Source organism: Nocardia vulneris, from assembly GCF_001613425.1.
Taxonomy (GTDB): Bacteria; Actinomycetota; Actinomycetes; order Mycobacteriales; family Mycobacteriaceae; genus Nocardia; species Nocardia vulneris.
The window spans coordinates 1-112,777 of sequence record NZ_BDCI01000043.1 but is presented as its reverse complement, the minus strand read 5'-3'; the positions used below and the strand labels follow the sequence as shown (position 1 = coordinate 112,777).

Below are 112,777 nucleotides of genomic sequence, written 5' to 3'. Positions count from 1 at the left end.
GCCAAGGCGCTCGCCGGTCTCGCGGTGCCGACCACCCCGGACAACCTCGCCTTCGCCGCGGGCTGATCGTTCCCGCGAACATCTGAATTCGCAGCTCGAGCAAGGTTGCCCGGGCAGTAGCCGCGATCTGAGCCACGCTCGGTTTGCGGTGCAGTGCAAGACTGTGTGCCATGCCACCACCGCGCAGCGGGCACCAGGAATCACGCAGCGACTACCGCAGCGCGCGTGCCGAGGCCGTGCAGCTGTCGGACGCCGCCATCAAGACCGCGGGCGATCTGCTGATCGATCTCTCGCACTCGATCCACGCCGAACCGGAGCTGGCGTTCGAAGAGACGCGCAGCATGGCCAAGACCATCGCGCCGCTCGCCGAGCGCGGTTTCGAGATCCGGACCGGCGTGGCCGAGCTGCCGACCGCGTTCCGCGCGAGCTTCGGTAGCGGTCCGCTCACGGTCGCGCTGTGCGCGGAGTACGACGCGCTGCCGGGCATGGGACATGCCTGCGGGCACAACATCATCGCCGCCGCGTCGGTGGGCGCCGCGCTCGGTCTCGCGGAGGTCGCCGACGCGCTCGGGCTGACCGTGCTGGTGCTCGGCACGCCCGCCGAGGAGAGCGGCGGCGGCAAGGTGCTGATGCTGGAGCGCGGCGTCTTCGACGACGTGGCGATGGCGATGATGGTGCATCCCGGGCCGCTCGATATCGCGGGCGCGCATTCGCTCGCGATGGCCGACCTGTCGGTGGTGTTCCACGGTCGCGAGGCGCACGCGAGCGCCGCGCCGCACCTGGGTCTCAACGCCGGCGACGCGGTCACCGTCACCCAGGTTGCCCTCGGATTGCTGAGGCAGCATCTCCAGCCTGGCCAGCAACTTCACGGTATAGTCGGCGACGGTGGGGTAGCCCCCAACATCGTGCCCGGACGTGCGGAACTGCTGTATTACCTACGTGCAGTCGACTCGGCGTCACTCGACAATCTGATGCGACGAGCGTCGGCGTGTTTCGAGGCGGGCGCCCTCGCGACCGGCTGCCACCAGGAAATCCGGACTGTCGCGCCGACATATACCGAGCTGACACCCGATCCGGAGTTACTGTTTGCCTACCGCGAACAGATAACCGGATTGGGGCGAGTGCCGATCGCACCCGAGCTCGAGGCACAGCGGCCGCTCGGAAGCACGGACATGGGCAACGTCACCAACGTCATTCCGGGCATCCACCCAGTTATCGGCATTGATGCCGGTGGCGCGGTGACCCACCAGCCAGGTTTCGCCGCGGCGAGTGTCAACGCCTCGGCAGATCGAGCGGTGCTCGACGGTTCGCTCGCACTGGCGCGTACCGCGATCACCGCCGCGGGCGATGAAGAACACAGGGACAGGTTGTTGCAACGGCTCGTTCAACGACAGGAGGAATTTCGGTGAGCAATACCGGCCGTTCGGCGGCGCGAGGTTCAGAGGCGGGGGCGTGCCTGGTCACGATGGGCCCCGAGAGCATCGCGATGCCGGACACCACGGTAACCGGGCGGGCGGCCGTCGAAGGATGGCTGGCCGAGCACGCGGTCGATCTCGTGCAGTGGCGTCGGCACATCCACGCCCACCCGGAACTTTCCCGGACCGAGTTCGCCACGACCGAGTTCATCTCGTCGTGGCTGACCAAGGCGGGACTCACCCCGCAGCTGTTACCCGGTGGCACCGGGATCATCTGTGACATCGGCCCGGAAGGCCCGCGCATCGGCCTGCGCGCCGATATGGACGCGCTGCCGCTCCAGGAGTTCACCGGTCTCAGCTTCGCCTCCACCGTGCCCGGCGTCTCGCACGCGTGCGGCCACGACGCGCACACCACGATCCTGCTCGGCACCGCGCTCGCGCTGTCCGAGGTGCCGGAGCTGCCGGTCGGCGTGCGCCTGGTGTTCCAGCCCGCCGAGGAGGTGATGCCGGGCGGCGCGATCGACGTGGTCGCCACCGGCGCGATGGAGGGTGTGGAGCGGATTTTCGCGCTGCACTGCGATCCGCGCCTCGAGGTGGGCCGGATCGGCATCCGGGTCGGCGCGATCACCTCGGCCGCCGACACCATCGAGCTGGTACTGGATTCGCCGGGCGGGCACACCTCGCGCCCGCACCTGACCAGCGATCTGGTCTACGCCATCGGCACTGTGATCACCGGCCTGCCCGGTTTGCTCAGCCGGCGCATCGACCCGCGGACCAGCACCGTCATGGTGTGGGGCGCGGTGAGTGCGGGCAAGGCGCCCAACGCGATTCCGCAGACCGGCATGCTCACCGGCACCGTCCGCACCGGCGATCACGCCACCTGGTCGCTGTTGGAGCCGATGGTCCGCGAGATCGTCGACGGGCTGCTCGCGCCGACCGGCGTGCGCTACCAGCTGAACTACCGGCGCGGCGTGCCGCCGGTGGTGAACGACGAGGAATCCACCCGGATGTTCGAGGACGCGATCCGGATGATCGGCCCGGACGCGCTGGCCGACACCATGCAATCCGGTGGCGGCGAAGACTTCTCGTGGTACCTGGAGGAGGTGCCGGGTGCGATGGCGCGCCTCGGTGTCTGGTCCGGGCACGGCGAGCAGCTCGATCTGCATCAGCCGACCTTCGACCTGGACGAGCGGGCGCTCGCGGTGGGTGTGCGGGTGATGAGCAATATCGTGCTCAACGCGGATCCCGACCTGCGCTGATCTTCGATTCGGCACGACGTGGCCGGCCTGCGGGCCCGCCACGTCGTTCTCGATCTGTCAGCCGAAGTTGCCGGGGCCCACGTTGCGGCTGTTCCGGGTTCGCAGCGAGTGCACGTAATCCTCTGGCGCACCGGCTTTTTCGGCCGCGTCGGCGATAACGCCGATGTAGCGCGCGGAGGGCAGCCCGCCCTCGTAGGCGTCGAGTACGTACAGCCACGCCAGCGTCGGGTCGGCGCCGCTCTCGCTGCGGGTCACCCGCAGTCGGATCTTCTTGTGGATACCGAAGTCCGAGCCTTCCCAGCGATCCAGCCGCTGCTCGTCTTCGGGTGACACGTCATAGAGGACGACGAAGACGCGGGAGCCAGGCTCCTCGACCACCGTCGCCAGGGGCCCTTCCCAGCCGATGTCGTCACCGGCGAAGGTGAGCCGCCAGCCCTCCAGCCAGCCCGTTCCGGACATAGGCGAGTGCGGGCAGCGCTCGAGCATCTGGGTTGAGTCCATGTTGGACCCGTAGGCGGCGTAGATCGGCACCAGCAAAGGGTAGCCAATAAGATCCTGGGATCGACTCTATCCCGGCCAGATGCGGTATTCCTGTGGCGCGCCCCGGGCGCGGCGACCTGGGGGACGGCGGCACACGCGGCAGGTCGGGCGGGCAACCATGGTGTGACCTGTCTCGCCCGATAACGTTGACAGGTACCGGAGATCCCGGTGCGCAACCCTGAAGCGGAGGTATCCATGACCCGCATAGCGATCATCGGTGGCGGACCGGCCGGCTACGAGGCGGCGCTGGTGGCGGCCCAGCACGGTGCGTCGGTGACGCTGATCGATAGCGACGGCATCGGCGGGGCATGTGTGCTCTGGGACTGCGTTCCCTCGAAGACCTTCATCGCGTCCACCGGCGTGCGCACCGACCTGCGCCGAGCCCGGGATCTCGGCATCACCCTCGACCCGAACCAGGCGACCGTGCAGCTGTCGGAGGTGAACGGCCGCGTCAAGGCGCTCGCGCTCGCCCAGTCCTCCGATATCCGGTCCAAGTTGCAGACCGTCGGGGTGACGGTCCTTGCCGGTCGCGCCGAGCTGGTCGGCCCCGCCACCGGTCTCGCCGCGCACCAGGTGCTCGCCAAGCTGGCCGACGGCACCGAGGCGACCATCGAGGCCGAAGTTGTGTTGATCGCCACTGGCGCGAGCCCGCGCGTGTTGCCGGGCGCCGAGCCCGACGGCGAACGCATCCTGAACTGGCGCCAGCTCTACGACCTCGAGGAGCTGCCGGAGACGCTGGTGGTGGTCGGCTCGGGTGTCACCGGCGCCGAATTCGTCTCGGCGTACACCGAAATGGGGGTCCGGGTGCGGCTGGTGTCCAGTCGCGACCGCGTGCTGCCCGGCGAGGACGCCGACGCCGCCCTGGTGCTCGAGGACGCGCTCGCCGAACGCGGTGTGGAGCTGGTCAAGCACGCCAGGGCCGACGCGGTCGAGCGCACCGCACAGGGCGTGGTGGTCAAGCTGTCCGACGGCCGGACGGTGTCCGGTTCGCACGCGCTCATGACGGTCGGTTCCACCCCGAATACCGAGGGCCTCGGCCTGGACCGGGTCGGCATCGAACTCGACCGCGGCGGCTACCTGCGGGTGGACCGGGTGTCGCGGACCTCGGTGCCGGGCATCTACGCCGCGGGCGACTGCACCGGCCTGCTGCCGCTGGCCTCGGTGGCCGCGATGCAGGGCCGGATCGCGATGTACCACGCGCTCGGTGAGGGCGTCAGCCCGATCCGGTTGAAGACGGTGGCCTCGGCGGTGTTCACCCGCCCGGAGATCGCGACCGTCGGCGTCAGCCAGACCGCGATCGACAACGGTGAGACCCCGGCACGCACGGTGATGCTGCCGCTCAACACCAACCCGCGCGCCAAGATGTCGGGCCTGCGCCGCGGCTTCGTGAAGATCTTCTGCCGCCCGGCCACCGGTGTGGTCATCGGCGGCGTGGTGGTGGCGCCGATCGCCTCGGAGCTCATCCTGCCGATCGCGCTCGCGGTGCAGAACAATCTGACCGTCAACGACCTGGCGCAGACCTTCTCGGTCTACCCGTCGCTGACCGGGTCGGTCACCGAGGCGGCCCGCCAGCTGATGCGGCACGACGACCTGGATTGAGGACCGGATCGAACCTTGTTCGAATGGGGTTGCGTTCCAGCGCGGTTCGTGCGGCCTTTAGGTCTCCATTCACATTGCTCATCAGGCCTACATATGGTTCACTTCCCGCAGAGATGCGATCGGCGGGCGGTCGCGTGGTTCGGTGTTCGGGGGGATGGATCTTTTCCCAGTCGAAACGGCGAACGACCATCGCGTCGTTCGGCGACCGGGCGTCTCGACAGAGACAACTGTGTGTGGCCGAACCAGGTCACACCCGGGAAAGGGAATGCGAAAAGTGAAACATCGTAAGCCGAGTCGGGCGCAGCGAGCGATGGCTAGCACCTCGTTGCCACTGGCTACCGCGGCTGCCGTGGCCACTCTGTTCGCGGCGCCGGCGGGGGCAGCTCCAGGGGATCCGACCGTTCCACCCACCACCGCGCCGCCGGCTCCGGCACCGGCGCAGCCGGGGGTGAACGAGGCTCCACCGAGCCCCGACACCACCAAGCCGGATCCGAACAAGCCGACGGACCCGAACAAGCCGACCGTGCCGCCGGCGCCGAGTCCGAGCCAGCCGGGCGTCACCACCCCGGATCCGAACCAGGTCATGCCGAATCCGCCGAAGGATCCGAAGCTGGCCCAGCCGACGCAGCCGGGTGTCACCACCCCGCGTATCGCGCCGCTGCCGGTGCCGGGGCAGAAGGACCAGCCCGCGGTCGCGCCGGACGCGCCGGCCGGTGAGCAGCAGCCCGGCGAGCAGTCGGGCGAGCCGAAGCAGGCGCAGCCGGGCACCAACGCGCCGGGCACCCAGGCCCAGCCGGGCACCGGCGAGAACGCGCAGGCCCAGCAGCCCGAGACGCTGGTGCAGCCGCAGCAGCAGCCGCGCTGGCAGGCGCCGCAGCTGCAGGCCGCACCGCCCGCGCCGGTGGTCGAGATGACCGGTCCGCACCAGGAGATCGGTGCGAACATCGACGGTGGCGCCGTGCTGCCCGGCTACGTGGCGAACACGCACCACTTCAACAACGAGCACGGCTACGTCGGCACCGTCGGGTACCGCACGCCGACCGGCGCGGGCGAGGCCGGCGTCTCGGTCGAGTACGTCGACGCCAACACGGTCAAGGTGACCACCTACACCGGTGGCGAGGGCCTGTCCGACAACAAGACCATCTCGGTGTTCGACACCACCCAGGCCAACCTGGCCAAGGCGGCGGTGGAGAACTGGATCCGGGAGCAGCCGGGCGGCGCCGCCGCACTCGAAGCCGCTGCGCAGGTTAAACTTCCACTCCAGCCGGGCGATTTGGCACCGCAGACTGTCGATGTGGGTGGTGTCACCACCCAATGGGGTGGTTCACTCCAGTACTGACACGATCTGATTTTTCGACGGGTGGGGCGGTCGTTCACGACCGCCCCACACGTGTGTCCTGGGGAAAGGATGGGGTGTGACCTCCGACGGTGATCCGAGGAAGGACGAAACCGACGACCGGTCCGCGTCGGATTTCGGCCCGCCGGTGGGCGAATTCGGCCCGCCTGTTTCGGAATTCGGGCCGCCCGTTGCCGAGTTCGGTCCGCCGATGGGCGATACCGGGCCGCGTTGGCCGGTGCCGGAGCAGACCGCCGATCATCCTGAATTGGTGTGGCGGCCCGCCGACGAGTGGGAGCCGACGACGCCGCCCGCGCCGCAGTATCGCGCGCCCGACGCCACGACACCCCCGGCGCCCGGCCCGCGGCCGAGCCCGCCCCCGCCGCAGCCGGACCGCGAACAGCCCGCGAGCCCGGCCGCCGAGGCCGACAAGGACTCGTGGTGGACCCGTCCCACCGATACCGGCAGCGTGCCGAAGCCGCCGCCGCTCACCTCGCCCGGGCTGTCCTGGGCCGACGATCCGATCGCGCAGCGGTTGGCGCCGAGTGCGCCGGCGGCACCGGTGCCGCCGCGCCGGACCGGGTCGCACAAGGGCCGCAACGTACTGGCCGGCCTGCTGGCGGTCGTCATCCTGATCGGCCTGACGGTGACCGTCATCGTGGTGTCCAGGAACGGCGGCGACGACGGCCCCGTGCCGCCCGGATCGACCACCGCGGCCGGGTTGACCTGTCCGACCGGCAAGGACGGCAAGGTGACGGTCGGTAACGGCAACGGTGACACCGCGAGCGGGCCCGGTGCGATCCTCGGCTTCCAGTACGCCTTCTATGTCCAGCGCAGCGGGGCACAGGCCAGGGCCTTCGTCGCGCCCGACGCGGAGAACGTCTCGTCGGCGGAGATCATCCAGGGCGGTATCAACGCCGAGGTTCCGGTCGGGACCAAGCACTGCCTGCGGATCACCGAGGTGGCGAGCGACACCTTCGACGTGGACCTGACCCAGCGCAAACCGGATGGCACCGAGACCATCTACCACCAGACCATCACCACCGCGGTCCGGGACGGAAAGGTGCTCGTCTACTCGATCAAGCCGCGCGAGGTGTGAGAGATTCTCAGCATATGAGAAATTCGTTTCATATATTGGTCGGCGCCGTGCGAAAGTAGACTTTCGCATATCTGGCGTTCGTTCGGAGGTTTCTCATGTCGCCGACCCGTCCCGCGCTCGCGGCCAAGCTCGCAGGACTGCAGAGCTCGGCGATTCGTGACCTGCTCAAGCTCACGGCGCGCGCCGAGATCATCGGGCTCGCCGGCGGGCTGCCCGACGCCGCGCTGATGCCGCGCGAGCGGATCGCCGAGGCCGCGGACGCGGCGCTGCGCAAGGCGGCCTGCCTGCAGTACACCGAGTCGCCGGGCTGGGCGCCGCTGCGCGCGGTGCTCGCGGAACGGGAAACGGCGCGCCTGGGCCGGGCGGTGCCGGTCGACGAGGTGTTCGTGACGCACGGTTCGCAGCAGGCGCTGTCGCTGCTCGCCGAGGTGCTGCTCGATCCGGGCGCGCTGGTGATCGTCGAGGACCCGGCCTATGTCGGTGCGCTGCAAGTCTTCCGGGCCGCGGGGGCGCGCATCGTCGCCGTGCCGCTGGACGCCGAGGGAATGCGCACCGACGTGCTCGCCGACCTGCTCGCTCGGGGTGAGCGTCCCGCGGTGGTGCACACGGTGAGCAATTTCCACAACCCGGGCGGGGTCACGATGAGTCCCGCCCGCCGCGCCGAACTCGCCGAACTCGCTGACGCGCACGGTTTCTGGGTGATCGAGGACGACCCGTACGGCGAGCTGTGGTTCGACGAGCCCGCACCCGCCCCGGTGGCCACCTACTCCCGCAACGTGATTCGGCTGTCGAGTTCGTCGAAGATCCTCGCGCCGTCGCTGCGGGTCGGCTGGCTGGTCGCGCCGAACGAGGTGTGCCGCGCGGTCGAGTTGCTGAAACAGGGTGCGGACCTGTGTGGTTCGGCCCTGACCCAGCAGATCGCGGCCGACCTGCTCGCCGACCGGGACTGGTTGGCCGCGCATATCGATCACGTGCGTACGGCCTACGGCGAACGCGCCAAGTCGCTGGTGCACGCGGTGCGCACCCGCTTCGGCGACCGGGTGCGCTGTACCGACGCGACCGGCGGGATGTTCGTCTGGGCCGATTTCACCGACGGCACCGACACCCGCGAGCTGCTGCCGCGCGCACTGGACGCGGGTGTCGCCTACGTGCCGGGCGCGGCCTTCGCGGTGGACGGCGGCTATCGGAGCTCGATGCGCATGTGCTTCACCACGTCCGACGCGGACACCCTCGCCGAGGCGGTGCGCCGCCTGGCCAGCGCCGCGGAATAGCCTGCCCGCCTGCAGCTGTCGCTGGCGGGCCGCGGCCGTCAGCGCGCGTGAGTCACGCGGCCCGGCGGCCGCGGGCGAGACACGTCAGCGCTTGTTGATGCCCGGCTGCTTGCCGCCGATGGGCAGCCACACGTTTCCGTTACCGCCCCAGGCGCAGACGAGATTCTGATCGCGCAGGGTCTGCCCCGCGATCGGGCAGGGTTCGTAGGCTTGGGCGGCCTGCGCAGCGGGTGCGACGAGGGCGACCACGCCGACGGTCAAGGCGCCGATGGCAAGTGCAGATAGGGTGCGGCTCATGGCTTTTCATGCCTTTCGAGAGAATGATCGGTACGTCGGATTCGACGGCGGCAGTGCGCCGGCGGTTCCGTGGAGTGACGCAGATCACTGCTCGCGTACGGCTCAGTCGGCCCATCCGTAGGTGCGCTCGACGGCCTTGTTCCAGGCCCGCAGATGCTCGTCGCGATCCGCGTCGGACATGGTGGGCTCCCAGGTCTTGTCCGCGGCCCAGTTCTCTTTGATGTCATCGGTACTCGCCCAGAAATCGACCGCCAGGCCTGCGGCGTAGGCGGCGCCGAGCGCAGTGGTCTCGTTGACCACCGGACGCACCACGGGCACGTCGAGGATGTCGGACTGGAACTGCATCAGCAGATCGTTGCCGACCATTCCGCCGTCCACCTTCAGGGTGGTGAGTTCCAGATCGAGCTGCTCGGATTCGGCGTCGGCGCGCATGGCGTCGACCACCTCACGGGTCTGAAAAGCGGTGGACTCCAGCACCGCTCGGGCCAGGTGGGCCTTGTTCACGAAGCGGGTCAGCCCGGCGATCACCCCGCGCGCGTCCGGCCGCCAGCGCGGCGCGAACAGCCCGGAGAAGGCGGGCACGATGTAGGCGCCGCCGTTGTCCTCGACGCTGCGCGCCAGCGGTTCGATCTCCCCGGCGGCGGAGATGATGCCCAGGTTGTCCCGGAACCATTGCACCAGTGAGCCGGTCACCGCGATCGAGCCCTCCAGCGCGTACACCGCGTCCGCGTCACCGAGTTGGTAGCAGACGGTGGTGAGCAGACCGTGCCTGCTCACCACCGGCGTGGTGCCGGTGTTGAGCAGCATGAAATTGCCAGTGCCGTAGGTGTTCTTGGCCTCGCCGGGCGAAAGGCAGGCCTGGCCGAAGGTGGCGGCCTGCTGGTCGCCGAGGATGCCCGCGACCGGCACCCCTTGCAGCGGACCGGAATTGATCTCCGCGTACACCTCCGAGGAGCTGCGGATCTGCGGCAGCATCGCCTCCGGCACACCGAACTCGGCGCAGATCTGCGCATCCCATTGCCGGGTGCGCAGATCCATCAGCATGGTGCGCGAGGCGTTGGTCACGTCCGTGATGTGCTCGCCGGTGAGGTTCCACAGCACCCAGCTGTCGATGGTGCCGAAGCAGAGTTCGCCGGCCTCGGCGCGGTCGCGGGCGCCGTCCACGTGGTCCAGCAGCCAGCGCAGCTTCGGCCCGGCGAAGTAGGTGGACAGCGGCAGCCCGGTGCGTTCCTGGTAGCGGGTCGGCCCGATATCGCCGCCGAGTTCGGTGGTGAGCCGGTCGGTGCGGGTGTCCTGCCACACGATGGCGTGATGGATCGGCTTGCCGGTGGCCCGATCCCACACCACGGTGGTCTCGCGCTGATTGGTGACCCCGACGGCGGCGATGTCGCCGGCGCTCAGATCGTGCTCGTCGAGCACCTCGCCGAGCACTGATTCGGTGTTCTGCCAGATGGATTCGGCGTCGTGCTCGACCCAGCCCCGGCGCGGGAAGATCTGCTCGTGTTCGCGCTGGGCGACGCCGACGACGCGCCCTTGCCGATCGAAGACGATGCATCGACTCGAGGTCGTGCCCTGGTCGATGGCGGCCACATAGCGACGCATTCGTGCAGGTTACTAAACGTCGAACGCGCTGTGGCCGATTGTCGGGCGCGCGCCTCGAGTAGGTTGGTAGTGGTTACCGCCGGGTAGCGTTCGACGACACGGGCGGACGGCGCGGTCGACGAGATCGCGGGCCGTTCGCCTAGCCTGTTAGCAGAGCAGGTCGAGCTATGCCCGAAGAAGACCACAACGTCGTCGGCAACCGGCGCGGCTGGAGGAGTCGAGCATGACCAAGAAGCCGGAATCCCAGTTCCTCGGTCCGGAGCAGCGCAGGACGGCCTGGGAACGGTTCGGTAAGGACCATTTCGACGTGGTCGTCATCGGTGGTGGCGTGGTCGGCGCGGGTATCGCCCTGGACGCGGCCACCCGCGGCCTGCAGGTCGCGCTGGTCGAGGCCCGTGACCTCGCCTCCGGCACGTCGAGCCGGTCGTCGAAGATGTTCCACGGTGGCCTGCGCTACCTGGAGCAGTTGGAGTTCGGCCTGGTGCGCGAGGCGTTGCGCGAGCGCGAGCTGGCGCTCTCCACGCTGGCGCCGCATCTGGTGAAACCGCTGCGCTTCCTCTACCCGCTCACCCATCGGGCCTGGGAACGCCCGTATGTCGCGGCCGGGCTGGTGCTCTACGACACCATGGGCGGCGCCAAATCGGTTCCCGGTCAACGGCATCTGACCCGGATGGGAGCGCTGCGGCTCTCGCCCGGGCTCAAGCGCAGCGCGCTGATCGGCGGCGTCAGCTACTACGACACCGTCGTCGACGACGCCCGGCACACCATGACGGTGGCGCGGACCGCCGCGCACTACGGCGCGGTGATCCGCACCTCCACCCAGGTGGTCGGCTTCCTGCGGGAGGCGGATCGGGTGGTCGGCGTGCGGGTGCGCGACAGCGAGGACGGCCGCGTCGCGGAGGTGCGCGCGCACGTGGTGATCAACGCGACCGGCGTGTGGACCGACGAGGTGCAGGCGCTGGCACATCAGCGGGGCCGGTTCCACGTGCGCGCGTCGAAGGGCGTGCACATCGTGGTGCCGCGGGACCGGATCGTCAGCGATGCCGCGATCATCCTGCGCACGCCGACGTCGGTATTGTTCATCATTCCCTGGGGCACCCACTGGATCGTCGGTACCACCGACACCGACTGGAATCTCGACCTCGCGCATCCGGCCGCCACCAAGGCCGATATCGACTATCTGCTCGACCGGGTCAACGAGGTGCTGGTCACCCCGCTCACCCACGACGACATCGACGGCGTCTACGCGGGGCTGCGGCCGCTGCTGGCGGGGGAGAGCGACGAGACCTCCAAGCTGTCGCGCGAACATGCCGTCGCCCGGGTCGCGCCCGGGCTGGTCGGCATCGCGGGCGGCAAGTACACCACCTACCGGGTGATGGCCTACGACGCGGTCGACGAGGCGGCCCAGGACATTCCGGCCCGGGTTTCGCCCTCGATCACCGAGAAGGTGCCGCTGCTCGGCGCGGACGGCTACTTCGCACTGGTCAATCAGACGGTGCAGCTGGCCGAGGCCTACGGCGTGCACCCGTACCGGATCAAGCACCTGCTCGACCGCTACGGCTCGCTGATCGACGAGGTGATGGCCATGGCGGACGGCAAACCCGAACTGCTGCAACCGATTACCGACGCACCGTCGTATCTGCAGGTGGAGGCCGTCTACGCGGCCGCGGCCGAAGGTGCGTTGCACCTGGACGACATCCTGGCCCGGCGCACCCGTATCTCCATCGAGTACTCCCATCGCGGCGCCGACTGCGCCGCGCAGGTGGCGCAGCTGGTCGCGCCGGTCCTCGGCTGGGACGACGCCGAAATCGACCGTGAGGTGACGACTTACCGGGCGCGGGTCGAGGCGGAGATCCGCTCGCAGACCCAGCCCGACGATGCCTCGGCAGACGCGTTGCGCATCGCGGCGCCCGAACCGCGGCCGGAGATCCTCGAGCCCGTACCGGCCGACGGCTCGGCGAGCAAGGCGGCGCGGCAACCGAATTCGTAGCGGTTCAACCCAGGCCCAGCGTCGGCGGCGGCAGCGCGATGGTCGCGAGGGTGCCGCCGCCCGGTGCGGGTTCCATCGTGGCTGTGCCACCGTGCAATTCGGCGATCCACGCGACCAGCGCGAGGCCGATGCCACTGCCCCGGCCGCCGGTGACACCTCGCTCGAACGGGTTGCTCGACAGCTGCGGGTGCAGTCCGGCGCCGTGATCGCGCACGCTGACCCGGCCGTCGGCGACGTGCACCTCGATCGGGGCGCCGGGGTTGATCGCGCCGTGCGTGATCGCGTTCTCGAGCAGATTGCGCACCGCGAGGCTCAGCAGATTCGGATCGCCCACCACGACAGTCGGATTGCTCTGCACGATGATGGTCGCCTGGAATTCCTCGACGACCGATTCGGTGAGTTGATCGAGCAACAACTGCACGCGCTCCATCGTCGTCACCCCGGCCTGCATCCTGGCCCGCGCGAGCAGTCCCGTGACGATCCGCTCCATCCGGGCGCCGAGCGCACCCGCGTCGGTCAGTGCGCGCTCCACCTCGTGGGGATTGCGCCGTCGCGGCGCGGTGACCAGACCCAAAGTAGTGAGCGGCGTACGCAACTCGTGCGCGGCATCGCCGAGAAACCGTTCCTGTTCCTCGATCAGCACCATCGCCTGCCGCATGCTGCGACCCGAAAGCGCATGGGCGGCAAGGGCGGACAGGGCGACCAGGGTCAGGCCGCCGACCACCAGACCCCACAGCAGCAGGGCGCGATCACGGTCGCGCAGGCCGGGATTCGTGCCCGCGATGACCACCGCCTGGGTCGTGGTGTCCTCCCAGGACACCGGCGTCGCGGCCAGCCGCACCGGTCGCCCCGCGCTGTCGCGGTCGTCCTGGAAGACGGTGCCCGACGCGCGGACGGCGTCGTCGGCTAGCGCCTCGGCGCCCACCGACGCGGGTAACCAGGAACGCAGGTGCCCGTAGATCTCGCGCCAGTGCCCGTTCTCGTCGGTGCGCACGATCAGCACCGCGGTCTCGCCGTTGGCGAGGTCGTCGCGCTTCACCTGTTCGAGATCGATGGCCTGCGCGTCGAGGTCGAAGTCGATGCTGCGCCACAGGCCGGTCACCACCCGGTCGAGGCTGTTGTCGATCGCGTTGTGCCGCGAGCGCGCGTCGATGGTCGCCGCGACGACGCCGAGGATGATCAGGCAGGTCGCGGTGATTCCGGTGATGAGCGCGGTCAGCAGCCAGCGGGTGCGGCGCAGCCGGGCCACCGCCGGCCGCGCGCCGGTGAAACCGGCCGAACGGATGCCGCCGCGGCTCGGGCCGGGACTCAACGTGCGAATGCTGCACTTCCGATCATGAACCCGGTGCCCCGCACGGTCTCGATCACCTGCGGCGGCCCGAGTTTGCGGCGCAGCTGGGCGATGACGGCGTCGACCACATTGGAGGCGGGTTCAGCCATCTCGTCCCAGCAGCACTCGATGAGCTCGCTGCGCGACACCACGGCGCCCGCGCGGGTGGCGAGCAGTTCGAGTACCGCGAATTCCTTCGGCGTCAGCGAGCGCAGGATGCCCGCGCGCTGCACCCGGCGCCGCGGCAGGTCGATATCGATGTCACCGAGCACGATGCGCGCGGGCGCCGGGTGTTCGCGGCGGCGGCTCAGTGCCCGCACCCTGGCGGCGAGTTCGGGCAGGGCGAACGGTTTGACCAGGTAGTCGTCGGCGCCGTGGTCGAAGCCGGCGATGCGATCGGCGAGTCCGTCGCGTGCGGTGAGCATCAATACCGGCACCCGCAGGCCGGCCGCGCGGTGGTGGGCGACGAGCCGCAGGCCGTCACCGTCGGGCAGGCCGCGGTCGACGACGAGGACGTCATAGGTGTTGACGGCGATCTTCAGATCGGCGTCGGCGAGCCGTCCGGCCAGATCCACCGCGAAGCCTGCTGCGCGCAGTCCGGCGGCGACTTCGATGCCGAGACCCTCGTCGTCCTCCACCACCAGCACACGCACGAGGTCTGAGAATAGGGCATTTCAGACCTCGTGCGCCCGCCGGACGGCTCAGTTGGTGGAGTAGTACAGGTCCCACTCACCGGTCGGGGTCTGCCGGCACTCCCACCACTTCCAGTCGGGGTGCGCGGGTGCGTCGGCGCCGTCGGCGCGGCAGGCCGCCTCGGTGCCGTAGGTGCCGACGTAGATCGTCTCCGCGTTGGCCACCGCCGACCCCCCGGCGACGAGGCCCGCCGACAGCGCGACGGCGGCGAGCAAGGTGCTGATCTTCATGGGTTTTCCTTTCTCCCTGGCGCGTGCTCCGCGCCCGGCATCAGAAAACCAAGCTCTCCGTGAGAATTTCGTGATGGACGGCGAGGGTGATCAGTGCGGTGCTTCCTGCCGCACCGCCCAGCCGACCAGCGAGCGCAGATAGCGCAGCACCATCTCCTCCGGATGGGCCGCCGGATCGGTGAGGTGCAATCGGGCCAGTTCTTCCATGGCCGCCAACAGGATTCGTTCGGTCGGGCCGTCCGGATCCACGGCGACGCCGGTGTATCGGGACAGGTGCCGCGCGCCGATCGCCCTGGCGTAGGAGCGACCGAGTTCGAGCCGGGCACGCAGATCGGGCGGGCCGCCGTCCGGCGGGCTGAGGATGATCCGCCAACTGGTCGGGGCCGCATGCAGATACGCGAGGATGCCGCGGCCGACCTGATCGATGTCGATCTCGCCGGGCCAGTCGACCGTGCCGATGCCGGCCAGCGCGATCGCCGACTCACGGTCGAGCAGCGCGGTCATCAGCCCGGACAGATCGGTGAACTGCTGATACACCAGGGCTCGCGCGACCCGCGCGGCGCGAGCCACCCGATCGATGGTGACCGCCGCGAAGCCGTCCTCGGCGACGATGTCGCGCGCGATGTCCAGCAGTTGGGCGCGGCGGTCGGCGGCCGACATCCGGCGCTTCGGGGCTGCCGGACCGTTCGGCGGGTCTGCGGCGGGCCGGGATTGCGGCGGCGGGGATTGAGCGGCGAGCTCGGACGTGGCGCGATCCGTGGTCACCGCACCGACGGTAGCGCAAGCAGTAGGTCCACCGCCGTGGCTGCGCTCTGCACCGCGCTCTCCATGGTCGCCGACCAGTCGGTGGCGGTCCAGTCACCGGCCAGGACCAGTGTCGGCACCGAGGTCCGTTGTTTCGGGCGCAGCCCGTGTGTGCCCACGACCTGCGAGAACGTTGCTTTGGGCATGCGCACCACGTGACCCTGCACTACCGTCGCCGCGCGCGCCGCCGGATAGTAGCGACGCAGCAGTGCCAGCTGTTCGGCGACGATCTCTTCGTTCGATTTGTGGATCTGCGCGTAGGCGCCGCTGGTGGTCAGGCAGTACAGCCAGGCCCGCTCGGTGCTGCGGCCGGTCATCCGCTGGCGGTCGAAGACCTCGTCGATCACGCCGGTGCCGCCGATCAGTGCCTCGAATTCGGCCGTCGTCCCGAGCGGCCGATCCAGGTAGAGATTGGTGCTGACAATCGGCGTGCAGCCCAATTTGTCGGCGGCCGAATAGATTTCGGCGTGCTCGGGCAGGTCGTCGAGGAGTCCGTTGATGTTCGAGTTGGGTACCGCGCAGACCACCGCGTCGGCGGGCACGGTGCTGCCGTCCGCCAGCGCCACCCCGGTGACCCGGCCGTCGGCGATGTCGATCCGCCGTGCCACGGCGCGGTGGCGCACCTGAACCCCGTGCCGGGCAAAGACTTTCAACGCGCCGGTGACATAGAGCGTGTCCAGATCGGTGGTCGGGTAGCCGATGGTGGCGGGCCGCCGATGTTTGATGCCGAGGCGGATGCCCGTCGCCATCACATCGGCGAGCACCTTCGCCGACTCCTGCTGCACCGGTTCGGCGGCGACGCCGAGCGCCAGCCAATCCCACAGCGCCTCACGGGCTTTAGCGGGCACGCCGACCCGGTTGAACCATTGCTCGGTGGTCAGGTCGGGCAGATCCGCGGGCTGGTGCAGGCACTGCCAGCCGAGTTTCGCGGTGGCGACGGCGGCGCGGGCGCGCTCCAGCAGGGAGGCGTCGGGGTGGGCGCCGGAGAGCGTGCGCAGCGCGCCGAGCCCCCTGGTGTGCATGGTGACGCTGCGCCCGTCCGGCCAGCGCAGCGTGGCCTGGTGCGGAAAGGCGACGTACTGGCGGGTGCCGACGCTGGTGAGGTACCGGAACAGGTGCTCGTAACCGCTGGCGATCACGTGCTGTCCGTTGTCCGGCGGATCGTCCGCGGCTTCGACCTGCATGGCGTGGGTGCGGCCGCCGAGCCGGCCGCGTCGTTCCAGCAGGGTGACCTGCTTGCCCGCCTCGGCGAGCCAGACCGCGGCCGCGAGCCCGGCCAGTCCGCCGCCGATGACCACGTACCGCCGTGGATCGTTCATGCCGCACTCCTCGATAACTTACATATTGCAAGTTATGTGGGCGGGCTCACTTCGTCAAGGGTGCGGGGAGACCGCGGACACCGAGGGGTGCGGCGCTTGCGGCGTCGAGCCCTGGGCCGAATTCGGGTGCAGCAGAAGGTAGCTGAACAGCACGGTGGCCAGCGTCGCCAGGGTGGCGAAGAACAAGCGTCCGGCGATCGCGAGGAACAGTCGTCCGCTCGTTCTCGGTACCGTCGTCATGGCTTGCTCCTGTGCTGTGTCGTGACTGCCACGGTTGTAGTCGTGTCGCGCGCGCCGAGCATTAGCAACTGAGTGGCAAATTACAGTGCCGGTCGGGTGATAGCGCGTTGGCACGCCGGTATTCGCCATGTTCGGACGGTAGGAGCCGGGGCGCTCACCCGGAAGCGGTGATCAACTGGGGAGGCGATGACCTGCGCCGACGCCGCGGTCCGACGCCAACTGGGCAGACCGCCGCAGCAGGTGGCTCAGCGGGCGGGCTCGGGCTGGCAGCGCGGGCAGAAGTAGATGCCGCGCTCGCGTTTGGCGAGCCGATCCGTCTCCGGCGCGGTGTCGCCGAGCAGGCGCACGGTGATCTGGGTGCCACAGCGCTGGCACGGCCAGCGGGTACGCCCGTAGGCCAGTGGGCGCCAGGGCGGTTCGTGCACGGCCTTGTTCAGCACCCGGTGTGCCTCGTGCACGAGCGCGAGCAGGTCGGGCACCGCGCCGACGGGGGTCGCCGGATGCACGCGCCGCAGGTAGCAGATCTCGCTGCGATAGATGTTGCCGATACCGGCGAGGTTGCGCTGATCCAGCAGCGCGACCCCGATCGACTGCTCCGGCTGCCGTTGCAGGCGAGTCATCACCTCGGCGACATCCCAATTGGGGCCGAGCAGGTCGGGGCCGAGATGGTCGATCACCGTGTGCTCGTCGGCCAGGCGCAGCACCTCGACCTTGCCCAGCGAGAACCCGACGGCCTCCACCTCGTCCGTGCGCAACACCAGCCGCGCGGTGACCCGCGGCTTGGTCCAGCGCTGCCCGCAATGGAAGACCCGCCAGACGCCCTCCATCTTGAGGTGCGTGTGGATGCTCACCGTGGGGGTCCGGATGAACAGATGCTTTCCGTAGCTGCCGACGCTCTGCACCACCTGATCGCTGAGATCCACCGTGGCATAGCGGGGCACCCGGAAATCGCTGCTGGTCAAGGTCTTTCCTTCGAGCGCGGCGCGCAGCCGGGCCGCGGCGAAGTAGACCGTGTCACCCTCGGGCACGACACCACCGCGCGTTGGGGTCGCCTCTCACGGCCGCGTCCGCAGGCGCAGGCCGCGCGGGGTGGCGGAGAAGCCCGCCTCGGTGAGGAAGCCCGCGAAGGTGTTGCCGTGCACCGTTTCCCCGTCCACCTTGTCGATGACGAGGGAGTCGACGCGCCGGCTGTGTACGAGGCCCGCCATGGCGTGTGCGGCGGACTGGCGGGCGTCCGGGTTCTCGGTGAAGGTGAGCAGTGTTTTGCCGCCGCGTTCGAGGTACAGCACCAGTTCGCCGTCGACGAGCACGACGATCGCGCCTGCCTTGCGCCCGGGTCGATGTCCGCCGTCGCCCTCGCCCTTCGGCCACGGCAGTGCCGCGCCGTAGGGATTGGCCGGATCGCAGGCGGCCAGCGCGAGAGCCTGCCCGGTCTGGGGTTTGGTCGCCGACGGCCGGCGTTCGGTGTCGAACGAGCGCAACCGATCCACCACGTCGGTGGTGGAGAACTGGGCGCCGCCGAGCGAGTCGACGAAATAGCCACGGCGGCAACGGCCGCGGTCCTCGAACTCGGTGAGCACCCGGTACATCAGCGCGAACCCGCCCGGGATGCCTTCGTTCTGGACCGATCCCCTGGTCAGCACGCCGTACCGCTCCAGCAGCAGATCGGCGGTCGCGTGCGCGCGAACGGTGTTGTCCGACACCCGCTCCGGCAGCAGCGACCATCGGCCGGCCACCATCGGCGGACCGGACCGGGTCGGCATGCTCGGCCGCGGCAGGTAGGCCCGCCCGCGCGGGGCGCGGCGCGGGGTACGGTGCGCGGTCGTGGTGCGCGTGGTGCCGGACAACAGCGCGCGCACCGGCGCGAAGGTATCGCCGGAAACCATTCCCGCCCAGACCAATTCCCAGAGCGCCGCGGCCACCTGTGTGTCGTCCAGCAAACCGGTGGCGTCGGAGAGTTGGCGGAAGAAGTAGGCGCCGCCGCCGTGCAGGACCGGAGCGAGCCGGGGCGCCGGGGCACCGGCCCCGCGCGGTGCCCCGGCGGCAGGGTCGAGATCCAGCTCGACCGGTTCCTGCTGGGGTAGCGCGGTATTCGCCGGTCGCGGCACGAGTGTCGCACCGAGCGCGGCGAGCAGGCTGAGCTGCACCTCGGAGAGTTCGATGTCGTCGGGCGGCGGCAGGGTGAACGCGGCCTGGTCGGTCAGGTGCAGGGCGATCCAGCCGTCCTTCGCCGTGATCGAGCCGTGGCCGGACCAGCTGACCTCGCCGGTGGCCATCAGTTCGTCCAGCATGGCGTGGGAGTAGTCGCGCACCCGCGCGGGCAGGATGAGCGATTCCCAGGCCGAGGCCGGAATCGGTACGCCCGCCAGCTGTTCCACCACCGCGGCCACGCCGTCGACGCCTCGGAGTTCACCACTGCCGATGTGCTGCCAAGCCGGCAGGAAGCGGCCGAGCGTGGCCGTCGACACCGGCTCGACCTCGTGCCGGGCGGCCGCGAGCGAGCGGCGGCGCAGCCGGCGCAGCACCTGCGCGTCACACCATTCGGATCCCGCCGCGCCGGGCGTGAATTCGCCTTCCACGAGCCGTTTTTCGGTGACCAGCCGGTGCAGCGCGGTCGCGGCGACCGCGGTGCCGAGCCCGAACCGCGCCGCCACCGCCTCCGTGCCGAACGGGCCGTGCGTGCGGGCGTAGCGCCCGACCAGATCGCCGAGCGGGTCGGCGACCGGTTCGATGAAGGCCGCGGGCGTCCCGATCGGGAGCGGCACGCCCAGCGCGTCCCGCAGCCTGGACGCGTCCTCCACGGCCACCCACCAGCTGCGGCCCGCGAAGCTCACCTCCATGGCGCGTCGCGCTGCCAGCAGGTCGGCGAACCAGCTCGCCGGATCGTCCACGCAGCGCTCGGCGGCCTCCGCGGCGGTGAGCGGACCGAGCAGGCGCAGCAGATCGGCCAGCCCCTCGGCGTCGCGGGCGTGGCGCTCCGGGGTGCGCCGCTGGAGTTCGCGTTCGGTCAGCTCGAGTACTGCGGCGTCGAGCAGTTCGCGCAGTTCCACCCGGCCGAGCAGTTCGGCGAGCAAGCCCGAATCCAGCGAGAGGGCGGCGGCGCGGCGTTCGGCCAGCGGGCTGTCGCCGTCGTACATGAACTGGCCGATGTAGTCGAACAGCAGCGCGTTGGCGAACGGTGACGGAGTCGCCGTCTCCACCTCGACGAGTCGCAACTGCCTGCGCGCCACCCGGCTGAGCACGTCGCGCAGCGACGGCAGATCGTAGACGTCGCGCAGACATTCGCGCACCGTCTCCAGCAGGATCGGGAAGTCGGGGAATTTGCGCGCGACGTCGAGCAGCTGCGCCGAGCGTTGCCGCTGCTGCCACAGCGGGGCGCGCTTGCCCGGATCGCGGCGCGGCAGCAGCAGCGCGCGGGCGGCGCATTCGCGGAAACGTGACGCGAAAAGCGCTGAGCCGCCGACCTGTTCGGTGACGACATCGTCGATCTCGTCGGGCTCGAAGACGAACAGCTCGGCGCCGGGCGGATCGTCGGTGGCGTCGGGCAGGCGCACCACGATGCCGTCGTCGGAGGCGTTCGGCGCCGCGTCCACGCCGAATCGTTCGCGCAGCCGCGCACCGATCGCCAACGCCCACGGCGCGTGCACCGGTAGGCCGTACGGCGAATGCAGCACCAGCCGCCAATCGCCGAGCTCGTCCCGGAAGCGCTCCACCACCAGGGTCTTATCGCTCGGCAGGTGGCCCGTCGCGGTGCGCTGCTCGTCCAGCAGGGCACCCAGATTGCTGGTCGCGAAGGCGTCCAGACCCGCTGCGGCCGTGAGCTTTTCCAGGTTCTCCGGATGCTGGCCGACCTTGCGCACGAATTCGCCGAGCGCGCCGCCGAGTTCGGCGGGGCGGCCCAATCCGTCGCCGTGCCAGAACGGCAGCCGGCCCGGCTGCCCGAACGCGGGCGTCACCAGCACCCGGTCGAAGGTGATCTCCTCGATCCGCCAGCTGGTCGCGCCGAGCGCGAAGACGTCGCCGACTCGCGACTCGTACACCATCTCCTCGTCGAGTTCGCCGACCCGCGAGGCCTTTTCCCCGACCATGTACACCGCGAACAGGCCGCGGTCGGGGATCGCGCCACCCGAGGTCACCGCGAGCCGTTGCGCGCCGGGCCGGCCGGTGAGGGTGCCCGCGTCGCGGTCCCACACCAGCCGCGGGCGCAGTTCGGCGAACTCGTCGGACGGGTAGCGCCCGGAGAGCAGGTCGAGCACCGACTCGTAGGCCGAGCGGGGCAGCGTCGCGTAACTGCCGGTGCCGCGGACGATCTCGAACCACGCGTCGACGTCGATGGGTTCCAGCGCGCACGCGGCCACCGTCTGCTGGGCCAGGATGTCGAGCGGGTGCGCCGGGATCTGGATGGCCTCGATCTGGCCCGTGGTCATCCGCTGGGCCGCGACCGCGCAATGGATCACGTCGGTGCGGTGCTTGGGGAACAGCACGCCGCGTGAGATCTCGCCGACCTGATGCCCGGCCCGCCCGACCCGCTGCAGGCCGCTCGCGACCGAGGGCGGCGCCTCCACCTGGACCACCAGATCGACCGCGCCCATATCGATGCCGAGTTCGAGGCTGCTGGTCGCGACCACGCAGCGCAGCCGCCCACTCTTCAGGTCGTCCTCGATGAGGGCGCGCTGCTCCTTGCTCACCGACCCGTGATGCGCCCGCGCGAGCAGCTGGCTCGCGCCGTGCACCACCTCGGTGGTGGCGCCGATCAGGGCGGGCGGCTTGTGCTCGAGCTCGACCGGGGTGCCGAGCCGCTCCGCGTAGGTCTCGTTGAGTCGTGCGGTGAGCCGCTCGGCGAGGCGTCGCGAATTCGCGAAGACGATCGATGATCGGTGTTCCAGCACGAGATCCACGATGGCCTCGTCCACGTGCGGCCAGATCGAGCCCGGCTGATCGGAGTCCCCGGGCTCGGTCATGTCCGCGACCGGCACCCGCACGGACAGATCGAAGGTCTTCGGCGCGGGTGGCGCGACGATGGTGATCGGCGCGTTGCCGACCAGGAAGCGCCCGACCTCCGCCGGGGGCCGCACGGTCGCCGACAAGCCGATGCGCTGGGCCGGACCGCCGGGCGTCCGGCCGTCCTCGTCGCGCGGTTCCGAGGTGAGCAGATCGAGCCGGGCCAGCGAAAGGGCCAGGTGCGCTCCGCGTTTGGACCCGGCGATCGCGTGCACCTCGTCCACGATCACGGTGCGCACGTCGCGCAGCGTCTCCTTGGCCGCGGAGGTGAGCATCAGGAACAGCGACTCGGGTGTGGTGATCAGGATGTCCGGCGGGGTGCGCTGCATCGTGCGCCGGTCGGCCGCGCTGGTATCGCCGGAGCGCACGCCGACCCTGATCTCCGGGGGATCCAGGCCGAGCCGCTTGGCGGTCTGCGTGACGCCGACCAACGGCGCCCGCAGATTGCGCTCCACGTCCACCGCGAGCGCCTTGAGCGGGGACACGTACAGCACCGAGGTGCCGGTGCGCTGGGTGGACTGCTCCCGGGTCGCCAGTTGGTCGATGGCCCACAGGAACGCCGACAGCGTTTTACCCGAGCCGGTCGGCGCGATCACCAGCGTGTGCTCACCCGCGGCGATCGCCTCCCAGGCCCCCAGCTGCGCGGACGTCGGCGCCGGGAACGCACCGTCGAACCACTCCTGAGTAGCCGGGGAGAACTGAGCCATGTCCTCAGTCTGCACCCCACCACCGACACACTTATCGGTGTCAACCACCCTGACCACTGATCTCGGTCGCACATGGGCGACTCGCCGGGGACGGGCTGAGCGGATTCCGGCCGCATCGCCGGTCGCCGACGTCAGTGTTCGCGCACCTCGGTCTGGCCTGAATACGCGGAGAGGCGGAACAGATAGCCGTACGCTTCTGTCCGTGCACAAGGTGCTGAGACTCGACCTGGTCAGCCATGGAATGACCGAGGCGATGCGGAAGGCACGTTTTCCAGTCGACGAATCGCTGACCGAAGCAGGCCGCCGCGCCATCTCCGGCAGCACCGCGCTGGCCGCTCCCCGGGTGCTCACCGGTCCGGAACGCCGGACGGTCGAAACGGCGGCCCTACTGGGGCTACCGGGCGAAGAGGACACCCGACTACGTGATCTGGACGCGGGGGCCTGGCGCGGTGGCGCGCTGATGTCGGTGCCGCAGGACGAGCTGTACGCGTGGCTCACCGACCCGAAGTTCCGTGGCCACGGCGGTGAGTCCGTGGTGGACGTGATCGAGCGGACCAGGTACTGGATGGCCGAGATCGCCTCGGAGGGGAAATCCACCATTGCCGTCACCCATCCCGCGGTGATCCGCGCGGCGCTGCTGGTGACGCTGGACGCGCCGCCGAAGTCGTTCTGGCGGATCGATATTCCGCCGGGCAGTGTCACCCGGCTGCACTATCGCGGGGAATGGACGCTGCACTTCACCGCGTGAGGGCCGTCAGGAGGTGGCGGCGCTCTTCGCGGCGAGCGGCCCCGTCCCGAGGGTGAGCAGCATGCGCAGCGCGTCGGTGATCAACCTGGCCGGGATGGACGGGTCGATGGCGCGCTGCATACCCAGGCCGATGCCCATGCTGAGGATTCCCGTCGCGGCGTCCTCGACCGGCACCGGCAGCTCTATCCCGATCGTGTCGGCCAGCGTCTGGACCTGCGCGGCAACGGCGCCGCGCAGCACGCTGAGGCTGGACACCAGCGCCGCCTGCAGTGCCGGGTCGTCCCGGGCGACGGTGGCGAACTCGAATTCGAGCATGGTCCATCCGACGTCGCCGACGGTGTGCTCGGCCCACTCCTGGAATCGCTCCAGCCGCTCGTCGAAGTCGTCGCTCGCGGCGAGCAGGTCGGTCACCTCTTGGAACTTGGTCGCGTGGATCAGCTCGAGCACCTCGAGGCCGAGTTCCTTCTTGGTGCGGAAGTTCGAGTAGACGGCGCCCTTGGAGTATCCAGCCTCCTCGGCGACCCGTTCCAGACTGGTGCTGGCGTAGCCGTCGGCCAGGAAGAGGTCGCGGGCCGTGGCGATCAGGTCCGCGCGGGTACGGGCCTGGCTCTCGGATCGGGTCAGTCGTGCCATGCCGTGATTCTACGTACCGCAAGATTTCGGATACCGCGGGTATTTGAATTCTGCTAGTGTTTGAGACCATGGGTAACAAGAACGGGTCGCAGCGACGCGGCCTGGCCATCGGCTGTGGTGGCACGCTCGGTGCCGCCTGGATCGTCGCGGCGCTCGCCGCGGTGCGCGACGTGCTCGACTGGGATCCGCGTGCGGCCGACGTCCTGATCGGCACCTCGGCGGGCGCGGAGCTGGTCACCATGCTGGGTAGCGGTGTCGCGGTGCCGGAGCTGGTCGCGATGCAGGACGGCACCTCGGCGAACCCGATCCTCACCGCGCACCTGCGGTCCGGTCCGGGACGGTTCCCGCCCGTGCCGCGGCCGCGCCCGGGCTCCCTCCGATTGCCGTTGCGGCGCACCGAGTCCGGGCAGCGGCTACTCACCGCGGGCAGCGGGTTGCTGCCGGTCGGCGGTGGCGACGCGAGCTGGTTGCAACAGCTGGCCGAGCGGCTCAATCCCGGCCGCGCCTGGGTACCGCATCCGGCGACCTGGTTGGTGAGCATGGATTACGCGACGGGACAGCGGGTTCCGTTCGGCGCACCCGACGCACCGACGGCACCGCTGGGGGCCGCGTTGCGCGCCTCGTGGGCGGTACCCGGATGGTTTCCGCCGGTCGCGATCGACGGCCGCCGGTTCATCGACGGCGGCGCGGGTTCGACCGCCTCGGTGGATCTGCTCGCGCCGGCACAGCTGGACGAACTCGTCGTGCTCGCGCCGATGGCCTCGACCGGGAAGATCCCCGCGAGCGGCCCGGGTCACTTCCTCGAACGGCAGCTGCGCAATCGCATGAGTGCCGCGCTCGATGCGGAGATCGCCCAGTTGCGCGCCACCGGTACCAAGGTGCTGCGCATCGATGCGACCGCGGCGGATCTCGCGGTCATGGGCCCCAATTTCATGGACGGCCGCCGCCGTCTCGACACCTTCCAGCACAGCCTGACCAGCACACGCCGTGCGGTCGAACAAGGAGCCTTCGCATGAGAATTCTCGGTCACGGTTACCCCGGCATCGCTCTGAAAGGCGCGCGGGTGCTGATCACCGGCGCCGGCCGCGGCATCGGGCAGTCCACCGCGGAACTGTTCGCGGCCAAGGGCGCCGAGGTGGTGATCGCCGATGTCGATACCGCCGCCGCCGAAACCGCCGCTGCCGCACTGGGTGCCGTGGCCGTCGAACTCGACGTGCGTTCCCGGGGCCAGTGGGACAAGGTGATCGCCGATCTCGGCGGCGTCGACCTCCTCGTCAACAACGCGGGTGTGATGCCCGCGGGCGCGTTCCTCGACGAGCCGGATGTGGTGGGCCAGGCCACGATGGACATCAACGTGTGGGGTCTGATCCACGGCATGCGCGCCGTCGCGCCCGGCATGATCGAGCGCGGTCGCGGTCATATCGTCAACGTGGCCTCGCTGGCGGGCAAGATCCCGGTGGCCGGCCTCGCGGTCTACAACGCGAGCAAGTTCGCCGCCGTAGGCCTTTCCGCCGCAACGCGTTTGGAGTTCGCACCGCAGGGCGTCAGCGTCAGCTGCGTGCTGCCCTCCGCGGTGCGCACCCGGCTCTCCTCCGGCCTGACCCTCGGCCACGGCATGCCCACCGTCGATCCCGAGGACGTCGCCGCCGCCATCGTGCGCACCGTCGACACCCGCAAGGCCGAGGTCGCCGTCCCCAACTACCTCGGCCCCATCGACGTCGCCCTCGCCGCCGCCCCCGAACGTGCCGTCCGCCTGGTCCGCCGCCTCTTCGACGGCGACCGCGCCCTGCACCCCGCCGACGAGAAGACCCGCGCCGAATACGAAGAACAGGTCCGCAACATCAGCTGAGCCTCCGGCATCCCGCTGCACACCTGGGCGTGGCCTGAACCGTGCACGTCCTGCCTGCCGGCCAGACACGGCAGTGGCCCCGGAGTTCAACTCCGGGGCCACTTTTCAGGTGATCAGCAGGTGGTGGGAGCGGGGTCGCCGCGGAAGCGGGCCTCCACGTAGTTCCAGGCTTCGACGAAGCCCGCGGCGGCGGTGGTCAGGTGTTCGGCGATCTCGTAGGGCCGGAACTCGACTCGGGCGCCTGCCTTGCAATAGCGGTCGACGACCTCGGCGACCGGTGGGAAGAAGGTCATTTCATCGAAGCGGCCCTGCCAGATGAAGGTGGGGATGCTGGGGACGCCGTCGTAGTAGCGCAGGCTGTTCTCCCGCAGCACCTGATGCGCGACCGGGCTGTCCATCAGGCTCTTCGACGCGGCCATCTGCTCGGCGTTGCGGAACGCGCCGTGGAACAGCAGGAACCGGCGGCAGGCGTCATGGGTGAATTCCCGGAACCACAAACCGTTTTCGTTGAGCTGATCCGAAACCGGCAGTCGCTCCGGGTATTCGCGTTCCAGTCCCATCGCGGCGGCGAAGGCCAGGCCGAAGCCCGGATGCGGCGCGAAGCCCAGTGCCATCGCCATCTCCTCGAGATCGGCGGGGATGCCGCCCGCGACCGCCGCGGTGAGCTTCAGGTCGGGGGCGTAGGTGGGCTGCAACGCGGCCGCCCAGGCAGTGGCCATGCCGCCGCCGGAGTAACCCGCAATGGCGACAGGCGAATTGCCGAGTCCGAGTTCGGTCACCTTTTGCACGGCTTTCACGCTGTCCAGCGTCATCATGCCGCTGAGCCGGGCGGCGCCGTAGGCCGAGGTGGGGCCGAGGTAGTCGGGCAGCGAGACCGCCCAGCCGCGCCCGATCGGCAGCATCGCGCCGACCGCGTCCTGCAGTTCGCCGTTGAACAGCGAGCGGGACGGGTTGCACTGGGTGCCAAGGGAGTTGATGAGCGCCTGGTAGGAGACCAGCGGCGGGTTCTTGACGCCGAGCGGCAGCAGCACCGTGGTCACGCCCATGACCGGCTTGCTCTGGGAATTGGTGGACCGGAAGGCGACCTGCCAGCCCTCGGTCCCGACGTACGGGCCGGTGTCGATCTTGCGAGAACGCACGACATCACCGGGTTTCAGGTCCGCCAAATTCGCTGGCGCACTGTAGAACGCATCCGGATCAGGGGTGGGGTAAAGCGGCTGAGCGGTCGTCGCGGGCAGGCCGACCAGGCCCATCGAGACAATGCTCAACATCAGGATCGCGATCCTGAACGGAACTCTTCGCACGGCTTTCCTTCGAATCTCGGCCGTCATCGACTCGCCGACCCCGACTTTCGTTCGGCAGTTCGGACGGACCACCACTGCATGGAGAGATCGCCGCGAACGTCATCGTTCGCTGCGCGGACGGTAAGCAGGAACCCACAGCCGCACCGAGGGGCGGACCGGCACACCACCTTTCGACTCGACGCTGCGGATCGCCGCAGCAGGCGGCACCATCCGCAGCGAAAGTAGCGTCGCGACCGCGGCCCCGCGCACCCGGCCCCGGCATATTGGACAAGTAACAATGCGCTACCTGTGCACCTGCACAAGATCACTATTGCCAAACCGGCGCAACTCCTGCCCGCCGGTGACGGAAGCCGTTTGCTATCACCGCAGTAGGGCTGGCGTGGCGAATCGCGGTAGGCATCGGCGCGCACGCCGACCGGCGCTGTCGCCGCCGATAGGGCGGGTCGCCGAGTCGGCGCTGCGCGCGTTCGCCGGAATGTCGCCGCGATCTCTGCCGCGCCGGTAACACCGCGGGCGTGCGGGCCGCGCGGCACGGCCGAGTGGTGGCAGTCACAACAGACCGCACATCATGCATAGTGTGTGCCCATTCACAGGTGATCAAATTGGGCAACATGCTCAACAAAGTGAACAAAGGTTGTTCAAGTAGCGCTTTAAAGGCAGGGTATGCGGCAAGAAGTGCTCAACTAGGAAGGCGCCCGATCGGTGCTGACCGGAGGTGGACCGAATGACCGAGCTCGCCGATCACGACCTGATCCCGGCTCCGTATGACCTCGCCGACCGTTACCGCGTCGGCGCGGGCACCGTTGTCCTCACTGGCGTCCAGGCGATTGCCCGACAGCTGGTGGAGCAGCACGTGCGCGATCTGCGCGCCGGGCGCCGGGTCGGCACCTTCGTTTCGGGATACCAGGGCAGCCCGCTCGGCGGCGTCGACAAGATGCTCAGCGGCATGCCGAATGTGCTGGCCGAGCACGACATCGCATTCGTCCCCGGCTTGAACGAGGAACTCGCGGCCACCTCGGTGTGGGGGAGCCAGGCCGACCTGCCGGCCGGTGCGGCCACGCACGACGGTGTCGTCGGCGTCTGGTACGGCAAGGGCCCCGGTCTGGACCGCGCGACGGATGCGTTGCGGCACGCCAATATGTACGGCGCGAACGCGCGCGGCGGCGTGCTGCTGCTCGTCGGCGACGACCCGGCCTCCAAGTCCTCGACGGTGCCCGCGGTGAGCGAACGCTCGTTGGCCGCGATGGGTATTCCGGTGCTGTTCCCGCGCAATGCCCGCGAGATCATCACGATGGGTCTGCACGGGGTCGCGCTGTCGCGCGCCTCCGGCTGCCTGGTCGCGTTGAAGATCGTCGCCGATGTGGCCGACGGCGCCTGGACGGTCGAGGGCAACGTGGGCGATATCGACATCACGGTGCCCGAGATCACCTGGGAGGGGCGCCCGTTCAACTACCTGCAGCGTCCGATGGCCGCGCCGACCGACAGCGTGATCGCCGAGGCGGACCTGTACGGGCCGCGCTGGGAGACGGTGAAGGCGTACAGCACGCTCAACGAACTCGACGTGATCGAGGTGAATCCGGCCCAGGCCACGATCGGGATCGCCGCCACCGGAACGACTTTCGACGCGGTGCGGCAGGCGCTGATCGACCTGGGCGTGGACGACGAGGCGCTGATGCGGGCCGGGGTACGGCTGCTGCGCATCGGTATGCCGTATCCGATTGCGCCGGAACGGGTCCGGCAGTTCGCCAAGGGCCTCACCCGATTGGTCGTGGTCGAGGACAAGACGGCGTTCATCGAGACGCAGCTGCGCGAAATCCTCTACGGCACCGCCGATGCCCCCGAGATCATCGGTAAGCGCGACGCCGCGGGCCGCCCGCTGTTCAGCCAGGACGGCGAACTCACCACCGGCCGGATCGCCAAGCCGCTGTGCCGGGCGCTCGACGGTTTCGTGGACATGAAACGACCGCTGCCACAGCCGTTGTCGCTGGCCGTGCTGCCTGCCAAGCGCGCCGCCTACTTCTGCAGCGGCTGCCCGCACAACCGCTCGACCGCCGTGCCGGAGGGTTCGCTGGCGGGCGGTGGCATCGGCTGTCACACCATGGTGACCATGTCCGGTCGCGAGGACAGCAAGGTCACCGGCCTCACCCAGATGGGCGGTGAAGGCGCGCAGTGGATCGGTCAGGCGCCGTTCACCGACGTGCCGCACCTGTTCCAGAACATCGGCGACGGAACGTATTTCCACTCCGGCCAGCTCGCCGTGCAGGCGTGTGTCGCGGCCAAGGTGAACATCACCTTCAAGCTTCTCTACAACGACGTCGTCGCGATGACCGGCGCGCAGGACGCCGAGGGCGCGCTCGCGGTGCCGCGGCTGACGCACAAGCTCGCCACCGAGGGCGTCGCGCAGATCATCATCTGCGCCGACGAGCCGAAGAAGTACCGCAAGCGTGACCTGGCCGCGGGCACCCGGTTGTGGCACCGCGACCGGCTCGACGAAGCGCAGCGCATCCTGCGCGAGATCCCGGGCGTCACCGTGCTCATCTACGACCAGCACTGCGCCGCCGACGCGCGCCGTCAGCGCAAGCGGGGCACCTTGCCGGTGCGTCAGACCCGGGTGGTCATCAACGAGGCGGTCTGCGAGGGTTGCGGTGACTGCGGCGTGAAGAGCAACTGTCTGTCGGTGCAGCCGGTGGACACCGAGTTCGGCCGTAAGACCCGGATCGATCAGACCTCGTGCAACACCGATTACAGCTGCCTCGACGGGGACTGCCCGTCCTTCGTCACGGTGGAGCTGCCCGAGCCCGGGAAAGCCGAGAAGCGCAAGAGCACTCAGCGTCCGACCCCGCCCGTGCTGGCGGACCTCCGGCAGGATCCGCCGACCACGACGCAGAATGTCTTCCTCGCCGGCATCGGCGGTACCGGCATCGTCACCGTGAACCAGGTGCTGGCGACGGCGGCGCTGCGCGCGGGCTACGACGTGGCGAGCCTGGATCAGATCGGGCTCAGCCAGAAGGCGGGCCCCGTCGTCTCGCACCTGCGGTTCGTCGCGGGCGTACTGGAGCCCGCGAACCGGCTGACCCCCGGCTCCGCGGACTGCATCGTCGCCTTCGACCTGCTCACCGCGACCGACAACAAGAACCTGGCCTACGGGTCGAAGGAGAACACCCTCTCGGTCGCCTCCACCAGCAAGACCCCGACCGGGGACATGGTCTACGACAAGTCGGTGCAGTACCCGGAGACGCCCGCGTTGCTGTCCCGGCTCGACCAGGCCTCGCGGGAACTGCGCTCGTTCGACGCGCTCGGCGCGGCGGAGGTGCTGTTCGGCAACACGGCGGCGGCCAACTTCCTGATGGTCGGCGCCGCCTACCAGCTCGGCGGCCTGCGGCTGCCCGCGGCGTCGATCGAGGAGGCCATCGAGATCAACGGGGTCGCCGTGAACGCGAACATCGCGGCCTTCCGGTGGGGCCGGGTCGCGGTCGCGCGCCCGGACGAGTTCGCGGCGGCGATCGGCCGTCCGCAGGCGGAGCGGGCCGAGATCAAGGTTCCGGCAGACCTTTTCGACACGCTGACCGCCACCGGTGAGACCCGGCGGCTGATCGAGCTGCGCGCCGGGGAGCTGATCGGGTTCCAGGGTGTCCGGGTGGCCCGGGACTACGTGTCGACGATGCAGCGGGTGTGGACGGCGCAGGAGCAGGTCACCGGTCGTACCGAGTTCAGTGAGCAGGTGGCGCGGGGTCTGTTCAAGTTCACCGCGTACAAGGACGAGTACGAGGTCGCGCGGCAGCTGATCGACCCGGCCTTCCTGGACCAGGTGGCGGGTCAGCTGCCCGAGGGCACCAACCTCACCTACAAGCTGCACCCGCCGATCCTGCGCGCCATGGGCCGCAAGAAGAAGATCGGCATCGGGCCGCGCGGGCATCTCGCCCTCAAGGTCCTGGCCAAGGGAAAGCGGCTGCGCGGCACCAAGTTCGACATCTTCGGCTACGCGCACGTTCGTCGCGTCGAGCGGGAACTGCTGGCGCACTACACCGAAATGGTGCTGGCACTGGCGGGTTCGCTCGACGAGGCGGGTTACGACCGCGCGGTCCAGGCCGCCGCGCTGGCCGACACGGTGCGTGGCTACGAGGGCGTCAAGCTCGCCAACGTGGAGGTGTACCGAAACAGCTTGCGCGAACTCGGAATCGAGCCGCCGCAGGTGTGAAGCAGCGCGGCCTGGGCAGTAGGCCGCGCGCCTGGTCGAGCGTAAAGGCCACGCTCCCAGGCATATGAGAAGCGACCCGGAACCGCATCGGTTCCGGGTCGCTTCGCTGTCGGGACTACGCGTCAGGCGTTCGGCCTGCGGTGGCGGCAGACCGTGACGGCCAGGGTGGCCGGCGGGGTCAGCGTGAGAATGCCGAGCACGGCCACCACGAGCGGCGCCTGCGCGGGCAGGGCGAGGCACAGGGCGACCACGCCGGCGGTGATGACGAGGGCGAGCACGGACACGCCGAAGCCGTGCCAGGTCCGGCGGCGGCCGAGTACGCGGCCGCGCGGGGCCGGCATCGGGGCGAACGGCGCGGGAGCGGGTGCGGGACCGGCCACCGCGGCATCGCTGCGGACGGGATCGGGCGTGAGCAGAGGCACTGTCGTCTCTCAGGGTTCAGTGGACAAGTCGCGCAGGCAATACCCGTTCGCCGGCGGCTCAATCAGCCCGAATCGGTCTGATTTTCCGACACCGCCGCGGCCATCCGAACCTCGATCGCGCACCGAGTCGGCCGAGGGCGACGAACTCGGGACCGGGAGCAACACTGGACGGCCCGCCGGCGTGGTGCGGGATCTCGTTGCCGCACGCCGAAGTTCGTACCTGACGTGCACTCATCATAGCTTATGCGCATGGTGGCCTGTGCTGCGGCAACGTCTTCCGTGCGACCGCCGCCGGGGCCGCTGCGAGAGCTTCTCAAATCTGTTGCCCCGAAATGGAACCGATCGGGTATCGGCCGCGTCTAATCCCGTGACTAGACACAGTAAGGACAAAAGGTGGGGGTTTCCATGAACGCTTTGCAGCTGAGTCAGGGCATCGAGGCGCCGGCCACGACCACCGCGTTCGCGCATCCGAGCCTGCGCGACTATCTGGATCCGGCGGACGGGCGGTGGGGCAGTCTGTTCGCCGCGCCGTTCCGGCTCGAGTTCGCCGAGTACGACGAGTTGGGCGTCCGCCACGACACCGAGGGGGCGCCGATCGTGCTCCCCGTGCACACCGAGTGCCAGGCCGAAAAGCTGCGCTCGATTCGGACGCGGCACGCCATGACCCTGCTCGTCGCGGTCACCAACGACGTCACCGGTCATTCGACCTACCTGGCGATCCGGGCGGGCGCCAACTTCGTCATCAACCTCGCGATCTCGATCGAGCGGCAAGCCGAGGTGCTGCGCGCCCGGCTGCTCGACCATGTCCGCACGCAGCCGAGAAGGCCGCGTCCGCCGGTCCTGGGCGCGGTCCCCGATCGGGCCCCCGCCGCTCGCGAACCGCGCCCCGCCCGCGACGCCGCGCCCGCCGTCCCGAACGGCCTGCGCGCCGCCACTCCGATCGGCCGGCCCGAGCTGGACGAATTCGACGCTCGCCTCCTGCGCATGCTGAAGACCTCGATGACCGTCGCCGAAATCGCCCGGCAGAACTACCTTTCGGAACGATCGATGTATCGGCGCATCCGCAACCTGTACGACGCCCTGGGCGTCACGAGCCGCAACGATCTGGTGAACTCGGGTGCGCACGACCAGGCCCGGGCTCCACTCACCGTGCTTCGCGGCTGACCGGCGCGGACCGCACGCCCGCACGACCAGCAGCCGCCCGCAGCGGCTGCGGCGACTCCACGACTACCGAAGGATCCGAGCATGAACCCCGACCTCATCGACTACGTGACCTGGGACGACCAGCACAACGTCGCCTACCTCGCACTACGGCAGAACACCGCCGGCCCGCGCTACGCCGCACGAACCCTCCCGGTCCAAGACAGCACGGACAACGAGGTGGTCGCCGCACTCGACTTCGGCGCGGACGGCGAACTGATCGGCATCGAACTCCTGCGAGCCGACTCACAGTTGAGCGCCGCCCTGAAGGCGCAGGCGCGCACGGAACGCGACAAGGATTGATCAATCGTTCCCGGTGAACCACACGGCACGTGCCGCCCTGTCCGACCTCGCCCGGCCGTGCCGTCATCGGGGTGTGGGCGGGTCAATCAGTCTGTCGCAGTACTGGACTCGGCCCAATCATCGAGTTCGGCCAGCCGATCGGTGAGCACCAGACGATTGTTCGCGGTGAGCTCGGCACCGTCGAGAATCTTCTGGAACAGGTGGCGATACAGCTCGACCGTCGCGCGGTCGTATTCGTAGCGGAACACCGAACGATCGTCGACACCGTTCGCCGTTTGCTCGATGCCGCTGTCCGCGGCGAATTGTGCCAGGTGAGCCACCTGTTCTTCGGTCAGTCCGTCCGGGAACAGGATCTGCCACCGATGGGTAGCGGTCTCGGTCATGCGCGGCTCCTGCCTAATCGAAATCGAAGAACGTGGTGTCCGCGTCGTAGATCTCTTCGCGCGGATAGGCGAGGGTGCGTAACCATTCGTCGAACCGCTGGACAGCGTCGCGCAGTGGGTCGAGATCCGCGGCACTCAGTGGCTCGTCGGCCAGCGCTTTGCGCAGGACCAGACGGTGTACGTCGACCTCGGCGCGTTCCAGCGCGCCGGAGTACCAGTACCGCGGATCCCGACCCGCGCGGAGCAATTCCGCCGAGCCGGGATCGCACAAACCCTCTGCAACAGCGAAATCCGCTACGCGCGCGATGTTTTCCTTCGTCGTCCCTGGTTCGAACCGTAGCTGCCACGGTCCGGCGGCAGGCGGCTCGTCTGCGGTGTCGTGGTTCACGTGGTCCAAATCAGTCACCAATCCGGTCGAGGTTCGCGTCGTGGGTCCCCATCCGGGTCTTCTTGCAAGGCAAGGTCTTTTGGCGACTCGCCATTTCCAGCCCCCCGTTGGCCGCCGACGTCCTGTGAATGTACCCGTTCTTCGTCGCGTGCTCGAAGATCAGGCAGCCATGGCTTCTGCCAACCTTGCCGGAGACCTCGTCGAGACGTGGTCCCAGTGGGATCCTCGTCGGGGTGTCGATGCCGGATTTCGCGGCTTCCCCTTGCTACGCTTTTCCAGCGTCTATTTGCCGTCCACGACCTGATTCGATAGGTGGTCGATAACGTGTGGGGCTCCGGTCGGGTTGGGCAGTCTTGAACGCGGCGGCGCCTCGCGTGTCGGCGCTGTTCGGGGTGGTGCTTGCTGCGTTGCTGGCCCTGCCGATGCCTGCTGTGCGGGCCGAAACGTATTAGTGGGCGCCGCCGCCGGTGAACAGTTGCGGGGAGACCGGATTCGATCCGTTGCGGCGGACGCCGGAGCAGAGTGCAGCGCCGTCTGCGGCTCCCGTACCGCCCCCGCCGCACTCGATATCCCGCTGCGGATTCCCGACATCATCCCGGTGCCGGTACCCGATCCGCCGCAGCTCGACACCCGGATCGAACCGCAGCCACTACCGGCTGATCCGTGCCGGAATCCGTGTCCCGATATCCGGGATACGCCTGGACGCGAGGAGCCCGCGCCTGACCCGGGCAGCGGTACCGGGTCGTCCTCGGGCTCGGGCTCGGGCCTGGATTCTGGTTCGGGTTCAGGGAGTTCCCTACCCGACAGGATCGAGTGGCCGGGGGTACGGATCCGGCCGGAGTTGGAGCCGTTTCCGATACCGGTTCCCGGTGGTCCGGGCGATCCGCCGCAGCCGCGCCACCCGAGGTGGTGCATCCGGCCGAACCCGGTCCGGTCAGCGAGCCGGTGCCGGCGCCGCGAGTAGGTTCGGTCGACCTGGTCGGTCAGGTGACCGGGCACGGATCGCAGAACCGTACCGATATGCGCTGGCAGGTCGACGGCACCGATCTCGGGATCGTCTGGGAGACCAGACCAGGCGAGGTCGCGGTGGTCTTCGGTGGCACTTTCGGCGAGGGCTGGGAAGCGGGCGCGGTCGGCGGGCCGGACTGGCGCAGCAACGTGCTCGGCTACAGCACCAATCGGGATCTGTCCAAAGGACTGATCATCGACAACATGGTGCAGGACAGTCGCTGCCATGCCGCGGAAGTGCTCAGCAGCCGCAAGATCACCAACTGGGAGACCACTGCCATCCCGACCTCTGGGTTCGCCCTCGGGAATCGCCAGTACCTGAGCTTCATGTCGGTGAACCGTTGGCACGAAACCCCGGGGAAATGGTCGACCAACTACGGCGGGCTCGCCTACTCCGACGACAACGGCTCGACCTGGACCAAGAGCCAGCATGCCAAGTGGGACAACATCTTCGGGGAAAATCGGTTCCAGGTTACGGCGATGGCGCCGCAGGGCGACTACGTCTACATGTTCGGCACGCCCAACGGGCGTTTCGGCCAGATCGGACTGGCCAGGGTGCCCAAGGACGAGGTGCTCAACAAGTCCGCCTACCAGTACTGGGCCAGCGAGACGTGGGCACCCGCTGCCGAAAATCATGCCACCCCAATAGCTTCCGGAATGGCGGGTGAGCTGTCGGTGCGGTTCGACGAGGCGACGGGGCAGTGGCAGATGATGTATCTGGATCCCGCGCGCGCGTCGATCGTGCTGCGCACCGCAGCGACGCCGCAGGGCGCGTGGACCGATCCCGTCACGCTGGTCGGGGCTGCGGACTATCCGACTTTGTACGGGGGTTTCATCCATCCCTGGTCGACCGCCACGGACCTGTACTTCACCCTCTCCGCATGGGACACCTACAACGTCTACCTCATGCACGCCGAGCTCGAGCCGGCGCGCTGACCCGGGCCGAAAAATAGCCCAGGCCGGAGACTTTGGTAAGTCTCCGGCCTAGGCTGTGCTGTAGCGGGGACAGGATTTGAACCTGCGACCTCTGGGTTATGAGCCCAGCGAGCTACCGAGCTGCTCCACCCCGCGTTGGGTGTCCCCAACCTTACACACCTCGGGGGCGGATGCGAAAACGCCTGGTCGGGGCGTCTGTTTGCGGTGTGCGGTGCCGCGGCGAAGCCCGCATGGGCGTGATGCACGCCACAAATGGGATGGCGGTGAGATAGCCGACACACCGGGTTACCTGAGACGCCGTGTCAGGTTTATCGTGACTACTTCGCATTGCGTAGCTTCTGGGCGGATCACCGCCGCGGTCCGGGGACGAGAGCGACCGCTGACAACCGATCATGCACTCTCTCTTCTGATTTCAGGAGGCGCTCATGGCGCTGCCTATTCGGCATACCGGGAAACGGACGCAGCGGACCGAATCGGCGGCGGCCCCTTCGGACAATCCGGGCGGCTTCACCCATCGGCAGGTGTTGATCATCCTGAGTGGCCTGGTGCTCGGGATGTTCATGGCGGCGCTGGATCAGACCATCACGGCCACGGCGGTGCGGACCATCGCCGACGATCTGTCCGGGTATTCGTTGCAGGCGTGGGTCACCACCGCGTACCTGATCACCGCAACGTTGACCACGCCGTTGTACGGAAAATTGTCGGATATGTACGGCCGCAGGCCTTTTCTGCTCGCCGCGATCGTGATTTTCGTGGGCGGATCGCTACTGTGCACGGTGGCGCAATCGATGTACGAGCTGGCGGTGTTCCGGGCGATCCAGGGTGTCGGCGCGGGCGGGCTGATGTCGCTGGCCTCGGCGGTGCTCGGGGACATCGTGAGCCCGCGGGATCGGGCGAAGTATCAGGGTCACTTCTTGGCGACCTGGGCCCTGGCCAGCGTGATCGGCCCGGTGCTCGGCGGTCTCTTCGCTGGGCAGCACAGCATTCTGGGTGTAACCGGCTGGCGCTGGGTCTTTTTGGTCAATGTTCCGGTGGGCTTGATCGCGCTGGTGGTGGTGTATCGCGTGGTCAGGATTCCGCGGGCGGATCGAGAACGGGTCGCGGTCGACTGGCTGGGCACCGCCGCGTTCGCGGTCGGCATCACGCCGATCCTGATCGTCGCGGAACAGGGACGTAGCTGGGGTTGGACCGCTGCCGGCGCGGTGATCTGCTACCTGGTCGGTGGAATCGGGCTGATCGCGTTCGTCGCCATCGAGGCCAGAATGGGTGACGGCGCGTTGATTCCGTTGCGGCTGTTCCGAAATCGCACGTTTGCGCTGGGTGTCGTGATCGCGCTGGTGGTCGGGGCGGCGCTGTTCGGCGGCATCATCCTCGTGCCGCAGTATCTCCAGGTGGTGCGGGGCGCCAGTCCGGTCGCGGCGGGTCTGCAACTGTTGCCGATGGTGGTCGGGCTGCTGGTGGGCTCGGCCGTGTCCAACCGGCTGATCAGCCGGACCGGTCGCTATCGCGTGTTCCCCCTCGCCGGCACTGCGGCTGTGGCGGCCGGTCTGTTCCTGTTCCACTACCTGACGCCGGAAACGCCGCTCTGGCGCACCATGATCTTCATGGCGATCACCGGCGTCGGGCTCGGAAATCTGTTGCAGCCCATTACTTTGGCGATCCAGAACGCCGCCGCTCCCGCGGACATGGGGGTGTCGAGCGCGGCGGCGACGTTCTTCCGCCAGGTCGGCGGCACGCTGGGGGTCGCGGCCCTGCTGTCGACGCTGTTCGGCGTGCTGCCCGCGCGGGTGGACGCGGCCGTCGCGACTGCGGCCACCGATCCGGACTATCAGCGGGCCGTCGCGGCCGGTCTGCACAGTGGCAATCCGGCCGAGGTCGCGTTCGCGCAGGGCCTGGTCCGGCACGACCCGTCGGCGGTGCAGCGGATCCTCGACGACAGTTCGCTCATCCAGCAGTTGAATCCGGTGTTGGCGGCGCCACTGAAGACCGGCTTCGCCGACGCCATGTCGACGGTGTACCTGGTGTCCGCGGGCCTCGCGGTACTCGCCTCGGTGCTCGTGCTGTGCTGGAAGGAGATCCCGCTTCGGGAATCCGGCGGCCTGGACGCGTAATCGCCAGACGTGCCGAAATTGCCGTGTGCACGGCGGTAACTGCGGGTGGATCGTCGGCGGCCACTTCTCGGCCGTCGGTCTCGCCGAGATCTCTTGTATATATGTATTCTTTGCCCGTTTCGCGCAATTGATAATTTCCGATTCGCCGGTTGTGGGAATGGTCCCGAGGGCGAAAAATGCGACAATTCTGTCGATAGTCGTTGTGCATAATCCCAAGCGAGCGGGGATGTTTTGAGCACTCTTCTAACCGGTCAGCGGCCTGATTCTGTAAAGAATCCGTAATGTCTTGTGAGGTGGACTACACCGCCTTGAATAGCATTAGCCCCAGGTTCACTGTATTCGGTACGAGCGTTGAAAGACGGGCCATCGGCACGACGGAAAACGGTCAGGTATGAGCTTCATCGGTATTCAGAAATCGAAGGGAACGGTGGCGTCATGGTTGAACTACTCGACGCGATGGCCGTAGAGGAAATCGACCCGAACTTCTTCCGCGGCAAACGGCAGCACCGCACCGCACTGAGGCGAACTTTCGGCGGCGAGGTGGCGGCCCGGGCCTTGGCGGCCGGCTCGTCCGGGATGCCCGCCGAGTTCATGGTGCATTCGATCCACGGATACTTCGTCCGGCCGACCACGCCGGAGGTCCCGATCGACTACCTGGTCGACACGGTCAAGCACGGGCGCTCGTTCGCGGTGCGCCGGATCCGGGCGGTGCAGCACGGCAAGGAGACCTTCCTGATGGTCGCCTCGTACCACGTGGGTGACCGCGGGGTGCGCCACGCCGACCCGTGCCCGGACGCGCCCGACCCGGAAGCGCTGCCGCGGATCGGCGCGGACGACGCAGGCAACGAATGGGCGGGCTGGGATATCCGGCGGGTCCCGGATGGTCCGACACATGCTGCGCGCCAGCAGGTTTGGCTGCGATACACCGGCGAGCTGCCGGCCTGCACGGTGACTCACAGCTGCGCGCTGACCTATGCCAGCGATATGACCTTGCTCGGCGCCGCGGTCGCACCGTATCCGGGCATCGCCATCCAGACCGCCGCGCTCGACTATTCGATCTGGTTCCTGCGGCCGTGCCGGGTCGACGATTGGTTGCTCTACGACGAGATCTCGCCCTCGGCCGAAGGCGGCCGGGCCTTCACCCAGGGCCGGATCTTCAGCCGGGCAGGCCAGTTGGTCGCGATGGTGGCGCAGGAACGGATGCTGCGGCTGGCCGAACCGGAACTCGAGGCCGCGCTGACCGCGAAGGCGGCCTCCTGATGTCCCCGGTGTACGTCGGACTCACCGACAAGGCATTCCTGCGATTCCATCACGGCCACGGTGTGCCGGTGATCAGCCAGACCGTCGTGGTGCTGGCGAACCGGCTCACCGACGACCAACTGCGCTCGATGTACGAGATCCTGTGCGCGGGACCGTCCATGCGGCGGGTGCACCGGCCCGCGGTGCCGTTCGCGCGCTGGCGCTGGGTGCCGGCCGACGCCGCGCTGCCGCTGAGCCTCGACCATGCCGCGATCGACGAGTGCGACATGCTGGCCTGGGCGAACACCCAGGCGCAGTACCCGCTGGACCCCGAAAACGGTTACGGCTGGCGGATGTCGGCGGTGCCCACCCGGTCCGGCGGCATGGTGTGGTCGGTCATCGCCTCGCACGCCATCGCCGACGGGCACGCGGGGTTGATGGCGATCGCCGGGCTGGTGCATCCCGAACTCGCCACGACGGCCTCGCTCGGTGCGGTCATCGATCACCGCGGCGATCTGCTGGACGGCTTGCGCCGCAGTGTCGCCGTCGCGCGCGGCGTCACGGCGGAAGCGCGTCGGATGGCCCGTGATCCGCGACATCGTGCGGCGGTGCGGCGGGCGTTGACGGCGCGCGAACCTGCCCCGGCGGGCGAGCCGCTCGGCTGGCGGGAGGGTTCGGTCGTCGTCACTTTCGATGCGGCGCAATGGCATACGCGCGCGGCGCAGCGCGGCGGCTCGCCCAACACGCTCTACCTCGCGATGGTCGCCGATCTGCTGCGGCACTGTGCGCTGGTGGGTCCGGATGGCGCACTGGTGTTGCTGACGGCGGTGCGGATCCTGCGCGAGCAGGACCAGGCCGACTCGAATTCCTTTGCCCGCGTGCCGATCGTGGTGGATCCGGAATGGCTGGACCGTGGCGATCTCGCGCCGCTGCGGGTGGCGAGCAAGGCGGCGTTCGCCAACGCGCACGACGTGGGTTCCGGTGCGATCTCGCGGCCGCGGAACATGCCCGCCGAACTCATCGACGTGCTGCCGGAGGGCGTGGTCGAGCGGCTGGCCGACACCGCGCCGATCACCGTCGGCATGTGCTCCAACATGGGCGTGGTCGACTCGTTCGTGCCGACCGCGATGCGCCACGGCGCGAACCCGTCGATGTTCATGATGCGCGGGGTGTTCCAGGGCATCGACGCGCCGCGCGCCGACCGGCAGCCGATCGCGCTCGCGACCTGGTTCTCCCAGTTCGACGGGAAGATCCAGTGGGTGCTGGAGAGCCTCAAGCCCGAAATGGCGCACTCCGACGAGGAATTGGTCTTCCTGGCTCGGCTGGTAGCGGAGAGCTGGGATCTGAAACCCCTGCACGTCACCAGCGGTGACGGCAGCAGCCGTACGACCTACAGGAAGTTCTCATGACCAAACCACTGATCAGACTCGGCACCGAGTTCCTGTACAACCCCTACCCCGTCTACGACGAGCTGCGCGCGCAAGGACCGGTTCATCACGTGCTGCTGCCCAACGGACTGTCCACCTGGCTGGTGGTCGACTACCAGCTCGGGCGCGCGGTGCTCGCCGACGACCGGGTGCGCAAGGACGCGGCGAGCATCGCGCCGATCACCACCAGGCTGCGCGGCGAGAGCGACGGAATGACCGCGGTGAGCACCGACCTGTGGAAACACATGCTCAGCTCGGACCCGCCGGACCACACCCGGCTTCGCAGGCTGGTCAGCAAGGCCTTCACCGCGCGCACGGTCGATCAATTGCATCCGCGGATCGAGACTTTGGCCGATGAGCTGCTCGACAAGATGGCCGACGCACCCGAGGTCGACCTGATCGAGGGCTACGCGCTGCCGATCCCGATCACGGTCATCTGCGAACTGTTCGGGGTGCCCGAGGCCGACCGGAACCGGTTCCGCGAGCTGTCGACCACGATGACCGCGACCTCGGCGGAGAACGTCGAGGATCCCGACGCCGCCGACTCACCGTTCTACGCCACCGCCGCCCAGCGCGCCGCGGCGAGCGTCGAACTGGCCACCTATTTGATCGGGTTGATCGCCGAACGCACCAAGAACCTCGGGGAGGATCTGCTGTCACAGCTGATCCTGGCCAATCACGAGGGGGACAAGCTCAGCGATCAGGAACTCATCGCCATGCTGTTCCTGATCCTGGTGGCCGGTCACGAGACGACGGTGAACCTGATCGGCAACGGCCTGCTCGCGCTGCTGCGGGACCGGGCGTTGTACACCGAACTCACGGCGGAGCCCGAGCGGATTCCGGCGGCGATCGAAGAGTTCCTCCGCTACGAGGGCCCGGTCCACGTGTCCACGCTGCGGTACACGGCGGAGCCGATCACGGTGGCGGGCATCGACATTCCGGCCGACGAGCTGATCTCGGTGTCGCTGCTCGCGGCCAATCACGATCCCGCCCGGTTCACGCACCCGGACCGCATCCGGATCGGACAGGCCGCCAAGGGCGGGCATCTGGCGTTCGGGCACGGCATCCACTACTGCGTCGGCGCGCCGCTCGCCCGGCTGGAGGCACGGCTCGCGTTCGAGAAAATTCTGGCCAGATACCCGGACATGCGGCTTGCCGAGGCGGTGCGCTGGCGGCCGAGCAGCACCTTCCGCGGCGTGCAGTCCCTGCCGGTCGTGCTCGAATGAGCGTGCCGGAGCGCGGAAACGGCCGAAGCCGGGTGGTCGGTGCCGACCACCCGGCCGCGGCGTTGCCCTGGCGCGTCAGGGGATTCGGCGGGTAATCGCCGATCAGCCGAACTTGATCCCTTGCGCCAGTGGCAGTTCGGCGGAGTAGTTGATCGTGTTGGTGGCCCGGCGCATGTACGCCTTCCAGGAATCCGAGCCGGATTCCCGCCCGCCGCCGGTCTGCTTCTCGCCGCCGAACGCACCGCCGATCTCGGCGCCGGAGGTGCCGATGTTGACGTTGGCGATGCCGCAGTCCGAGCCGTCCGCGGCCAGGAAACGTTCGGCCTCGCGCTGGTCGGCGGTGAACACCGCCGACGAAAGCCCCTGCGGCACCGCGTTGTGCAGGGCGATCGCGCTGTCGAAATCGTGGTAGGTGAGCACGTACAGGATCGGCGCGAAGGTCTCCTCGCGCACCACCGCGGTCTGCGCGGGCATCCGCACGATCGCCGGGCGCACGTAGTACGCGTCCTCGCCGAACCCGTCGACTCGCTCACCGCCACAGATCAATTCGCCGCCGTCGGCCAGCGCCTTGTCCAGCGCGGCGCGCATTCCCGCATAGGCCCGGCCGTCGATCAGCGGGCCGACGAGGACGCCGTCCTCCAGCGGATTGCCCACGCGCAGTTGCTGATAGGCGCTTTCGATCCGCTCGAGCAACGGGCCGACCACGTCGGCGTGCACGATCAGCCTGCGCAGCGTGGTGCACCGCTGCCCGGCGGTGCCCGCCGCGGCGAACACGATGCCGCGCGCCGCGAGCTCCAGATCCGCGGAGGGCGTGACGATCGCGCCGTTGTTGCCGCCCAGTTCCAGCAGGCAGCGGCCGAACCGCTCGGCCACCCGCGGCGCGACGATCTTGCCCATCCGTACCGAACCGGTGGCGCTCACCAGCGCGACCCGCTCGTCGTCGACGAGGCGGGCGCCGACCTCGGCCGCGCCCTGAACCAGTTGGTGCACTTCGGGATCCGCGCCGACCTCGGTCGCGGCGCGCCGGAGCAGGGTGTGGCAGGCCAGTGCGGTGAGCGGAGTGGTCTCCGAGGGCTTCCACACCACCGTGTCGCCGCAGACCAGCGCGATCGCGGTGTTCCAGGCCCAGACCGCGACCGGGAAATTGAACGCCGAGATGACCCCGACCACGCCGAGCGGATGCCAGGTCTCCATCAGCCGGTGACCCGGGCGCTCCGACGGCATCGTCTGCCCGTACAGCTGCCGGGACAGGCCGATGGCGAACTCGCAGACGTCGATCATCTCCTGCACTTCACCCGCGGCCTCGGCGCCGATCTTGCCCGCCTCCAGCGTGACGAGCTCGGCCAGTTCGCTCTTGTGCGTGGTGAGCAGTTCGCCGAGCCTGCGCACCAGCGCGGCCCGGACCGGGGCGGGCACCGTGCGCCAGGCGCCGAAAGCGGTGGCGGCCCGTTCGATCGCGGTATCGACCTCGTCCAGTGCACTGGCCCGCAGGGTCAGCAGGCGCTCGCCGGTGATCGGACTGCGGGCGGGCAGGTCGCCGGGTTCGGGGGATTCGACGCCGAGTCCGCGCAGCACCGCCGCGGCGCGCTCCGCGAGTTCCCGGGTGGTCTGATCGCCGAGGGCGGTCTCGCGCGTCCGCGAGTCGTGGGCGCTCTGAACATCTGTCATCTGTTGCTCCGCCGTACCTTTCGGCCGCATTGCGGCATATCTGTCCCATGTCTTGGGAGGATCGGGGTGAGGTTTCTGCCACGAGCCGGGTTGCCTGGTTTACCCTTCGCTGATGGCGGATACACCGGCAAGACCAGTACTGGACGACATAGATCGCCTGCTGATTCGTGAATTGATGGCCGATGGACGCGCCACGCTGTCGAACCTGGCCGAGAAGGCGAGCCTGTCGGTATCCGCCGTGCAGTCGCGGGTGCGCAGGCTGGAAGCACGCGGTGTGATCCGCGGATACACGGCGCACGTCGACCCCGAGGCGCTCGGCCAGCTGTTGTCGGCATTCGTCGCGATCACTCCTCTCGACCCGTCGCAGCCGGATGATGCCCCGGCAGTGTTGCAGCACATCCCCGGGATCGAGGCGTGCCACTCGGTGGCAGGCGACGAGAGCTACATGCTGTTGGTCAGGGTGGCCTCGCCGCGGCACCTCGAGCAGCTGCTGCAGGAGATCAGGGCGACCGCCAACGTCAGGACTCGAAGCACCATCATCCTGCAGACATTCTATGACAGGTAGCCGTTACGTGTAATTAATCCGCTTTCCTGTACAGATTCCGTAAATTTTCGTACCCTCGGTGGTGTGACCATCGAACTGGAACGCACCCGCCCGGCGGTCACCCCCGCCGCCCGAGTGCATGAGATCTTGTCGGCCAGCATCCTCGCCGATGGCTTCGAACTAGTCCTCGACCTACAGAAGTCCCGCGGCTGCCGGCTCGTCGACGAACGTGACGGCAGCTCCTACCTAGACATGTTCGGCTTCTTCGCGTCCAACGCCCTGGGTATGAATCACCCCGCGCTGGCCGAGGACGCCGAGTTCCGCGCGGAGATCGCGACCGCCGCGATCAACAAACCGAGCAACTCCGACATCTACACCGTCGAGATGGCCCGCTTCGTGGAGACCTTCGTGCGCGTGCTGGGCGATCCCCGGCTGCCGCACCTGTTCTTCATCGACGGCGGTGGCCTGGCCGTGGAGAACGCGCTCAAGATCGCGTTCGACTGGAAGAGCCGGCACAACGAGATGCACGGCCGCGCACCGGAACTCGGCACCAAGGTGCTGCACCTGACCGGCGCGTTCCACGGCCGCACCGGATACACCATGTCGCTGACCAACACCGATCCGGTGAAGGTCGCGCGGTTCCCCAAGTTCGACTGGCCGCGCATCGAGTCGCCGTACCTGAGCGACGCGCACGATATCGCCGAGGTGGAAGCGCGGGCACTGGCGCAGGCGCGCCGCGCCTTCGCCGAAAACCCGCACGACATCGCGTGTTTCATCGCCGAGCCGATCCAGGGCGAGGGCGGCGACCGGCACCTGCGGCCGCAGTTCCTGCAGGCGATGCAGCAGCTCTGTCACGAGAACGACGCGCTGTTCGTACTGGACGAGGTACAGACCGGCGTCGGCATGACCGGAACCACCTGGGCCTACCAGCAACTCGGCGTGCAGCCCGATGTCGTCGCCTTCGGCAAGAAGACCCAGGTGTGCGGTGTGATGGCGGGCGGGCGCGTCGACGAGGTGCCCGACAACGTGTTCGTGGTGAACTCCCGGATCAACTCCACCTGGGGCGGCAACCTCACCGACATGGTGCGGGTGCGGCGGATTCTCGAAGTGCTGGAGCAGGATTCGCTGGTCGATCGGGCCAAGGCGCTCGGCGCGCATCTGCTGGATCGGCTGGAGTCGCTGGCCGAGCGGCATGCGAGCATCAGCGAGCCGCGCGGTCGCGGCCTGATGTGCGCGGTCACCGTGTCCTCGGTGGCGCTGCGCGACGAGGTGCTCACCGCGCTGCGCGAGCAGGAGCGGGTGCTGATCCTCGGCACCGGCGAGCGTGGCATCCGCTTCCGCCCGCCGCTGACCGTCTCCGCCGCCGAACTGGACGAGGCGGTCGACGCGCTGGACCGGGTACTCGACCGGCTCGGCTGACATACTTCGCACACCTCGCCGGAACCCGGTCGTGCGTCGCCACGGCGGGTTGCAGTGTGACGACTCGGCGAGGTGTGCGAACACCCTCAGCCGGTGTGCGGGCGTAAGCCGAGCGCGCCCTCGACGAACCGCTGAACGGCGCTCAGGCCGGCATCGAGCGCCTGCTCATGACCGGGACGAGCCCAGCCGGTGAGTCTCGCGGTGCCGTCCGGCGCCGGGGTCGCGCCGACCTCGGCGACCAGTTCGGCGGTGGTCGGTTCGCAGACAGCCCAGGAGAAATGGGATTCCTCGACCCAGCCCGCGAAGCGCAGGGCGACGTAGCCGGGGTCGGTGATGCCGCCCTGGGCCAGGGCGGGCCGATCGTCGATGCGGTCGTCGGCGCGCAGCGCGCGCAGATACCAAGTGCCCGCGTTGATCTCGATCGGTTCCATCCGTGTCCGCGCTCCTCGACGATGTGCGGCGGCGCCCGCTCGGGCACCGCTCGATACGTCGAGGCTATCGGTCGGCTTCGTGCACGATGCGGCCGTCCCGGAATACCGTGTCGACGGCGCGCAGCGCGGTGATGTCGGTCAGCGGGTCGCCGCGGACGACCAGCAGGTCGGCGGCGCGGCCCGGCGCCAATACCCCGATGGCGTCGGCGTGCAGGGCCGCGGCAGGCGTCACAGTGGCTGCGATGAGCGCTTCGCGCGGGGACAAACCCGCGGCGACGAGCAATTCGAGTTCGCGGATCAGCCCCGGCCCGGCGTAGACGCCGGGCATCCCGGCGTCGGAACCGGCGATGATCCGCCCACCTGCGTCGCGAAACTCCTTGACCCGCAACCGGATCGACGCTTTGGTCGGCTCGTCGAAGACCAGGTCGGTGACCGCGAGGGTCGGCGCGAGCGTGATACCGCGCCGCACCAGGGTTTCGGGGAAACCCGCGGGCCAGCCGGTCAGCACACCCCGAGCCTCCAGATGGTCGAGCCCGTCGACACCCGCCGCGAGCAGATCGTCCAGGTCGGCACGAGTTCCCCAGTGCGCGAAGACCTTCGTGTCGTGCCGGTGCGCCTCGTCGATGATCGCCACGAGGATATCGGGCCGGATCGGTTCCAGCACTGTGCGTTCCGGGTTGCCGCGCTCCTGCACCACCTTGATCAGGTCGACCCGGTCCGCGCCGGTGACCAGCGCACGGACCATTTCGCGCGCCCGTTCGGGACTGTCGGGGAGCCGTACCGCGTCCGAATTCGGCTCGACGCCGATGGTGGCGACCGGATGGCCGCCGGGTGTGCTGAAGATCGGTCCCGCGATCAGCAGGCGCGGTCCTTCCAGGTCGCCTTCGGCGATCCGGCGCCGCAGGGTGTGCACCCATTCGTTCTCGTCACCCATGCTCCGGACCGTGGTCACGCCGTTGCGCAGGAAGTTTCGCCGCTTGTCTGGGTGATAGCGGTACCAGTCGGCGACGATGCCCGGCATGTCCAGCAGGCCGATGTTTGTGCCGCGGGGCACTTCCGGCGCGTTGAGGTGCACATGGGAATCGATCAGGCCGGGCAGCACGGTGCGGCCGGTGAGATCCCGGCGTGCGGCGTCCTGCGGTATCGCCACGTCCGGGCCGATCGCCGTGATCAGGCCGTGCTCGATCAGGATGGTCGCGTTCGGATGCGGTGTCAGGTCCGCGCCGACGAGCACGGTGGCACCGGTCAGCGCCAGCTTGCCGGTCTGGCGTGGCGCGGCCTTGTACAGCGTGAGCCGGTAGTGCGCGTAACCCGCTGCGATCGACAGCAGGAGCAGGGCCACCACGACCGCGAGCGGATACAGCAACCAGCGGCGCAGCCTGGCGGATCGCGTCATGGTCTCGACGCTACGGTGACCGGCTCGGGCCGGTCATGACCCGAGAAATCGGCGTCAGTCAGTCAATTCCGGGATCGCGCCGGTTGCGGCGCTCGCGCCTACCGCCATGGCCGCCGTGCCCGCCGTGCCGCCCGCCGAACAGCAGCGCACCGACCAGTGGAATCGCCAGGAACCAGAGCCAGCTGCCGGTGAGGAAGAACAGGATGACGGCAAGGATCGGGATCACCGCCATCACCCGCTCGGGCCATTCCGACAGGAACCCGGACTCCGGTTTCGCAGGCACGGCAGCCGCTTTGGCGAGCGGCTCCGGCAGATCGGTGAACACCTGCGTCAGGTCGCCGCGGGTGACGGCGGCCGCGACGATCGCGCTGCGCTCGTCGAATTCCGCGACGCTGAGCCGCCCTGCCGCGAAATGATCGGACAGTCGCCGCATCGCATCCTCGCGCTCGGCGGTGCCGATACGGATTTCGGGTAGCTCCTCCATGAGAAAAAGGCTAGCGGGAGGTTCCATATATGGGTGCGACGTGGTTCGGCCACTATCGCCTCGATCGATTGCTCGGCAGCGGTGGTACCGGACAGGTGTGGCTCGCCTACGACGACACCACCGGACGGTCCGTCGCGCTGAAGGTGCTCTCGGCCACCTACGCCGGCGAACCGGCCTATCGGCAGCGGTTCACCAGGGAGGCGCGGCTGGCGGCGCAGGTGCGCGGATCGCACCTGGCGTCGATTCACGCGTTCGGTGAACACGACGGGCGGCTCTATCTCGCCATGGAGTTCATCGCGGGCGTCGACCTGGCGGCGCTGCTGCAGCGGGAAGGGCCGCTGCCGCCCGCGCGGGCGGTGCGGATCGTGATGCAGGTCGCGCAGGCGCTGGACGACGCGCACCGGGCGGGGCTGGTGCACCGGGATGTCAAGCCGTCCAACATCATGCTCGGACCGGACGACCACGTTCATCTCATCGACTTCGGTACGGCGTATCGGATCGACCAGCCCGCGCTGACGACGAGCAGCAATGTGGTCGGCACGCTGGCCTATATGGCGCCGGAGCGTTTCTCCGGCGCGGGGGACGCACGGTCCGATCAGTACTCGCTGGCCTGCGTGCTCTACGAATGTCTCACCGCGCGAAGGCCGTTCGGCAACGCCGACGCGGCACAGTCGTTGCTCGCCCATCTGATGACCGAACCACCGCTCGCCGCGCAGTGGAATCCCGCGGTGCCCGCCGCGCTCGATGCGGTGATCGCGCGCGGGATGGCGAAGGTGCCGGAGCAGCGATGCGCGAGCGCGGGTGAGCTGGCGGCCGCCGCCTATGCCGCGGTCACCGGGCTCGACGTGCCGACGGTGGAGACCGCGGCCGTGGTGTTGCCGACGACAAGCGCACCGGGCCAACCGTTTCCGGCGTCCGAATCGGCGGCGACGCTGCCGAGTACCCGGCCGGAGCGGAGGGCCGATACCCAGGCCGCGCCCGCACCGTCGCCGAGTCCGGCACGGCGGGAGACGAATTCGCGCATTGCGGCTGTCGTGCTGGTCGGCCTGCTGGTCACCGTCGGGCTGGTGCTCTGGTTGGGCCAGTCGCTCGATCGCGAAAAAGGTTCGGCCGCAAGGGCTTCGGCTCCGCTGACGCCCTCCAATGTGGTTTCCTCGCCGGTCGAAACGGTGCCCACGCCTGTTCCGGTGGTATCGATTCCGGCCGCGCCGATCGTTCCGGCGGCGTGGCAGCCCTGTGATCCCGCTGTCGCCGCGCGGGGTGTCGCGGCGGATGGGATGCTGCTGCGCTGTGTGCCCACCGTCGGGAGCGCCGCTAGTTGGATGCCGTCGGAGTCCAGCGCCGAACCGCCTCGCGCGGAACCGCCGAAGGCGCAACCACCGAGAGCGGATACCGCGAAGCCGGGGCGTGGTGGGCCAGCCGGTGCCGAGGACGGTAGGAACGAGCACGGTGGTCCCGGTCCCGGTCCCGGTCCCGGTCCCGGTCCCGGCCACGACAACGGTCCCGGCCACGACAACGGGCACGGCCGTGGAAAGCCCGGCAAGGACAAGTAGCGGCCGACGACCGGCGAGGATCGCGTTCTTGCCGAGGGCCGCGGCATCGGCGGCTTCCCGTGTCCGGCGTCATGCGGGCTCGGTCACCGCGGCGGATGTCGTTCACGACACACTGGCCGGGGTGCCGGGGCGCGGTTACGCTGCGAAGGAGGTTGGGTCCTTTCGTATCTGCGGCCGGATCAGGTGTTTTCCGGTGTCGCCGCAGGTAATCGGGGCCGGCGGGCCGAGCCTGGACAAGTCGACGGTGACTGGAGGTTCGCGATGGGGGAGGTGCGATTCGGGGGCTACCGGCTGGATCGATTGCTCGGCCGGGGCGGTATGGGGCAGGTCTGGCTGGCATACGACGATGCCGGTGCGCGCTGGGTCGCGCTGAAACTGTTGCCCACCGAACTCGCGGCGGACGCGAGCTATCGCAAGCGTTTCGAGCGCGAAGCGGAAGTGGTGTCGAAGCTGCGTGACCCGCGCATCCCGCGTATCCACCGCTTCGGCGAGATCGACGGCAGGCTCTTCATCGACATGGAGTTCGTCGAGGGCGCCGATCTGGCGACCATGATCGCGGCCGGAGCACTGGGGCCCGCCACTTCGGTCGGCATCGTCGGTCAGGTCGCCGCCGCGTTGGATGCGGCGCACCGGGCCGGGCTGGTGCACCGGGATGTCAAACCGTCGAACATCGTCGTGCACGCGGGCGGGCTCACCTATCTGATCGACTTCGGTATCGCGCACGGCATCGGGCAGACCGCGGTCACCACCACCGGGTTGGCGATCGGCACCCTGGCCTATATGGCGCCGGAACGGTTCACCGGCAAGGCGGATGCTCGTTCCGACGTGTACTCGCTGGCCTGCGTTCTCTACGAATGTCTGACCGGCGCCCGGCCCTACGGGGACACCGACCCCGCCCAGCAGATGCACGCCCACCTGATGACCGATCCGCCGCGCGCGGGCGCCCGCAACAGCGCGGTCCCGGCCGCCCTCGATGCCGTCATCACCCGCGGCATGGCCAAGAATCCGGCCGATCGCTACCCGACCGCAGGGGATTTCGCGGCTGCCGCCAGCACGGCCATCGGCATCCGCCGCCCCCTGCTACCCCAACCACCCACTAAATCCGTGCGGCCCCCGAGCCCCACCGAGGTGCTGCCGAACGACGGCGCACCCCGCCTCGATGCACCCGGTCCGTCCGGAACCGTCGGCTCGCCGTACCCGAAACCTGCTCGCGGGCAGCGCCTTTCGCCGACGCGGGTAATGCCCCCGGCCGGAGCGACCGCCGCTTCCGCTGATGCGGGATCGGCGCTGAGTGGCGCGTCTGCGGGTGCCGATGGGGTGAAACGGCTTTCGCAGACAAGAGCGTTGCCGCCTACGGGCGCGGCCGGGTCTTCATCCGGCGGCCGCCCGGCGGGAAGCGACGCTGCTGCTCGGGTGCAGCGCCATTCGCCGACGCGGGTGATGCCTCCGGCTGGAGTGACCGCCGCTTCCGTAGATGCCGGATCGGCGGTTAGTGGCGCGTCTGCGGGTGTTGCTGGGGTGCAGCGTCTTTCGCCGACCAAGGTGATGCCGGAGCCTGGGCCGACGCCGACGCTGGTGGCGACCCGGCTTGCCGAGCCGGTCGTCTCGGCTCCAGCGCAGGGATATTCGCAGCCCGGGAGTCGGTTGCCTGCGGCGGGTGCATCGCGTTCGCAGGCGGGCAAGGCGGGGTTCGGTACCAGCGTGCCGGGGACCGTCGTGCCGCATCGGCCCACGCCGCCTCGGTCGCTCGCGGCGAAGTTGGGACTCGTCCGGTCCAAGCCGAGACCTGTTGTTGCGCAATATGTTCCGGAGGCTACGCAGCCGCCGGTCGTCCCGTCGCGGTATCCCGTCGGTTACGGGCGCAAAGTCTTTCCGGCTCCGGCGAAACCGCCGAAGGACGCCCGGCGGCGTCCGCCTGCGGCCCGGCCTCGCCGGCGCAAGCGCGGCTTCGTCTCGAAGATCGTCGGGGCGTTGATCATCGTCTTCCTGACCCCGTTCATGCTGGCGGCCGGCTGCGTCGCGCTGCTGGCGGCCGGCAATCGGGGTGCGGACTCGGGCGGCAGCACGGCCGCGCCGCCGCCACCGACCGCCGTGGCCGAGGAGAACCCCGGACCACCGCCGGAACAGCCCGGTCCGGTGGGGCCCGCGGAGGCCGGAACGCCGGTGCGGGACGGCAAGTTCGAGTTCGTGGTCAGCGGCGTCGACAGCGGCGTGCGGCGGGTCGGCCTGCAGCAGGCCGCGGGTTCGTTCGTGGTCGTCACGCTCGCGGTCCGCAACATCTCCGACGAGGCGAAGTGGTTCCTGCCGTTCGGCCAGCGCCTGTTCGACGCCGCAGGCACTGCGTTCGACCACAACGCCACCGCGACCATTTGGCAGGTCGCCCAGCACAGCTACAACTACTCGTTCGAGCTGGCCCCCGGCCAGTCCGCGACCACCCAGCTGGTCTTCGACGTCCCCACCGAATCCACCCCCACCCACCTCGAACTACACGACTTCGTCCTCTCCAACGGCGTCGCAGTCCGCCTCAACTAGCACTCACGCACCCGTTCTGACCTCACGCACCCGCTCTGCCATGCCACAGCGCGTGCGAGAGCTCAGAACGCGTGCGAGAAATCAGAACCGGCGCGCGGAGTCAGGCGACGCGGACGGTGTCGGCGAAGACGGCGTGGACGGCGTTGCGGCCGATTTCGAGGGCCTTGGCGAGCAGGCCTACGTCGCGGGCGGCGCTGTCGACGTCGGGGGAACCGAGGGGTGGGTGGATCTGCAGGACTGCCTCGCCGCGTTCGGTGAGGGCGCGGTCCTCGATCGCCTGCTGTTGCGGACGCTGGATCCAGGCGCGGTAGGCGCCGGGGGCGACGGCGCGCAGGTAGCCGCCGCCGACGACACGGTGCAGCAGCGAGGCGGGCGGGCGCTGTTCATCGATCCGGCGGGTGCGCAGCACCAGAGCGTGTGTGGCGCCGGCGCGGACGGCGGTGCGGATCGGGACCGTTTCGGTGAGGCCGCCGTCGAAATACTGTGCGCCGCCGAGCCGTACCGGCGGCCCGGCCAGGATGGGCAGCCCCGCGGAGGCGCGGATCGCGCCCATCAGCGTGCGCTTGTCGACGATGTGCGGGTGCAGGTCCACCGCCCGCCCGGTCCGGATATCGGTGGCGATGGGATGAAAAGTGGTGGGATTGGCCAGGATTGCCGGGAAATCCATCGGCTCGATGCCGTCGTAGACCTGATGCACCAGGTAGCGCAGGTCGAAAGCCGGTCGGCCGCGCAGCATCCGGGCCGGATCGATGGCACGGCGCATGATGTCCGGGTCGGTCCAGGAACGCATCCCCGCCACCGCGCGCCCGCAGAGCAGCCACGCGGCATTGATCGCGCCCGCCGACGTGCCGTACACCGCGTCGAAGACCGAGGCGAGGCCGAGTTCCTCGAGCGCCGACACCATGCCGCTCGAATACACGCCGCGACTGCCGCCACCCTCGATGACGAGCACCAGCCGATTGCCGTCGGTACGGCTGCCTGCGGTGCGCCGCGCGCGGATCAGCTCCGCGACGACGGAGACACTCGTACTGGTCACCGGACCACGATACGACAGAGCGGGCGCGGGCGGCAGCACCCAGCGCCCGCTCGAAGCGGTGTTCGCCGTACGTTTACGCGAGGACTACTCGAACTCGCTCAGTGTTCGGAACGTCTTACTTGATCTCGGCGAGCACGGTGCCCTGGGTGATCGCGGCACCCGCCTCGACCGCCAGGCCGGTGACCACGCCCGCCTTGTGCGCGTTGACCGGGTTCTCCATCTTCATGGCCTCGAGCACCACGATCAGGTCGCCCGCCTCGACGGTCTGGCCCTCTTCGACGGCGACCTTCACCACGGTGCCCTGCATCGGCGCGGTGACCGCGTCACCGGAGGCCGCGCCGGCGCCCGCACCGCCCCGCTTGCGCGGCTTGGGCTTCTTGCGCACGACGCCGGCACCGTTGCCCGCGGCGGCCGCACCGCCACCGAGGCTGAACTGACCGGGCAGCGACACCTCGACGCGTCGCCCGCCGACCTCGACGACCACCTTCTGCCGGGGCAGGGCCTCGTCCTCGTCGACCGGGGCTGCACCGGTGTACGGCTCCACGGTGTTGGTCCACTCGGTTTCGATCCACTTGGTGTAGACGTCGAACTTCTCGCCGTCACCGATGAAGGCCGGATCCTCGACGATCGCGCGGTGGAACGGGATGACCGTGGCCAGTCCCTCGACCTGGTACTCGGCCAGCGCGCGCCGGGCCCGTTCGAGGGCCTGGGTGCGGTTCTCGCCGGTGACGATCAGCTTGGCGAGCATGGAGTCGAACTGGCCGCCGATCACGCTGCCCTCGACCACGCCGGAGTCCACGCGCACGCCGGGGCCGGTGGGCTCGCGGTACACCGAGACCGGGCCGGGGGCGGGCAGGAAGCCGCGGCCCGCGTCCTCACCGTTGATCCGGAACTCGAAGGAGTGTCCGCGCGGGGTGGGGTCTTCCTTGATCGAGAGTTCTTCGCCGTTGGCGATGCGGAACTGCTGGCGCACCAGGTCGATACCGGCGGTCTCCTCGGTGACCGGGTGCTCGACCTGCAGGCGGGTGTTCACCTCGAGGAAGGACACCGTCTCGCCCTGCACCAGGTACTCGACCGTGCCCGCGCCGTAGTAACCGGCTTCCTTGCAGATGGCCTTGGCCGAGGCGTGGATCTTCGCGCGCACGTCGTCGGACAGGAACGGCGCGGGGGCCTCTTCGACCAGCTTCTGGAACCGGCGCTGCAGCGAGCAGTCGCGGGTGCCCGCGACCACCACGTTGCCGTGCTGGTCGGCGATCACCTGGGCCTCGACGTGGCGAGCCTTGTCCAGGTACTGCTCGACGAAGCATTCGCCGCGGCCGAACGCGGCGATCGCCTCGCGGGTGGCCGACTCGAACAGCTCGGGGATCTCCTCGATGGTGTGCGCGACCTTCATGCCGCGTCCGCCGCCACCGAAGGCGGCCTTGATCGCGACCGGCACGCCGTACTGCTTGGCGAATTCGACGACCTCGTCGGCGTTCTTCACCGGGTCCTTGGTGCCCGCGGCCATCGGGGCCTTGGCCCGCTCGGCGATGTGCCGGGCGGTGACCTTGTCGCCGAGGTCGCGGATGGACTGCGGGGACGGGCCGATCCAGATCAGCCCGGCGTCGAGGACGGCCTGGGCGAAGTCGGCGTTCTCGGAAAGGAATCCGTAGCCGGGGTGGATCGCGTCGGCGCCGGACCGGGCGGCCGCGTCGAGGATCTTGTCGAACACGAGGTACGACTCGGCCGAGGTCTGGCCGCCGAGGGCGAAGGCTTCGTCAGCGAGCTTCACGAAGGGAGCGTCCGCGTCGGGTTCCGCGTAGACCGCGACGCTGCCGATGCCTGCGTCCTTGGCTGCCCGGATCACGCGCACGGCGATCTCGCCTCGGTTAGCTACGAGTACCTTCGTGATCCGTGCGCTGGCGTGGCTGGGCACTGAGCCTCCTGTGTGCAATCTCTTTTGGTCGCCCCGAGGTCGACAGAACTACGTCTCGGGCGAGTGTAGGCAGTCTGCCAACAGACGCCGAACTCGGCCAGTCCTACTGGACAGTAGGTCGGGTATCACACACCGCCTGTCCGGCGAGAACGCCGAGCCTGCGCTACCTGGCGCGAGCGCGCCGGCCCGCGGCCGCCGGCGCCGCACCGGGTTCAGCCCCCTTGGCGATCGGCATGCGCACCGAGTTGCCCCACTCGGTCCACGAACCGTCGTAGTTGCGCACCGTGTCGATGCCGAGCAGATACCGCAGCACGAACCAGGTGTGGCTGGACCGTTCGCCGACCCGGCTGTAGACGATCACGTCGTCCGCGCCGGCCAGCCCGCCGTACACGGCGTCCAGTTCGGCGCGGGAGCGGAAGCGGCCGTCATTGCCGAATGCCTCGGTCCATGGAATGTTGGTCGCGGTCGGGATGTGCCCGCCGCGCAGTGCCGCGTCTTCTGGATTGATCGGCTCGATGGTCAGCGTCGCGTAGCGATTCGATGGGGGGTGGTGGTCGGGCGACGGGTGGGCGAGCTCGCCGGAGTATTCCTCGGGCGAGCGCACGTCGAGCAGCGGTCGGCCGAGGTGGGCGAGCACGTCCTCGCGGAAGGCCCGCGCGCTGCTGTCGTCGCGGACCACGTCCGGATAGTCGCTCACGGAAAGATAGGGGGTGTCGAAGGTGGTGTCGCGTTCCTCGGAAATCCAGGCGTCGCGGCCGCCGTCCAGCAATCGCACATCCTCGTGCCCGAACAAAGTGAAGACCCACAATGTGTGCGCCGCCTGCGCGTTGCCCCGGTCGCCGTAGATCACCACGGTATCGTCTCGCTCGATTCCCTTGGCGCGCATCAACTCGGTGAATCGGGCGCCGTCGATGTAGTCGCGGGTGACCGGGTCGTTGAGATCGCCGCGCCAGTCGATCTTGATGGCACCGGGTACATGCCCGATGTCGTACAGCAATATGTCCTCGTTGGACTCGACGATCTTGAGTCCGGACGTGCCGATGTTTGCCGACAGCCACTCTGTGGTTACTAGTCGGTGAGGATCTGGGTAAGCACCGAATGAGGGATGAGGGTCCGGAGCAGCGGGCACGTTGTGGGTCCTTCACGCGAGGTAGACGGCGGTTACGGCGGTTCAGGTCTCACAGCGATGGTAAGTGTGAGGCGATAGTTGCTTTCGTTTCAGATCACAAATCGGCTGAATGAGCGAATAAATCGCACCTACATCCGATAAAGTCTCCCGGGAGGAGGGGTGAGCTATGTCCGATTCTTGGCCGCGGCGGCGACTGCTCGCGATCCTACGTGGCGCCAGCGAGCCTCTCGACGCCCAGGAACTGGCCAGAATCACCGGACAACACGTCACCACGGTTCGGTTTCATCTCGACGTGCTCACCCGGGAATCCCTGGTGCGCCAATTCCAGCAACCGCCGCGCGGTCGCGGGCGTCCGCGAATCGGTTACAGCGCGGTACAGCGATCGGTCGGCTACCAGGATCTGGCCCAGGTGCTCGCCGATCAGCTCGGCCCCGATCCGCGCAGGCGCTCCGAGGCGGCCATCGCGGCCGGCCGGGCCTGGGGCGCGAAGCTGGACGTCGGCGATCATCGGGTGGAATCGCTGGAGGACGCGAAAGACGTCACCATGACGCTGCTTTCGGAGCTGGGCTTCGCCCCCGAACGCGACCCGAACAACGACACCGCCGAGCAGGTGCTGGTCCGCCTCACCGCGTGCCCGCTGCGCGAACTCGCGCGCACGCACTCGGAGGTGGTGTGCGGCGTGCACCTCGGGCTGATCAAAGAGGTCCTGGATCGCAACGGCGCGCGCGGCGAGGTGAATGTGCGCCTGCATCCGTTCGTCGAACCGGAACTCTGTGTGGTCCGGTTGGAACTGCTGGCGCGGCGGGAACAGGACGCGCGCCGCGAGCCGGACACTCGTGAGGTCGCGGCGGTGGCCGCGGTCGGCGACGCGGCCGCGTCGGTGGAGCCGGTGATCGCGCCGCCGTCAGCGGGCCGGATCGCCCCACAGCTGCGTAACGGCGACCCCAACGTCGCCAAGCAGTCGGCGCAGCAGTGGTAGGCCGATCCCGATCACGCTGGACGGGTCGCCCTCGATCCGGTCGATGAACCAGCCGCCCAGGCCGTCCAGGGTGAACGCGCCCGCGACCTGCAGCGGTTCGCCGGTGGCGATGTAGGCGTCGAGTTCGTCGGGTTCGGGCTTGCCGAAATGCACTGTGGTGGAACTGCAGTCGAGGGCCTCGGCGGTGCACTCGCCGTTCCGCAGCCGCAGCACGCAGTGTCCGGTCACCAGATCGGCACTGCGCCCGGCCATTTCGCCCCAGCGGGCGCGGGCGACCGCCGCGGTGTGCGGCTTGCCCTGTAGCTCGCCGTCCACCAGCAGCATCGAATCACAGCCGACGACAACGCAATCGGCGCTCAGTTCGGGAATGGTCGCGGCCACCGCCAAGGCTTTCGCCCTGGCCAGTTCGACGACCACGACCTGCGGTGCGGTGCCGGCGGGCAGTGCGGCCGCGACGGCGTCCTCGTCCACCTCCGAGACCCGCACGACCGGCTCGATGCCCGCGGACCGGAGCACTTCCCGGCGGGCCGGGGACGCGGAGGCGAGAACGAAGGTGGTCACCCGCGCAGGTGCGAGAGCTGCGGGAAGGCGTAGGGCGAGAACGGCGAGGTGCCCCGGTGCATGAAGGTGGGACGGCCCCACATGTCGACCGGGCCGCTCGAGCCCGCGGCGGCGTCCTCGGCGGCCGCGGACAGCACGCAGACCAGCGCGGCGATCTCCTCGTCGCTCGGGTTGCCCTTCAGCACGCGGAAGAACGGCTCCCCGGTCGCGGCGGTTTCGGCGGTTGCCGCCGCGCCATCGGCCGACTCGGCCTGGTCGGGCAGCGCACCGACGGAGAGGTCGAGTTCGGCGGCGGTCAACACATCTTCTTCTGCCACGGTCGTCACAGTGCCAGATCCTCTCTTTGCCTGATCAGGCGTGTTCCTTGTTCGAAACTAGTGGTCGATGACGCGATCATCCTCGGATCCACTCATTGCGTCGCTCTCACCAGTGTGCGCGGCGTACCGAGGGTATCGCTTGATCACAACGGGATGTTGCCGTGTTTTTTCGGCGGCAGGCTGACCATCTTGCGCTCGAGCAGCCGCAGTGCCGACACGATCTGACCGCGGGTGTGCGAGGGCGGGATGACCGCGTCCACGTAACCGCGTTCGGCGGCGACGTAGGGGTTCACCAAGGTGTCCTCGTACTCGTTCTGCAGCTCGAGCCGCAGCGCGTCGACGTCATCGCCGCTGTTGGCGGCGTCTTGCAGCTTCTTGCGGTAGACGAAACCGACCGCCCCGGACGCGCCCATCACCGCGATCTGCGCGGTGGGCCAGGCCAGGTTCACGTCGGCGCCCATGTGCTTGGAACCCATGACGTCGTAGGCGCCGCCGTAGGCCTTGCGGGTGATGACCGTGATTTTTCCCACAGTGGCTTCGCCGTACGCGTACAACAACTTCGCGCCGCGCCGGATGATGCCGTTGTACTCCTGCCCGGTGCCCGGCAGGAAGCCCGGCACGTCGACCAGCGTGAGGATCGGGATGTTGAACGCGTCGCAGGTGCGCACGAAGCGCGCGGCCTTCTCCGAAGCGTCGATATCCAGGCAGCCGGCGAACTGGGTCGGCTGGTTGGCGACGATGCCGACGCTGCGGCCGTCGATCCGGCCGAAGCCGACGATGATGTTCATCGCGCGCTCGGCCTGCACCTCGAGGAACTCGTCGTCGTCGAGCAGTCGACGGATCACCTCGTGCATGTCGTACGGCTGGTTCGGCGAGTCCGGGATGATCGAGTCCAGCTCGAGGTCCTCGTCGGTGAGCGAGTCCTCGATCGCGCCGTCGATCGGATCCGAGGCCGGGAAGCGCGGCGCCTCGGCGCGGTTGTTGCTCGGCAGGTAGGACAGCAGATCCTTGACGTAGTCGAGGGCGTCCTGCTCACCGGAGGCGACGTAGTGCGCGACACCGGATTTCGTCATGTGGGTGTGCGCGCCACCCAGGTCCTCCATGCTGACGTCCTCGCCGGTGACCGTCTTGATGACGTCGGGTCCGGTGACGAACATCTGGCTGGTGCCGTCGACCATCACCACGAAGTCGGTCAGCGCGGGGGAGTACACGTGGCCACCCGCGGCGGGGCCCATGATCAGCGAGATCTGCGGGATCACGCCGGAGGCCTGCACGTTGCGGTGGAAGATCTCGCCGTAGAGGCCGAGCGAGACGACGCCCTCCTGGATGCGCGCGCCGGCGCCCTCGTTGATGCCGATCAACGGGCGGCCGGTCTTGAGCGCCAGGTCCATCACCTTGACGATCTTCTCGCCGTAGACCTCGCCGAGACTGCCACCGAACACGGTGACGTCTTGGCTGAAGATGCAGACGTCGCGGCCGTCGATGGTGCCGTAACCGGTGACGACGCCGTCGCCGAGCGGGCGGTTCTGCTCCAGTCCGAAATTGACGCTGCGGTGGCGGGCCAGCGCGTCGAGTTCGACGAAGGAACCCTCGTCGAGCAGCGCGAGGATGCGCTCGCGGGCGGTCATCTTGCCCTTGGCGTGCACCTTGTCGACCGCGGCCTCACCCATCGGGTGCTTGGCCTCTTCCAGCCGATTCCGCAGATCAGCCAGCTTCCCGGCGGTGGTGTGGATGTCGGGGGCGCCCGCCGGGTCTTGCGCGGACTGCTGCTGGACACTCGTCATGGCTCCGGAGTGTAACGAGTGGCAGTCCTTCTCTCTAACCGAGTAGGGGCTACCGACCGGTAAAAACACGCAGCTAGATCAACGTTGCGCCGGGAAAGTTCCAGGTCGTCGGTGGCGTTTCCATTCGGCAGAAAATGAGTATCGCCGCAACCAGGGCCCGGATACCCTGGGGTGGTCAAGTTTTCGCGCTCCGACGGGGAGCCGGGATAGGAGAACACACGCCCAGGCAGACAGTTACACCGCCCAGGCAGCTCAGGGGAGGAGCACAGGATGTGGGGATGGAGCACGACCATAGCCGAACACGCCGCCGCGGGGGCATTCACCAGGTGGCCGGTGACCGAGCCGGAGCCGACGATTCTCGATCCGGACTTCCGGACCGAGGCCGGGCACGGGGAGGACGCACCCGCGGAGGGGGCGGCACGGGCGCCGAGCTGCAATTACGACCTCGTCGGCTAGGCGTATCACCGCCCGGCGGGTGTCGGGCACTACCTCGCGCACCGAGTAGCCTGCCCGTGTGGACAGGCCCCCTTTGGATGCAGAGCAGTTGCGGCGCAGTCTCATCGAGTCGCCCGAGCTGTCGTTCTTCCGCCACATCGAAGTGGTGGAGTCGACCGGGTCCACCAACGCGGACCTGATCGCGCGCGCCGGCGAACCAGACGCCGATCGCGCGGTACTCCTCGCAGAGCAGCAGGAGCAAGGGCGCGGCAGACACGCACGCACCTGGATCAGCCCGGCGCGGGCACAGATCTCGATGTCGCTGCTGGTGCGGCTGCCCGGGATCGAGCCCGCGGTCCTCGGCTGGCTGCCGTTGCTCACCGGCATCGCCGTGGTGGACGCACTGCGCGCGACCGCCGGTGTGCACGCGAACCTCAAATGGCCCAACGATGTGCTGATCGATGGCCGCAAAGTGGCGGGCATCCTGGCCGAGGTCGCGGTGAGCGGCGAGGTGCCGGCCGTGGTCATCGGGATGGGGCTCAACGTGAGTCTCACCGAGGCCGAACTGCCGGTACCGCATGCGATTTCGCTGTTACTGGCCGGTGCGGGCGACACCGATCGGACCCAGCTCGTGCAGGCGATGCTGACCGAGTTCGCGCGACGCTTCACCGCGTGGCGGGACGCGGGCTGGAAGATCGCCGACCTGGCCGCCGCCTACCGCGAACGGTGCGCGACGCTGGGCAAGCAGGTGCGCGCCGAACTGCCCGGCGGGCAGACGCTGACCGGCGTCGCCACCGATATCGACGACGCGGGCCGCCTGCTGATCGGCGATCGGCCGGTCTCCGCGGGCGATGTCACGCATCTGCGCGCCGACTACTGAACGGTCCCCGCACTCGAATTCGAGTGCGGGACATCGGTGTCGGTGGCTCGGCCGGCGCTTCGGCCGGGCACGCGAACGCGGCGCCGACGCGGGCGGGCCCGCGATTGTGCAGCACGACGCGGTGCGGTGTCAGGCATTTCGGCATCTGCACGCGGTACTGTTCGACCATGGGTTATCCGGAGGATGTGCTTGCGCCGGAAGAGCAGCTGATTCTGCATCGTCATCCGCACTGGAAGATGCTCTTCTGGCCGATCGTGACGCTGATCGTCGCCACCGCACTCGCCGGGTTCGCGGGGGGCCTGGCCTCGCGCAAAGCGCCCGAGGGAACCGCGCGTACCGCGCTGCTGATCGCGGTGCTCGCGATCTGGCTGATCATCGTCGTATGGCGTTGTGTCGCACCAATTCTCGGCTGGAAGGCGACGCATTTCATCATCACCGACCGGCGCGTGCTGGTGCGGCAGGGCGTGCTGACGCACACCGGCATCGACATCCCGATGAGCCGCATCTCCAGCGTGCAGTTCCGGCACGGGTTGTTCGACCGGATGCTCGGCACCGGCACGCTCATCATCGAATCGTCGTCCTCGGAGCCGCTCGAGTTCGACGACATCCCGGCGGTACAGCGGGTGCACGCGCTGCTGTACCACCAGGTCTTCGAGGTCGAGCAGGGTGAGCACGGTCGCGACGCGTACTCGCGCGAGCGCGGCGACTATCGATGAGCGTTCGCGTTAACCTGGGCGTATGACGGCCGTACTGCTAGCTGAAGACGACGAGGCGATCGCCGCGCCGTTGTCGCGCGCCCTGGGGCGCGAGGGGTACTCGGTGACCGTCGAGCGCTTCGGTCCGGCCGTGCTCGAACGAGCCCTGGAGGGACATCACGATCTGCTGATCCTCGACCTCGGCCTGCCCGGCATGGACGGGCTGGAGGTGTGCCGTCAGGTCCGGGCCAGCGGCGCGGACATCGCCGTGCTGATGCTCACCGCCCGCACCGACGAGGTCGATTTCGTGGTCGGCCTCGACGCGGGCGCCGACGACTACGTCGGTAAGCCGTTCCGGCTCGCCGAACTGCTGGCGCGGGTGCGAGCCCTGTTGCGGCGCAGCGGGATCGGCGACGACACGGTGGAGGTCGGCGGCATCCGGCTGGAACCGGCCGCACGCCGGGTACTGGTGAACGGCGCCGAGATCGGTTTGGCCAACAAGGAATACGAGTTGCTGAAGGTGCTGATCGACCGGGCCGGTCAGGTGGTGCCGCGCGAGACCATCCTGCGTGAGGTCTGGGGCGACGCCGAGTTGCGCGGCTCCAAGACGCTGGACATGCACATGTCCTGGCTGCGTCGCAAGATCGGCGACGAAGGGCCGATGGCCGAGCGGCGCATCGTCACCGTCCGCGGTGTCGGCTTCCGGCTGAACACCGACTGACGTGCGGCGCAGAATCCTGCGGTCCATGCTCACCGTGCTGATGCTCACCACGGTGGTGCTCGGCGTGCCGCTCGTCTACACGGCCTGGCTCTGGGTCGAGGACATCACCCGCGACGACCTGCAGAGCAAATTGGAACGGATCGCCGCGGCCATCATCGTGCAGGAGCACGGCGACGGCATGGTGCTCGGCGAACTGGACACGCGCGCGATGGAACCGGTGCTACCCGCGGACGCCAAACTCACCATCGTCTATCCGGCCCCGCAGGACAACGCGTCGCGGGTGGACATCGGCGTGGACGAGGTGCAGGACCCGCTGGTCGAATCGCTGTCCATGGGCCAGCGCGGGTCGCTGCGGCTGGAAGTGCCGTCCGCGCCGATGCACGCCAGGCAGCAGCAGGCCGTCGCGGTGGTGGCGCTGGCCGTGCTCGCCTCGCTGGGCGCCGCGGTATCGGTCGCGGTGGTCACCGCACGGCGGGTGGCCGATCCGCTGCGTGACGTGGCCGCCAGGGCCGCCAGACTGGCCATGGGTGACTTCCGCCCGGACCCGCGCCGGCACGGCATCTCCGAATTGGACCGGGTCTCCGACGTGCTCGACTCGGCGACCGTGGAGATCGCCGGGCGCCTGCAGCGCGAGCACGCGCTGGTCGCCGACGTCTCCCATCAGCTGCGCAGCCGGCTCACCGCGGTCCGGCTGCGGCTCGACGAGTTGTCCGCGCACGCCGATCCCGAAGTGGTGCACGAGGCCGAGGAGGCCATGGCCCAGGTCGATCGGCTCACCGACGCGATCGATGATCTGGTCCGCGCGTCCCGGGACGAGGACGCCGCCGACCTCGACCCGGTGCCGGTGATGGAGGAGCTGCGCGGCGTGGTCGCCGAATGGACGCATCCGTTCTCCGAGGCCGGTCGCACGCTGACGCTCATCGGCGACGAATCGCTACGCGCCCCGATCACCGGTTCCCGGCTGCGCGAGGCGGTCGCGGTGCTCGTCGACAACGCGCTCATGCACGGGGGCGGCACCTGCACGGTGTCGGTGCGCACGGTGCGGCCCGGTATCGATCGCGATCCGCTGGTCTGTGTGGAGGTGGCCGACGAGGGCGACGGCATCCGGGACGAACTCGCGCCGCACATCTTCGACCGCGGCTTCTCCGCGGGCGGCTCGACCGGTGTGGGGCTGGCGCTGGCGCGGGCCCTGGTCGAGGCCGACGGCGGGCGGCTGGAATTACAGCGGCGCAGGCCCGCGCTGTTCGCGGTCTTCCTGAATTCGGCCGCGTACCGGACACAGAACTCGGTGGTGCCGGAACCGCGGTGAGTCAGGCCCGCACGGCCTCAGTTACGGCCGAACTGCTCTTCGACGATCTCGTCGAATTCGGCGGCGATCTCGTTCATCTCGTCGGGGAACACCCAGCGGCGCATCGCCCAGAAGCGGAACGCCATCTGCAGCAGGTTGCCGATGATGAAGGCGCTGATGAAGTCGGCGATGTTCTCGACGGTGAAGCTCACATCGGGCTGGCGCAGGTCGAAGACGTAGCTGGAGATCCACAGCGGGATGAAGGCCAGCACCACGCCGACGCCGCTGACGCCGAAGAACAGCAGCGCCTCATGGTGTCGTTCGCGCCCGCCCCGGTTCCGGAACGACCATTCCCGATTGAGGATGTAGGACGCGATCACGGCGATGACACCGGAGATGATCTTCGCGGTGACCGGTTTCTCCGACAGCACGGTCCACTTCAGGACGTAGAAGATGCCGCTGTCGATCACGAACGTGGTCGCGCCGACGATCGCGAACTTGATCAGTTCCCGATGCCGGAACGCGATCCTCGCGAGAGGCCTGGGGAGGACGCGGACCACGTCGTCGACGAATGACACGGGGCCGAGTGTACCGGTCGGGGTCATTCGCGCCGGACATGACAATATTGTCCGACGTGGACGCAGTACGTTCCTTCGAATCCTCGGGCATGCCCACCGTCACCATGATCGGCGGCGGTCAGCTGGCGCGCATGACGCACCAGGCCGCCATCGCGCTCGGCCAGCGGCTACGGGTGCTCGCCGAACGCCCCGACGACCCGGCCGCCCAGGTCAGCCCCGAGGTCGTGCTCGGCAGTCACGCCGACCTGGCCGCGTTGCGCAAGGCCGCGGTCGGTTCGCACGCGCTGACCTTCGACCACGAGCACGTGCCCACCGAACACCTGGAGGCGCTGGTCGCCGAGGGCGTGAACGTGCAGCCGCCGCCGCAGGCGCTGGTCTTCGCGCAGGACAAGCTCGCCATGCGGCTGAAGCTGTCCGAGCTCGGCCTGCCGGTGCCCGCGTTCACGCCGGTCGGCTCGGTCGAGGACGCGGTGCGGTTCGGCGACGAGCACGGGTGGGCCGTGGTGCTCAAGGCGGTGCGTGGCGGTTACGACGGCCGCGGTGTCTGGATGCCCGCGTCCGCGGCCGAGGCCGGCACGATCGTCACCGAGCAGCTCGCGCACGGCGTGCAGTTGCTGGCCGAGGCCAAGGTCGAGCTGAAGCGGGAGCTGTCGGCGATGGTTGCGCGTTCGCCGTTCGGGCAGGCCGCGACCTGGCCGGTGGTCGAGACCGTGCAGCGCAACGGCCAGTGCGCGGTGGTGATCGCGCCCGCGCCGGACCTCGACGACGACCTGGCGGCGCAGGCGGAGACGCTGGCGCTGCACCTCGCCAAAGAACTCGGTGTGGTCGGGGCGATGGCGGTGGAGCTCTTCGAAACCCACGACGGCGCACTGCTGATCAACGAGCTGGCGATGCGGCCGCACAACTCCGGGCACTGGGGGATGGACGGCGCGCGCACCGGTCAGTTCGAACAGCATCTGCGCGCGGTGCTGGACTATCCGCTCGGCGACACCAGCCCGCTCGCCCCGGTCACCGTGATGGCCAATATCCTCGGCGCGGCCGAGGCGCCCGCGATGACCATGGACGAGCGCCTGCACCACCTGTTCGCGCGGATGCCCGACGCGAAGGTGCACCTGTACGGCAAGGGCGAACGCCCGGATCGCAAGATCGGGCACATCAACATCCTCGGTGACGATGTCGCCGAGGTGCGGGAGAAGGCCGAACGCGCGGCGCAGTGGATGTCGCGCGCGGTATGGACGGACGGATGGGATCCCCACCAGTGAGCGAGGCGCACGCATGACCACTCCGCAGGTAGGCCTGATCATGGGCAGCGACTCCGACTGGCCGACCATGGAGGCCGCCGCGGAAGCGCTGGCGGAGTTCGGGATTCGTTTCGAGGTCGGGGTCGTCTCGGCGCACCGCACTCCGCAGCGGATGCTCGATTACGCGCGCGAGGCCGCGGGCCGCGGGCTCCAGGTCATCATCGCCGGTGCGGGCGGCGCCGCCCATCTGCCCGGCATGGTCGCCTCCGCGACCGCCCTGCCCGTCATCGGCGTCCCCGTCCCGCTGAAGTACCTCGACGGCATGGATTCGCTGCTCTCCATCGTCCAGATGCCCGCGGGCGTCCCGGTCGCCACCGTCTCCATCGGCGGCGCCCGCAACGCGGGCCTGCTCGCCGTCCGCATCCTCGCCGCCCACGACCCCGCCCTGCGCACCCGCATGGAACAGTTCCAAGCCGCCCTGGAACAAATGGTCCTCGACAAAGACGAGGCCCTACGCACCAAACTCCTCGGCTGATCAGCTGTCCAGGCCGCCTGAGCGTAGGGCCGCAACGGCTTCCACGAGGCCCGCACTGTCCAGCGCGTCGAGCACATCCTCGACGGTTTCCGGCGGATTGATGTGCGAGTCCGCGATCTGCTGAAGGCACGCCCAGACCACGCGGTCGTCGAGGTCGATCTGGTCGAGCAGAAAGTCGTCAGGACTCTGTGCCTCGATATTCCACGGTGCCAATGCATCTGAAGGAAAGTCGGCGAGGTTGGAGGTCACAATGACCTGGGCACCGACGGCAATGGCCGCCGCGAGTACGTGGCGGTCATCGGGGTCGGGCAGTTTCAACCCCTCGATAAGAGGCTCGTAGCCGTAGACGAGACTGTCTGGAACCGCCTTGTTCATCAGTCCGCGAAGTCTGTCCAGTTTCGCGGTGGGGATGTCGGGCCGTTTGTCCGCCAGACTAGCCAGCGCTTCGTCGAGAATCTTGTCCGTCCATTTCGCTTGCACGGAGCCGGACATGGCAATTCGAATCAACAAGTCGCGTAGTGCATTTCCGTAAAGGACGTTGGCGTCGTACACCACGACGAAGGCCATGGTCAGATGCCGAGATCTTGGCCGAGGTGGGCGAGCTCGTCTGCTGCAGCTTTGCTTTTCGCTTGGTTTCGCTGCTGGTATGCCTTGAGGTCTTCGTATCTGATCCGCCGGTGGCGACCGACAAGGCGGAACGGAATCTCGTCGGCCTCCAGCAGCGCGATCACATACGGGCGGGAAACGTTCAACATGTCGGCTGCTTGCTGAGTAGTGAGTTCAGCATGCGAGGGCACTACCGACACGCCGCGGCCTTCAGCAGCTTGCGCCAGGATGAATGCCAGCAGGCTGACAGCTTCTCGGGGCAGGACCAAAGCGTCTTCGCCGGGGAGCTCTCTCGCCACCTGGATGTTCTGTTCCGTGGGATGTTGCATCAGGTAGTCCTTGATCCGCCGCATGGCACGGGCGGCCACATCGGCATCGATCTTTCCGGGTTCTGTCCGCTTCGCGGCCTGCAAACGCGCCACGCCAACCACCTCCTTATTCGCATTATACGAAACAAACGAAATATTCGAAAGAGGCCTCACTGGGGTGGCATCGGCGCGCGGCTCGCTACGGTTGGTTGGTGACTACTGGTGAGGGGCGGGTGCGGGGGGAGGACAACGCGGAGTTTCGGCTGGCGGTGGTCGATCAGGCGTTGCGGTTGTTCGCCGAGCAGGGGTATGAGGCGACGACGGTCGACGAGATCGCCGAGGCGGCGGGGATCTCGCGGCGCACGTTCTTCCGGCAGTTCCGCTCGAAAGAGGACGTGATCTTCGCCGATCACGAATCGCAGCTGGCGCGGGCGGCCGAGTTCCTGGCGGCCACGCCGGGCGATCCGTGGGAGATCGTATGCGAGGCCGTGGTCCAGGTTTTCGTGCGGTTCACCCAGTGGCGCGAGATCGCGGCGCGGCGATATCAGGTGGTGCGCCGGGTACCCGCGCTGCGTGAGCGGGAGATCGTGACGGTCTTCCGGTACGAGCGGCTGTTCACCGACTATCTGCGGGAACGCCTGCCGGAGGTGCCCGACCTGGCCCGGGTGCAGTACACGGCCGCGGTCACCGCGACGCACAACTATCTGCTGCGCCGGATGGTGCGCGGCGAATCCGACGCCGGTGCCGCGGACCTGCGCGTGGAACTGGCGGCGATTCCGCGCGGCGACGGCAGGCGGGCGGCGGCCGACGAACTGGTGGTCGCGGTGTTCCCGCGCGACACCCCGCCCCGGCAGGTCGCCGATCTGGTGGCGCGCAAACTCGGTAGTCTCTAACCGGGCTCAGTGCGACCAATCTGACACTGAGTGCCAGAAGGTATCCGCACGTTGCGACGCCATATAGGCGTACACTGGGCCAAGATATGGCACCGAGTGCCGAAGTGTGGCAATGCCCGAGCAGTGCCGGCATGTACCGACGACCAGGAGTGAGCCCCATGGCGGGAAACCCCGATTTCAACCTGTTCCAGCTCGAGGACTTCCACGACGAACTGCGTGCGGCCATCCGCGGGCTGGCGGAGAAGGAGATCGCTCCGCACGCCAAGGACGTCGACGGTAACTCCCGCTTCCCCGAGGAGGCGCTGTCCGCGCTGAACGCGGCGGGTTTCAACGCGGTGCACGTGCCCGAGGCGTACGGCGGCCAGGGCGCGGACTCCGTCGCCACCTGCATCGTGATCGAAGAGGTCGCGCGGGTCTGCGGTTCCTCCTCGCTCATTCCCGCGGTCAACAAGCTCGGCACCATGGGCCTGATCCTCAACGGTTCCGAAGAGCTCAAGCAGCAGGTGCTGCCCGATATCGTCAACGGCGAGATGGCCTCCTACGCGCTGTCCGAGCGCGAGGCCGGTTCGGATGCCGCGAGCATGCGCACCCGCGCCAAGCAGGAGGGCGAGGACTGGATCCTCAACGGCTCCAAGTGTTGGATCACCAACGGCGGCAAGTCTTCCTGGTACACCGTCATGGCGGTGACCGATGCGGACAAGGGCGCCAACGGTATTTCGGCCTTCCTGGTGCACAAGGACGACGAGGGTTTCGTCGTCGGCCCGCTCGAGCACAAGCTCGGCATCAAGGGATCGCCTACGGCCGAACTGTATTTCGAGAACTGCCGGGTGCCGGGTGACCGGATCGTCGGCGAGCCGGGCACCGGTTTCAAGACCGCGCTGCAGACCCTGGACCACACCCGCCCGACCATCGGCGCGCAGGCTGTCGGTATCGCCCAGGGTGCGCTGGACGCCGCGATCGCCTACACCAAGGACCGCAAGCAGTTCGGCAAGACCATCGCCAGCTTCCAGAACACCGAGTTCATGCTCGCGGACATGGCGATGAAGATCGAGGCGGCCCGCCTCATGGTCTACACCTCCGCCGCCCGCGCCGAGCGCGGCGAGAAGAACCTCGGTTTCATCTCCGCCGCCGCCAAGTGCTTCGCCTCCGACGTGGCCATGGAGGTCACCACCAACGCCGTCCAGCTCTTCGGTGGCGCCGGCTACACCACGGATTTCCCGGTCGAGCGCATGATGCGCGACGCCAAGATCACCCAGATCTACGAGGGCACCAACCAGATCCAGCGCGTCGTCATGAGCCGCGCCCTGCTGCGCTGATCCTCGCGGACGAGAAGTCAACGGTGGCACCGGGTTTCGGTGCCACCGTTTTTCGTCAGGCGCTCATGGCGGGTTCGCGGACCAGTGGGGTCGGCAGGGGAGCGGCGTGCAGGACGGTGAGGGTGCTCACGGCTCGGGTGAGGGCGACGTAGAGGCGGTGCAGGCCACGGGGTTCCGCGTCGACGATGGTGGCGGGCTCGACGACCACCACGGTGTCGAATTCGAGGCCTTTCGCCAAGGTGACGGGCACGAGGTTCAGGCGGGCGTCGATGCTCGCCTCGTCGGTGCCGAGCCGGGTGTGCGGGAGTCCCGCATCGGTCAACGAGCGGTGGAGTTCCGGGATATCGCGGTCGGCGGCGATGAGCCCGATCGACCCTGCCTCGGAAAGTGCTCTGGCACAGGCTGTTACGGCAGCTCCGTGCATTTCTGCCGCAGCCGTGCGCACAACGCGCAGAGCCTCCGCGGACTGCCGGAACGAGGACGGCCCGCGCAGGTCCGGGGCGATATACGGCAGCAGGCGGGCCGCGTAGTCGATGACCTGAGCCGGCACGCGATAGCCGCGCGTCAATTCCTCGATCACACCGTCGGTTCGGTCGAGATGGCCGAGGACCTCGGCCCAGTCGGTGACGGCCGAGGGGCTGGTGGCCTGCGCGAGATCGCCGAGTACCGTGCAGGATCCGGTTGCGCGGCGGGCGATCGCCCGCAGCTGCATGGCGCTGAGATCCTGGGCCTCGTCGACCACGATGTGGCCGAGTTTCGCGGGCCGTTCGATCATGCTGGCAGCTTCGTCGATCAGCACGAAATCCGCTCTGGACCATCGCATTTGGCGCACGGTGCGGGGTGGCACGGTGGACCGGATCGCACTCTGTTCGGTGGGCGAGAGCAGGCCGTCCGCCATCCGGGCCAACTGGTCCGAGTCGGTGAGTAGATCGAAAACGACTCGGGCGGAATCGGTTTCCGGCCACATCCGCTGCACCGCGCGCACGATCGCCTTGTTCCGGCACAGCTGCCGTAGCGTCGCGTCGGTGGTGCTGTGCCCCGCCTGTTCCATCCGGCGCAGCACGAGCAGGGCCAGGCGCCGGCCGAGTAACTCCATCCCCGTGCGGTAGTCGGTCCCGCGGGCGCGTACCTCGTCGAGTTCGTCGGCGATCTCGTCGGAATACAGGTGCCAGATCCGTTGCAGGTGTTTGACCGGCACGGTCTCCTCGAGGGTTCGGACGCGCGACCACAGCAGGCGTCGAATGACCTCGGCCATCCTGGCGTCCCCCTTGATCCGCTCGGCCTGCGGATCATCCACGTGCGCAGTGTCGTTCGATCCGGTGAGTTCCTCGACGGTGGTTTGCAGCACGGCCACCTCGCCCAGGGCGGGCAGCACATTGCGGACGTAGTCGAGGAAGGCGCGGTTGGGCCCGATGACGGCCACGCCGCCCTCCCGCTGCAACCGTTCCCGCTCGGTGAACAGCAGGTACGCCAGCCGGTGCAGGCCGACGGCGGTCTTGCCGGTGCCGGGCGCGCCCTGAATGCAGAGCGTGCGTTCCAGCGGAGCCCGGACGAGCCGCATCTGTTCGGGTTGGATGGTGGCGACGATGTCGCGCATCGGGCCCTTGCGTGGCCGTTCGATTTCCGCGGCGAGCAGCCGGCCGTCGCGGTCGGCGGCCTGGCCGTCGAGCGCTTCGTCCTCGAAGGCGGTGAGGGTGCCGGTGTGATCGAAGCCGAATCGGCGGCGCACCCGCACGCGCATCGCATCCTGCGGATCGGCTTCGTAGAAGGCCCGCGACAGCGGCGCCCGCCAGTCGATGACCATCAGCTCACCGCGCTCGTCGGCGATACCGCGGCGTCCGATATAGACGCGGTCGCTGTCCGGCGCGGACGAGGGCGCGCCCACTTCGCGGACCTCGTCGTAGAGATCACCCGGCGGAAAGTCCAAGCGCCCGAAGAACAGTGGGACGTCATCGAAGCCGGACAGCTCCTCGATCTGCTTCTTGTGGAACTCGCGCGCGGCGAAGTTCTGGAATTTGTCGAACACGTCGCCTTGCCCCAGGCCGTCGGCCAACGCCGTGACCGCGGCGTCGTGCATGCGGGTCAGCGCGGCGCGGCACGAGGTCAGGTAGTCGCGTTCGGCACGGATTTCGGGCTCGACAGGATCGTGATGCATCGGCTCCCCACCTCGGTTCGGAAATTTAACCCGGTAAACAATACAACCAAGTCAATTTGTAGACCAAGGTAATTTTCTCTACGCTGGCCGCATGGAGGCATCAGGGCTGCGCGAACGCAAGAAGCTCCGGACGCGTCAGGCGATCCTGGACGCCGCCTTCGCGCTGTTCGAGGAGTCGGGGTTCGACGGTGCCTCGGTCGCCGAGATCGCCGCGGCCGCCGAGGTCTCCAAGCCCACCCTGTTCGCCTACTTTCCGACCAAGGAAGACCTGGTACTGCACCGATTCATGGCCGGCGGCCGCGGATCCGCGCACGTCGTCCGGGGACGCGCGGACGGCACATCGCCCTTGGCGGCCCTGCGTCAGGACTTCCTCGACCGCCTCGCGGACCGCGACCCGCTCACCGGCCTCAACGACACCCGCGCCGCGGTCACGTTCCACAATCTGCTGTATTCGACGCCCGCACTGATGGCGCACTTGTCCGGCTACATGATCGATCAGGAACGCGACCTCGCCGCGGCGCTGCTCGCGTCCGGTGAGCCGGGCGACGAGTTCACCGCGCACCTGATCGCGGCGCAGGTGTTCAGCGCCCAGCGCATTCTCACGTCCTACAACGCCCAGGCCGTCCGCGCGGGCCGACGCGTCGAGGACATCTACCCGATCGCGGTCGCCCGCGCCGAAACCGCCTTCGAACTCTTGGCGCACAGCCTCGCGAGGTGCTCGCAGGGCGAGTAGCGCGGACGGCTATCTGCCTTCGATCCGTGTCTGATTGCCCGCGTTCCCGGCTTGATTGCCCGCGTATCCGGATTGACTGCCCGCTTGATTGCCCGCGTATCCGGATTGACCGCCCGCGTTCCCGGCTTGATTACTCGCGTTCCCGGCTTGACCGCCCGCGTTCCCGGATTGATCAGGCACGTCCGGCGATTCGTCGCCCGAGTGATCACTGCCGCCGCGTTCGCTCGGACCGCTCGGCCGATTCTTGTCCGGACCAGCCGTCTGGCCGTCGAGCTCACCGCCGGGATTGCCCTGCTCCACGCAGTTCTTGAAATCGGCGTAACTGGCCGATTTCCGCGCGCACCGTTCCGCGACACCGGGGTCGGTCGGCGCAGCGGCGGCGAGGCCGGGGAAGCCGAGTGCCGCCGTGCCCAGCAGTGCGACCAGGCCGATCACTTTCGAGCTCCGGTACATGCCTACTCCGATCACCTCGACGGAATCCATCGGCAACCGCAATCGAGCAACCCGAAACTATCAGCTGACGCGCGCTCCGGCGCTCAGCCGACGGCGCGCCCGGCTGGCGGCGGGCATTGCGCCGAGACGGCCGCGCCCACGGCCCGGGTCATCCGTTGCGGCCGGTGGCGGCGGTGAAGACGCCCGGCGGGAACGCGCCGGCCGCGACGATGGTGCGGGACAGGGTCTTTCCGATTTCGGCGAGGCGGGTGGCGCCTGCGTCGCCGAGGGCGGACCAGGGGGCGAGCGCCATATCGTTGGTCGCGGCTTCTACGTCGGCGCGCAATTGGGTGCCGGCCTCGGTCAGGGTGTCGTCGGCGGTGAGGAGGCCGCGCGTGCGCAAGGCGGCGGCCGCGTCGGTCCACTGCTGCTCGTTCCAGCCGCGGGTCTGCTGGGCGGCGAGCGGGGTGAAGCCGCGTCCGGTCGCGGTGTGGGTGATCAGGGCTTCGATGCCGCTGAGCCCGGCGGCGAGCAGTGCGGCGATGTGGCCGTCGCCGCGGTGCTCGCGCAGCAGGGTGATCGCGTGCCAGAGGACGAGCAACGGTTCGGTCGGCCACGGTAGGTCGGCGTGTGCGGCGTGGAGCGGCCGCCCTTCCGGTGTGCAGGCGATCGCGGCGGTGCGAGCCAGTTCGGCGGCCTCGCGCACCTCGGCCGAGTCGGCGGCGGCGCCGAGCAGGCGGCGCAGGGCCGCGTCGACCGATGCCAACCGCGCTGTCACCACGGCCTCGGGCGTGGTCTGGGACCATGCGCGCGGGATGTGCCGCGCGACGAGGTCGGGATTGAAGTTGTAGAAGGTGGCCGCGACCACACCCGGCCCGACCGCGCCCATCGGGGCCGCGCGTCCGGCGAAGTAACACATCCTTCCCGGCCGGAGTCCGGCCTCGACCAGATACTGCTCCGTTTCCGGCGCGAAATAGGTCATCGAATGGATGGTTTCGAGGGCTCGCGCACAGCGGCCGGCGTCGATGCTGTCCATGCGCCGACCCTAACGCCGATCGGTGTCGATCGGCGGGGTGCGGACTCAGCCGACGAGATCGGCGTATTCGCGGTGTTCGGCGATGTACTTCTCGACGTACCAGCAGGTGGGGACGACGGTGTAGCCGTTGGTGCGCGAATCCTGCAGCGCGAATTCGACCACCTGGGCGGCGACGCCGCGGCCACGGAACTCGGGAAAGGTCATGGTGTGGTGGAAGTCGCGAACCTTCGTTTCTTCCCGCTCGGCGTAGTCGGCGTAGCCGGCGAGGGTGTCGTCGAGGTAGATCTCGAAACGGGTGTCGGCGACGTTGTGCTCGAGCCTGGTGGTCATGATCCGGTGAAACTCCTTCGCGGCCGGGAATGTTCCATGGGTGGGAGAATCGCGGGGTTAGAGAATCGCGCCCGGGTTGAGGATGCCGCGCGGGTCGAGCGCGTCCTTGATGCGCTGGGTCAATGCCATCACGTCGGCACCGAGTTGGTCGGGTAGCCACGCCTTCTTCAAGCGCCCGACCCCGTGCTCGCCGGTGATGGTGCCGCCGAGCGCGATGGCCAGATCCATGATCTCGCCGAAGGCGCGGTGCGCGCGCTCGGTCATGGCGGCGTCGGCGGGGTCGTGCACGATCAGCGGGTGCGTGTTGCCGTCGCCGGCGTGCGCGATCACCGAGATGGTCACCTCGTTGCGCGCGGCGATCTCGGCGACACCGGTCACCAGGTCGCCGAGCCGGGGCAGCGGGACGCCGACGTCCTCCAGCAGCAGCGCGCCCAGCTTCTCCACCGCGGGGATCGCGAACCGCCTTGCCGCGGTGAAGGCTTCACCTTCCTCGGCGTCGGCGGTGTGGAAAGCCTCGGTCGCACCGGCCTTTTCACAGGCGGCCAGCATGATCTCGGCTTCCCGCCCGGCGAATTCGCCGGGCGCGTCCGACCGTGCGACGAGCAGTGCGGCGGCCTTGCGATCCAGGCCCATCCGTAGCTCGTCCTCGACCGCGTTGATCGACACCGAATCCATGAATTCCAGCATGGCGGGCCGCAATTCGCCGGTGATGGTGAGAATCGCGTCGACGGCGGCGGTCAGGGTGGCGAACGAGGCGACGACGGTGCTCTGCGGCGGCTGGGCGGGCAGCAGGCGCAACGTCAGCTCGGTGATGACGCCGAGCGTGCCCTCGCTGCCGACGAACAGTTTGGTCAGCGACAGCCCGGCCGAATCCTTGAGCCGCGGCCCGCCGAGCCGCAGCACCGTCCCGTCGGCGAGCACCACCTCCATGCCCAGCACGTAATCGGTTGTCACGCCGTACTTCACGCAGCACAGCCCGCCCGCGTTGGTGGCGGCGTTACCGCCGATCGAGCAGATCTCGAACGAGGAGGGGTCGGGCGGATACCAGAGGCCGTGCGCGGCGACAGCGCGTTTCACCTCGGCGTTCAGCAGTCCCGGTTGCACGACCGCGGTCCGGGTGACCGGGTCGACGGTGATCGCCCGCATCCGCTCGGTGCTCAGCACCAGTCCGCCGTCGACCGCCGTGGCGCCGCCGGACAGCCCAGATCCCGCACCGCGCGGCACGACGGGCACGCGCCGCTCGTGCGCCCAGCGCAGCGCCGCCGCGACATCCTCGGTGCTCGTCGCGCGCACCACCGCGACCGGCGTGCCGGCCGCGGGATCGCGCGCCCAGTCCTGCCGGTAGCTCGCCAGCAGATCAGGGTCGGTGACGACCACACCCTCGGGCAGTCCGTCGATCAGGTCACTAACGTCCACAACCCCACGCTAGTCCGCCGGGGCACGCCACGGCCGCTCCGGCGGATCGACGCGGCGTTGCCGGATGATCATCTGGTGGTCACCTGCCGCTGGCACCCTGGCAGCGTGCACGAGCCGGCGCAGACCACCGACAACATTGCCGACCGCTTCACCCGATGGTGCGAGGCGGTCGTCGCGCGGCTGCCCTGGGGCCTGAATCGTCTTGTCGCGCCGACCTTCCTCGGCTTCGCGCTGATCAACAGTTTCACCTTCGGCGTGGACCTGGCGCTGCTCACCCTCTTCCATGGTGGACTGGGCCTGCCCGTCTGGCTGTCGGTCTCCGTCGCGTACGTCTGTGCCTTCGGGTTGAGTTTCGTGCTCAATCGCACCTTCAACTTCCATTCGCACGCGCCGGTCGGCAAACAGGCCGGGGTCTACGTCGTGGTCGTGGCGATCAACTACGCCGCGTTCATCCTCGGCGTCGGCAGCGGACTCACCGCGCTCGGCGTCGACTACCACCTGGCGCGGTTGCTCGCGGGCGGCTGCGAAGCGGTCTACATGTACAGCGCGATGCGCTGGGTCGTGTTCCGCCGCGACGCGAAGGCCGAAGTCGCACCCCCGCGCGACGTGCGGTCGCCGACGTCGTAGCGCGGCGGCGAAGACGGCTTCCGGCGTTCGCGATCAGGCTGGTTCAAGACTCCGCTGAACCGATCAGCACTTCCGTGCGATCGCCGTCGACGACGATCGCGTCGTCGTCGGTGAGCGCCCAGTGCGCGATGCCTTCGGCGCGATAGGACTCGGCGAGCCGATCGCACAGGCCGAGCGGATCGGTCGGCGAGGCGATGTGCGGCACGATCCGCTGCTGCACCAAACCCAGTCCGTCCCAGCGCGGTTCGATCCCGCACGTCGGCTGGACCTCGGCTGGATCGTCGGAGGATTCCAGTCCGTGCAGGTCGGGGGTCAGCACACAGGCGCCGGCGCTGTAGCCCGCGTATACGAGCGCGTCGGCCGCCAGCAGCCGGGGGAGCACGACATCGGCGCCGCTGCGGGCGAATTGGGCGCGCAGGACGAAGGTGTTGCCGCCGCGCACCCACAGCAGGGGGAACTCGGCGAGTGTGCGCTCCAATTCCGCCGGGCGGCCGACGAAATCGCGCAGATCCACCGTCTCCGGCTGGTACCCCAGCCTGCGCAGCGGAACGATATCGCTGATGATCGCCGACTCCCACAGCTCGGGCCAGGCATCACAGGCGTTGGGAATCAACGCGACTCGGCCCGGCGCGCCGACGAGGGCGGCGAGCCGGTCGTAGTGCGCGCCGAAGCGGTAGCTGGACAGGAACAGGCGCATCAGAGGGTGAACGCGAGATTCTGCACGACCCGTTGTCCGAGTTCCTGATCGCCGCTGATGGTGATCCGGTCCACGTGCTGGTCCGCGGTGGTCCGTCCGCCGCCGAGCCGGACGAAATCCGCTGCGGGCAAATGGATGTCGACGGTCGGTGCGCCGTCGAAGGCGTCCACGAAGTTCGCCCGGTCCGCCACCTGGATGTGCAGCGAGCGGGCCAGCGGTCCGGTCAGCGAGAAGGTGATCCGTGCACCATGCGGCGCGCCACCCTTTTTCACCACGATCCGCGGGATGCTGCCGAGGAACTCGGTGAAGGCGAATTCGCCGCGCTGCCCGCCCTCGTCCACCTGGACGCCCAGCGCGTCGGCGATATCGAGTTCGTGCATCCAGCAGTCGAACAGCCGCACCCGCATGAACCGGCCGTAGCTGACCAGCCCGATCGGTGACTGGGTCTGAGCCTGCCATGCTTCGTCGCCGAGGGCGTGCAGCGCCGCCCGCCGCCTGCCCGTTACGTCGTGGAACATCTCCAGCAACCGTTCGCCGGGCAACGGCCGCAGCCGGTCCACCCAGATCTCGTTGAGGACGCCGGTCTCGTTGCGGATATGCGGCAGCGTGCGCACGTCGGCCTTGGGCGTCAGCGGGTCGTGCGCGGGCGGCCGCTCGCCGAGCAACCACGATTCGGTGCCGACGACGTGGGCGACCACGTCGAACACGGTCCAGCCGGGCAGCGCAGTCGATGTCCGCCACTGGTTTTCGTCGAGGCCGGTGACCAACGCGGCGATCGCGTCCCACTGCTCGGACAGCAGCCTGGTCAGCTCGGCCCGGTCCAGGGTCGGATCGATCATTCCTGTGCTCCTTCTTCCGGCCGGTCCGCGCCCGGCCGCTCCCGACTCGATGCTTCGTCTTTTTCCAGCGCCGCGATGCCGGCCTGGATGGCGGCCGCGGTCGATTGCGGATCGTGCGGCCGACGCAGCAGGAAGCCGGCGGCGAAGCGCAGCTTGTCGCCGTGGCTGCGCGGGATCACGTGCAGATGGACGTGCGGAACGGTCTGAAACGCGGCGGTGCCGTCGTTGAGCACCAGGTTCGCGCCATCGGCGGCGAGCGGGCTGCGCCGGACCGCGAGCGCGAGCCGATGTCCGGCCCGGAAGACGTAGGCGCCGAGTTCGGCGTCCAGATCCTCCAGTTCGGTGGCGTGCTGCTTGGGGATCACCAGCGTGTGGCCGCGGGCGATGGGACGGATGTCGAGAAAGGCGCAGAGCGAGTCGTCCTCGTACACCTTTGTTGCGGGGGCAACGCCGGCCACGATGCGGCAGAAGACGCAGTCGGTCACAGGCTGGACCTTACGGCGTACGAGCGGCCCGGAACACCCCGGCGTGAGAATCGATCATGATGCACGTCACTTCCCAGGCCCGGCGTCCCCCGCCTGACCTGGTGCCGAACCTTCGAGTAAGTAATAGACCTGCACGTTCGGTCTTGTCGCGGGCAGCCGCGGCGACCACCATCAGAACCGGCGCTCGTCCGAACAACCACCGCGCAGGAGGTGACCCCGATGACCTCGAGAACCCGGCATATCGGTGGAATCCGGCGCGATCGTGTGACGGGCGTCTCAGCGGTCCGCACAACACGCCGGGTACAGTTGCGAGGATTTGGGCGACCTTACTCTGAAGTAACATCGTCCGGCCGTCCATCTGTTGCCTGCAAGCTCAGCACAAGAAGGAACTGACATAGTGGAGACAACGCAGAGCGTAGGCGATCAGTCGCCACGCGGCGCGCGTGTCGGAGTCGTTCGCGAGTCCAACGCGGGCGAACGACGTGTCGCATTGGTGCCGAAGATCATTCCGACCCTGCTGAAGCAGGGGGTGCAGGTGGTGGTCGAGTCCGGTGCCGGTCTCGGCGCGCTCATTCCCGACAGCGCCTACGAAGACGCCGGCGCGACCATCGGCGACCCCTGGTCGGCCGAGGTGGTCGTGAAGGTCGCCCCGCCCAGTGACGCCGAGGTGGCGAAGCTGTCGGACGGGCAGACCCTGATCGGCTTCCTGGCCCCGCGCAACGCGGACAACCAGATCGGCAAGCTGAAAGCCGGTGGCGTGCAGGCGTTCGCGGTCGAGGCGATTCCGCGGATCTCGCGGGCGCAGGTGATGGACGCGCTGTCCTCGCAGGCCAATGTCGCGGGATACAAGGCCGTGCTGCTCGCGGCGTCGGAGTCGACGCGCTTCTTCCCGATGCTCACCACCGCGGCGGGCACGGTGAAGCCCGCGACGGTGCTGGTGCTCGGCGTGGGTGTCGCGGGCCTGCAGGCGCTGGCCACCGCCAAGCGCCTCGGCGGCCGCACCACCGGCTACGACGTGCGGCCCGAGGTCGCCGATCAGGTGCGCTCGGTCGGTGCGCAGTGGCTCGATCTCGGCATCGACGCGGCCGGTGAGGGCGGCTACGCCCGCGAACTCACCGACGAGGAGAAGGCAAAGCAGCAGCAGGCTTTGGAGGACGCGATCAAGGGTTTCGACGTGGTGATCACCACCGCGCTCGTACCCGGCCGTCCCGCACCGCGTCTGGTGACCGCGGCCGCGGTCGAGGGCATGAAGCCGGGCAGCGTGATCATCGACCTGGCCGGGGAGACCGGCGGCAACTGTGAGCTCACCGAGCCGGGCGAGACCGTGGTCAAGCACCAGGTCACTATCGCCTCGCCGCTGAACCTGCCCGCGACGATGCCCGAGCACGCCTCGGAGCTGTACTCGAAAAACATTGCGGCACTGCTGGAACTGATGCTGAAGGACGGTGCGGTGGCACCCGACTTCGAGGATCAGGTGCTCGCCGATTCCTGCGTCACCCGGGAGAGGGAAGCCTGATGTACACCGAACTGCTCGCGAACATCGCGATCCTGGTGCTCTCCGGGTTCGTCGGGTTCGCCGTCATCTCGAAGGTCCCCAACACCCTGCACACCCCCCTCATGTCCGGTACCAACGCCATTCACGGCATCGTCGTGCTCGGCGCGCTGGTCACCCTGGGCAACGTGCAGGACCCCTCGATCCTGACCCAGATCATCCTGTTCGTCGCCGTCGTCTTCGGAACCCTCAATGTCATCGGTGGTTTCGTGGTGACCGACCGGATGCTGGGCATGTTCAAGGGCAAGAAGGCGGCAGCGCCGGCGAAGGCGGAGAAGTGATGCATACCTTCGACAACGTGACCTACCTGGTCAACGGTCTCTACATCATCGCGTTCGGCATGTTCATCTACGGTCTGATGGGCCTGACCGGTCCGAAGACCGCGGTGCGCGGCAACCTGATCGCCGCCGTCGGCATGTTCATCGCCGTGGTCGCGACCCTGATCTCGGTGCGCCACACCAGCAATTGGATCCTGATCATCGCCGGACTGGTGGTCGGCATCGCGCTCGGCGTGCCGCCCGCGCAGTTCACCAAGATGACCGCCATGCCGCAGCTGGTCGCCGCGTTCAACGGCGTCGGCGGTGGCACGGTCGCGCTCATCGCGTGGTCGGAATTCATCAACAGCCAAGGCTTTTCGCACTTCGACGAAGAGCCCACGGTGCACATCGTCATCGGTTCGCTGTTCGCGGCGATCATCGGCTCGGTCTCGTTCTGGGGCTCGCTGATCGCGTTCGGCAAACTCCAGGAGATCCTGCCCGGCCGTCCGATCGGTCTCGGCAAGCTGCAGCAGCCGTTGAATCTGCTGCTGCTCCTGGGCGCGATCGCGGCCGCCGTGGTGATCGGCGTCGGCGCCACCAATGACGGTGTGTCCCAACTGTGGATGATCGCGGTCCTGGTGCTGGCCGGTGTGCTCGGCCTCGCCGTGGTGCTGCCGATCGGCGGCGCGGATATGCCGGTGGTCATCTCGCTGCTCAACGCGCTGACCGGATTGTCGGCCGCCGCAGCGGGTCTGGCGCTGAACAACACCGCGATGATCGTCGCGGGCATGATCGTCGGCGCGTCCGGCACCATCCTCACCAACCTGATGGCCAAGGCGATGAACCGGTCCATTCCGGCGATCGTCGCGGGCGGATTCGGCGGTGGCGGAACGGCTCCCGGCGCCGGCGGCGATGGGGAGAACAAGCAGGCCAAGGCCACCTCCGCCGCGGACGCCGCGATTCAGATGGCCTACGCCAACCAGGTGATCGTGGTGCCCGGCTACGGCATGGCCGTCGCCCAGGCCCAGCACGCGGTCAAGGAGATGGCGGCGCTGCTCGAAGCCAAGGGCGTCGAGGTCAAATACGCCATCCACCCGGTCGCGGGCCGCATGCCCGGTCACATGAACGTGCTGCTGGCCGAGGCCGAGGTCTCCTATGACGCGCTCAAGGAAATGGACGACATCAACGGCGAATTCGGCCGCACCGATGTCGCCCTGGTGATCGGCGCCAACGACGTCACCAACCCCGCGGCGCGCGAGGATGCCAGCAGCCCGATCTACGGCATGCCCGTCCTCAACGTCGACCAGGCCAAGAGCGTCATCGTGCTCAAGCGCTCGATGAACTCCGGCTTCGCGGGCATCGACAACCCGCTGTTCTATGCCGATCACACCTCGATGCTGTTCGGCGACGCCAAGAAGTCCGTCGGTGCGGTCACCGAGGAACTGAAGGCGCTGTAGGGATTCGGATTCGAACGGCCTCCCGCGCACGCGGGAGGCCGTTCGGCGTTAAACCAGTGGACAAGCCCGGTCCGCAGGCCTGATCATGCTCGGAGTGTCCGCACGTAACGAGCCCCTTCGGTTGATCGACCCGAGTGAGCCCTCGGCCGATCTCGCCGAGCGGCTGCCGTGGACTGTCGCCGTCGACTCCGCCTATTCCACGCGCGACGCGATAGATGCGCTCGCGGTGAGTCCCTTCCTGCGTGGTGATCAGCCGTGCGCGCGCACCGCGCATCTCGAGCGGATCAAGCCCGACGCGCTGCTGCGGCCGGAGCACGGCCGGGTGGTGCGCTCGACCCAGGACGACGACAGCGGCGCCGCGCTGGTGGTCGGGGCGGGGTGGTCGCTGCGCGCGGTCCGGTGGTCGGGTGGCTCGGCGATGGTCGAGGTCACCGCGGTCACCGACGAACTCGCGACGACGGTGCTCGCCGAGGCGATCCGCGACGCGGCCGCGCAGCCGGAGGTCGGCGAGACCATCGAGATGGGCTTCTGGCACATGCACAGCCACGGCCCGCAGCGGCGCGGCCGCACCATCACCGCGCCGACCTGGCCGGAAATCCGTGGCAACTACGCCGCCGACGTGGCGGGCGCGCTGGACCGGCTGATGGCGTTGACTGCCGCGGACGTGCGCGGCCGGCTCGTGCTGCTGCACGGGCCGCCGGGCACCGGGAAGACCACCGCGCTGCGTGCGCTCGCACGCGCCTGGGGCCGTGGTGCCAGTTCGACTGCGTGCTCGACCCCGAGGTGATGTTCGCCAAGCCCGGCTATCTGATGGATGTCGCGGCGGGCATCGACGGCGACGAGGACACCAAGCGCTGGCGCATGCTGGTGCTCGAGGACTGTGACGAACTGATCCGCGGCGAGGCCAGAGAAACTGCGGGGCAGGGGCTTTCGCGCCTGCTCAACCTGACCGACGGCATGCTCGGCCAAGGCCGGGACGTGCTCGTGGCGATCACCACCAACGAGGATCTGACCCGGCTGCACCCGGCGGTGACCCGTCCCGGTCGCTGCCTGGCGCAGCTCGAAGTCGGGCGGCTCTCGCCCGCCGAATCGGCGGCCTGGCTGGCCCGGGAACGGCGTCCGGAAACCCCGGGCGAGGCTGCCGGTCCGGACGGCGCGACGTTGGCGGAACTGGTCGCGTTGCGCGACGGGGACACCAAGATCCAGTCGGTGCCCGCGGATCCGGTCAACCCCGGCCTGTACCTCTGAGGACGTAACGGCAATCACCCAGCGCACGGCCGGCGAATCCATCGGCTAGATTCTGTGAGTTCGTTCGGCCGCCGCGTGCGGCCGAGATCGCGTAAACCCTGGGGAGGGGAACATGACCACACCACCGAACTATCCATATCCGGGGCAACCCGGCGGCCAGGGCTACGCCCAGCCGAGCTACCCGCAGGCGCAGGGGTATCCGGGTCAGCCGGCACAACCGGGTTACGGGGCGGGCTATCCGCCGCCCGGCACCGGATATCCGTCGCAGCCGGGCATGCCACAGCAGGGCTTCCCACCACCGCAAGGCGTTCCACCACAGGGCTTTCCGCCGCACGGCGGGCCGCCCGGGTTCCCGCCCGGCGCTTTCCCGCCGCCGGGGCCGCCGCGGCGTTCGGGCGGCAAGGCCAAGGCGATCATCATCACCGTCGTCATCCTCGGCGTGATCGCCGTGGTCGCGCTCATCGCCACCGTCGGACGACCGGACGGTAAGAAGGTCGCGGTAGGCGAGTGCGCGAAACTGTCCGGCACCACCTACAAGGCCGAGTTCGCGATCAAGGAGTGCTCCGATCCCGAGGCCAATTACGTGGTGGCACAGCGGATCGACGGATCGAACAAGAACTGCGAGAACCAGGACTACGCCAGCTACTACGAGACCGGTCGCAACGGTTACACGCTGTGCCTGCGACTCAATGTGAAGGAAGGCGACTGCATCAAGAGCGGCACGCTGGCGGCGAGCACCAAGGTCGCCTGTAGCTCCGCCGCCGACTACAAGATCGGCCGCATCGTGCGGGGCAGCGCGGACAAGTCCGCGTGCGGCCCGAAATACACCGAGGACAGCACCATCGTGTATCCGAAACCGGATCCGATGACGCTCTGCCTGGTGGCACCCAAGTAGTCCCGGTCGGCGGGCGGAATTCGCTGTGCGTCAGTGTTTTTCGCTCGCCGGCTGGGGCGCCGCCACGGCCCCCGCGTAGGCGCAGCACACCACCATGGCCAGCAGCGGGACCAGGAAGGTGGCGGTCAGCGGAATGACCGCGCTGAGCCAGCCGATGACCGCGGGGCCCGCGAGCAAACCCAGATAGCCCAGGCTGAAGACCCGTGCCATATCGGTGGCCGCCGTCGCGGAGCCGAGATTGCCTGCGGCGGTGAAGATCTGCGGTACGGTGCCGGACAGGCCGAGACCTGCCATGGCCCAGCCGAGCAACGACAGCGGCACCCACGGCGACACCATGATGACGGTGAGGCCGAGTGCGGCGAGCAAGGTGCCGTAGCGGACCACCGCCACCCGGCCGAACGCCCCGCTCACCCGGTCGGCGGCCAGTCTGCCGCCGGTCATGGTGACCGAGAACGCGCCGAACGCCAGGGCGGCCGTGGCCTGGTCGACGCCGAGGTGCTCACGCATCTGCAGCGTGCTCCAATCACCGGCGACGCCCTCCGCGAGCAGCACCGCGAAGGCGATCGCGGCCAGCGCCAGCACCTTTCGCCGATGTGCCCGCCCGGATGTCAGGTCGGCGGTTACCCCTTCGCCTGCACCCGGAGTGACGGTCCGTGGCACGGTTTCGCTGTCCCGGAGCAGGCGCGGTACGAGCGCCGCCGTCAACAGGACACAGCCGGTCGCGGCCAGTGCCAACGTCATTCGCAGATCCCAGCCCGCGCGCAAGGTCGCCGCGCCGAGCAGCGAACCCAACAGCCCGCCGCCGGAGAACAGCGCGTGGAAGGCCGACATGATCGGCCGCCCGTAGGCCCGTTCCACGTGCACCGCTTGGGTGTTCATCGAGACGTCCAGCGCGCCGTTGCCGAAACCGAAGCAGCACAGGGCGATCGCCAACGGCACCGGGCCGGTGGCCGACCCGGGGCCGAGCGCCGCCACCGAGGCGATCACCGCGGCGGTGCCCACCAGCGTCCGGCTGCCGAATCGATCCGCCAGCGGACCGGCGATCCGCATGCCGACGATGCCCGAGCCCGCCATCAACAGGATGAACATGCCGAGCGTGGATTTCGCGACACCGGTCCGGTCCGTGATCGCCGGAATGTGCACCACCCACATGGCGAGCAGGAATCCGTTCAGCCCGAACACCGTGAACACGGCGACGCGAGCGAGGCGGAGCGTGCGATCCATCGTCGGACTGAACACCCCTTCGACGGTACCGATGATCTTCGCTCGTGGCTCGCATCGATGCCGGGCGCGGTCTCCCGCGCACCGCGCCCGGCACCGCTTCAATTCGGCTGGATATCCCATACGCCCGTCGCGGCTGCCTCCTTCGCGTAGTCGGCGAAGTCCTTGGGTTCGCGGCCCAGCGCCCGCCGCACACCGTCGGTGGTGGCCGAGTTGCGCCCGTCCAGCACCGTGCCGAACAGGTAGTCGAGCAGGCTCACCACATCCGCGGGCACCTGGTAATCGGTCAGCGCCGCAACGAATTCCGTGCGCGTCACCGGAACGAAGGCGATCTCGCGCCCGGTCACCTCGGCGATCTGTGCGACCGCCGCGGTGAAGGACAGGGCGCGCGGCCCGGTCAGCTCGTAGACCGCACCGGCGTGCCCGTCCGCGGTGAGCGCCACGGTGGCGACCTCGGCGATATCGTCGGCGTGCACGAACGGCTCCGGCACCTCGCCGTTGGGCAGCGCGACCTCGCCCGCCAGGATGTATTCGGTGAACGCGCCCTCGCTGAAATTCTGGGCGAAGAAACTACAGCGCAGCACGGTCCACTCGAGGCCGGACTGCTGCACGATCTCCTCGCACTCCAGCGCCTCCGGCTCGCCGCGACCGGACAGCAACACCAGCCGGCGCACGCCGCACCGCTTCGCCACCGCGGCGAACGCCCGCAGCGTCTCGGGCGCGCCCGGTACCGCGAGGTCCGGCTGGAAGGCGACGTAGGCGGCGTGCACTCCGGTCAACGCCGCGGGCCAGGTGCCGCGCTCGGCCCAGCTGAACGGAATGCCGGCGGTGCGGGAGCCGACCCGGACCGGGTGCCCCGCCGCGGTGAGTCGCGCGGCGACCCGGCTGCCGGTCTTTCCGGTGCCGCCGGTGACGAGGATGGGAGGCCGGGAATCGGTGCTGTATGTCATGGATCCAGTACATCCGCGGGCGGCGAGACGGAACATAGTTCAACGGCTCATGATCATGCGTAATCGTCTAGGGTTGATCGCGTGGATGCGCTCGCCAGTCTGCTCGAAGGTCCCCGTGCCAGAGGCGCGTTCTTGATGTGTTCGATGCTCGCGCCGCCCTGGTCCCTGCACATCCAGGACGAGGCCCCGCTCACCGTGGTGTCGATGGTGCGCGGCGGCGCCTGGATCATGCTGGGCCAGCACGCGCCTCGTCAGCTGTGCGAGGGCGATATCGCGATCTTCCGCGGGCCCGATCACTACACGGTCGCCGACGATCCGGCCACCGAGCCGCAGATCTACATCCACCCTGGCAACGTCACCAAGACCGCCGACGGTGAAATACTGTGCGAGACATTGAGTCTCGGCGTGCGGCAGTGGGGCACCGACGCCGACGGCGCGACCATGATGATCACCGGCACCTACGAGTCGGCGGGCGCGGCCAGCCAGCGGCTGCTGCGTGCGCTACCGCCGGTGATTGTGTTGCAGCGCGGCGATTTCGACACCCGGCTGCTCGACATCCTGGTCGACGAGGCGGTCAAAGACGAACCCGCGCAGGGGGCGGTACTCGATCGGCTGCTCGACATGGTGCTGATCGCCGCCCTGCGCGCCTGGTTCGCCCGCAACGACGCGCCCGCCTGGTATCACGCCTACAGTGATCCGCTCGTCGGCAAGGCGCTGCGGCTGCTGCAGCACAATCCGGCGCACGGCTGGACGGTGGCCGGCCTGGCCGAGGCGGTGGGGGTGTCCAGGGCCGCACTGGCCCGGCGCTTCACCGATCTGGTCGGCGAGCCGCCGATGTCCTTCCTCACCGAGTGGCGGCTGGCGCTGGCCGCGGACCTGCTCGCCGAATCCGACGCGACCATCGAGTCCATCGCGCGTCAGGTCGGTTACGGCAGCGCGTTCGCCCTCAGTGCCGCGTTCAAACGCCACTTCGGCGTCAGCCCGCGCGACCACCGGCAGGGCGCGAACCCGGCTGAGCTAGTGTCGGCCGGGTGACGCAGCAGCAGTATCCGGTGCTCTGGCCGATGCCCACCCGGTGGGCGGACAACGACCACTACGGGCACGTGAACAACGTGACCTACTACTCGTACTTCGACACCGCGGTGAACGCATGGTTGATGCACGCCACCGGCACCGATATCCGCGAGCTGCCCGCGCTCGGCGTCGTCGCGCAGACCTCCTGCCAGTACGTCGGCTCGCTCAGCTTCCCCGACCGGCTCCAGGTCGGCTTGCGCATCTCCCGCCTGGGCCGGTCCAGCATCACCTACGATCTCGCCATCTTCCGCGAAGCCGACGACGACCTCGAACTGGCCGCCACCGGCACCTTCGTGCACGTCTACGTGGACGCCGAAACCCGCAAGCCCGTCGAGATCCCCGCCGTGATCCGCACCGCCGCAGCGCAACTGACCACCTGACTTCCCGCACCCCTTCGTCTTCCCGCACTCGCTATGCCACGCCACAGCGGGTGCGGGAAGACGAAAAGGGTGCGGTAAAGAGGGTGTCAGATGCGGCTCAGGAGGGTTAGTGGGTCCTCCAGTAGGGCGGCGGTTGTTGATAGGAAGCGGGAGGCTAGTTCGCCGTCGATCATCCGGTGATCGAAGCTGATGCCCAGGGTGGTGACCCAGCGGACCGCGAGTTCGTCGCGGAATACCCAGGGGCGCTTGCGGATCGATCCCAGGCACAGGATCGCCGCCTCCCCGGGATTCACCAGCGGTACGCCGGTGTCGACACCGAAGACGCCGACGTTGGTGATGGTGAAGGTGCCGCCGCGCAGGTCGGTGGGGCTCGCGCCGCCGGATCGGGCGGTCTCGGCCAGCCAGCCGATCTCGCGGGTCAGGTCGCGCAGGCTCAGTGACTGCGCTTCTTTGATATTCGGTACCAGCAGGCCGCGATCGGTCGCCACCGCGATCCCGAGATTCACGTAGTGCTTGGTGACGATTTCTTGATTCGGTTCGTCCCAAAAAGTGTTGATACCGGGAAACTCGGTGAGCGCGGCGAGCGCGGACTTCGCCACCAGCGCGAGCGGGGTGAGGGTAAGTCCGGCAAAAGGTTTCGTGCTGCGCAGATGGTCGAGTAATTCCACCGACGCGGTGCAATCGAAGGTGACGAAGGTGCTGGCCTGGGGGATGGTGCGGGCACTGGCCAGCATGGCCGCGGCGGTGCGCTTGCGCACGCCGGTGATCGGCACCCGCTCTTCCCGGGCCGGTGGACGGCTCACCCCCGCGTGCGGATCGGTGACCGCGGCAGGCTCGGGCCGGGGTGCCGTCGGGCGCGGTTGCGAGACCGGGACCGCGCCCCGCACGTCGTCCACGGTGACCGCACCGCCGGGCCCGGAACCCGCGACGAACCACAGATCGATGCCGATCTCGCGGGCCAGCCTGCGCGCCGCGGGTGTCGCGGCGGCTCGACCGGATAGTTGCGGCCTGCTGTCGGACTGGTCCGGGTCACTCGACGAAACCAGCTGCGCCGCAGGCTGTTCGGGGATCGAATCGGGCGTGTCACCGCCCTGTGGCGGAGCAGGGTGCGCCGCGGCGGCGGGCCTGCGCCGTCGAGATACGGTTTCCCCTTCGGGACCGTAGCCCACGAGCACCGCGGTCCGTCCGTTGTTCGTCTCACCTGCCGCGCTGTCCCGCGCCGGTTGCTGATCGCTCTGCACCCGGATCAGTGGCGCTCCGACCAACACGGTCTCGCCGGGTTCCGCGAGCAGTTCGACCACCCGCCCGGCGAACGGCGAAGGCAGCGCCACCACCGCCTTCGCCGTCTCCACCTCGGCGATCGTCTGGTTGAGTGCCACGTCGTCGCCGACGCCGACCGACCAGGAGACCAGTTCGGCGTCGGCGAGACCTTCCCCGAGATCAGGGAGGCGGAACTCCAGGACGTTCCCCGAGCCGGGTTCGTTGGCGCGATCTTCCACGTGGGCACCTCTCACTGCGGCGTACCGGCGTCAGGCGGCGAGCGTTCGATCGACCGCGGCGAGAATGCGGTCGGGATCGGGGAGATGGAACTTCTCGAGCTTAGCGGGGGGATAGGGGATATCGAATCCGCCGACGCGCAGCACCGGCGCCTCCAGGTGATAGAAACACCGCTCGGTGATCCGCGCCGCGATCTCGGCGCCGAGACCCGCGAACACCGGGGCCTCGTGTGTGATGACCAGCCTGCCGGTCTTGGCCACCGATTCCTCGATGGTGTCGAAGTCGATCGGCGAGAGGCTGCGCAGATCGATCACTTCGAGCGAATGCCCTTCTTCCGCAGCTATTTTCGCGGCCGTCAACGCGGTGGCCACGGTGCCGCCATAGGCGACGACGGTGGCGTCGCCGCCCACGGTGCAGACCCTGGCGCGGTCCAGCGGTAGATCCCCGTCGCGGTCCAGGGCGAGGAAATCGACCTCGGCCTTGTCCCAGTAGCGCCGTTTCGGCTCGAAGAAGATCACCGGGTCGTCCAGCGCGATCGCTTGGCGGATCATCAGATACGCGTCGGCGGGGTTGCTCGGCGTCAGCACGCGCAACCCGGCGGTGTGCGCGAAGTAGGCTTCCGGCGATTCCGAATGATGTTCCACCGAACCGATCCCGCCACCGAACGGAATACGAATCGTGATGGGCGCGATCACCTTTCCCTGCGTCCGGTAGTGGATCTTCGCCACATGCGAGACGATCTGATCGAAGGCGGGATAGACGAAGCCGTCGAACTGGATCTCGCACACCGGCCGGAAACCGCGCAGCGCCATGCCGAAAGCCGTTCCCACGATGCCGGATTCGGCCAGCGGAGTGTCGACCACTCGATTGTTGCCGAAATCCTTCTGCAAGGCGTCGGTCACCCGGAACACCCCGCCCAGCCGCCCGATGTCCTCGCCCATGAGCAGTACTTTGGGGTCGTCCTCCAGTGCACGCCGCAATCCGGTGTTCAATGCGCCGGCGAAAGTGGTGATCATGAAGGGACTCCTTCCGGTCGCGCGGCCGCATCGCTGGGATCGCCAGCCAGATACTCCGCGTATTCCCGTCGCTCTTCGGTGATGAGCGCATGCGGGGAGGCATAGACGTGATCGAACAGGTCGATCGGCGCCGGATCGGGCATATCGATGGTCGAGGTGCGCACCTGCCGGGCCACCTCGTCGGCGTGCTCGGCGACGCGGCGCTGGAACTCGGTGTCGAACAACGACTCTCGCTCGAGCAGCCGGCGCAGCCGATCGATCGGATCGCGGCGCGCCCACTCTTCGGTCTCGGCGGCGGAGCGGTAGCGGGTGGGGTCGTCGGCGGTGGTGTGCGGGCCCATCCGATAGGTGAGCGCCTCGATGAACGACGGACCGCCGCCGCTGCGGGCCCGCGCGATCGCCTGCCGCGTCACCGCCAGCACCGCGAGCACGTCGTTGCCGTCGACCTGCACGCCCGGAATGCCGTAACCGTAGGCGCGGCGCACGATCGGGGTCTGGCTCTGCACCCGGACCGGTTCGCTGATCGCCCAGTGGTTGTTCTGGCAGAGGAACACCACCGGCGCGCTCCAACTCGCCGCGAAACCCAGTGCTTCGGCGATATCGCCCTGGCTGCTCGCACCGTCGCCGAAGTAGGTGATCGTCGCGATCTCCGCGCCTTCCAGATGCGCGGCGTACGCGTAACCCGTCGCGTGCAGTCCTTGCGAGCCGACGATGATGTTCGGATTGGTCATGTTGACCGCGTTCGGATCCCAGCACGAGTGCGCGACACCGCGCCACATCCGGGTGATCTCGGTGGGGTGCACGCCGCGGCAGTAGGCGACGGCGGCCTCGCGGTAGCTGCAGAACACGTAGTCGTCGGGGTGCAGCGCGCGGGCCGAACCGACCTGGGTGGCTTCCTGTCCCAGCAGCGGCGCCCAGAGTCCTAGTTGCCCCTGGCGTTGCAGAGCGGTCGCCTCGGTGTCGATCCGCCGGGTGACGACCATGTCCTCGTATAGGTCCCGCAGTTGATCGGGGCCGATGTCGGCGACCGAAGCGGCGTACTCGCGAGCTAGGACGCGCCGTCCGTCGGGCTGGACCAATTGGACCGGATAATCGATCTTCTCTGGCATCGGGGTCCGCCTCCTCACGGGTGCGCGTGTGCTCTACCTCACAGCATCCACGAGAATGCGATGTGCGCAAGTGAACGACACGCGAATGCGCAGAATGCTCAATTCCGACCAGTACGTTGCTGTCATGCTGCGTCGAATGCCCAGCGACGGCCTGCGATCAGCGAAGATGGCCCCGCGGTCGGATACCCGCCCGGAATATGGGACGAATCGGACTCACATGACACGGCAGTAAACCGTGGTCGGAGGGACCGAGATTTGTGGGCGTGTCGGCCTCGCAGCACCGGGCCTCGCCGATAGCCCGACGAGTCGAGTCCATGCGCGATGGCTCTCCCCGTGCAGCGAGACCACGGGCCGTTGCCCCGCAACCTGTCGCCCCTCGCTCCGAACAGCCGCCTGCCACCGGGAAACTGCACGAAATCTGCACGGATTCAACACAACTGACCGAATCGCCGCTGCTAGCTGTACACCTTGGTCGAGGTTCGGAGTTCGCCGAGTTCCGTCCGGGCCCGATGTTCGCCGCGATCGCCCCCGCGGTGCTCTGTGCCGTGACGCTGGTACTCGCCCTCGCGGTGCCCGCAAGCCGATGGCTTGCTACCCGCAAACCTCGATCGCGTCCGGCGATCAACAATTCAGCGCATCAGCCGCCGACGATCAGCTTGATCGGGGTCGCCTTCGCCTCCGGATAAGTATTCTGACGCTGTTCCCCGGCATGGCAACTCGCTGTGATAACTCGCTCACCGGCCCGTACGCGAATAAGGCTGGCCTGCTTTGTCTGTCCCGGGAAAACGCGATCTCGGCCGTCCCGGTATACGATGAGCGGGTTTTGCTCTCCGGCGACCGGGAACGTGTCATCCATATACGCCCAACAATTGATGCCCGAGAACTCGGCGTTGGGATTGGAGACCGTCACATCTATTGTGTGACCGCGGCCGTCGCCTCGATCCGGAGTCAGCGTTGCCGTCAGTATCGGGGCCGCCAATTCTCCCTGTTCAGCGGTCCGGAGTGGTGCTGCCGTCGTAGCCGGCGGGAAGAACGCCACTCCGACGAGCAATGCAATGACCCCGCTTGTCCGGTAAAAGATACCGCGACCCGATGTCTTGCTCATCTATTTGTCCTCCCCAGTGCTCACCGCTGCGAATTCGTGCAGCCTCGATGATGCTAGCCGCTGCACTGAACCCATTCGTATCGTTCGCTGAAGCAAACGCAGATCTCGAACTTTCTGTGGGAAAGGTCACTGAAAAAAGCGACTTCGATGTCGAGCAAGCCCCGGCGTGCAGACTTTCACGACGAGTGACCAATTCCGCAACGATGAATCCGGGTGTCGCCCAGCGATATCGCTGTTCTCGCGTTCGATGGTGCCGCCACGTTCACGCGGCGGCCGCCAGGTCCCGTCGGCAGGTCGGTCAGGTGGCTGCGTGGCGGGGCGCAAAGGTGCTCTGGCCTGGACAAATACCGGGTCTGCGGCCACTGGGGAGGGGGAGTGGTGCCATACTGCGATGCATGACCAGAGAAACGGCCGACGTGACCTTGGACGCGACCGACGCCAGGTTGTTACTGGAGCTGGTCGCCAATCCGAGGGCCACCGGTGTGGAGCTGGCGGCCCGGCTGGGGCTGTCCCGTAATACCGTGCAGGCGCGGCTGTCGCGCTGGGAGGCGGGCGGGGTGCTCGGCAGTTTCGAGCGCCGGGTGCAGCCTCGCGCGCTCGGCTATCCGTTGTCCGCCTTCGTCGCGGTGGTCGTGGACCAGCACCAATTGGATTCCGTGGTAACCGAACTCGCCGAGGTACCGGAGGTCACCGAGGTGTGCGGCATGACCGGGCTCACCGACCTGACCGTACGGGTCGTCGCGAAGGACGCCGACGATCTGTACCGAATCGCCGGACAGATATTGAAGATCCCGGGCGTGGAGCGCACCAACATGGCGCTGGTCATGCGGGAGCTGGTCGGCCCGCGCACCGCCCCGCTGCTGGACCGGCTGGCCGGCGCGAACTGAGCGGGGGCGCGCCACTCGCGGCGCGGTTGATTAAGGTGCGGAGATGGAGATTTCAGGCAAGGTTGCCATCGTCACGGGGGCGGGCGCGGGGATCGGGGCGGCGCTGGCGAAGGCGCTCGTCGCCGCCGGGGCTCGGGTGGTGCTCGCCGACCTCGATGCCGACAGCGCGACCCGCGTTGCCGAATCGCTCGGCCCGGGTGCGGTCGCGATGGGTGGCGACGTCGCCGACGAGCAGGTGATTCGCGGCTTGATCGAACGCGCCGCGACCGAATTCGGCCCGGTGGACCTGTATTTCGCGAATGCGGGTATCGGCGGTGGCGGCGGGCTGGACAGCACCGACGCCCAGTGGGCCGCGGCGCTCGAGGTCAACGTGCTCGCCCACGTGCGGGCCGCTCGCCTGCTGGTCCCGGAATGGTCCGCGCGCGGTGGTGGCTACTTCGTGTCCACCGCGTCGGCGGCGGGCCTGCTGACCCAGCTCGGTTCCGCCCCGTACGCGGTCTCCAAACACGCCGCCGTCGGCTTCGCCGAGTGGCTGTCGGTCACGTACGGCGACAAGGGAATTCGAGTGAGCTGCCTGTGCCCGATGGGTGTCGACACCCAACTCCTGCACACCGGCCTGGCCCCCGGGGAATCCACCGCCGATGCCGAACTCGCCGTGAAGGCGGTGACCACCGCGGGCCCGGTCCTCGCCCCGGACGAGGTGGCCGAGGTCGTCCTGGCCGCCCTCGCCGCCGAACACTTCCTGATCCTCCCGCACCCCGAGGTCCTGAAGATGTACCGCTACAAGGGCGCCGACTACGACCGCTGGCTGGACGGCATGCGCCGCTTCCAAGCCACCCTGCGCGCGACGTAGCCCTCCTCCGTCGCCGCACCCCTTCTGCCTTCCCGCACCCGCTATGCCATGCCACAGCGGGTGCGGGAAGACAGAAAGGGTGCGTTCAGGAACTCCACACCCCCGAGTTATCCCCAATCGGTCCGTGCCGGGTCGTCCGGGTCGGCCGATCGGGCAAGTATGTCCGCATGGGCGAGATACAGCGGCGGCAGAGTGCACTCGCGAACGGCTACTCCGATCACGACATCCGTCGGCGCCACCGTGGTGACCGGTGGCATCGACTGCGTCGTGGTTGTTACGTCGAGGCCACCGAGTTCGACCATCTCGACCCGATCGAACGTCACCGGTTGCTGATCGATTCGACACTGCCCGTGTTGGCCCCCGACGCGATCGTCAGTCATCAATCCGCAGCGGTGTTGTACGGATTGCCGCTGTGGGCAACGCCGTTGGACCTTGTGCACATCACAAGGGATCGGCGTAACGGTGGGCGAGTTCGCCGTGAGATGAAGGTGCACTGTGCGCCGATATCGGATGGTGTCGTCGAGATCGACGGGCATTGGGTCACCACACCGGCACGAACCGTGGTCGACCTGGCTCGCACATTGCCGTGTGAGCAAGCGGTAGTCGTCGGCGACGCAGCTCTGCGCACCTTGGGCATCACACCTACCGAATTGGCAGCGGAGTTGGCACTGGCCGGTCGACGCCACGGGATAACGCAGGCGCGCAGGACAATAGACTTGCTCGACGCGCACAGCGAGAGCGTCGGCGAATCGCGGAGCCGGGTGATGTTCCACCGGAACGGATTGCCGATTCCGTCCCAACAAGGTGAATTGTTGTCCGCGACAGCCGGTTTCCTTGGCCGCGTGGATTTCTACGATCTGACCGCCGGCGTCGTCGGCGAATTCGACGGACAGGTCAAATACGGCAGGTTGCTGAAACCGGGCCAGGAGCCGGGTGATGTCCTCTTCGCGGAGAAGGTGCGCGAGGACGCGATCCGCGAGACCGGACTGATCATGGTCCGCTGGACTTGGCAGGATCTCAGCGGTACAGCGGCAGTGTTGCGCTGGCAACGTGCCGTCGAGCAGGCCCGGCGAATGCCCCCACCGCGCGTCACCCTGACCCCCGCGCCACTCCCGCGCGCCCGGCCGTTTCTGATTTCGCGCACCCCTACTACCTTCCCGCACCCGCTATGCCATGCCACAGCGAGTGCGGGAAGACAGAAAGGGTGCGGCGAAAGTGGGGGTGTGATGTCACGTGGGGGAAACATTGCCGGGGGTTTGCCGTAAAGAACGGCGACTAGTTGTTTACCTATGGGAGAGGCGGCGCATTCTGTCGATCGCAGGTTGCCGTTCGGGCGGCAGCTGACCTTCGGCATCCAGCATGTTCTGATCATGTACACCGGGTGTATCACCGTGCCGCTGGTGTTCGGGGCGGCGGTGGGCCTGGACCGGAGCACGGTCGGGCTGCTGATCAGCGCGGACCTGCTGATCGCCGGGGTGATCACGCTGGTGCAGAGCCTGGGCATCGGCAAACTCGCCGGCGCGCGGCTGCCGATCATCTGCGGCGCGACGTTCATCGCGCTGGACCCGATGGTGCTGATCGCCAAGCAGTACGGGCTGGCCGCGGTGTACGGGTCGATGATGATCGGCGGGGTGGTCGGGATGGCGCTGGCCTGGCCGTTCGCCCGGATGGCCCGGTTCTTTCCGCCGCTGGTCTCCGGGACGGTGCTCACCATCGTCGGGGTCTCGCTGATCGGGTCGGCCGGTCGGCTGATCATCGGGAGCGACCCGTCGGCGCCGTCGTTCGCCGCGCCGTCCCATATCGGGCTGGCGGCCGTGGTGGTGGTGCTCGCGGTCGGCTTCATGTGCGTCGCGCGCGGGATGTGGTCGCAGCTCGGGGTGTTGTTCGCGCTGGCGGTCGGGATCGCGCTCGCGGTGCCGATGGGGCTGGTGGTCACCGACGGCATCGGGAACGCGGCCTGGGTGGGCCTGCCCGAACCGTTCCATTTCGGAGCCCCGCAGTTCCCGATCGCGGCGGTGGTCGCGATGAGCATCGTGATGGCGATCGTGTTCGCCGAGTCGACGGCGAGCATGCTGGCGATCAGCGAGATCACCGGAAAACCGGTCGGCAGAGCCGATTTGGCGCGCGGCCTGATCGGTGACGGACTCTCCGGCGTGCTGGGCGGCGTGTTCACCGCGTTCGTGGACTCGATGTTCAACCAGAATGTCGGAGCTGTCGCGGCGACCCGGGTGCACAGCCGCTACGTGACCGCCACGAGCGGCGCGATCCTGGTGGTGCTCGGGGTGCTGCCGCGCTTGGGGGAGGTCGTCGCCGCGGTGCCCAAACCGGTGGTCGGCGGGGTCGGACTGGTCCTGTTCGCGACGATCGCCATCGTCGGCATCGACACTCTGCGCAAGGCGGAACTCGGCGACCGGGTCAACGCCGTCATCGTGGCCACCTCACTCGGCGTGGGGCTGGTCCCCGTGCTGGCCAAAGGTATGTTCGACAAGTTCCCGTCGTCGGTGCAGATTCTGCTGGACAGCGGTATCGCGATGGGCGCGATCACCGTCTTCACGCTGAACCTGCTGTTCAACCACAGCCGGATCGGCGTGTACGCGCGGCGCGACGAGGTGACCGAGCCGGTCGATGTGCCTGCCGCACAACTGGATTCGCCCCCGATCGCCACCGGCACCGCACCGGCCTAGGGTTCGCCTGCCTGCCCCGCCGCTATCGCACCGGCCCCGACCTCGTTCACTGCCGCAGCGACAACACTTTTCGTGCGACAAGTCCGGCGAGCAGTGCCCAGAAGGCGGCGCCGATACCGGCGAAGCCGACACCCGAGGCGGCGATGAGGAAGGTGATCACGCCCGCCTCGCGGTGTTTTTCGGAGCTGAGGGCGCCGGTGAGCGCGGCCGCCAAGGTGGTCAGCAGGGCAAGGCCCGCAACGGTTTCCAGCACACCCCTGGGCGCGGTGGCGATGAACGTGACCACGGCGGCCGAGGCGAGCGTGATGCCGAGGTAAACGCTGCCCGCGGTGAAGGTGGCGAGCCAGCGCTTCTTCGGATCGGGATGTGCGGCGGGCGCGGCGGACAGCGCCGCGCTGATCGCGGCCAGGTTGATGGCGTGGCCGCCCGCGGGCGCGCCGATGATCGTGCCGAGTCCGGTCACGGTCATCGCCGCGCGCCAGGGCACCAGGTAGCCGAACGATTTCATCACCGCGGTGCCCGGAATGTTCTGCGAGGCCATGGTGACGATGTAGAGCGGTATCGCGACGCCGACGATGGCCTGCCAATTCCATTGCGGAACAGTCAATTCCACCGTAGGCACCATCGCGGCGAAGTCGAGATGCCGGTGCTGTACCACGATGCTGATGCCGGAGCCGAGCGCCGCGGTGCCGAACGCCGCGATCACCGCCCAGCGCTTGGCGAAGCGTTGCAGGACCAGCCAGACCAGGATCACCGGTACCACCACCGCCGGGCTGGTCTGGACCGCCTTGACCGGCGCCAGGCACAACGGCAGCAGCACACCGGCGAGCATGGCCTGGGCGATCTCGACCGGAATGGCAGCAACCAGCTTGCCCAACCGCTGCCACAGGCCGGTGATCACGATCAACACCCCGGTGATCGCGAACGCGCCCACCGCGGCGGGCCAGCCGCCCGTCACCGCACCCGTGCTCGCGAGCAACGCCGCGCCGGGGGTGGACCAGGCCAGCGTGATCGGCATCCGATACCGGAAGCTGAGCAGCATCATGCCGATCGCGGGGGTCAGGCATACCGCGAGCAGTCCCGACGCCGCCTGTGCCGAACTCGCGCCGACGGCCGTGAGCCCGCTCAGTACTACCGCGAACGAGCTGGTGAAGCCCACCAGTGCGGTGACCGCGCCCGCGCCGAGCGGTTGTCCGAGCCCGGCCGCGGCCTGGTCGGTGGCGGGGGGTTCGTGGTCCTCGACGGGTGCCGCGGGCGCCGGGGAAAGGTTCGACATTGTGGCGATCCTGCCCGCAACTGGACTGCCAGTCACGGGCCAGTGCGGGGAAACTGGACTGAATTCGGCGGCGGTCCAGGACCCGGGACGCCGCCCGCTACCGGCGAGTAGTGCTGGGGTGCAGCCACATTGCCCTGCTCAGATGCGTAATGTTGAGGGCATTCGGTGCGCGAAGGTGCGATTTCTGAACGAGGAGCTGGGTTGAGCGCGGTACTGATCTCGCCGGTGGAGCTTCGAGAAGCCTTGTCGGGCAAGCAGGTTCGCCTGCTGGACGTGCGCTGGGCGCTAGGCGACCCGGATGGCCCGCAACACTATCTGGACGGCCACATCCCCGGCGCGGTGTTCGTCGACATGGAAACCGAGCTGGCCGCGCCGCCGTCGCCCGCGCGCGGCCGGCATCCGCTGCCCGATATCGCGCAGCTGGAGAAGTGCGCACGCAGCTGGGGCGTCCGCCAGGGCGACGCGGTGGTGGTCTACGACGCGACCGGCGGCATGGCGGCGGCCCGCGCCTGGTGGCTGCTGCGCTGGGCGGGCATCGCCGACGTGCGGATTCTCGACGGCGGACTGCCCGGGTGGACGAACGCGAACGGCGCGCTGGCCACCGGCACCGAACCCGATCCGGAACCGGGTGATGTCGAGCTGACTCCGGGACATCTGCCGGTCATCGATGCCGACGCCGCCGCCCGCTGGCGCGGCCATCTGCTCGATGCGCGCGCGGGCGAGCGGTATCGCGGCGAGGTCGAGCCGATCGACCCGCGCGCGGGCCACATCCCCGGCGCCGTCAGCGCACCCACCGCCGAGAACCTGGATGCCGACGGCCGCTTCCGCGCGCCCGCCGAATTGCGCGACCGTTTCTCGGGATTCACCGCCGAGCCGGTCGCGGTGTACTGCGGCTCGGGCGTCACCGCTGCACATCAGGTCGCGGCGCTGGCCGTCGCCGGTATCGAGGCGGCGCTGTACCCCGGTTCCTGGTCGCAGTGGTCCAACGACCCGAAGCGGCCGGTCGCCACGGGAGCCTGAGCTCTTTCACGGGCAGGTCCGTGCCACCGCCTGCAGGGCCGCGCCGTCCGCCGCGGTCACCGGCAGGTCGTAGCGGGCGGCGGCGGTGAGATACCGGCCCGCGTAGAAACAGTGGTTCGCCCGCGCGGGCGGCAGCCACTGCGCCGGGGTCTTGTCGCCTTTGGCCTGGTTGATGTGGCCTGCGGTGGCGAGCAGGTTGACCTCGAGGTCGTTGGCGAACCGGACCCGCTGCGCGAGCGGCCAGCCCGCCGCCCCCAGATCCCAGGCGGCGGCCAGCGGATACACGTGATCGATCTGCACGTCGTTCGCGTCGGCCTTGGTGAACGAAAGTTGCTCACCGGTGTACGGGTCGTGCAATGTACCGCCGATCACCACGCAGTTGTTGGTCCCCGGCCGGAAGCTCACCTCGACGAGCTGGCGGGCCAGCACGTTGTTGCGGGTGTCGCAGCCGTCGTGCCCGCCCGGTCCGTCGTGATCGTCGGACCATGCGGTCCCGAACACGCAGCCCTGTCCGGGTTTGCACCCGCGTTCGTACCCGCCGGGATGCGGCCGATCCGGTACCACGCGTACCGCGGCCAGCAGCTGTTCCAGCTCGATCCTGGTCGGGCTGCCCGGCGCGGGCGCTACCGCACCGATCCCCGATTCAGCGCAGCCGACGGCGCACACCAGCACGAAGAGGCCCACGAGCCAACGCCGAATGTCCGCACCCATGGCGCCAGATCTACACGTAGGGACCGACATTCAGAGAACCCGAGCGGAAGCAGTTGTCAGGGGGCAGCGCGGGCGGCCCTCACAGCCAGGCGCGGGCCAGCAGCTCGTCGTCGGCGACCTCGCTCGCGCGCGGCGGGAAGCGGGTGGCCGAGATCGATTCGGCGTTCGCCCCGTCGTGCCCGATCAGCCACGAGCCGCCGCGTTCCTCGCACTCGGCGAGTTTGGCGAAGGTGGCGAGCAGGAAGGTGATGGCCTCGTGCGGATCGACGGTGCGGGCCAGGCGCTGCGACTCACCCGGGCGGGACAGGTCCAGCCAGACGCCGGACTGGCCGTCCAACCGCATCCCGACGATCTTCTCGGCCTTGATGAAGGTGAATTTGCGCCGCTCCCACGGCGTCGTCGGCGTGAAGCTCTGCTCGAGTACCTGGAGCAGAATCGTCATGGCTGCCTCCGCTTCCGTTGACACCTGACCGCGATTCTTCTGCGATGACCAGCGGATATTCAAGTATGTCCCGCTCCGGCCCAGAAATCCAGAAAAGCGGGATCGCGGTGGCCGCGGCGGTGTCGGACCCACCTGCTTGGATGGGCTGATGCTGCACGGTCTGTGGTCGCCGGGATCCGGGTTGCTGCTCTGGCACGATTCGCCCCTCACCGCGCTGCCCGAACCGCTGGGCGGCGTATTGAGCGCGTCCAAATTCCGGCACCGGGCCGACGTGCTGGTGGCCGGCCCGGGCGGCAGCACCACCGAGCAGGTCCGCGCGCACGCGATGGCGCCGCAGAGCGCCGCGGAGGCCTTGCGGCAGCGGTTGCCCGCCGAGGCGGTGGCCGGCGATCTGCGGTTTCTCGCGCATGTCGCGCACGGCATCGAGCGCTGGGTCCGCGCAGGCCGGATCGTGCCGGAATTGCGCCGGGACGACGGCCAGTGGTGGGTGCGCTGGCGGCTGGTCGGCGGCGAACGGCAGCGGGCCTGGCTGGCCGAGCTGGCCGTCGCGATGCCCGCCGCGCTCCGGGTCGCCGGGCGGCCGAATGCCGTGCTCGATGATCTGGTCGGCGAACTCACCGATCCGATCGCGCGAGCCCTGGTCGACCTGCCCGCGCCGACCCATCCCTTGGTGGACGCGCTGGTCCGCGACGTCGCGCTGGACCACGGCAGCTATCAGGTGGCCGAGGTGCTCGAACGCTGGCGCGCCACCCTGACCGGCGACGAACCGGAGTTGGTGCTGCGCCTGCTCGAACCCGACGGTGAACTCGGCACCGCGGACGAATCGGTGGCGCTGTGGCGTCTGGAGGTCTGCCTGCGACTCGACGGCGAGGCGCCGAGCCCTGTTCTGCTGCACAGTGATCCGAATCTGCTGCGGGTGGTGGGGGAGCAGCTCGGCGCGGCGCAGCGCGCCTATCCGCGGTTGCGCGACCTGCCGAGCGATCCGCGCTCGATGGATCTGCTGCTGCCCACCGAGGTGGTCATCGATCTTGTCGAGCACGGCGCGCACGCGTTGCAGGCGGCCGGTGTGCGGTTGCTGCTGCCGCGCGCCTGGAACGTCAGCGCACCGACCATGCGCCTGCGGGTGGAGAGCGCGGTGCCCGCGGCGGAGAGCACGGTCGGCATGCCCGGCCTGGTGTCCTACCGCTGGGAACTCGCGCTGGGCGACACCGTGCTGACCAAGGCCGAGATGGAGCGGCTGGTCCGCAGCAAGTCCGACCTGGTCCAGTTGCGCGGCGACTGGGTGCAGGCCGATCACAAGGTGCTGGCCGCCGCCGCCCGCTACGTCGCCGCGCACGCCGACACCTCCGAGATCACCTTCGCGGACCTGGTGGGCGAGCTCGCCGCGGGCCGGGTGGAGCAGGTGCCGGTCACCGAGGTGACCGCGACCGGCTGGGCCGCCGACATCCTGGATCGGACCCGCGAGCTGCCGCCGATCGCCCCGCCGGTCGGCCTCAAAGCCCAGCTGCGTCCCTACCAGGAACGCGGCTTGTCCTGGCTGGCGACCATGAGCCGCATGGGTTTCGGCGCGATCCTCGCCGACGATATGGGACTCGGCAAGACCGTGCAGGTGCTCGCGCTGCTGGTGCACGAACGTGAGGTAGGTGCGCGTCCGCCGGACCGTACGGCGGACGCGCCGGATCTTCAAGGCGCGGTGGTGATTTCGCTCGATGCCGCGCGGCGGCGTAAGGCGGTGAAGGCTTCTTCGGACGGCAGCCCGGAACCTTTGGTGGGCAAGCGGATCGACGGCGAGGTCGCATCGCACGGCACAGCGGGTGGCCCGACCCTGCTGGTGTGTCCGATGTCGGTGGTGGGGAACTGGCAGCGCGAGACCGAGCGGTTCGCGCCGGATCTGCGGGTGTGGGTGCATCACGGCGCGGGTCGGCACGCGGGGGCGGAGCTGGACGCTGCGGTCGCCGAGTCGGATCTGGTGATCACGACGTATTCGTTGCTCGCCCGGGATCTCGACGAGTTGAAGCGGCAGTCGTGGGACCGGATCGTGCTCGACGAGGCGCAGCACATCAAGAACGCCGGCACCAGGCAGGCGCGCGCCGCCCGCGCCTTGCCCGCGCGACATCGGTTGGCGCTCACCGGAACTCCGGTGGAGAACCGGCTCGAAGAACTGCGTTCCATCATGGATTTCGCGATGCCGAAAATGCTCGGCAGCCCGCAGACCTTCCGCGCGCGTTTCGCCGTGCCGATCGAACGCGAGCGCGACGAGAACGCGATCAGCCGGTTGCGCCTGATCACGCAGCCGTTCGTGCTGCGCCGGGTGAAAACCGATCCGGCCGTGATCACCGATCTGCCGGACAAGATCGAGATGACCGTGCGCGCGAACCTGACCGTCGAGCAGGCCGCGCTGTATCAGGCCGTGGTCGACGACATGCTGGCCAAGATCAAGGACGCGAAGGGCATGGCCCGCAAGGGCGCTGTGCTCAGCGCGCTGACCAGGCTCAAGCAGGTATGCAATCATCCGGCGCACTATCTCGGCGACGGCTCCGGCATCCTGCATCGGGGCAGCCACCGCTCCGGCAAGCTCGCCCTGGTGGAGGACGTGCTGGACGCGGTGCTCGCCGACGGTGAGAAAGCCTTGCTGTTCACCCAGTTTCGCGAGTTCGGTGAGCTGATCGCGCCGTACCTGACCGAACGCTTCGGCACCGAGATCCCCTTCCTGCACGGCGGCGTGCCCAAGCAGCGGCGCGACACCATGGTCACCCGGTTTCAGGAGCCCGACGGCCCCTCGCTGATGTTGTTGTCGCTCAAGGCCGGTGGCACCGGCCTGAATCTCACCGCCGCCAATCATGTGGTGCACCTGGATCGTTGGTGGAATCCGGCGGTGGAGAACCAGGCCACCGACCGTGCGTTCCGCATCGGTCAGCAGCGCAATGTCCAGGTGCGCAAGCTGGTCTGCGTCGACACGATCGAGGAGCGGATCGACGAAATGATCAACGGCAAAAAACAACTCGCCGATCTGGCGATCGGTGCGGGGGAGAACTGGATCACCGAACTCAGCACCGACGACCTGCGTGAACTGTTCACGCTCGGCGCGGAGGCGGTCGGCGAATGAGCACCGACGGCCCCGATCAGGGCATCTATATCGACTACAGCCAGTTCGGCAAGCGGCGTCCGGTGCGCGGCGGGGCGGCGGCGCGCAGCAGGCGCGGCGGTTTCGGGCGCACCTGGTGGGGCAAGGCTTTGGTCGACGCGGTGGAGCAGATGGCCGAGCCCGGACGGATGTCGCGCGGCCGGACCTATGCCCGCGCGGGGCAGGTGGTGAGCTATCACATCGAGCCGGGTGCGGTGACCGCCGAGGTGCAGGGCAGCCAGCCGCGCCCGTTCACCGCCGTGTTCACGGTGCGGCCGCTGCGCGAGGAGGAACTCGAGTTGCTGATCGAGACGATCCGCGAGGCGCCGGGCATGCTGGCCGAGATCGCCTCCGGCGCACTGCCGACCGAGCTCGGTCCGCTGCTGCTGCCGATCACCGCGGCCGACCTGGACTTCAGCTGTAGCTGCCCGGATCCGGGCTGGCCGTGCAAGCACGTCGCCGCGGTCTGCTATCTGCTCGCCGAACGTCTCGACGAACGGCCGCGCGAGATTCTCACCTTGCGCGGCCTCGACCTGGACACGTTGATCGGCGGCATCGAACGTGACCTGCGCGCAGCGGATTCCAGCGACCCGTACGGCGACGATATCGAGCTGCCGAAACTGCCGAAGGTCGAATTCCGCCCGGCGACCGAGGATCTCGATCCGCTGCTGTTGCGCAAGGCGATGCGGATGACCGCGGCGGAGGAGCCGATCGCGGCGGCGGGACTGCGCGAACTCGCCGCGCTGTATCGCCAGATAGAGGGCTGACAGCGCCAGATAGAGGGCTGACAGCGGCTGATCACGCCCGCGTTTGGTGAGCATCCGGCGTCGGGGCTTTCGGGGCGCCGCCGGACCTTCGGGGCGGGATCGAGTCCGGTGACACAGGGACCGGGACTTCCCGACACCGGATGCCTCGTCCAGTGTGCGCCCGGTCACACCGTCTGGGTACTGCCCGAAGGTTGCCAGGCCGCTGCCCTTGCGCCGAACTTCGGCAGCGCTCAGGCCCTTTCGCGAGGACCGGCCACCAGCACGGTCGTGAAGCACAATGTCGCAATGATCGACATGACGATCACCGGCTCGGGAAAGTACAGCAGGGCGATCCAGCACAGTCCGCCCGCGGCTGCCACGCAGACGCCGTTGAACAGCGACCAGCGTGCGATCAGCTGTGGGGCCGAGCGCACCGCGGCGATCGCGAGCAGCCCGAAAAGCAGTCCGAACAACCCCATGCCGACGCTGTAACCGGTGTTGAGATCGAACACACTGAGTTGCCTGCCGCCCTCGAACAGTGCCGTGCTGACATGGGTGGACAGTTCGTTGACCGTCTCTTCGGCGGGCGAATCGGTGCCGCCGAAGGCGTGCACGACCAGCAGGTGGGCCAGGCCGACCGCGCCGAGCAGTGCGGAGCCCGCGAGGTGGACCGGCGTGGCCCAGCGGGCGGACAGGGTGGACGAGGGTGCTATCGCGGTCATCGCGACCTCCGTGACTCGGGCCGAACCAGCGTTCCCAGAACAGAACAAAACTTATGTTATAGGCTGGGAAATGTGGCGGGCAAGAGTTCATGGCTGGAATCAGGCTTGGCGATCCTCGGCACGGCGGGACCCGCCGGGCTCACGCTGGAGCGGTTGGTCGCGACGACCGGGCTGAGCACCGGCTCGTTCTACCACCACTTTTCCGGGATCACCGGCTACAAGGCGGCGTTGCTCGCGCACTTCGAGGAGGTGCACACCACCCGCTACGTGCGCGAGGTCACCGCCGCCGAGTCGCTCGACGCGCGGGCCCGGCTGGACCTACTGCTCGATCTCGTGCTGGAGGACGACGGCCCGGCCAGGTTGGAGACCGCGGTCCGGTCCTGGGCGATCGACGACCAGGCCGCGGCCGAGGTGAAGGCGCGGATCGACACCGCACGGCTGGATATCTTGCGAAAACTGTTGCAGGAGAGCGGCTATGCGGAGACCGACGCCTGGGAGACCGCGCGGATCCTCTATCTGCTTGTGCTCGGCGCGAGCAATATGCTGCCCGCGGTGCCGCCGGAGGAACTCCGGATCCTGGCGAGGCGGGTCCTGTCATGAGCCCGGTGCGCGACGATCTGGGCACGGTGGTGCCGCTGACCGAGCCGCGGCGGGTGGTGTCGCTGGTCCCCTCACTGACCGAGGCGGTGGCCCGCACCTGCCCCGAAGTTCTTGTCGCCGCGACGGATTGGTGCACGCAGCCGACCAGCCTGGACGTCGAGCGCGTGCGCGGCACCAAGAACCCGCACGTGCGTCGCATCGTCGAGCTGGCCCCGGACCTGGTGCTGTGCAATATGGAGGAGAACCGGCGCATCGACGTCGATCGCTTGCGCGCGGCCGGTATTCCGGTGTGGGTCACCCGGATCGAGACGGTGGACGAGGCGTTGGCCTCGTTGCGCCGGCTCTGCACCGTAGCTCTCGGCGCGGGTGTCCCTGCCTGGTTGGTGGCGGCCGAATCCGTCTGGGCGGCACCGCCACCCGTGCCGTCGCGGCCCGCGGTGATTCCGATCTGGCGCAACCCGTGGATGGTGGTGGGGCGCGACACGTTCACCGGCGACCTGGCCCACCGGCTCGGCCTGCACCTCGTGCACGCCGACCGTGCCGAGCGCTACCCCCGGCTCACCGAGGACGAGCTGACCGCCGGTGTCGAGCTCGCGGTGCTACCGGACGAGCCGTACGTCTTCACCGAAACCGATGGCCCCGAGGCCTTCCCGGGATGCGACGTGGCCCTGGTCGAAGGACGCAGTCTCACCTGGTACGGCCCCTCGCTCGCCACCGCACGAAACACCTTGACCGCGCAGCTGGCCCGGGCCGCCCGCGGCTGAGCTCAGCCGAGTTCGTAGTCGAACCAGATGCGGTGGGTGCCGTCCGCGTCCACGGCGAGGCCGCCGGTCCCGGTGATGCCCGCCAGCCCGCCCGTACCGCTGGTGGGCACGATGGTGAAGAACTCGGCGCTGCGATCCGTGCCCGAGGTCGTCGCGCAGTGTGCGAAGTTGAAACTGCCCGGCACGCCGTGCAGCGCGCCCTCGAACGACTCCATCGCGACGTAGGTGCCGACACCGGTGGCCTGGTCGAAGGCGGCGGTGAACAGCGTCGCCGAGCGGCCGGTGACCTCGCCCGCGAACGACTTCTCGAGGTGCGCGAGGCCGACGGGCAGCGCGGTCGCGATGGCCGGGTCCGGGCCCACCTCGGTCGGGACGAACGAGACGACGGTGAAAGTGCCGAGTGCCTTCATGCGCCGAAGCGTAACGACAGGCACCGACACCCAGGGCCTGGTTATGCGGTGGTGGCGAATCGGTAGTCGGACAGGTCGAAATGGCCGCTGCGCCAGGCGGCCTCCACGGTGGTCGACGGGCGTAGTGGCACGTCGCCGTGTTTGTCGAAGTAGTAGCTGTTCGCGACCGCGCAGCTGTCCTGCCAGAACACCTGGCCGCCGCGGCGGTCCAGCATCTCCTGGAAGAAGCGGTCGTTGGCCTCGCGGGTCACCTCCACCACCGTCGCGTTGCCCGCTCTGGCGTGGCGCAGGCAGCGCAGAATATGCCTGGTCTGGTTCTCGATCAGGGCGAAGTAGGACGAGCCGTTGTAGCCGTACGGGCCGATGATCGAGAAGAAGTTCGGGAACCCGGGCACGCTCACGCCCTCGTAGGCTTGCAGCCGATTCTCGTCCCACCACTTCTCCAGGTCCAGGCCGTCGATACCGCGCAGTCGATAGGTCGGCATGTTGCCCGACTCCATCACCTTGAAACCGGTTGCCAGGACCAGGATGTCGACGGGGTGCTCGGTACCCGACGCCGTGCGCACCCCGGTGCTGGTGATCGCCTCGATCGGGTCGGTCTCGAGCACCACGTTGGCGCGGTTGAACGTGGCCAGGTAGTCGTTCGAGAAACTCGGCCGCTTGCAGCCCAAAGCGTAACGGGGCGTGAGCTTTTCCCGGGTCACGGGATCTTTCACCTGGCTGCGCAGGTGCGCGAGACCGGCCCGCTCGCCGATCGCGGCCGTGGGCAGATTCTTGTGATAGTGCGCGGCGATGGGGAAGGTGACCTCGACGTAGGTCTGGCTGATCAGCCGGGTCAGCGAGCGGGCGCCGGGCACCCGCAGGGCCCACTGCACCGGCTTGGGCAGCGGGAGATCGAGCCGGGGCAGGCACCAGATCGGCGTGCGCTGGAACACGACGAGCTGCTCGACCTGCGGGGCGGTCTCCGGAATCACCTGCACCGCAGACGCTCCCGTGCCGATGATCGCGACCCGCTTGCCGCGCAGATCCTGCCGGTGGTCCCAGCGTGAGGTGTGCATGGTGACGCCGGCGAACGCGTCGACACCGGGGATCTCGGGCAGTTTCGGGCGGGTGAGCACGCCGGTGGCGCTGATGACGAATCGTGCGGTCAGCTCGTCACCGGTCGCGGTGCGCAGCCGCCACCGGCAGCCGTCCGCATCGAACTCGGCTTCGGTGATGTTGGTGCCGAACCGGATTCGGGACCGCAGCTCGTATTTGTCCACACACGATTCGGCGTACGCCTTCAATTCCCGGCCCGGCGCGTAGGTTCGGGACCAGCTGGCGCGCTGCTCGAACGAGAACTGGTAGCTGAACGACGGAATGTCCACGGCGATACCGGGATAGGTGTTCCAGTGCCAGGTGCCGCCGACACCGTCGGCCTCGTCGACGATCAGGAAATCGTCGAAGCCGGCCTCGCGTAGCTTGATCGCCGCGCCGATGCCGGCGAATCCGGCGCCGACGATGATCACCTCGTGCTCGATCCCGTTGTCGGGCATGGCCACCTCCCACGTACCGGCGGCGCACACACCGCCTCGTGTGTTCCGGCGGCCGCTGGGGGCTGACGATCACCGCATAATTGGCCGCACCTGCCACCAATTAGGCGCGCGATGGGGTACTTTGTCAACCATGAGCTTGCGTGTACCGGCCCGGACCTGGGGTGGGCGCACCGCGGAGGAGCGGCGCGCCGAACGCCGCGCGCGGCTGCTCGACGCGGCCCTGGAGATCTGGCTCGAGAGCGGCTGGGCTGCCGTGACCATGCGCGGCGTGTGCCAGCGCACCGCGCTCAACGACCGCTATTTCTACGAGCATTTCGCCGATCGCGACGAATTGCTCGGCGCCGCATGGGATGCCGTGTGTGCCGAGGTGTTCGCCGACCTCGCCGCGGTCGTCGCGGAGCAGGTGACCCAGCCGCCGCTGGCGATCCTGCGCGCGGCGGTGACCCGGGCGGTGGCCTTGCAATCCGACCACGACGGGCGCGCACGCATCCTGCTGGCCGACCACGCGGGCAGCGCCGTGCTCGAGCAGCGCCGCAAGACCATGCTCGGTGACGCGACCGAACTGCTCATCGCCACCGCGCGGCCATATCTGGCACCCGACACCGATGAGGTGGACGTCCGGATGAGCACGCTGGTCTGCATCGGCGGTTTCATCGAATTGCTCACCGCGTGGCGGACCGGGGCGATGGAGATCGACGGCCCGCGGATCATCGAGCACACCTGCGGTCTCGGTGCGCTGTTCGCGGGCCGGTATCTGCCGCCGGAGATCATTTCCGCAGGGGAGTAACGGGTTTCGCGCGCTCAGTCGTCGAATCGGTAGACGCGGCGGGCGTTGTCGCGGAAGATCCGCACGATATCGTCCGGGCCCGCGCCGAGCGCGGTGAGATCGTCGCGAGTACACCCACGCCTCGAACGAGGGTTCACGCTCGGCGAGGTGGGCTGGTTTTCGGCGGGCTCGGCGACTTCACACGTTGCGGCGGTACTGGCCGCCGACGGTGAAGAAGGCGTCGGTGATCTGTTGCAGGGTGCAGACGCGGGCGGCGTCCATCAGGACCTCGAAGATGTTGTCGTCGGTGCGGGCGACCGCGTCGAGGCGGGCGAGGGCGGCATGGGCGGCGTCGCGGTGCCGGTGCTGGAAGTCGCGGACCCGCTGTAGCTGAGACTGCTTCTCCTGCTCGGTGCCGCGCGCCAATTCGATCTCGTGGTGCGGTTCGCCGTGCGGGTTGCGGAAGGTGTTCACGCCGATGATCGGCAGCGAGCCGTCGTGCTTGCGGTGCTCGTAGCGGATCGACTCGTCCTGGATCTTGCCGCGCTGGTAGCCGGTCTCCATCGCGCCGAGCACCCCGCCGCGCTCGCTGATCCGGTCGAACTCGGCCAGCACTGCCTCCTCGACCAGATCGGTGAGTTCGTCGATGAGAAAGCTGCCCTGCAGCGGGTTCTCGTTCATCGCCACGCCCCACTCGCGGTTGATGATCAGTTGGATGGCCAGCGCGCGGCGCACCGATTCCTCGGTGGGCGTGGTCACCGCCTCGTCGTAGGCGTTGGTGTGCAGGCTGTTGCAGTTGTCGTAGATGGCGATCAGTGCCTGCAACGTGGTGCGAATGTCGTTGAAGCTCATCTCCTGCGCGTGCAGTGAGCGGCCCGAGGTCTGTACGTGGTACTTGAGCTTCTGGGCGCGATCGTTGGCGCCGTAGCGATCTCGCATGGTGATCGCCCAGATGCGCCGGGCGACCCGGCCGATCACCGAATACTCGGGATCCATGCCGTTGGAGAAGAAGAACGACAGGTTCGGCGCGAAGTCGTCGATCGCCATACCCCGCGCGAGATACGCCTCCACATAGGTGAACCCGTTGGCGAGGGTGAACGCGAGCTGGCTGATCGGATTCGCGCCCGCCTCCGCGATGTGATACCCGGAGATCGACACCGAGTAGAAATTGCGGACATTGTTGCGCACGAACCATTCCTGGATATCGGCCATCATGCGCAGGCTGAATTCGGTGGAGAAGATGCAGGTGTTCTGCCCCTGGTCCTCTTTCAGGATGTCGGCCTGCACAGTGCCGCGAACCGTCGTCAGGGTCTCGGCCCGGATGTCGGCGGCTTCCTGCTCAGTCGGCGGACGCCCGTTGTCCGCCGAGAAGCGTTCCAGCGCTTGGTCGATCGCGGTATTGAGGAAGTACGCCAGGATGGTCGGCGCGGGGCCGTTGATGGTCATCGACACCGAGGTGGTCGGCGCGGTCAGGTCGAAGCCGTCGTAGAGCGCTTTCATATCGTCGAGCGAGGCGATGGAGACGCCCGAGGTGCCGACCTTGCCGTAGATATCGGGACGCTCGGCCGGATCGTGACCGTACAGCGTCACCGAATCGAACGCGGTGGACAGCCTTTTCGCGGCGGCGTACTCGCTCAGTACCTTGAAACGACGGTTGGTGCGGAACGGATCGCCCTCACCGGCGAACATCCGGGCCGGGTCCTCGTTGTCCCGCTTGAACGGGAAGACGCCCGCGGTGAACGGGAAGTGCCCGGGCAGGTGCTCGGAGCGCAAGAACCGCAGCAGCTCACCGTGGTCGGTGTAGCGCGGCAGCGCGACGCGCGGAATCGAGTTGCCGGACAGCGTTTCCCGGCGCAACGGTGTACGGATCTCGCGGTCGCGGATGCGCACCACCTGCTCCGCACCCCGATAGGACTCGGCCAGGGCGGGCCATTCGGCCAGTAGGGCGGCGTTTTGCGGGCTCAGTTCGGTGCGGGCGGTGGCGGCGAGGTCGGCGACGGCGCGATCGTCCGGCAGCTCCGCGGCGACCTGGTCCAGGCGCTGTACCCGCTGCGCCGCGACGATCTGCGTGGCGGTCCTGGTGTGATAGTCGCGCACCGTTTCGGCGATCTCGGCCAGGTAGCGCACCCTGGCGGGCGGAATGATCTGGGCGAAGCGGGTCGAGGTGCGGGTCTCGACCTTGGGCAGCACCCCCGGATCCAGTTGCAAACCGTGCTCGGTGAGCAGGCCGGTCAGGTGCTGGTACAGCGCGGTGACGCCGTCGTCGTTGAAAGTGGCCGCGCTGGTGCCGAATACGGGCATGTCCTCCGGCGACGCGCTGAAGTCCGCCCGGTTGCGGATGAGCTGACGCGACACGTCCCGCAGCGCGTCGGCGGCCCCGCGCCGCTCGAACTTGTTGATCGCCACCACGTCCGCGTAATCCAGCATGTCGATCTTCTCCAGCTGGGAGGCGGCGCCGAATTCCGGTGTCATGACGTACATGGACACATCGACCTGCTCGATGACCGCTGCGTCGCCCTGTCCGATGCCCGGGGTTTCCAGGACGACCAGGTCGTAACCCGCTGCCTTGCAGGCGGTCACGATGAGTTCGATGTGGTCCGGCAACTCGCGACCGCCCCGGGTGGCCAATGAGCGGAAGAAGATGTGCTCGCCATCCAAGGCGTTCATCCGGATACGGTCGCCGAGCAGTGCGCCGCCACCGCGGCGCCTGGTCGGATCCACCGCGAGAATCGCGACGCGCAATTTGTCCTGCTGGTCGGTGCGCAGCCGGCGCACCAATTCGTCGGTGAGCGAGGACTTTCCGGAACCGCCGGTGCCGGTGATGCCGAGGACCGGCACGGTGCGCGCGGTGGCCGCCTGCCGCAAGACGAGCTGATCGGGCTCCGGCAGCACGCCCTGCTGGATACAGGTGATGGCGCGGGCCAGTGCCGCGCGTTCGCCGGTGAGCACCGCGTCCAGCACCGGCGGCGCGGTGGCGAGATCGATATCGCACGCGTGGATCAGGCGATTGATCATGCCGGGCAGGCCGAGTCGCTGGCCGTCCTCGGGGGAGAAGATGGTCACGCCGGATTCGGCGAGCCGCGCGATTTCCTGCGCGACGATCACGCCGCCGCCCCCGCCGAATATGCGAACGTGTTCCGCCCCTGCTTTTTTCAGTGCGTCGGCGAGGTATTCGAAGTATTCGACGTGCCCGCCCTGGTAGGAACTCACCGCGACGCCCTGTGCGTCCTCGGTGAGTACCGCGTCGACCACTTCCCGGACCGAGCGATTGTGCCCGAGGTGGATCACCTCGGCGCCTTGCGACTGCAGGATGCGGCGCATGATGTTGATCGCCGCGTCGTGCCCGTCGAACAGGGCCGCCGAGGTCACGAAGCGGACGGGGTGGATCGGCGTATGCAGTGCGCTGCTCTCGGCCACGGTTGCCCTCCGGTGCTGCCACGAGGCGTCCGATACTAGGACGTCAAACTAATCCTACGGTGATGCCCATCACAGTGCCACCGGGAAACGCCCGGTCGATTCCGGAAAGTTCGCTCCGGGGATTCCGCTCACCGTGACCACAAATGGCGACAAGCCGTTCGGGCTCAAGTTCCGATGGGACGCGATGCCCTGAATCAGAAATCCACGCACGAATTTCACCGAAGGACGATCCATGGGACGGAATTCTTATCGGCTCGCTGCCGCGGTAGCCGCCCTCGGGCTGTCGACGCTCGTCGCACCGTTCGCGCATGCCGAACCCGCGCCGCTGAACGGCCTGTTCTCGCTCGCGCCCGGCGTCTGCTCCGGCGGCGCGGTGACCGGCAGCTTCTTTCGGATGATCCTGCCGACCGGCGACGCGGGCGGTCCCTACCTCGCCAACAGTGATTCCGGGTGCAGCGACCAGACGGTGACCCCGCTGTCCGCGGGCAGCGACGGCGGGCTGATCAGCGGGAGTTATCAGCCGCAACCCGCCGCCGCGTTCGACGGGGCGGGCAACGCGCAGTCGGGCCGGGTCACCACGCCGGTCCGTTTCTACGGCGTCGACTTCGCCACCGCGACCAACCCCACCGACCCGCAGACCGGCGGCGGCACGGGCACCCCGCAGCTGTTCACCGACGGCGGCCAGCTCTCCGGCGACCTGAGCAGCCTCGGCGTCACCTGGAACAACCAGGTGTTCAATCAGGGCTCGCCGAAACCGGGCGGTGGACTGCCGGGTAAGACCAGCCCGGTGCACGGCACCATCGACGGCTCGGGCAACTTCGTGCTCGAGTGGACCAGCCAGATCGTCGGCGGCCCGTTCAACAACTTCACCGGGTTGTGGCACCTGGCCGGTCAATATCGCGGCGGCAGTGTGCCGCAGGCCGCGCCCGCCGCCGCGCCGCCGGCGCCGGCCCCCGCA

104 protein-coding genes, 1 tRNA gene and 2 pseudogenes (1 of these 107 cut by a window edge) are annotated in these 112,777 nt (G+C 68.6%); 54 read left to right on the top strand and 53 right to left on the bottom strand.

Annotated features, from left to right (window positions below; genetic code table 11):
• The 3 genes from NVU01S_RS37310 to NVU01S_RS37300 all read left to right on the top strand — a co-directional run.
• On the top strand, positions 1-66 hold the 3' end of the coding sequence (locus NVU01S_RS37310) for an enoyl-CoA hydratase/isomerase family protein (protein WP_043672135.1). 639 nt of this gene lie to the left of the window's left edge; the window shows 66 of its 705 coding nt (coding positions 640-705); its start codon lies off the left edge, out of view; its stop codon occupies positions 64-66.
• A 104-nt stretch (positions 67-170) separates the two neighbouring features.
• Entirely contained in the window at positions 171-1,409 is a 1,239-nt protein-coding gene (locus NVU01S_RS37305) for a M20 family metallopeptidase (RefSeq protein WP_244467292.1), read from the top strand.
• A gap of 77 nt (positions 1,410-1,486) precedes the next feature.
• Positions 1,487-2,674: a M20 family metallopeptidase gene (locus NVU01S_RS37300; RefSeq protein WP_043672250.1), complete on the top strand. Its 1,188-nt coding sequence runs from the start codon at positions 1,487-1,489 to the stop codon at positions 2,672-2,674.
• Positions 2,675-2,731: 57 nt separating this feature from the next.
• Here the strand turns inward: NVU01S_RS37300 and NVU01S_RS37295 are convergent, their stop codons facing one another.
• Positions 2,732-3,205, bottom strand: a complete 474-nt coding sequence (locus NVU01S_RS37295) for a gamma-glutamylcyclotransferase family protein (protein WP_014981915.1) — start codon at positions 3,203-3,205, stop codon at positions 2,732-2,734.
• 204 nt (positions 3,206-3,409) lie between these two features.
• Here NVU01S_RS37295 and NVU01S_RS37290 point away from each other — a divergent pair, with 204 nt between their 5' ends.
• The 4 genes from NVU01S_RS37290 to NVU01S_RS37275 all read left to right on the top strand — a co-directional run bounded on the left by NVU01S_RS37290 (position 3,410) and on the right by NVU01S_RS37275 (position 8,519).
• Entirely contained in the window at positions 3,410-4,813 is a 1,404-nt protein-coding gene (locus NVU01S_RS37290; RefSeq protein WP_014981916.1) for an NAD(P)H-quinone dehydrogenase, read from the top strand.
• A gap of 448 nt (positions 4,814-5,261) precedes the next feature.
• Positions 5,262-6,152 carry a hypothetical protein gene (locus NVU01S_RS37285; protein ID WP_244467291.1) on the top strand — a complete coding sequence of 297 codons (891 nt, stop codon included), beginning with the start codon at positions 5,262-5,264 and terminating at the stop codon, positions 6,150-6,152.
• Between the two features lie 76 nt (positions 6,153-6,228).
• Entirely contained in the window at positions 6,229-7,248 is a 1,020-nt protein-coding gene (locus tag NVU01S_RS37280) for a DUF8176 domain-containing protein (RefSeq protein WP_043672133.1), read from the top strand.
• Between the two features lie 95 nt (positions 7,249-7,343).
• Positions 7,344-8,519 (top strand): aminotransferase-like domain-containing protein, encoded by a 1,176-nt coding sequence (locus NVU01S_RS37275; protein WP_043672130.1) that lies wholly within the window; start codon positions 7,344-7,346, stop codon positions 8,517-8,519.
• An 84-nt stretch (positions 8,520-8,603) separates the two neighbouring features.
• Here the strand turns inward: NVU01S_RS37275 and NVU01S_RS43805 are convergent, their stop codons facing one another.
• Both NVU01S_RS43805 and glpK read right to left on the bottom strand, forming a co-directional pair.
• The gene (locus NVU01S_RS43805; RefSeq protein WP_156161614.1) at positions 8,604-8,816 is read right to left on the bottom strand and encodes a hypothetical protein; all 213 of its coding nucleotides are present in this window, start codon (positions 8,814-8,816) and stop codon (positions 8,604-8,606) included.
• A 102-nt stretch (positions 8,817-8,918) separates the two neighbouring features.
• Complete coding sequence (gene glpK, locus NVU01S_RS37270) at positions 8,919-10,418, bottom strand: glycerol kinase GlpK (RefSeq protein ID WP_043672127.1); 1,500 nt, start codon at positions 10,416-10,418, stop codon at positions 8,919-8,921.
• Positions 10,419-10,641: 223 nt separating this feature from the next.
• On the opposite strand from glpK, the gene NVU01S_RS37265 reads away from it, so the two are divergent.
• Positions 10,642-12,408: a glycerol-3-phosphate dehydrogenase/oxidase gene (locus tag NVU01S_RS37265; protein WP_043672125.1), complete on the top strand. Its 1,767-nt coding sequence runs from the start codon at positions 10,642-10,644 to the stop codon at positions 12,406-12,408.
• Positions 12,409-12,412: 4 nt separating this feature from the next.
• Here NVU01S_RS37265 and NVU01S_RS37260 read toward each other — a convergent pair whose 3' ends face one another.
• The 8 genes from NVU01S_RS37260 to NVU01S_RS37225 all read right to left on the bottom strand — a co-directional run bounded on the left by NVU01S_RS37260 (position 12,413) and on the right by NVU01S_RS37225 (position 22,732).
• Positions 12,413-13,720 (bottom strand): sensor histidine kinase, encoded by a 1,308-nt coding sequence (locus NVU01S_RS37260; RefSeq protein WP_063048224.1) that lies wholly within the window; start codon positions 13,718-13,720, stop codon positions 12,413-12,415.
• Entirely contained in the window at positions 13,717-14,391 is a 675-nt protein-coding gene (locus tag NVU01S_RS37255) for a winged helix-turn-helix domain-containing protein (protein ID WP_043672122.1), read from the bottom strand. The genes NVU01S_RS37260 and NVU01S_RS37255 overlap by 4 nt, the downstream gene beginning before the upstream one ends.
• Positions 14,392-14,439: 48 nt before the next feature.
• The gene (locus NVU01S_RS37250) at positions 14,440-14,661 is read right to left on the bottom strand and encodes a hypothetical protein (RefSeq protein WP_014981925.1); all 222 of its coding nucleotides are present in this window, start codon (positions 14,659-14,661) and stop codon (positions 14,440-14,442) included.
• Between the two features lie 90 nt (positions 14,662-14,751).
• The gene (locus NVU01S_RS37245; RefSeq protein ID WP_043672119.1) at positions 14,752-15,321 is read right to left on the bottom strand and encodes a TetR/AcrR family transcriptional regulator; all 570 of its coding nucleotides are present in this window, start codon (positions 15,319-15,321) and stop codon (positions 14,752-14,754) included.
• Positions 15,322-15,422: 101 nt separating this feature from the next.
• A complete protein-coding gene (hpnE, locus tag NVU01S_RS37240) occupies positions 15,423-16,784 on the bottom strand; it encodes a hydroxysqualene dehydroxylase HpnE (protein WP_043672117.1) in 1,362 nt (453 codons plus the stop codon).
• Positions 16,785-16,838: 54 nt separating this feature from the next.
• The gene (locus tag NVU01S_RS37235) at positions 16,839-17,024 is read right to left on the bottom strand and encodes a hypothetical protein (protein WP_043672114.1); all 186 of its coding nucleotides are present in this window, start codon (positions 17,022-17,024) and stop codon (positions 16,839-16,841) included.
• A 245-nt stretch (positions 17,025-17,269) separates the two neighbouring features.
• Positions 17,270-18,052: a DNA-formamidopyrimidine glycosylase family protein gene (locus NVU01S_RS37230; RefSeq protein WP_043672112.1), complete on the bottom strand. Its 783-nt coding sequence runs from the start codon at positions 18,050-18,052 to the stop codon at positions 17,270-17,272.
• A gap of 27 nt (positions 18,053-18,079) precedes the next feature.
• Complete coding sequence (locus NVU01S_RS37225; RefSeq protein WP_043672110.1) at positions 18,080-22,732, bottom strand: ATP-dependent helicase; 4,653 nt, start codon at positions 22,730-22,732, stop codon at positions 18,080-18,082.
• 202 nt (positions 22,733-22,934) lie between these two features.
• Here NVU01S_RS37225 and NVU01S_RS37220 point away from each other — a divergent pair, with 202 nt between their 5' ends.
• On the top strand, positions 22,935-23,480 hold the full coding sequence (locus tag NVU01S_RS37220) for a histidine phosphatase family protein (RefSeq protein ID WP_029898536.1): 546 nt from the start codon (positions 22,935-22,937) through the stop codon (positions 23,478-23,480).
• Positions 23,481-23,486: 6 nt separating this feature from the next.
• Here the strand turns inward: NVU01S_RS37220 and NVU01S_RS37215 are convergent, their stop codons facing one another.
• Entirely contained in the window at positions 23,487-24,113 is a 627-nt protein-coding gene (locus tag NVU01S_RS37215) for a TetR/AcrR family transcriptional regulator (protein WP_043672105.1), read from the bottom strand.
• A 68-nt stretch (positions 24,114-24,181) separates the two neighbouring features.
• On the opposite strand from NVU01S_RS37215, the gene NVU01S_RS37210 reads away from it, so the two are divergent.
• Positions 24,182-25,129: a patatin-like phospholipase family protein gene (locus tag NVU01S_RS37210; protein WP_043672103.1), complete on the top strand. Its 948-nt coding sequence runs from the start codon at positions 24,182-24,184 to the stop codon at positions 25,127-25,129.
• Positions 25,126-25,962: an SDR family oxidoreductase gene (locus tag NVU01S_RS37205; protein WP_043672100.1), complete on the top strand. Its 837-nt coding sequence runs from the start codon at positions 25,126-25,128 to the stop codon at positions 25,960-25,962. Before NVU01S_RS37210 ends, NVU01S_RS37205 begins: the two co-directional genes overlap by 4 nt.
• Before the next feature lie 113 nt (positions 25,963-26,075).
• Here the strand turns inward: NVU01S_RS37205 and NVU01S_RS37200 are convergent, their stop codons facing one another.
• Complete coding sequence (locus tag NVU01S_RS37200) at positions 26,076-27,233, bottom strand: lipase family protein (RefSeq protein WP_043672244.1); 1,158 nt, start codon at positions 27,231-27,233, stop codon at positions 26,076-26,078.
• A gap of 757 nt (positions 27,234-27,990) precedes the next feature.
• On the opposite strand from NVU01S_RS37200, the gene NVU01S_RS37195 reads away from it, so the two are divergent.
• Positions 27,991-31,464, top strand: coding sequence for an indolepyruvate ferredoxin oxidoreductase family protein (locus NVU01S_RS37195; protein ID WP_043672097.1), 3,474 nt, complete (start codon positions 27,991-27,993; stop codon positions 31,462-31,464).
• Positions 31,465-31,586: 122 nt separating this feature from the next.
• Here NVU01S_RS37195 and NVU01S_RS37190 read toward each other — a convergent pair whose 3' ends face one another.
• Entirely contained in the window at positions 31,587-31,886 is a 300-nt protein-coding gene (locus NVU01S_RS37190) for a hypothetical protein (protein ID WP_043672094.1), read from the bottom strand.
• 405 nt (positions 31,887-32,291) lie between these two features.
• Between NVU01S_RS37190 and NVU01S_RS37185 the strand changes: the two genes are divergently transcribed.
• Both NVU01S_RS37185 and NVU01S_RS37180 read left to right on the top strand, forming a co-directional pair.
• Positions 32,292-33,050 (top strand): helix-turn-helix transcriptional regulator, encoded by a 759-nt coding sequence (locus NVU01S_RS37185; RefSeq protein ID WP_052280703.1) that lies wholly within the window; start codon positions 32,292-32,294, stop codon positions 33,048-33,050.
• An 81-nt stretch (positions 33,051-33,131) separates the two neighbouring features.
• A complete protein-coding gene (locus NVU01S_RS37180) occupies positions 33,132-33,389 on the top strand; it encodes a DUF2283 domain-containing protein (protein WP_043672092.1) in 258 nt (85 codons plus the stop codon).
• A gap of 86 nt (positions 33,390-33,475) precedes the next feature.
• Here the strand turns inward: NVU01S_RS37180 and NVU01S_RS37175 are convergent, their stop codons facing one another.
• Genes NVU01S_RS37175 through NVU01S_RS45520 form a run of 3 tightly spaced genes read right to left on the bottom strand, consistent with a single transcriptional unit; the run spans position 33,476 to position 34,290 of the window.
• The gene (locus tag NVU01S_RS37175; RefSeq protein WP_043672089.1) at positions 33,476-33,772 is read right to left on the bottom strand and encodes a hypothetical protein; all 297 of its coding nucleotides are present in this window, start codon (positions 33,770-33,772) and stop codon (positions 33,476-33,478) included.
• Positions 33,773-33,785: 13 nt separating this feature from the next.
• Positions 33,786-34,178, bottom strand: a complete 393-nt coding sequence (locus tag NVU01S_RS37170; RefSeq protein WP_156161613.1) for a hypothetical protein — start codon at positions 34,176-34,178, stop codon at positions 33,786-33,788.
• Positions 34,171-34,290, bottom strand: a complete 120-nt coding sequence (locus NVU01S_RS45520; RefSeq protein ID WP_373864241.1) for a toxin C-terminal domain-containing protein — start codon at positions 34,288-34,290, stop codon at positions 34,171-34,173. The genes NVU01S_RS37170 and NVU01S_RS45520 overlap by 8 nt, the downstream gene beginning before the upstream one ends.
• A 292-nt stretch (positions 34,291-34,582) precedes the next feature.
• Here NVU01S_RS45520 and NVU01S_RS37165 point away from each other — a divergent pair.
• Positions 34,583-36,104, top strand: a pseudogene (locus NVU01S_RS37165) (glycoside hydrolase family 183 protein).
• Between the two features lie 61 nt (positions 36,105-36,165).
• On the opposite strand, the gene NVU01S_RS37160 reads toward NVU01S_RS37165, so the two are convergent.
• Positions 36,166-36,239 (bottom strand) — tRNA-Met (locus NVU01S_RS37160).
• A gap of 290 nt (positions 36,240-36,529) precedes the next feature.
• Between NVU01S_RS37160 and NVU01S_RS37155 the strand changes: the two genes are divergently transcribed.
• The 4 genes from NVU01S_RS37155 (at position 36,530) to NVU01S_RS37140 (ending at position 42,107) form a co-directional block, all read left to right on the top strand.
• Positions 36,530-38,215, top strand: a complete 1,686-nt coding sequence (locus NVU01S_RS37155; RefSeq protein ID WP_052280702.1) for an MDR family MFS transporter — start codon at positions 36,530-36,532, stop codon at positions 38,213-38,215.
• 435 nt (positions 38,216-38,650) lie between these two features.
• Positions 38,651-39,475 carry an acyl-CoA thioesterase gene (locus NVU01S_RS37150; RefSeq protein WP_043672084.1) on the top strand — a complete coding sequence of 275 codons (825 nt, stop codon included), beginning with the start codon at positions 38,651-38,653 and terminating at the stop codon, positions 39,473-39,475.
• Entirely contained in the window at positions 39,475-40,863 is a 1,389-nt protein-coding gene (locus tag NVU01S_RS37145) for a hypothetical protein (RefSeq protein WP_052280701.1), read from the top strand. The genes NVU01S_RS37150 and NVU01S_RS37145 overlap by 1 nt, the downstream gene beginning before the upstream one ends.
• A complete protein-coding gene (locus NVU01S_RS37140; RefSeq protein WP_043672081.1) occupies positions 40,860-42,107 on the top strand; it encodes a cytochrome P450 family protein in 1,248 nt (415 codons plus the stop codon). The genes NVU01S_RS37145 and NVU01S_RS37140 overlap by 4 nt, the downstream gene beginning before the upstream one ends.
• Positions 42,108-42,209: 102 nt before the next feature.
• Here the strand turns inward: NVU01S_RS37140 and amaB are convergent, their stop codons facing one another.
• Complete coding sequence (amaB, locus tag NVU01S_RS37135; protein WP_244467290.1) at positions 42,210-43,775, bottom strand: L-piperidine-6-carboxylate dehydrogenase; 1,566 nt, start codon at positions 43,773-43,775, stop codon at positions 42,210-42,212.
• Positions 43,776-43,887: 112 nt separating this feature from the next.
• Between amaB and NVU01S_RS37130 the strand changes: the two genes are divergently transcribed.
• Positions 43,888-44,340, top strand: a complete 453-nt coding sequence (locus NVU01S_RS37130) for an Lrp/AsnC family transcriptional regulator (protein ID WP_014981966.1) — start codon at positions 43,888-43,890, stop codon at positions 44,338-44,340.
• 63 nt (positions 44,341-44,403) lie between these two features.
• A complete protein-coding gene (gene lat, locus NVU01S_RS37125) occupies positions 44,404-45,738 on the top strand; it encodes an L-lysine 6-transaminase (RefSeq protein ID WP_052280700.1) in 1,335 nt (444 codons plus the stop codon).
• A gap of 86 nt (positions 45,739-45,824) precedes the next feature.
• Here the strand turns inward: lat and NVU01S_RS37120 are convergent, their stop codons facing one another.
• From NVU01S_RS37120 to NVU01S_RS37110, 3 genes are all read right to left on the bottom strand, one after another.
• On the bottom strand, positions 45,825-46,169 hold the full coding sequence (locus NVU01S_RS37120; protein ID WP_043672077.1) for a hypothetical protein: 345 nt from the start codon (positions 46,167-46,169) through the stop codon (positions 45,825-45,827).
• A gap of 64 nt (positions 46,170-46,233) precedes the next feature.
• Entirely contained in the window at positions 46,234-47,565 is a 1,332-nt protein-coding gene (locus NVU01S_RS37115) for an amidohydrolase family protein (protein ID WP_043672075.1), read from the bottom strand.
• A gap of 58 nt (positions 47,566-47,623) precedes the next feature.
• Positions 47,624-48,049: a DUF1707 SHOCT-like domain-containing protein gene (locus tag NVU01S_RS37110; protein WP_043672073.1), complete on the bottom strand. Its 426-nt coding sequence runs from the start codon at positions 48,047-48,049 to the stop codon at positions 47,624-47,626.
• 29 nt (positions 48,050-48,078) lie between these two features.
• Between NVU01S_RS37110 and NVU01S_RS37105 the strand changes: the two genes are divergently transcribed.
• Both NVU01S_RS37105 and NVU01S_RS37100 read left to right on the top strand, forming a co-directional pair.
• The gene (locus NVU01S_RS37105) at positions 48,079-49,602 is read left to right on the top strand and encodes a serine/threonine-protein kinase (RefSeq protein WP_052280699.1); all 1,524 of its coding nucleotides are present in this window, start codon (positions 48,079-48,081) and stop codon (positions 49,600-49,602) included.
• A gap of 261 nt (positions 49,603-49,863) precedes the next feature.
• A complete protein-coding gene (locus NVU01S_RS37100) occupies positions 49,864-52,134 on the top strand; it encodes a serine/threonine-protein kinase (protein ID WP_052280698.1) in 2,271 nt (756 codons plus the stop codon).
• 100 nt (positions 52,135-52,234) lie between these two features.
• Here the strand turns inward: NVU01S_RS37100 and NVU01S_RS37095 are convergent, their stop codons facing one another.
• The 3 genes from NVU01S_RS37095 to NVU01S_RS37085 all read right to left on the bottom strand — a co-directional run bounded on the left by NVU01S_RS37095 (position 52,235) and on the right by NVU01S_RS37085 (position 56,214).
• Entirely contained in the window at positions 52,235-53,170 is a 936-nt protein-coding gene (locus tag NVU01S_RS37095) for a patatin-like phospholipase family protein (RefSeq protein ID WP_043672225.1), read from the bottom strand.
• Between the two features lie 115 nt (positions 53,171-53,285).
• Positions 53,286-55,085, bottom strand: coding sequence for an acetyl/propionyl/methylcrotonyl-CoA carboxylase subunit alpha (locus NVU01S_RS37090; RefSeq protein ID WP_043672071.1), 1,800 nt, complete (start codon positions 55,083-55,085; stop codon positions 53,286-53,288).
• Positions 55,086-55,248: 163 nt separating this feature from the next.
• Positions 55,249-56,214, bottom strand: coding sequence for a sulfurtransferase (locus NVU01S_RS37085; RefSeq protein WP_043672069.1), 966 nt, complete (start codon positions 56,212-56,214; stop codon positions 55,249-55,251).
• Positions 56,215-56,380: 166 nt separating this feature from the next.
• Here NVU01S_RS37085 and NVU01S_RS37080 point away from each other — a divergent pair, with 166 nt between their 5' ends.
• Positions 56,381-57,193, top strand: a complete 813-nt coding sequence (locus NVU01S_RS37080; RefSeq protein ID WP_043672066.1) for a helix-turn-helix transcriptional regulator — start codon at positions 56,381-56,383, stop codon at positions 57,191-57,193.
• On the opposite strand, the gene NVU01S_RS37075 is transcribed toward NVU01S_RS37080, so the two are convergent.
• The 3 genes from NVU01S_RS37075 to NVU01S_RS37065 form a co-directional block, all read right to left on the bottom strand.
• The gene (locus NVU01S_RS37075; protein WP_043672063.1) at positions 57,119-57,754 is read right to left on the bottom strand and encodes a nucleoside triphosphate pyrophosphatase; all 636 of its coding nucleotides are present in this window, start codon (positions 57,752-57,754) and stop codon (positions 57,119-57,121) included. The two genes, NVU01S_RS37080 and NVU01S_RS37075, sit on opposite strands and share 75 nt — an antisense overlap.
• On the bottom strand, positions 57,751-58,080 hold the full coding sequence (locus NVU01S_RS37070; RefSeq protein ID WP_043672060.1) for an acyl-CoA carboxylase subunit epsilon: 330 nt from the start codon (positions 58,078-58,080) through the stop codon (positions 57,751-57,753). The genes NVU01S_RS37075 and NVU01S_RS37070 overlap by 4 nt, the downstream gene beginning before the upstream one ends.
• 134 nt (positions 58,081-58,214) lie before the next feature.
• Positions 58,215-59,855: an acyl-CoA carboxylase subunit beta gene (locus tag NVU01S_RS37065; RefSeq protein ID WP_029897833.1), complete on the bottom strand. Its 1,641-nt coding sequence runs from the start codon at positions 59,853-59,855 to the stop codon at positions 58,215-58,217.
• Between the two features lie 270 nt (positions 59,856-60,125).
• Here NVU01S_RS37065 and NVU01S_RS43800 point away from each other — a divergent pair, with 270 nt between their 5' ends.
• From NVU01S_RS43800 to NVU01S_RS37045, 5 genes are all read left to right on the top strand, one after another.
• Complete coding sequence (locus NVU01S_RS43800; protein ID WP_156161612.1) at positions 60,126-60,311, top strand: hypothetical protein; 186 nt, start codon at positions 60,126-60,128, stop codon at positions 60,309-60,311.
• A gap of 58 nt (positions 60,312-60,369) precedes the next feature.
• Positions 60,370-61,170, top strand: coding sequence for a biotin--[acetyl-CoA-carboxylase] ligase (locus NVU01S_RS37060; RefSeq protein ID WP_043672058.1), 801 nt, complete (start codon positions 60,370-60,372; stop codon positions 61,168-61,170).
• Positions 61,171-61,337: 167 nt separating this feature from the next.
• Complete coding sequence (locus tag NVU01S_RS37055) at positions 61,338-61,886, top strand: PH domain-containing protein (RefSeq protein ID WP_043672222.1); 549 nt, start codon at positions 61,338-61,340, stop codon at positions 61,884-61,886.
• 22 nt (positions 61,887-61,908) lie between these two features.
• Positions 61,909-62,586: a response regulator transcription factor gene (locus NVU01S_RS37050; RefSeq protein ID WP_014981983.1), complete on the top strand. Its 678-nt coding sequence runs from the start codon at positions 61,909-61,911 to the stop codon at positions 62,584-62,586.
• A 1-nt stretch (position 62,587) separates the two neighbouring features.
• Positions 62,588-63,895: a sensor histidine kinase gene (locus tag NVU01S_RS37045; protein WP_029897841.1), complete on the top strand. Its 1,308-nt coding sequence runs from the start codon at positions 62,588-62,590 to the stop codon at positions 63,893-63,895.
• Between the two features lie 77 nt (positions 63,896-63,972).
• Here NVU01S_RS37045 and NVU01S_RS37040 read toward each other — a convergent pair.
• A pseudogene (locus NVU01S_RS37040) lies at positions 63,973-64,452 on the bottom strand (GtrA family protein); the annotation flags it as partial.
• 38 nt (positions 64,453-64,490) lie between these two features.
• On the opposite strand from NVU01S_RS37040, the gene NVU01S_RS37035 reads away from it, so the two are divergent.
• Both NVU01S_RS37035 and purE read left to right on the top strand, forming a co-directional pair.
• On the top strand, positions 64,491-65,714 hold the full coding sequence (locus tag NVU01S_RS37035; RefSeq protein ID WP_043672055.1) for a 5-(carboxyamino)imidazole ribonucleotide synthase: 1,224 nt from the start codon (positions 64,491-64,493) through the stop codon (positions 65,712-65,714).
• Positions 65,715-65,727: 13 nt separating this feature from the next.
• A complete protein-coding gene (purE, locus tag NVU01S_RS37030) occupies positions 65,728-66,228 on the top strand; it encodes a 5-(carboxyamino)imidazole ribonucleotide mutase (RefSeq protein WP_041562433.1) in 501 nt (166 codons plus the stop codon).
• Here purE and NVU01S_RS37025 read toward each other — a convergent pair whose 3' ends face one another.
• Together NVU01S_RS37025 and NVU01S_RS37020 are read right to left on the bottom strand one after the other, a co-directional pair.
• The gene (locus tag NVU01S_RS37025; RefSeq protein WP_043672052.1) at positions 66,229-66,795 is read right to left on the bottom strand and encodes a PIN domain-containing protein; all 567 of its coding nucleotides are present in this window, start codon (positions 66,793-66,795) and stop codon (positions 66,229-66,231) included.
• Between the two features lie 2 nt (positions 66,796-66,797).
• The gene (locus tag NVU01S_RS37020; RefSeq protein WP_043672220.1) at positions 66,798-67,256 is read right to left on the bottom strand and encodes a helix-turn-helix domain-containing protein; all 459 of its coding nucleotides are present in this window, start codon (positions 67,254-67,256) and stop codon (positions 66,798-66,800) included.
• 98 nt (positions 67,257-67,354) lie between these two features.
• Here NVU01S_RS37020 and NVU01S_RS37015 point away from each other — a divergent pair, with 98 nt between their 5' ends.
• Complete coding sequence (locus NVU01S_RS37015) at positions 67,355-68,035, top strand: TetR family transcriptional regulator (RefSeq protein ID WP_043672049.1); 681 nt, start codon at positions 67,355-67,357, stop codon at positions 68,033-68,035.
• 158 nt (positions 68,036-68,193) lie between these two features.
• Positions 68,194-69,351, top strand: coding sequence for an acyl-CoA dehydrogenase (locus NVU01S_RS37010; RefSeq protein ID WP_029897851.1), 1,158 nt, complete (start codon positions 68,194-68,196; stop codon positions 69,349-69,351).
• Between the two features lie 55 nt (positions 69,352-69,406).
• Here the strand turns inward: NVU01S_RS37010 and NVU01S_RS37005 are convergent, their stop codons facing one another.
• The gene (locus NVU01S_RS37005) at positions 69,407-71,506 is read right to left on the bottom strand and encodes a HelD family protein (RefSeq protein WP_043672046.1); all 2,100 of its coding nucleotides are present in this window, start codon (positions 71,504-71,506) and stop codon (positions 69,407-69,409) included.
• Between the two features lie 91 nt (positions 71,507-71,597).
• On the opposite strand from NVU01S_RS37005, the gene NVU01S_RS37000 reads away from it, so the two are divergent.
• Positions 71,598-72,239 carry a TetR/AcrR family transcriptional regulator gene (locus NVU01S_RS37000; RefSeq protein ID WP_043672043.1) on the top strand — a complete coding sequence of 214 codons (642 nt, stop codon included), beginning with the start codon at positions 71,598-71,600 and terminating at the stop codon, positions 72,237-72,239.
• Between the two features lie 9 nt (positions 72,240-72,248).
• On the opposite strand, the gene NVU01S_RS36995 is transcribed toward NVU01S_RS37000, so the two are convergent.
• From NVU01S_RS36995 to NVU01S_RS36980, 4 genes are all read right to left on the bottom strand, one after another.
• Entirely contained in the window at positions 72,249-72,722 is a 474-nt protein-coding gene (locus NVU01S_RS36995) for a hypothetical protein (protein ID WP_043672040.1), read from the bottom strand.
• A gap of 118 nt (positions 72,723-72,840) precedes the next feature.
• Complete coding sequence (locus NVU01S_RS36990) at positions 72,841-73,707, bottom strand: SCO6745 family protein (protein WP_043672037.1); 867 nt, start codon at positions 73,705-73,707, stop codon at positions 72,841-72,843.
• 45 nt (positions 73,708-73,752) lie between these two features.
• Complete coding sequence (locus NVU01S_RS36985) at positions 73,753-74,037, bottom strand: GNAT family N-acetyltransferase (protein WP_042256555.1); 285 nt, start codon at positions 74,035-74,037, stop codon at positions 73,753-73,755.
• Positions 74,038-74,094: 57 nt separating this feature from the next.
• Positions 74,095-75,453 (bottom strand): FAD-binding oxidoreductase, encoded by a 1,359-nt coding sequence (locus NVU01S_RS36980; RefSeq protein ID WP_043672034.1) that lies wholly within the window; start codon positions 75,451-75,453, stop codon positions 74,095-74,097.
• A 105-nt stretch (positions 75,454-75,558) separates the two neighbouring features.
• Here NVU01S_RS36980 and NVU01S_RS36975 point away from each other — a divergent pair, with 105 nt between their 5' ends.
• A complete protein-coding gene (locus NVU01S_RS36975; protein WP_052280710.1) occupies positions 75,559-76,080 on the top strand; it encodes a GtrA family protein in 522 nt (173 codons plus the stop codon).
• 43 nt (positions 76,081-76,123) lie between these two features.
• Here the strand turns inward: NVU01S_RS36975 and NVU01S_RS36970 are convergent, their stop codons facing one another.
• The 3 genes from NVU01S_RS36970 to NVU01S_RS36960 are packed head-to-tail and all read right to left on the bottom strand — an operon-like array spanning position 76,124 to position 78,101.
• Positions 76,124-76,777 carry a Type 1 glutamine amidotransferase-like domain-containing protein gene (locus NVU01S_RS36970; RefSeq protein WP_043672032.1) on the bottom strand — a complete coding sequence of 218 codons (654 nt, stop codon included), beginning with the start codon at positions 76,775-76,777 and terminating at the stop codon, positions 76,124-76,126.
• A complete protein-coding gene (locus tag NVU01S_RS36965; RefSeq protein WP_052280697.1) occupies positions 76,777-77,616 on the bottom strand; it encodes a maleylpyruvate isomerase family mycothiol-dependent enzyme in 840 nt (279 codons plus the stop codon). The genes NVU01S_RS36970 and NVU01S_RS36965 overlap by 1 nt, the downstream gene beginning before the upstream one ends.
• Positions 77,613-78,101, bottom strand: a complete 489-nt coding sequence (locus NVU01S_RS36960; protein WP_052280696.1) for an HIT family protein — start codon at positions 78,099-78,101, stop codon at positions 77,613-77,615. Before NVU01S_RS36960 ends, NVU01S_RS36965 begins: the two co-directional genes overlap by 4 nt.
• A gap of 397 nt (positions 78,102-78,498) precedes the next feature.
• Between NVU01S_RS36960 and NVU01S_RS36955 the strand changes: the two genes are divergently transcribed.
• From NVU01S_RS36955 to NVU01S_RS36935, 6 genes are all read left to right on the top strand, one after another.
• Positions 78,499-79,617: a Re/Si-specific NAD(P)(+) transhydrogenase subunit alpha gene (locus NVU01S_RS36955; RefSeq protein WP_043672029.1), complete on the top strand. Its 1,119-nt coding sequence runs from the start codon at positions 78,499-78,501 to the stop codon at positions 79,615-79,617.
• A complete protein-coding gene (locus tag NVU01S_RS36950; RefSeq protein ID WP_029897870.1) occupies positions 79,617-79,934 on the top strand; it encodes an NAD(P) transhydrogenase subunit alpha part 2 in 318 nt (105 codons plus the stop codon). The genes NVU01S_RS36955 and NVU01S_RS36950 overlap by 1 nt, the downstream gene beginning before the upstream one ends.
• Complete coding sequence (locus tag NVU01S_RS36945) at positions 79,934-81,367, top strand: NAD(P)(+) transhydrogenase (Re/Si-specific) subunit beta (protein ID WP_195087954.1); 1,434 nt, start codon at positions 79,934-79,936, stop codon at positions 81,365-81,367. The genes NVU01S_RS36950 and NVU01S_RS36945 overlap by 1 nt, the downstream gene beginning before the upstream one ends.
• Before the next feature lie 94 nt (positions 81,368-81,461).
• A complete protein-coding gene (locus NVU01S_RS45115) occupies positions 81,462-82,154 on the top strand; it encodes a DUF5925 domain-containing protein (protein ID WP_244467289.1) in 693 nt (230 codons plus the stop codon).
• Positions 82,136-82,615: an AAA family ATPase gene (locus tag NVU01S_RS45110; RefSeq protein ID WP_244467288.1), complete on the top strand. Its 480-nt coding sequence runs from the start codon at positions 82,136-82,138 to the stop codon at positions 82,613-82,615. Before NVU01S_RS45115 ends, NVU01S_RS45110 begins: the two co-directional genes overlap by 19 nt.
• Positions 82,616-82,727: 112 nt before the next feature.
• Positions 82,728-83,510 carry an LppU/SCO3897 family protein gene (locus NVU01S_RS36935; protein ID WP_043672026.1) on the top strand — a complete coding sequence of 261 codons (783 nt, stop codon included), beginning with the start codon at positions 82,728-82,730 and terminating at the stop codon, positions 83,508-83,510.
• Between the two features lie 30 nt (positions 83,511-83,540).
• Here the strand turns inward: NVU01S_RS36935 and NVU01S_RS36930 are convergent, their stop codons facing one another.
• Both NVU01S_RS36930 and NVU01S_RS36925 read right to left on the bottom strand, forming a co-directional pair.
• Entirely contained in the window at positions 83,541-84,734 is a 1,194-nt protein-coding gene (locus tag NVU01S_RS36930) for an MFS transporter (RefSeq protein ID WP_052280695.1), read from the bottom strand.
• Positions 84,735-84,832: 98 nt separating this feature from the next.
• Entirely contained in the window at positions 84,833-85,681 is an 849-nt protein-coding gene (locus NVU01S_RS36925) for an SDR family oxidoreductase (protein ID WP_043672022.1), read from the bottom strand.
• 81 nt (positions 85,682-85,762) lie between these two features.
• Here NVU01S_RS36925 and NVU01S_RS36920 point away from each other — a divergent pair, with 81 nt between their 5' ends.
• Together NVU01S_RS36920 and NVU01S_RS36915 are read left to right on the top strand one after the other, a co-directional pair.
• A complete protein-coding gene (locus NVU01S_RS36920; RefSeq protein WP_014982009.1) occupies positions 85,763-86,716 on the top strand; it encodes an AraC family transcriptional regulator in 954 nt (317 codons plus the stop codon).
• Between the two features lie 29 nt (positions 86,717-86,745).
• Positions 86,746-87,135, top strand: coding sequence for an acyl-CoA thioesterase (locus NVU01S_RS36915; protein WP_051727865.1), 390 nt, complete (start codon positions 86,746-86,748; stop codon positions 87,133-87,135).
• Between the two features lie 86 nt (positions 87,136-87,221).
• On the opposite strand, the gene NVU01S_RS36910 is transcribed toward NVU01S_RS36915, so the two are convergent.
• The 4 genes from NVU01S_RS36910 to NVU01S_RS43795 form a co-directional block, all read right to left on the bottom strand.
• Positions 87,222-88,634 carry a dihydrolipoamide acetyltransferase family protein gene (locus NVU01S_RS36910; protein ID WP_052280709.1) on the bottom strand — a complete coding sequence of 471 codons (1,413 nt, stop codon included), beginning with the start codon at positions 88,632-88,634 and terminating at the stop codon, positions 87,222-87,224.
• A gap of 30 nt (positions 88,635-88,664) precedes the next feature.
• Positions 88,665-89,648, bottom strand: a complete 984-nt coding sequence (locus tag NVU01S_RS36905) for an alpha-ketoacid dehydrogenase subunit beta (RefSeq protein ID WP_043672019.1) — start codon at positions 89,646-89,648, stop codon at positions 88,665-88,667.
• Complete coding sequence (gene pdhA / locus NVU01S_RS36900) at positions 89,645-90,757, bottom strand: pyruvate dehydrogenase (acetyl-transferring) E1 component subunit alpha (RefSeq protein WP_043672016.1); 1,113 nt, start codon at positions 90,755-90,757, stop codon at positions 89,645-89,647. Before pdhA ends, NVU01S_RS36905 begins: the two co-directional genes overlap by 4 nt.
• Positions 90,758-91,394: 637 nt before the next feature.
• Positions 91,395-91,862: a hypothetical protein gene (locus NVU01S_RS43795; protein ID WP_156161611.1), complete on the bottom strand. Its 468-nt coding sequence runs from the start codon at positions 91,860-91,862 to the stop codon at positions 91,395-91,397.
• A 395-nt stretch (positions 91,863-92,257) separates the two neighbouring features.
• On the opposite strand from NVU01S_RS43795, the gene NVU01S_RS36895 reads away from it, so the two are divergent.
• From NVU01S_RS36895 to NVU01S_RS36880, 4 genes are all read left to right on the top strand, one after another.
• Entirely contained in the window at positions 92,258-92,749 is a 492-nt protein-coding gene (locus NVU01S_RS36895; RefSeq protein WP_029897892.1) for an Lrp/AsnC family transcriptional regulator, read from the top strand.
• A 43-nt stretch (positions 92,750-92,792) separates the two neighbouring features.
• Positions 92,793-93,602 (top strand): SDR family oxidoreductase, encoded by an 810-nt coding sequence (locus NVU01S_RS36890; protein ID WP_043672013.1) that lies wholly within the window; start codon positions 92,793-92,795, stop codon positions 93,600-93,602.
• A gap of 167 nt (positions 93,603-93,769) precedes the next feature.
• Complete coding sequence (locus tag NVU01S_RS36885; RefSeq protein WP_244896326.1) at positions 93,770-94,867, top strand: type IV toxin-antitoxin system AbiEi family antitoxin domain-containing protein; 1,098 nt, start codon at positions 93,770-93,772, stop codon at positions 94,865-94,867.
• A gap of 24 nt (positions 94,868-94,891) precedes the next feature.
• On the top strand, positions 94,892-96,286 hold the full coding sequence (locus NVU01S_RS36880; protein ID WP_043672010.1) for a uracil-xanthine permease family protein: 1,395 nt from the start codon (positions 94,892-94,894) through the stop codon (positions 96,284-96,286).
• A 46-nt stretch (positions 96,287-96,332) separates the two neighbouring features.
• Here NVU01S_RS36880 and NVU01S_RS36875 read toward each other — a convergent pair whose 3' ends face one another.
• Positions 96,333-97,562, bottom strand: a complete 1,230-nt coding sequence (locus NVU01S_RS36875; protein ID WP_043672007.1) for a benzoate/H(+) symporter BenE family transporter — start codon at positions 97,560-97,562, stop codon at positions 96,333-96,335.
• A gap of 213 nt (positions 97,563-97,775) precedes the next feature.
• Here NVU01S_RS36875 and NVU01S_RS36870 point away from each other — a divergent pair, with 213 nt between their 5' ends.
• Positions 97,776-98,582, top strand: coding sequence for a sulfurtransferase (locus NVU01S_RS36870; RefSeq protein ID WP_043672200.1), 807 nt, complete (start codon positions 97,776-97,778; stop codon positions 98,580-98,582).
• 6 nt (positions 98,583-98,588) lie between these two features.
• Here the strand turns inward: NVU01S_RS36870 and NVU01S_RS36865 are convergent, their stop codons facing one another.
• Together NVU01S_RS36865 and NVU01S_RS36860 are read right to left on the bottom strand one after the other, a co-directional pair.
• Positions 98,589-99,293: an HNH endonuclease family protein gene (locus NVU01S_RS36865; RefSeq protein ID WP_043672006.1), complete on the bottom strand. Its 705-nt coding sequence runs from the start codon at positions 99,291-99,293 to the stop codon at positions 98,589-98,591.
• Between the two features lie 79 nt (positions 99,294-99,372).
• Positions 99,373-99,735: a hypothetical protein gene (locus NVU01S_RS36860; protein WP_043672002.1), complete on the bottom strand. Its 363-nt coding sequence runs from the start codon at positions 99,733-99,735 to the stop codon at positions 99,373-99,375.
• Positions 99,736-99,883: 148 nt separating this feature from the next.
• Between NVU01S_RS36860 and NVU01S_RS42840 the strand changes: the two genes are divergently transcribed.
• Entirely contained in the window at positions 99,884-102,841 is a 2,958-nt protein-coding gene (locus NVU01S_RS42840; RefSeq protein WP_082032095.1) for a DEAD/DEAH box helicase, read from the top strand.
• Entirely contained in the window at positions 102,838-103,626 is a 789-nt protein-coding gene (locus tag NVU01S_RS36850; protein WP_043671996.1) for an SWIM zinc finger family protein, read from the top strand. Before NVU01S_RS42840 ends, NVU01S_RS36850 begins: the two co-directional genes overlap by 4 nt.
• Positions 103,627-103,856: 230 nt before the next feature.
• Here the strand turns inward: NVU01S_RS36850 and NVU01S_RS44380 are convergent, their stop codons facing one another.
• Positions 103,857-104,327 (bottom strand): LIC_13387 family protein, encoded by a 471-nt coding sequence (locus NVU01S_RS44380; RefSeq protein WP_043671993.1) that lies wholly within the window; start codon positions 104,325-104,327, stop codon positions 103,857-103,859.
• 72 nt (positions 104,328-104,399) lie between these two features.
• Here NVU01S_RS44380 and NVU01S_RS44375 point away from each other — a divergent pair, with 72 nt between their 5' ends.
• Positions 104,400-104,927 (top strand): TetR/AcrR family transcriptional regulator, encoded by a 528-nt coding sequence (locus NVU01S_RS44375; RefSeq protein ID WP_043671989.1) that lies wholly within the window; start codon positions 104,400-104,402, stop codon positions 104,925-104,927.
• Positions 104,924-105,691, top strand: a complete 768-nt coding sequence (locus NVU01S_RS36835) for a helical backbone metal receptor (RefSeq protein ID WP_043671987.1) — start codon at positions 104,924-104,926, stop codon at positions 105,689-105,691. The genes NVU01S_RS44375 and NVU01S_RS36835 overlap by 4 nt, the downstream gene beginning before the upstream one ends.
• A gap of 2 nt (positions 105,692-105,693) precedes the next feature.
• Here NVU01S_RS36835 and NVU01S_RS36830 read toward each other — a convergent pair whose 3' ends face one another.
• Together NVU01S_RS36830 and NVU01S_RS36825 are read right to left on the bottom strand one after the other, a co-directional pair.
• Entirely contained in the window at positions 105,694-106,101 is a 408-nt protein-coding gene (locus tag NVU01S_RS36830; protein WP_043671984.1) for a DUF3224 domain-containing protein, read from the bottom strand.
• A 41-nt stretch (positions 106,102-106,142) separates the two neighbouring features.
• Positions 106,143-107,636, bottom strand: coding sequence for a flavin-containing monooxygenase (locus NVU01S_RS36825; protein ID WP_043671981.1), 1,494 nt, complete (start codon positions 107,634-107,636; stop codon positions 106,143-106,145).
• Between the two features lie 130 nt (positions 107,637-107,766).
• Between NVU01S_RS36825 and NVU01S_RS36820 the strand changes: the two genes are divergently transcribed.
• On the top strand, positions 107,767-108,423 hold the full coding sequence (locus NVU01S_RS36820) for a TetR/AcrR family transcriptional regulator (RefSeq protein ID WP_043671980.1): 657 nt from the start codon (positions 107,767-107,769) through the stop codon (positions 108,421-108,423).
• 14 nt (positions 108,424-108,437) lie between these two features.
• Here the strand turns inward: NVU01S_RS36820 and NVU01S_RS45315 are convergent, their stop codons facing one another.
• Both NVU01S_RS45315 and icmF read right to left on the bottom strand, forming a co-directional pair.
• Positions 108,438-108,560, bottom strand: coding sequence for a hypothetical protein (locus NVU01S_RS45315; protein WP_280140764.1), 123 nt, complete (start codon positions 108,558-108,560; stop codon positions 108,438-108,440).
• A gap of 40 nt (positions 108,561-108,600) precedes the next feature.
• Positions 108,601-111,819, bottom strand: coding sequence for a fused isobutyryl-CoA mutase/GTPase IcmF (gene icmF, locus NVU01S_RS36815; protein WP_043671978.1), 3,219 nt, complete (start codon positions 111,817-111,819; stop codon positions 108,601-108,603).
• A gap of 232 nt (positions 111,820-112,051) precedes the next feature.
• Between icmF and NVU01S_RS36810 the strand changes: the two genes are divergently transcribed.
• A partial coding sequence (locus NVU01S_RS36810) for a hypothetical protein (protein WP_063048225.1) occupies positions 112,052-112,777 on the top strand: 726 nt, incomplete at its 3' end.

Excerpts from the sequence above, each read along its gene's own strand:
- NVU01S_RS37305 (WP_244467292.1), top strand. The coding sequence starts at position 171 with ATGCCACCACCGCGCAGCGGGCACCAGGAATCACGCAGCGACTACCGC.
- NVU01S_RS37300 (WP_043672250.1), top strand. The coding sequence starts at position 1,487 with ATGCCGGACACCACGGTAACCGGGCGGGCGGCCGTCGAAGGATGGCTG.
- NVU01S_RS37290 (WP_014981916.1), top strand. The coding sequence starts at position 3,410 with ATGACCCGCATAGCGATCATCGGTGGCGGACCGGCCGGCTACGAGGCG.
- NVU01S_RS37275 (WP_043672130.1), top strand. The coding sequence starts at position 7,344 with ATGTCGCCGACCCGTCCCGCGCTCGCGGCCAAGCTCGCAGGACTGCAG.
- NVU01S_RS43805 (WP_156161614.1), bottom strand. The coding sequence starts at position 8,816 with ATGAGCCGCACCCTATCTGCACTTGCCATCGGCGCCTTGACCGTCGGC.
- glpK (WP_043672127.1), bottom strand. The coding sequence starts at position 10,418 with ATGCGTCGCTATGTGGCCGCCATCGACCAGGGCACGACCTCGAGTCGA.
- NVU01S_RS37265 (WP_043672125.1), top strand. The coding sequence starts at position 10,642 with ATGACCAAGAAGCCGGAATCCCAGTTCCTCGGTCCGGAGCAGCGCAGG.
- NVU01S_RS37250 (WP_014981925.1), bottom strand. The coding sequence starts at position 14,661 with ATGAAGATCAGCACCTTGCTCGCCGCCGTCGCGCTGTCGGCGGGCCTC.
- NVU01S_RS37245 (WP_043672119.1), bottom strand. The coding sequence starts at position 15,321 with ATGTCGGCCGCCGACCGCCGCGCCCAACTGCTGGACATCGCGCGCGAC.
- hpnE (WP_043672117.1), bottom strand. The coding sequence starts at position 16,784 with ATGAACGATCCACGGCGGTACGTGGTCATCGGCGGCGGACTGGCCGGG.
- NVU01S_RS37235 (WP_043672114.1), bottom strand. The coding sequence starts at position 17,024 with ATGACGACGGTACCGAGAACGAGCGGACGACTGTTCCTCGCGATCGCC.
- NVU01S_RS37225 (WP_043672110.1), bottom strand. The coding sequence starts at position 22,732 with ATGGCTCAGTTCTCCCCGGCTACTCAGGAGTGGTTCGACGGTGCGTTC.
- NVU01S_RS37215 (WP_043672105.1), bottom strand. The coding sequence starts at position 24,113 with ATGGCACGACTGACCCGATCCGAGAGCCAGGCCCGTACCCGCGCGGAC.
- NVU01S_RS37210 (WP_043672103.1), top strand. The coding sequence starts at position 24,182 with ATGGGTAACAAGAACGGGTCGCAGCGACGCGGCCTGGCCATCGGCTGT.
- NVU01S_RS37205 (WP_043672100.1), top strand. The coding sequence starts at position 25,126 with ATGAGAATTCTCGGTCACGGTTACCCCGGCATCGCTCTGAAAGGCGCG.
- NVU01S_RS37200 (WP_043672244.1), bottom strand. The coding sequence starts at position 27,233 with ATGTTGAGCATTGTCTCGATGGGCCTGGTCGGCCTGCCCGCGACGACC.
- NVU01S_RS37195 (WP_043672097.1), top strand. The coding sequence starts at position 27,991 with ATGACCGAGCTCGCCGATCACGACCTGATCCCGGCTCCGTATGACCTC.
- NVU01S_RS37185 (WP_052280703.1), top strand. The coding sequence starts at position 32,292 with ATGAACGCTTTGCAGCTGAGTCAGGGCATCGAGGCGCCGGCCACGACC.
- NVU01S_RS37180 (WP_043672092.1), top strand. The coding sequence starts at position 33,132 with ATGAACCCCGACCTCATCGACTACGTGACCTGGGACGACCAGCACAAC.
- NVU01S_RS37175 (WP_043672089.1), bottom strand. The coding sequence starts at position 33,772 with ATGACCGAGACCGCTACCCATCGGTGGCAGATCCTGTTCCCGGACGGA.
- NVU01S_RS37155 (WP_052280702.1), top strand. The coding sequence starts at position 36,530 with ATGGCGCTGCCTATTCGGCATACCGGGAAACGGACGCAGCGGACCGAA.
- NVU01S_RS37150 (WP_043672084.1), top strand. The coding sequence starts at position 38,651 with ATGGTTGAACTACTCGACGCGATGGCCGTAGAGGAAATCGACCCGAAC.
- NVU01S_RS37145 (WP_052280701.1), top strand. The coding sequence starts at position 39,475 with ATGTCCCCGGTGTACGTCGGACTCACCGACAAGGCATTCCTGCGATTC.
- NVU01S_RS37140 (WP_043672081.1), top strand. The coding sequence starts at position 40,860 with ATGACCAAACCACTGATCAGACTCGGCACCGAGTTCCTGTACAACCCC.
- amaB (WP_244467290.1), bottom strand. The coding sequence starts at position 43,775 with ATGACAGATGTTCAGAGCGCCCACGACTCGCGGACGCGCGAGACCGCC.
- NVU01S_RS37130 (WP_014981966.1), top strand. The coding sequence starts at position 43,888 with ATGGCGGATACACCGGCAAGACCAGTACTGGACGACATAGATCGCCTG.
- NVU01S_RS37120 (WP_043672077.1), bottom strand. The coding sequence starts at position 46,169 with ATGGAACCGATCGAGATCAACGCGGGCACTTGGTATCTGCGCGCGCTG.
- NVU01S_RS37115 (WP_043672075.1), bottom strand. The coding sequence starts at position 47,565 with ATGACGCGATCCGCCAGGCTGCGCCGCTGGTTGCTGTATCCGCTCGCG.
- NVU01S_RS37110 (WP_043672073.1), bottom strand. The coding sequence starts at position 48,049 with ATGGAGGAGCTACCCGAAATCCGTATCGGCACCGCCGAGCGCGAGGAT.
- NVU01S_RS37105 (WP_052280699.1), top strand. The coding sequence starts at position 48,079 with ATGGGTGCGACGTGGTTCGGCCACTATCGCCTCGATCGATTGCTCGGC.
- NVU01S_RS37100 (WP_052280698.1), top strand. The coding sequence starts at position 49,864 with ATGGGGGAGGTGCGATTCGGGGGCTACCGGCTGGATCGATTGCTCGGC.
- NVU01S_RS37080 (WP_043672066.1), top strand. The coding sequence starts at position 56,381 with ATGTCCGATTCTTGGCCGCGGCGGCGACTGCTCGCGATCCTACGTGGC.
- NVU01S_RS37065 (WP_029897833.1), bottom strand. The coding sequence starts at position 59,855 with ATGACGAGTGTCCAGCAGCAGTCCGCGCAAGACCCGGCGGGCGCCCCC.
- NVU01S_RS43800 (WP_156161612.1), top strand. The coding sequence starts at position 60,126 with ATGTGGGGATGGAGCACGACCATAGCCGAACACGCCGCCGCGGGGGCA.
- NVU01S_RS37055 (WP_043672222.1), top strand. The coding sequence starts at position 61,338 with ATGGGTTATCCGGAGGATGTGCTTGCGCCGGAAGAGCAGCTGATTCTG.
- NVU01S_RS37050 (WP_014981983.1), top strand. The coding sequence starts at position 61,909 with ATGACGGCCGTACTGCTAGCTGAAGACGACGAGGCGATCGCCGCGCCG.
- NVU01S_RS37035 (WP_043672055.1), top strand. The coding sequence starts at position 64,491 with ATGACAATATTGTCCGACGTGGACGCAGTACGTTCCTTCGAATCCTCG.
- purE (WP_041562433.1), top strand. The coding sequence starts at position 65,728 with ATGACCACTCCGCAGGTAGGCCTGATCATGGGCAGCGACTCCGACTGG.
- NVU01S_RS37025 (WP_043672052.1), bottom strand. The coding sequence starts at position 66,795 with ATGGCCTTCGTCGTGGTGTACGACGCCAACGTCCTTTACGGAAATGCA.
- NVU01S_RS37010 (WP_029897851.1), top strand. The coding sequence starts at position 68,194 with ATGGCGGGAAACCCCGATTTCAACCTGTTCCAGCTCGAGGACTTCCAC.
- NVU01S_RS37005 (WP_043672046.1), bottom strand. The coding sequence starts at position 71,506 with ATGCATCACGATCCTGTCGAGCCCGAAATCCGTGCCGAACGCGACTAC.
- NVU01S_RS37000 (WP_043672043.1), top strand. The coding sequence starts at position 71,598 with ATGGAGGCATCAGGGCTGCGCGAACGCAAGAAGCTCCGGACGCGTCAG.
- NVU01S_RS36995 (WP_043672040.1), bottom strand. The coding sequence starts at position 72,722 with ATGGATTCCGTCGAGGTGATCGGAGTAGGCATGTACCGGAGCTCGAAA.
- NVU01S_RS36990 (WP_043672037.1), bottom strand. The coding sequence starts at position 73,707 with ATGGACAGCATCGACGCCGGCCGCTGTGCGCGAGCCCTCGAAACCATC.
- NVU01S_RS36985 (WP_042256555.1), bottom strand. The coding sequence starts at position 74,037 with ATGACCACCAGGCTCGAGCACAACGTCGCCGACACCCGTTTCGAGATC.
- NVU01S_RS36970 (WP_043672032.1), bottom strand. The coding sequence starts at position 76,777 with ATGCGCCTGTTCCTGTCCAGCTACCGCTTCGGCGCGCACTACGACCGG.
- NVU01S_RS36965 (WP_052280697.1), bottom strand. The coding sequence starts at position 77,616 with ATGATCGATCCGACCCTGGACCGGGCCGAGCTGACCAGGCTGCTGTCC.
- NVU01S_RS36950 (WP_029897870.1), top strand. The coding sequence starts at position 79,617 with ATGTACACCGAACTGCTCGCGAACATCGCGATCCTGGTGCTCTCCGGG.
- NVU01S_RS36945 (WP_195087954.1), top strand. The coding sequence starts at position 79,934 with ATGCATACCTTCGACAACGTGACCTACCTGGTCAACGGTCTCTACATC.
- NVU01S_RS36935 (WP_043672026.1), top strand. The coding sequence starts at position 82,728 with ATGACCACACCACCGAACTATCCATATCCGGGGCAACCCGGCGGCCAG.
- NVU01S_RS36930 (WP_052280695.1), bottom strand. The coding sequence starts at position 84,734 with ATGGATCGCACGCTCCGCCTCGCTCGCGTCGCCGTGTTCACGGTGTTC.
- NVU01S_RS36925 (WP_043672022.1), bottom strand. The coding sequence starts at position 85,681 with ATGACATACAGCACCGATTCCCGGCCTCCCATCCTCGTCACCGGCGGC.
- NVU01S_RS36915 (WP_051727865.1), top strand. The coding sequence starts at position 86,746 with ATGCCCACCCGGTGGGCGGACAACGACCACTACGGGCACGTGAACAAC.
- NVU01S_RS36905 (WP_043672019.1), bottom strand. The coding sequence starts at position 89,648 with ATGATCACCACTTTCGCCGGCGCATTGAACACCGGATTGCGGCGTGCA.
- pdhA (WP_043672016.1), bottom strand. The coding sequence starts at position 90,757 with ATGCCAGAGAAGATCGATTATCCGGTCCAATTGGTCCAGCCCGACGGA.
- NVU01S_RS43795 (WP_156161611.1), bottom strand. The coding sequence starts at position 91,862 with ATGAGCAAGACATCGGGTCGCGGTATCTTTTACCGGACAAGCGGGGTC.
- NVU01S_RS36895 (WP_029897892.1), top strand. The coding sequence starts at position 92,258 with ATGACCAGAGAAACGGCCGACGTGACCTTGGACGCGACCGACGCCAGG.
- NVU01S_RS36890 (WP_043672013.1), top strand. The coding sequence starts at position 92,793 with ATGGAGATTTCAGGCAAGGTTGCCATCGTCACGGGGGCGGGCGCGGGG.
- NVU01S_RS36885 (WP_244896326.1), top strand. The coding sequence starts at position 93,770 with ATGGGCGAGATACAGCGGCGGCAGAGTGCACTCGCGAACGGCTACTCC.
- NVU01S_RS36880 (WP_043672010.1), top strand. The coding sequence starts at position 94,892 with ATGGGAGAGGCGGCGCATTCTGTCGATCGCAGGTTGCCGTTCGGGCGG.
- NVU01S_RS36875 (WP_043672007.1), bottom strand. The coding sequence starts at position 97,562 with ATGTCGAACCTTTCCCCGGCGCCCGCGGCACCCGTCGAGGACCACGAA.
- NVU01S_RS36865 (WP_043672006.1), bottom strand. The coding sequence starts at position 99,293 with ATGGGTGCGGACATTCGGCGTTGGCTCGTGGGCCTCTTCGTGCTGGTG.
- NVU01S_RS36860 (WP_043672002.1), bottom strand. The coding sequence starts at position 99,735 with ATGACGATTCTGCTCCAGGTACTCGAGCAGAGCTTCACGCCGACGACG.
- NVU01S_RS42840 (WP_082032095.1), top strand. The coding sequence starts at position 99,884 with ATGCTGCACGGTCTGTGGTCGCCGGGATCCGGGTTGCTGCTCTGGCAC.
- NVU01S_RS36850 (WP_043671996.1), top strand. The coding sequence starts at position 102,838 with ATGAGCACCGACGGCCCCGATCAGGGCATCTATATCGACTACAGCCAG.
- NVU01S_RS44380 (WP_043671993.1), bottom strand. The coding sequence starts at position 104,327 with ATGACCGCGATAGCACCCTCGTCCACCCTGTCCGCCCGCTGGGCCACG.
- NVU01S_RS36835 (WP_043671987.1), top strand. The coding sequence starts at position 104,924 with ATGAGCCCGGTGCGCGACGATCTGGGCACGGTGGTGCCGCTGACCGAG.
- NVU01S_RS36830 (WP_043671984.1), bottom strand. The coding sequence starts at position 106,101 with ATGAAGGCACTCGGCACTTTCACCGTCGTCTCGTTCGTCCCGACCGAG.
- NVU01S_RS36825 (WP_043671981.1), bottom strand. The coding sequence starts at position 107,636 with ATGCCCGACAACGGGATCGAGCACGAGGTGATCATCGTCGGCGCCGGA.
- NVU01S_RS36820 (WP_043671980.1), top strand. The coding sequence starts at position 107,767 with ATGAGCTTGCGTGTACCGGCCCGGACCTGGGGTGGGCGCACCGCGGAG.